This is a genomic window from Synechococcus sp. H55.8 (genome assembly GCF_047462375.1).
GTDB lineage: Bacteria > Cyanobacteriota > Cyanobacteriia > Thermostichales > Thermostichaceae > Thermostichus.
Window position 1 is genome coordinate 1 of sequence record NZ_JANSJC010000013.1, and the last position, 80,779, is coordinate 80,779.

The 80,779-nt window shown below is 59.8% G+C and carries 68 protein-coding genes and 4 pseudogenes; 41 read left to right on the forward strand and 31 right to left on the reverse strand.

Annotation, left to right across the window (positions count from 1 at the left end; all coding sequences use genetic code 11):
• Positions 1-98 precede the first annotated feature (98 nt).
• Complete coding sequence (locus NW862_RS07020) at positions 99-2,045, forward strand: alpha-1,4-glucan--maltose-1-phosphate maltosyltransferase (RefSeq protein ID WP_414427051.1); 1,947 nt, start codon at positions 99-101, stop codon at positions 2,043-2,045.
• A gap of 19 nt (positions 2,046-2,064) precedes the next feature.
• Here the strand turns inward: NW862_RS07020 and NW862_RS07025 are convergent, their stop codons facing one another.
• From NW862_RS07025 to trmFO, 9 genes are all read right to left on the reverse strand, one after another.
• Positions 2,065-2,907 carry a universal stress protein gene (locus NW862_RS07025; RefSeq protein ID WP_414335360.1) on the reverse strand — a complete coding sequence of 281 codons (843 nt, stop codon included), beginning with the start codon at positions 2,905-2,907 and terminating at the stop codon, positions 2,065-2,067.
• Between the two features lie 101 nt (positions 2,908-3,008).
• A complete protein-coding gene (locus NW862_RS07030; RefSeq protein ID WP_414427052.1) occupies positions 3,009-3,863 on the reverse strand; it encodes a hypothetical protein in 855 nt (284 codons plus the stop codon).
• A gap of 79 nt (positions 3,864-3,942) precedes the next feature.
• Positions 3,943-4,860 (reverse strand): 4-(cytidine 5'-diphospho)-2-C-methyl-D-erythritol kinase, encoded by a 918-nt coding sequence (ispE, locus tag NW862_RS07035; RefSeq protein WP_414349272.1) that lies wholly within the window; start codon positions 4,858-4,860, stop codon positions 3,943-3,945.
• 124 nt (positions 4,861-4,984) lie between these two features.
• Positions 4,985-5,437, reverse strand: coding sequence for a hypothetical protein (locus NW862_RS07040; protein WP_414335364.1), 453 nt, complete (start codon positions 5,435-5,437; stop codon positions 4,985-4,987).
• Between the two features lie 57 nt (positions 5,438-5,494).
• Entirely contained in the window at positions 5,495-7,510 is a 2,016-nt protein-coding gene (locus NW862_RS07045) for an FHA domain-containing protein (protein ID WP_414349268.1), read from the reverse strand.
• A gap of 145 nt (positions 7,511-7,655) precedes the next feature.
• Entirely contained in the window at positions 7,656-8,213 is a 558-nt protein-coding gene (locus NW862_RS07050; RefSeq protein ID WP_414427053.1) for an FHA domain-containing protein, read from the reverse strand.
• 348 nt (positions 8,214-8,561) lie between these two features.
• Positions 8,562-9,035 (reverse strand): hypothetical protein, encoded by a 474-nt coding sequence (locus tag NW862_RS07055; protein WP_414335370.1) that lies wholly within the window; start codon positions 9,033-9,035, stop codon positions 8,562-8,564.
• A 240-nt stretch (positions 9,036-9,275) separates the two neighbouring features.
• Positions 9,276-10,487 carry an acetate kinase gene (locus tag NW862_RS07060; RefSeq protein ID WP_414335372.1) on the reverse strand — a complete coding sequence of 404 codons (1,212 nt, stop codon included), beginning with the start codon at positions 10,485-10,487 and terminating at the stop codon, positions 9,276-9,278.
• A gap of 131 nt (positions 10,488-10,618) precedes the next feature.
• Positions 10,619-11,986, reverse strand: a complete 1,368-nt coding sequence (gene trmFO / locus NW862_RS07065) for an FADH(2)-oxidizing methylenetetrahydrofolate--tRNA-(uracil(54)-C(5))-methyltransferase TrmFO (protein WP_414335374.1) — start codon at positions 11,984-11,986, stop codon at positions 10,619-10,621.
• Positions 11,987-12,177: 191 nt separating this feature from the next.
• On the opposite strand from trmFO, the gene trpD reads away from it, so the two are divergent.
• Positions 12,178-13,209 carry an anthranilate phosphoribosyltransferase gene (gene trpD, locus NW862_RS07070; RefSeq protein WP_414335480.1) on the forward strand — a complete coding sequence of 344 codons (1,032 nt, stop codon included), beginning with the start codon at positions 12,178-12,180 and terminating at the stop codon, positions 13,207-13,209.
• On the opposite strand, the gene NW862_RS07075 is transcribed toward trpD, so the two are convergent.
• Positions 13,206-13,832: a nitroreductase family protein gene (locus tag NW862_RS07075; RefSeq protein ID WP_414335478.1), complete on the reverse strand. Its 627-nt coding sequence runs from the start codon at positions 13,830-13,832 to the stop codon at positions 13,206-13,208. The genes trpD and NW862_RS07075 overlap by 4 nt on opposite strands.
• Before the next feature lie 274 nt (positions 13,833-14,106).
• Here NW862_RS07075 and dapA point away from each other — a divergent pair, with 274 nt between their 5' ends.
• On the forward strand, positions 14,107-15,027 hold the full coding sequence (dapA, locus tag NW862_RS07080) for a 4-hydroxy-tetrahydrodipicolinate synthase (protein WP_414335476.1): 921 nt from the start codon (positions 14,107-14,109) through the stop codon (positions 15,025-15,027).
• Between the two features lie 221 nt (positions 15,028-15,248).
• The gene (locus tag NW862_RS07085) at positions 15,249-17,093 is read left to right on the forward strand and encodes a ribonuclease J (RefSeq protein WP_414368976.1); all 1,845 of its coding nucleotides are present in this window, start codon (positions 15,249-15,251) and stop codon (positions 17,091-17,093) included.
• Between the two features lie 91 nt (positions 17,094-17,184).
• Here the strand turns inward: NW862_RS07085 and NW862_RS07090 are convergent, their stop codons facing one another.
• The gene (locus tag NW862_RS07090; RefSeq protein WP_414427054.1) at positions 17,185-18,117 is read right to left on the reverse strand and encodes an SGNH/GDSL hydrolase family protein; all 933 of its coding nucleotides are present in this window, start codon (positions 18,115-18,117) and stop codon (positions 17,185-17,187) included.
• Between the two features lie 144 nt (positions 18,118-18,261).
• Between NW862_RS07090 and NW862_RS07095 the strand changes: the two genes are divergently transcribed.
• The 3 genes from NW862_RS07095 (at position 18,262) to purD (ending at position 22,235) form a co-directional block, all read left to right on the forward strand.
• Positions 18,262-19,551: an HD domain-containing protein gene (locus NW862_RS07095; protein WP_414427055.1), complete on the forward strand. Its 1,290-nt coding sequence runs from the start codon at positions 18,262-18,264 to the stop codon at positions 19,549-19,551.
• A gap of 68 nt (positions 19,552-19,619) precedes the next feature.
• Positions 19,620-20,810, forward strand: a complete 1,191-nt coding sequence (locus tag NW862_RS07100) for a glycosyltransferase (protein ID WP_414427056.1) — start codon at positions 19,620-19,622, stop codon at positions 20,808-20,810.
• Positions 20,811-20,921: 111 nt separating this feature from the next.
• The gene (gene purD / locus NW862_RS07105) at positions 20,922-22,235 is read left to right on the forward strand and encodes a phosphoribosylamine--glycine ligase (RefSeq protein WP_414335468.1); all 1,314 of its coding nucleotides are present in this window, start codon (positions 20,922-20,924) and stop codon (positions 22,233-22,235) included.
• Positions 22,236-22,596: 361 nt separating this feature from the next.
• Here the strand turns inward: purD and NW862_RS07110 are convergent, their stop codons facing one another.
• The gene (locus NW862_RS07110) at positions 22,597-22,830 is read right to left on the reverse strand and encodes a nitrate reductase associated protein (RefSeq protein WP_414348548.1); all 234 of its coding nucleotides are present in this window, start codon (positions 22,828-22,830) and stop codon (positions 22,597-22,599) included.
• Between the two features lie 47 nt (positions 22,831-22,877).
• Positions 22,878-23,252, reverse strand: a pseudogene (locus NW862_RS07115) (molybdopterin dinucleotide binding domain-containing protein); the annotation flags it as partial.
• 371 nt (positions 23,253-23,623) lie between these two features.
• Here NW862_RS07115 and NW862_RS07120 point away from each other — a divergent pair.
• The 7 genes from NW862_RS07120 (at position 23,624) to NW862_RS07150 (ending at position 28,620) form a co-directional block, all read left to right on the forward strand.
• Positions 23,624-24,406 carry an ABC transporter permease gene (locus NW862_RS07120; RefSeq protein ID WP_414427057.1) on the forward strand — a complete coding sequence of 261 codons (783 nt, stop codon included), beginning with the start codon at positions 23,624-23,626 and terminating at the stop codon, positions 24,404-24,406.
• Positions 24,407-24,660: 254 nt separating this feature from the next.
• Positions 24,661-25,467 (forward strand): DUF4394 domain-containing protein, encoded by an 807-nt coding sequence (locus NW862_RS07125; protein ID WP_414347056.1) that lies wholly within the window; start codon positions 24,661-24,663, stop codon positions 25,465-25,467.
• A gap of 229 nt (positions 25,468-25,696) precedes the next feature.
• Positions 25,697-26,278, forward strand: coding sequence for a sigma-70 family RNA polymerase sigma factor (locus tag NW862_RS07130; RefSeq protein ID WP_414347057.1), 582 nt, complete (start codon positions 25,697-25,699; stop codon positions 26,276-26,278).
• Entirely contained in the window at positions 26,275-27,030 is a 756-nt protein-coding gene (locus NW862_RS07135; protein WP_414347058.1) for an anti-sigma factor domain-containing protein, read from the forward strand. The genes NW862_RS07130 and NW862_RS07135 overlap by 4 nt, the downstream gene beginning before the upstream one ends.
• Positions 27,031-27,264: 234 nt before the next feature.
• Positions 27,265-27,486, forward strand: a complete 222-nt coding sequence (locus tag NW862_RS07140) for a DUF2839 domain-containing protein (RefSeq protein WP_414337619.1) — start codon at positions 27,265-27,267, stop codon at positions 27,484-27,486.
• Between the two features lie 36 nt (positions 27,487-27,522).
• Complete coding sequence (locus tag NW862_RS07145) at positions 27,523-28,350, forward strand: carbon-nitrogen hydrolase family protein (RefSeq protein ID WP_414335594.1); 828 nt, start codon at positions 27,523-27,525, stop codon at positions 28,348-28,350.
• A 9-nt stretch (positions 28,351-28,359) separates the two neighbouring features.
• On the forward strand, positions 28,360-28,620 hold the full coding sequence (locus NW862_RS07150; RefSeq protein ID WP_414335592.1) for a glutaredoxin family protein: 261 nt from the start codon (positions 28,360-28,362) through the stop codon (positions 28,618-28,620).
• A 4-nt stretch (positions 28,621-28,624) separates the two neighbouring features.
• Here NW862_RS07150 and NW862_RS07155 read toward each other — a convergent pair whose 3' ends face one another.
• A complete protein-coding gene (locus NW862_RS07155; protein WP_414335591.1) occupies positions 28,625-32,119 on the reverse strand; it encodes a DNA polymerase III subunit alpha in 3,495 nt (1,164 codons plus the stop codon).
• Positions 32,120-32,232: 113 nt separating this feature from the next.
• Between NW862_RS07155 and selD the strand changes: the two genes are divergently transcribed.
• The 3 genes from selD (at position 32,233) to NW862_RS07170 (ending at position 35,139) form a co-directional block, all read left to right on the forward strand.
• Positions 32,233-33,297, forward strand: coding sequence for a selenide, water dikinase SelD (gene selD, locus NW862_RS07160; protein WP_414347287.1), 1,065 nt, complete (start codon positions 32,233-32,235; stop codon positions 33,295-33,297).
• 119 nt (positions 33,298-33,416) lie between these two features.
• Positions 33,417-33,917, forward strand: a complete 501-nt coding sequence (locus tag NW862_RS07165) for a hypothetical protein (RefSeq protein WP_414335588.1) — start codon at positions 33,417-33,419, stop codon at positions 33,915-33,917.
• Between the two features lie 115 nt (positions 33,918-34,032).
• On the forward strand, positions 34,033-35,139 hold the full coding sequence (locus NW862_RS07170) for an ABC transporter permease (protein WP_414335586.1): 1,107 nt from the start codon (positions 34,033-34,035) through the stop codon (positions 35,137-35,139).
• Between the two features lie 54 nt (positions 35,140-35,193).
• Here the strand turns inward: NW862_RS07170 and NW862_RS07175 are convergent, their stop codons facing one another.
• A complete protein-coding gene (locus NW862_RS07175) occupies positions 35,194-36,123 on the reverse strand; it encodes a hypothetical protein (protein WP_414337630.1) in 930 nt (309 codons plus the stop codon).
• A 312-nt stretch (positions 36,124-36,435) separates the two neighbouring features.
• On the opposite strand from NW862_RS07175, the gene NW862_RS07180 reads away from it, so the two are divergent.
• Positions 36,436-36,999 (forward strand): hypothetical protein, encoded by a 564-nt coding sequence (locus tag NW862_RS07180; protein WP_414337632.1) that lies wholly within the window; start codon positions 36,436-36,438, stop codon positions 36,997-36,999.
• Between the two features lie 129 nt (positions 37,000-37,128).
• Here NW862_RS07180 and NW862_RS07185 read toward each other — a convergent pair whose 3' ends face one another.
• Complete coding sequence (locus NW862_RS07185; protein WP_414427058.1) at positions 37,129-38,001, reverse strand: hypothetical protein; 873 nt, start codon at positions 37,999-38,001, stop codon at positions 37,129-37,131.
• Between the two features lie 163 nt (positions 38,002-38,164).
• Here NW862_RS07185 and NW862_RS07190 point away from each other — a divergent pair, with 163 nt between their 5' ends.
• The 3 genes from NW862_RS07190 (at position 38,165) to mnmA (ending at position 41,572) form a co-directional block, all read left to right on the forward strand.
• Complete coding sequence (locus NW862_RS07190; protein WP_414348209.1) at positions 38,165-39,364, forward strand: RNA-guided endonuclease InsQ/TnpB family protein; 1,200 nt, start codon at positions 38,165-38,167, stop codon at positions 39,362-39,364.
• A 268-nt stretch (positions 39,365-39,632) separates the two neighbouring features.
• The gene (locus NW862_RS07195; protein WP_414347654.1) at positions 39,633-40,382 is read left to right on the forward strand and encodes a HEAT repeat domain-containing protein; all 750 of its coding nucleotides are present in this window, start codon (positions 39,633-39,635) and stop codon (positions 40,380-40,382) included.
• A gap of 77 nt (positions 40,383-40,459) precedes the next feature.
• Positions 40,460-41,572 carry a tRNA 2-thiouridine(34) synthase MnmA gene (gene mnmA, locus NW862_RS07200; protein ID WP_414336169.1) on the forward strand — a complete coding sequence of 371 codons (1,113 nt, stop codon included), beginning with the start codon at positions 40,460-40,462 and terminating at the stop codon, positions 41,570-41,572.
• A 164-nt stretch (positions 41,573-41,736) separates the two neighbouring features.
• Here mnmA and NW862_RS07205 read toward each other — a convergent pair whose 3' ends face one another.
• The 4 genes from NW862_RS07205 to uvrA form a co-directional block, all read right to left on the reverse strand.
• Positions 41,737-42,408, reverse strand: a complete 672-nt coding sequence (locus NW862_RS07205; protein ID WP_414427059.1) for a glycerophosphoryl diester phosphodiesterase membrane domain-containing protein — start codon at positions 42,406-42,408, stop codon at positions 41,737-41,739.
• Positions 42,409-42,504: 96 nt separating this feature from the next.
• Positions 42,505-43,803, reverse strand: coding sequence for an FAD-dependent oxidoreductase (locus NW862_RS07210; protein WP_414347772.1), 1,299 nt, complete (start codon positions 43,801-43,803; stop codon positions 42,505-42,507).
• 30 nt (positions 43,804-43,833) lie between these two features.
• The gene (locus tag NW862_RS07215; protein WP_414347775.1) at positions 43,834-45,927 is read right to left on the reverse strand and encodes a protein kinase domain-containing protein; all 2,094 of its coding nucleotides are present in this window, start codon (positions 45,925-45,927) and stop codon (positions 43,834-43,836) included.
• 167 nt (positions 45,928-46,094) lie between these two features.
• A complete protein-coding gene (uvrA, locus tag NW862_RS07220; RefSeq protein WP_414427060.1) occupies positions 46,095-48,995 on the reverse strand; it encodes an excinuclease ABC subunit UvrA in 2,901 nt (966 codons plus the stop codon).
• 200 nt (positions 48,996-49,195) lie between these two features.
• Between uvrA and NW862_RS07225 the strand changes: the two genes are divergently transcribed.
• Both NW862_RS07225 and NW862_RS07230 read left to right on the forward strand, forming a co-directional pair.
• Positions 49,196-51,568, forward strand: coding sequence for a DUF3488 and DUF4129 domain-containing transglutaminase family protein (locus NW862_RS07225; protein WP_414427061.1), 2,373 nt, complete (start codon positions 49,196-49,198; stop codon positions 51,566-51,568).
• 236 nt (positions 51,569-51,804) lie between these two features.
• Positions 51,805-53,142: an alkaline phosphatase gene (locus NW862_RS07230; protein WP_414334852.1), complete on the forward strand. Its 1,338-nt coding sequence runs from the start codon at positions 51,805-51,807 to the stop codon at positions 53,140-53,142.
• Between the two features lie 210 nt (positions 53,143-53,352).
• Here NW862_RS07230 and NW862_RS07235 read toward each other — a convergent pair whose 3' ends face one another.
• Together NW862_RS07235 and NW862_RS07240 are read right to left on the reverse strand one after the other, a co-directional pair.
• A complete protein-coding gene (locus NW862_RS07235) occupies positions 53,353-54,816 on the reverse strand; it encodes a cryptochrome/photolyase family protein (protein ID WP_414347241.1) in 1,464 nt (487 codons plus the stop codon).
• A gap of 112 nt (positions 54,817-54,928) precedes the next feature.
• Complete coding sequence (locus tag NW862_RS07240) at positions 54,929-55,144, reverse strand: hypothetical protein (RefSeq protein WP_414347243.1); 216 nt, start codon at positions 55,142-55,144, stop codon at positions 54,929-54,931.
• Between the two features lie 192 nt (positions 55,145-55,336).
• Here NW862_RS07240 and rbfA point away from each other — a divergent pair, with 192 nt between their 5' ends.
• The 5 genes and pseudogenes from rbfA (at position 55,337) to NW862_RS07265 (ending at position 58,511) form a co-directional block, all read left to right on the forward strand.
• Positions 55,337-55,765 (forward strand): 30S ribosome-binding factor RbfA, encoded by a 429-nt coding sequence (gene rbfA / locus NW862_RS07245; RefSeq protein WP_414334855.1) that lies wholly within the window; start codon positions 55,337-55,339, stop codon positions 55,763-55,765.
• A gap of 371 nt (positions 55,766-56,136) precedes the next feature.
• Positions 56,137-56,646: a hypothetical protein gene (locus NW862_RS07250; RefSeq protein WP_414334856.1), complete on the forward strand. Its 510-nt coding sequence runs from the start codon at positions 56,137-56,139 to the stop codon at positions 56,644-56,646.
• Between the two features lie 40 nt (positions 56,647-56,686).
• The gene (locus NW862_RS07255) at positions 56,687-57,505 is read left to right on the forward strand and encodes a pseudouridine synthase (protein WP_414427062.1); all 819 of its coding nucleotides are present in this window, start codon (positions 56,687-56,689) and stop codon (positions 57,503-57,505) included.
• 112 nt (positions 57,506-57,617) lie between these two features.
• Positions 57,618-57,851 (forward strand): annotated as a pseudogene (locus NW862_RS07260) (helix-turn-helix domain-containing protein); the annotation flags it as partial.
• Positions 57,849-58,511 (forward strand): DUF4115 domain-containing protein, encoded by a 663-nt coding sequence (locus tag NW862_RS07265; RefSeq protein WP_414334859.1) that lies wholly within the window; start codon positions 57,849-57,851, stop codon positions 58,509-58,511. The pseudogene NW862_RS07260 and the gene NW862_RS07265, both read left to right, overlap by 3 nt.
• Here NW862_RS07265 and NW862_RS07270 read toward each other — a convergent pair.
• The 3 genes from NW862_RS07270 to trxA all read right to left on the reverse strand — a co-directional run bounded on the left by NW862_RS07270 (position 58,508) and on the right by trxA (position 61,123).
• Positions 58,508-59,197 carry a phosphoribosylanthranilate isomerase gene (locus NW862_RS07270; RefSeq protein ID WP_414347247.1) on the reverse strand — a complete coding sequence of 230 codons (690 nt, stop codon included), beginning with the start codon at positions 59,195-59,197 and terminating at the stop codon, positions 58,508-58,510. The two genes, NW862_RS07265 and NW862_RS07270, sit on opposite strands and share 4 nt — an antisense overlap.
• A 190-nt stretch (positions 59,198-59,387) precedes the next feature.
• Positions 59,388-60,458, reverse strand: a complete 1,071-nt coding sequence (locus NW862_RS07275) for an LOG family protein (RefSeq protein WP_414334998.1) — start codon at positions 60,456-60,458, stop codon at positions 59,388-59,390.
• 308 nt (positions 60,459-60,766) lie between these two features.
• Positions 60,767-61,123 (reverse strand): thioredoxin, encoded by a 357-nt coding sequence (gene trxA / locus NW862_RS07280; RefSeq protein ID WP_414334999.1) that lies wholly within the window; start codon positions 61,121-61,123, stop codon positions 60,767-60,769.
• 303 nt (positions 61,124-61,426) lie between these two features.
• Between trxA and NW862_RS07285 the strand changes: the two genes are divergently transcribed.
• Positions 61,427-62,167, forward strand: a complete 741-nt coding sequence (locus NW862_RS07285; protein ID WP_414335000.1) for an MT-A70 family methyltransferase — start codon at positions 61,427-61,429, stop codon at positions 62,165-62,167.
• 159 nt (positions 62,168-62,326) lie between these two features.
• Here NW862_RS07285 and NW862_RS07290 read toward each other — a convergent pair whose 3' ends face one another.
• Both NW862_RS07290 and NW862_RS07295 read right to left on the reverse strand, forming a co-directional pair.
• Positions 62,327-63,070, reverse strand: coding sequence for an NUDIX hydrolase (locus NW862_RS07290; protein WP_414335009.1), 744 nt, complete (start codon positions 63,068-63,070; stop codon positions 62,327-62,329).
• A gap of 106 nt (positions 63,071-63,176) precedes the next feature.
• Entirely contained in the window at positions 63,177-64,364 is a 1,188-nt protein-coding gene (locus tag NW862_RS07295) for an ABC transporter ATP-binding protein (protein ID WP_414337661.1), read from the reverse strand.
• 226 nt (positions 64,365-64,590) lie between these two features.
• On the opposite strand from NW862_RS07295, the gene NW862_RS07300 reads away from it, so the two are divergent.
• The 4 genes from NW862_RS07300 (at position 64,591) to apcD (ending at position 68,395) form a co-directional block, all read left to right on the forward strand.
• On the forward strand, positions 64,591-65,322 hold the full coding sequence (locus tag NW862_RS07300; protein ID WP_414337664.1) for an SDR family oxidoreductase: 732 nt from the start codon (positions 64,591-64,593) through the stop codon (positions 65,320-65,322).
• 109 nt (positions 65,323-65,431) lie between these two features.
• Positions 65,432-66,121 (forward strand): GTP cyclohydrolase I FolE, encoded by a 690-nt coding sequence (gene folE, locus NW862_RS07305; protein WP_414335003.1) that lies wholly within the window; start codon positions 65,432-65,434, stop codon positions 66,119-66,121.
• A gap of 370 nt (positions 66,122-66,491) precedes the next feature.
• Positions 66,492-67,727: a type IV pilus twitching motility protein PilT gene (locus NW862_RS07310; protein ID WP_414335010.1), complete on the forward strand. Its 1,236-nt coding sequence runs from the start codon at positions 66,492-66,494 to the stop codon at positions 67,725-67,727.
• 182 nt (positions 67,728-67,909) lie between these two features.
• On the forward strand, positions 67,910-68,395 hold the full coding sequence (gene apcD, locus NW862_RS07315) for an allophycocyanin subunit alpha-B (protein ID WP_414335004.1): 486 nt from the start codon (positions 67,910-67,912) through the stop codon (positions 68,393-68,395).
• A gap of 18 nt (positions 68,396-68,413) precedes the next feature.
• Here apcD and NW862_RS07320 read toward each other — a convergent pair whose 3' ends face one another.
• A complete protein-coding gene (locus NW862_RS07320; RefSeq protein ID WP_414335005.1) occupies positions 68,414-69,097 on the reverse strand; it encodes a HEAT repeat domain-containing protein in 684 nt (227 codons plus the stop codon).
• 93 nt (positions 69,098-69,190) lie between these two features.
• Between NW862_RS07320 and rpsO the strand changes: the two genes are divergently transcribed.
• The 5 genes and pseudogenes from rpsO to NW862_RS07345 all read left to right on the forward strand — a co-directional run bounded on the left by rpsO (position 69,191) and on the right by NW862_RS07345 (position 75,413).
• Entirely contained in the window at positions 69,191-69,466 is a 276-nt protein-coding gene (gene rpsO, locus NW862_RS07325; RefSeq protein ID WP_414335006.1) for a 30S ribosomal protein S15, read from the forward strand.
• A gap of 17 nt (positions 69,467-69,483) precedes the next feature.
• Positions 69,484-69,939 (forward strand): annotated as a pseudogene (locus tag NW862_RS07330) (photosystem II biosynthesis protein); the annotation flags it as partial.
• 66 nt (positions 69,940-70,005) lie between these two features.
• On the forward strand, positions 70,006-71,199 hold the full coding sequence (gene larC / locus NW862_RS07335) for a nickel pincer cofactor biosynthesis protein LarC (RefSeq protein WP_414335007.1): 1,194 nt from the start codon (positions 70,006-70,008) through the stop codon (positions 71,197-71,199).
• A 191-nt stretch (positions 71,200-71,390) separates the two neighbouring features.
• On the forward strand, positions 71,391-73,385 hold the full coding sequence (locus NW862_RS07340) for an ABC transporter ATP-binding protein/permease (protein WP_414427067.1): 1,995 nt from the start codon (positions 71,391-71,393) through the stop codon (positions 73,383-73,385).
• A 261-nt stretch (positions 73,386-73,646) separates the two neighbouring features.
• Complete coding sequence (locus NW862_RS07345) at positions 73,647-75,413, forward strand: NADPH-dependent assimilatory sulfite reductase hemoprotein subunit (RefSeq protein WP_414427063.1); 1,767 nt, start codon at positions 73,647-73,649, stop codon at positions 75,411-75,413.
• A 29-nt stretch (positions 75,414-75,442) separates the two neighbouring features.
• Here NW862_RS07345 and NW862_RS07350 read toward each other — a convergent pair whose 3' ends face one another.
• On the reverse strand, positions 75,443-76,477 hold the full coding sequence (locus NW862_RS07350) for a 2Fe-2S iron-sulfur cluster-binding protein (protein WP_414348421.1): 1,035 nt from the start codon (positions 76,475-76,477) through the stop codon (positions 75,443-75,445).
• 200 nt (positions 76,478-76,677) lie between these two features.
• Between NW862_RS07350 and NW862_RS07355 the strand changes: the two are divergent.
• Both NW862_RS07355 and NW862_RS07360 read left to right on the forward strand, forming a co-directional pair.
• Positions 76,678-77,097: pseudogene (locus NW862_RS07355) on the forward strand (RNA-guided endonuclease TnpB family protein); the annotation flags it as partial.
• Positions 77,098-77,251: 154 nt separating this feature from the next.
• A complete protein-coding gene (locus NW862_RS07360; protein WP_414337680.1) occupies positions 77,252-78,073 on the forward strand; it encodes a tetratricopeptide repeat protein in 822 nt (273 codons plus the stop codon).
• A gap of 48 nt (positions 78,074-78,121) precedes the next feature.
• On the opposite strand, the gene NW862_RS07365 is transcribed toward NW862_RS07360, so the two are convergent.
• Entirely contained in the window at positions 78,122-78,466 is a 345-nt protein-coding gene (locus NW862_RS07365) for an STAS domain-containing protein (RefSeq protein ID WP_414427064.1), read from the reverse strand.
• Positions 78,467-78,572: 106 nt separating this feature from the next.
• Between NW862_RS07365 and NW862_RS07370 the strand changes: the two genes are divergently transcribed.
• On the forward strand, positions 78,573-79,754 hold the full coding sequence (locus NW862_RS07370; RefSeq protein WP_414427065.1) for a glycosyltransferase family 2 protein: 1,182 nt from the start codon (positions 78,573-78,575) through the stop codon (positions 79,752-79,754).
• Here the strand turns inward: NW862_RS07370 and NW862_RS07375 are convergent.
• The coding region (locus NW862_RS07375; protein ID WP_414427066.1) for a Uma2 family endonuclease at positions 79,751-80,779 on the reverse strand (1,029 nt) is incomplete at its 5' end. The genes NW862_RS07370 and NW862_RS07375 overlap by 4 nt on opposite strands.

An 80,779-nucleotide genomic window follows, 5' to 3' on the forward strand; every position in this document is an offset into this window, starting at 1 on the left:
AGTGTACTGGGGAAAGGCTAAGCTTTGGCATGATTCTAAGTGCATTGTCTCATGCGGCGGTGCACCTCTAGAAATTGAAAAGGGGCGAGGTTAACCCTATGTGGCCAGCGGAAGGTCGACAACGGGCCATCATCGAGGCGGTGACGCCGGAAATCGACGGTGGGCGCTACGCCATCAAGCGAACGGTGGGGGAGTACGTGGTGGTGGAGGCGGACATCTTCGCCGATGGCCACGACCAACTCTCGGCGGTGCTCAGTTTTCGCCAGGCCGGGGCAACAGACTGGGAGGAGCTCTTCATGGAGCCCATCGGCAACGACCGCTGGCGGGCCCAATTTCAGGTCACACAAATTGGCCAAGCCTTTTACCGCATCTTGGCCTGGGTGGATCCTTTCCAAACCTGGCAGCAGGATCTGCACAAGCGGGTGGCTGCCGAGCAGGATGTGGCGGTGGAGCTGTTGATCGGGGCGGAGCTAGTGGAGCGGGCCGCCCAGGCTCAAAGCGGGGATCTGGCGGCAAAGCTGCGCAACTACGCCCAAATGCTCCGCCAAGGCGGGGATCCGGCTATCGAGATCGCCCTTTCCCCAACCCTGGGATCCCTGATGCAGCTCTACGGCGAGCGCCGCTTCGTCACCGCCTACCCGGAGCGACGGGTTTGGGTGGATCCGGAGAAGGCCCGCTTCAGCACCTGGTACGAGCTGTTTCCCCGCTCCTGCGGCCCTGACGAGCACACCCACGGCACCTTCCAGGATGTGATCGCCCGCCTGCCGCTGCTTGCCGAGATGGGCTTCGATGTGCTCTACCTGCCCCCCATCCACCCCATCGGGCGCACCTTCCGCAAGGGCAAAAACAACTCTATGACGGCAGAGCCGGAGGATGTGGGCTCTCCCTGGGCCATTGGCGGGCCAGAAGGCGGGCACAAGGCCATCCATCCCCAACTGGGATCTCTAGAGGATTTTCATCGCTTGGTGGCGGAGGCCAAAAAACTCAACATCGACATCGCCCTGGACATCGCCTTCCAGTGCTCGCCGGATCACCCCTATGTGAAAGAGCACCCGGAATGGTTTAGAAAGCGGCCCGACGGCACCATTCAATATGCGGAGAACCCGCCCAAGAAATATCAAGACATCTACCCCCTCGACTTTGAGACGGAAAACTGGCAGGCCCTCTGGGAGGAGTTAAAAAGCGTTATCGAATACTGGATCGACCAGGGAGTCACCATCTTTCGGGTTGATAATCCCCACACCAAGGCTTTTGGCTTTTGGGAGTGGTGCATCGGCCAGATCAAGGCCAAGCACCCGCAGACAATCTTTTTGTCTGAAGCCTTCACCCGCCCCAAACTGATGAAATCCTTGGCCAAGCTGGGCTTCACCCAGTCTTACACCTATTTCACCTGGCGCAACGACAAGTGGGGCCTGACGGAGTACTTCACCGAGCTCACCCAAACCCCGATGCGGGAGTACTATCGCCCCAACCTCTGGCCCAACACGCCGGACATTCTGAACGAGTTCTTGCAAAAGGGGGGACGCCCGGCTTTTATGCTGCGCCTCATCCTGGCGGCCACGCTGGGGGCCAGCTACGGCATCTACGGCCCCGCTTTTGAACTCTGCGAAAACCGTCCCCTCCGCCCCGGCAGCGAAGAGTATCTGGACTCGGAAAAATACCAAATCCGTCACTGGGATCTGGACGCACCGGATAACTTGCGGCCTCTGATCGCGCAGGTGAACCGGATCCGACGGCAAAACCCGGCTTTGCAAAGCGACTGGAGCCTTGTGTTTCACCCCACCGACAACGAGGCCCTGATCTGCTATTCCAAGCGCACCTTTGATGGCAGCAACCGCATCTTGGTGGCGGTCAACTTGGATCCGTTTCACATTCAATCCGGCTGGGTCACCCTCAACCTGGGGGCTTTGGGTTTGGAACACTGGCAAACTTTCAAGGTGATCGACCTTTTGGATGGCCAGCAGTATTCCTGGCAGGGATCCACGAACTACATCAAGCTGGATCCCTGGACGATGCCAGCCCATATTTTTCTCGTCGAAAGCTGAACAAAGATCTAGCAGTCGGTCAATCTTTCTCTTGGGCCGAGCGCACCATCAGCACGGGGCAGCCGATGTGGACCCGCACATAGTCGGAGATGGAGCGCCCCAGCAGCCGATCCAAGTCGGGGATGCTGCGGGCAATGCTGGGCCGGCGATCTGGGGATCCCATCACCAGCAGGTCGGCCTTGCTCTCTTCCGCCAAGCGGACGATCTCGGTGCCGGGATCCCCGACCGCCGTAAACACCTGGTGGCCGATTTGGCGGCTTTTGAGGGTGGCAATGGCTTTGTCTATAACCTCGTCCCGGCCTTGGGCATCGGCATCCAGTTGTACCGAGGCCAGAAAAATCTGGGCCCCTGAGATGCCGGCAACCAGATCCAGGGCCGTGGCAAAGGCGACCTGGGCGGCAGGAGAGTTGTTGAGGGCCACCATGACATGGCTGGGGTACTTGACGTAGGCGTCGTCTTTGACCAGCAGCATGGGGCAGGAGGCGAGCTGGAAGACGTATTGGCTGACCGAGTTCTGCAAAATGGCCATGATGCGGTTGCGCCCGCGGGATCCCATCACGATCAGGGGATTGGGCAGGGACTCGGCCACCTGCAACACCACCACCTTGGGATCCCCTTCCACCAGTTGAGTGCTGATCTTCAACCCAGGCCGCGGGGGAAAAGTCTGCAGCGTCTGGGCCAACAGCTCCTGTCCCTTTTGCCAGGCAGCGCGCATGTCCTCAGCAGAGGTCTGGGAAGGCACCGCATGCAGCAGGGTTACATGGCACTGGGCAAAGGCCGGCAAAGATAGCAGCGTGTGCACCATTTGCTCGGTGGGGCCGCTGCCGTCGATGGCGGCAACGATGTTTTCAAAGCGAGGCATGGGATCCGTTCTCCAGGCCAAGGTTTGCCAAGTCTCATCCTAGATCTGCCTCTGCCGATCCCTGTTGCCGAGGTGGATATCCCGCAACATTTTGTTGAGTTTTAGTAACTTAGCCACACATAGCCGGTGAAGCCACCGCCGGCATTGGTGTTGCGGCCTGTCAAAAACTGAAACCCCCCTAGCCCCAGGGTCAGCCCCTCCTCTAGGCGCCAGTTGAGCTGGCCGGAAAGCTTGAGGTTGTTGTAGTCGGGATCCTGCACCGCCACATCCCCAAAGAGGAGCGGGGCGCCGTTGCCAAGGGTGAAGTCGCCATCCAAAGCCACAATGGCCTGCACCTCAGGGCTGAGATCCGTCCCAAAGGTCAAGTTGGCCTTGAGACGGTCGCCGGGGTAGCCCAGGTAGTCCCGAAAGGTCAGACAGGAGTCGAAAAAGGCGGGCAGGGATCCCAGCTTGCCTGAGGCGGCCAGGCCGGCGCTGAGGTCGTAGCCGAAAACCCCATAGCCCAAGGGCAGGGGGGTGTTCTGGGTGGCATATCCCGGCGGGATCAGGGCCGTCAACTGGGCCGAGAAAAAGGGATCCCCCTCTCCCCAGGTGTGGCGCAGGCCCAGCTCCAGATCCCGCAGGCCCTGGTTGCGCTGGGTAACGGTGTCAGCCCCGCTGGCAAAGCGATTTTCCAGGAAAACGTAGCTGGTGTTGAGGTTGAGGGTGAGGCGATCGCTGAGGCCGGTTTCGCCAAACAGGTTGAGGCGGGTCTCGCCGTACTCGGAAAGGGCCTGCTGTAGGCGTCCCCCCTGGTCAAAGCGGGTGCGGGGTTGGTACACCTCGGGCTGGAGCGAGAGAAACGTCTTCCCTGCCCCGCGAGGGAAGCCGCAGCCGGCCCAGGCCGGCAGCTCCCACCCCACCAAGACAAGGCCCAGGCCCAGCAGCCAGCTTCTTGCCATTGCCAAAGGCTTCATCTAGGGATCCCTCTCGACGGCGCCGCCGAGGAGGATTGTACCTGCAGAGCTCCGTTTTGGGCCTTCGTCTCCATCCACCCTAGCTGGGGCTGAGGCTGCAGGGATCCGGCTCCAGCACAATTCCGGTGGGGGCAAACTGCGTAACCCAAAACTCCACATCCTGAAACTGGCGACGCAGGCTGTCGCGGGCTTGGGCGGCCAGCTCTAGGCTGGGCATGATCCCGAAGACCGTTGGCCCCGACCCCGACATCAGAGCTCCCAGTGCCCCTGCCGCCAGCAGCGATTGGCGCAATTCGCCCACAATCGCATACTCCGGCAAAACCACCTGTTCCAGGTCATTGCGCAAACTCCTGGCCAACGCCGGCAGATCCTGACGGCTGAGAGCCGCCAACACCTGCGGCAAGGTGGGCAGTGCAGGCCCCAAGCTCTCCTGACGAGAACGAAAGGCCTGATAAGCCCAGGCGGTAGAAACCCCCAGGTGCTTGGGTTTGGCCAAGAGCACCGGGATCCCTTCCCAATCGGCCAGCGGCTCCAAAACTTCCCCGCGTCCGGTGGCCAGTTGCGTTCCCCCTTGTACACAGAAGGGAATGTCGGATCCCAGGCGGGCTGCCAAGCTCTGCAACTCTCCCACCGTCAGGCCCAAGCCCCACAGTTGGTTCAACCCCACCAAAACTGCCGCCGCATCAGCCGAGCCGCCTGCCAAGCCTGCTGCCACCGGAATCTGCTTTTCGAGGCGAATCTCCACTCCCATAGTGGCCTGACACTCTTTTTGCAGCAGCTCAGCCGCTTGGTAGGCCAGGTTGCGGGCATCTGCCGGCACTTCTGGGCGATCGCAGGTGAGGTGGATCCCGTGGGGGCAGCACTGCAACTGGACACGATCTGCCAACTGAATGCTCTGCAGCACCATCGCCACCTCCGAATACCCATCCGGACGGGATCCGAGGATTTCCAGGTAGAGGTTGATCTTGGCGCGAGCCATCAGGGTACAGGCTTGCATGGGGCAAAACTCTGGGTTAGCAACAACTCTCAACTCCCCTCAGCCTGTACAGACCTGTTCAAAACCCAGGCTTATCCGGGGAGCTCTTCCAGCCCGATTCTAACGGCAATGGATCCCTCCAGCTCTAGTTGCCGGAGCGAGGCCATGGCCCCAGCCACTCTCCACCGCGAAAGCGCCAGCGGGGAAACAAAATCCGCATCACCACCCAAGCGCTGAGGTAAAGGCAAACCCAGACCACGCTGTAGTGGAGAATAAAATCCCCCAGGTCAAACCGTTGGCTTGGGATACGGGGAAGGCCCACCAGCCTCAGGACTGTGCCCAAGAAAAGCCCTTCCCAAATGCCGGCCAAAAGCTGCAGGATCCCAGGCCAATCGTGATCCCACATCCACCCCATCAAATAGTTGTACACGACATCCCAAACACAGCCAAACAGACCTACGTAGAACAGCACCCAAAAATAGATGAGGCTGCCGCCATGTCCGGTGAGACCAAAATAAAAGGGTAAAGTCGCTAAAACACCTACCGTAGCTAACAAAAAAATGCGGGTTTGCCAACGGCCAATGAGAGTTGGTGTCATTGTTTCCTCCAGTTTTGTTGGCCAAAATCGCTAGTTCGTTTGGCTTCAGTTCAAAGGCTAAGGGCTGAGGTTCAAGGCCCACTTGCACCACTGCCACAGGGATCGGATCCCTTCCAGACCTTTAACGCCTGGCGCCCGCAGCCGAGCCAGGTGCTCCACCGAGCGATGGGCGCAGTACTGCAAGCCCAAAAACGTATCCACCGGCGCATAGGGCCCACCCAAGGTGATGATCCCGGCAGCATACATCCGCCCATCCCGGTTGCGCATCTCCACCAGCTCAAAATCGTTGGAAACATGTAGGCGTCCGTGGGGATTGAGGGGCAGATTGTAGCGGGTAATCAGGTCGTTGAGGAGAGGATGGGTCATGGGATCCGAAACCAAGCCCGTGCAATCGATAACGAAATCGGCTTCCACCTTCAATTGGGTGTTGTTGTGGGTACCTCGAATGTAGGTCACCGGCTTGCCCTTGTCGCCGAGAACCACCGATTCCACCTTGCCAAAGACAATCGAGTACCAGCCCTCCTGTAGCCCTTGCCGCACGATCCGCCGCCACTTGCGCCGGCTTGCCGTTGTGGTGCCGCCCCAGGCTTCCAGCAGTTCGCGCCGTTCCAGGGGGGTTGCTGCTTCCAATTTGGCGCGCAGAACCCCGCCCCAAGTGCCTTTGGGCCAGTTGAAAGGCTGAAACTCCCAATGGTTTTCCACCGCCCGTTTGGCCCGTCCGAAGCGATTGCCGCCTTTGGGCGCACGGCTCAGATGCACCACCGAGATGCGGGGGTTGACTTTGCGGGCTTGGTAGAGGCGCTCCATCACCTGGGAAGCGACGATCCCAAATCCGCGGATCAAGACCGTGCCGCCCTGTTTTTCCAATTGCTCATAAACGTGATCATGGGGCTCGTATCCATGTACTACAGATTTCAAATCTCCTGTTTGTTCCCGAAACTCTTGCAGGTCGTTGAGCAATTTGATAGCCGGATACCCAGTCGCCAAATGCAGGTACTTGGCCACCATAAAGCGGTGATCTGGGTGGCCGGGGCGCGTTGCCGAATAGGCCACCACATATCGCCCATCCTCCGTTTTGCGAATGGCGCGAATATGGCCGTAACAAAGCATTTGATCCCAGCCAATGCGAGCCGCTTCCCGATCCATCGAGGCGAATACATCCCCCGCCCGCGGCGTGTAAGTATCTGCCAGCAAAGGTTCACTAAACACCTGCCACAAAAAGCCAAATGCTTCCAACAATCGGCCGGAGAAAAAAGAGCGCCAAGCATCTCGCAAGGCATAGCCGGGCCAGCCCCAAATGTTGTCCGGGCAAGAATCGGAGCCGGAGCGAATTCGCTTCCAACGGGGGATCTGGCAGTTGGTCAACAGCCGTTCATACCGTTCGTAGGGTTTGCGGGCAATGCTGATGACGCGGATGTGTTCGGATCTGACCCCATAGATGCGCAGGGTATCCACCCAGACAAAGCTGCCCATACCGCCGCCCAACGCCAAATAGAGGGTCTCCTCCACGGGTAGGCCGGTGGCTTTGAGAGCGCTCAGGGCAATTTGCTCGGCTCGAAACAAGTCCGGTGGCGGAAAGTCTGAGCTGGCCCGCACCTCGGGGAGTTGCTCCGGGGCGAAAACCACCGTGGAAGCCGGGGGAACCTCAAATGCGGTGTCGGGTTGGGTGGCCGGGCGAATGAGGTCGGTGCGGGGCTCCAGCAAAAGGGTAGGGGTGCCGATCAACAGGGTGGCGTTGGGATCCCTCAGCAAACTGACGGTGATGCTGTAGGGGCCGAGCTCCACCACTTCCCCGCCCTGCAGCACCCGGCGTGCTTGTCGGATTTTTTCCCCATTGATGCGGCTGCCGTTGGCACTGCGATCCTCGTAGATGACCTGGCCACCCTCACCGAGATAGATAAGGGCGTGGTAACGGGAGATCTCCTGGCTGGCAAATACCGCTCTGGCCACTTCTTGCCCCTGCCATTCCTGTGGCAATTGGGCCAGCTCTCTGCCCAAGGCGAGAGGCAATGGAAAAATTGGCTCCTGCTGTTCTTCGGTGATGGGATCTTCCCAGCTCAGTTGAATTTGCATAGCTTTTGTTCACCTCTGTAAAGGTAAAAATGACTCAATCGAGAACAACACAGAACAACGTAACCTCACGAGTCACCTTGGACTTGGCTTGGGATCCCTTTTGCAACTGCTGGGATCCAGGAGAAAAATGGAACGGTTTGGTTCTCTAGGCAGGAGATTGCGAAGCCTTTTCAGCCTCTGGAGGAGGGATCACCAGCGAAGCACTCAAAACCAAATGTCCGCAATAGGGGCAATTTTGGCCCTGATATTCCGGGGGCAGGTAGTGAGGGTTTTCCAGGCGGCTGCACTTAACCTTAAGGGTGTCCAAAGTGCCACGGCTCAGGGACACCCCTTGATCTTTCCTGGCAGCCTCTATAGACTTCACGCCCAGCACAATACGCCCCAATTGGATTTGGCTATTGGCCTCAAGCGCAAGCTCTTCCTGAATGATTTTTCGGCCATTCACCCAAATGGGGTTGGGCTGCTTAGGCGGCAAACGATCCCGCGTCAAGTTGCGAATGTAAAACTTTAGAGTTTTGGGATCGAGATAAAGCCCGGCATGCATTCCTGAGACCGAGCGAGTTGGGTCGTTGAGCACCACATCGCAGCCGGGATCCCGCCCGATGGTGACCAGCTTGGCGAGGACGGGCGAAACCGTTTGAGATCGGCGCCGGTCGGCTTCGGCCCATTCCAAAGTTAGTTGATACACAATTTCATGCTCCATAACCCAAGGCCTCCGTTCCTCGTGATCGACTTCAGCTTATCGAAAGGTCAGCTCCGGAAAAACAGAAGATGTCTTTTTTGTCAAAATTGTTATTCTTTGAGTCAACTGAAACCTATCCCCCTGAACAGAGGTTCGTGCTGATTGAGATCACCGGAGTTGAGCTCTCCGAATCACATTCCTGCTGAAGACAGCGTCCAGACGCTCCGCGCTGCCGCAGGTGAGCGTGTCCAGCCCTTCTCCCATCAGGGGAGATTGGGATCTACAAGCTGTTGGTTGACTGCGTTTGGCAGTAGGCCCAAGTCTGCAAGCACAGAGGTCTGATCTTATCGACTCCACACCGTACCTTTTTCAAAGCACTCCACTAAATGTGAAACTGCCGCTGCCCAGCCGCTCCTGCCGATCGAACACACTGATGGTGAGCTGATGGGATCCCGTTTGAGTGAGGGTAAAGCGATTTTGGGTTAGGGTCAGCCCTGTCACGGTGCAGGTGGTGGCCCCCACGAAGCAGCCGGGCAATTGAGCAGCGTCGAAAGCCCCTAAAGTAACGAAATTGCCTAGGGGAGTGGTGACGGAAGCCAAAAAGGCGTTGGAACCCCGGATCCCAGCCGGAGCTTCCACCCGGAAGGACACCACAAAAGTTGGAGTTTGCCCCACCGAGACGGTGCGCGGGGAGAGATCGGTGATGGTGAGGGAGGGGGCCGGTATCGGCGGCGGCAAGGGTAGGGGATTGCTGCTGTCGGTTGTCCCCCCGCATCCTGCCAAAACGGCGCTCAGGAGCACCAGCAAGGGGATCCGTCTGTGTGTGTGTTGCGCAGGCTGCATCGTTTCCCATGACCTCAAATGAGTTTGGTTTTGAGTTTAGGGCATCCCTCACCCCCGGCCCCTCTCCCAGGGGGATGACCCTCACCCCCGGCCCCTCTCCCTGGGGGAGAGGGGAGCTGTAAAGATGGGGGCAGTGGAATTGGCCGGAAAAGGTTCGACTCCTAGCCCAGGGGTTATCTCGACCGAGCCGGTCATCGAAAAGGAGAAAATCGGGCCGAAAGAGACCTTAGAATCCTTTGCCTATTCTCCTTGCAAGAGTCTCTGGCAGGCTGTGGCCATGGCCCAGTCCTCTTGGGCTGAGATCACCAGAACCCGCACCGGAGCATCGGAAGTGCTGATATCGCAGTTGCGGGGCGATCCGGCATTTAAAACCGGGTCGATTTGGATCCCCAAAAAATTCAGATCTGCACAGGCTGCCGCCCGCACCGGCGCTGAGTTTTCCCCAATTCCTCCAGAGAACACCAGCGCGTCCAAGCGATCCAGGCTCATGAGCATGGCCCCAATTTGGCTGCGCAGCCGGTGAACAAACAGATCAAAAGCCAGCTCGGCGCGGGCATGGCCGGCTTCCATTGCCTCCAAGATGACCCGCATATCGCTGCTCAGGCCGGAAACGCCCTTCAGCCCTGATTCTCGGTTCAAGATCCGATCCAGTTCATCCACGCTCATGCCCTGGCGCAACTGATGGATGAGAATGCCCGGATCCACCGACCCCGACCGGGATCCCATCATCAAACCCTCCAGAGGGGTATAGCCCATGGTGGTATCCACGCTTCTGCCTCCGCGAATGGCGGCCAACGAACAGCCGTTGCCCAGGTGACAGGTGATCAGCCGCAACTCTGCCAGAGGTCGGCCCAAGATCTCGGCAGCGCGGCGGGCGCAATGCTCGTGGTTAATGCCATGAAACCCGTAGCGGCGGATCCCTTGTTCAGCCCAGGCATAGGGGAGGGGGTAGAGAGCCGCTGCCGGAGGCATTTGTTGGTGAAAGGCCGTGTCGAAGACGGCCACCTGTGGGATCCCCGGCAGCAGTTGACCCAGCAGACGAATGCCGGCCAGCGCGGCAGGGTTGTGGGCCGGCGCCAAGGGGATCAATTGCTCGATCGTCCGTTCCACCTCCGGCGTAATCAAAGTGGGCTGCCGGTACAGGGATCCCCCATGCACCACCCGATGGCCAACGCCGTCGATCTCACCTGCCTCTGCCAGCAGGGATCCCTCCCCTTGCCAGAGGCTTTGAAACAGCGGGGCCAATTGGCCGATCCCCCCTTCGGGTGAAGCGGAGGGAAAAGGCTCCCACCCACCGCCTCGCCGGCGAGTTTGGATGAGGGCCTCCCCCGGCTTGTAGGTGAAATCCACCTGGGCTTGCCAGATGGGGGCGGCCTCCACCTTGCCCTCAACCGTCAGGAACAGAGAGGATTTGAGGCTGCTGGAACCGGCATTGATAACCAGAATATTCACAGCGTGTTTTCCACAAAGGACTCCGTCCCGCCAACGCAATCGGCCTCTGCAGGGCTTATCTGTGCAATTTCAACTTAACCCTCAATCTCGGCTTTGACTTCATGCAACCGTTGGAACTGCCCGCAGCTCCCTCAAGCACTTTGCGCTTGGCGCACCAGCCCGGTTGCCGTCAGAGCAGCCAAAGCCCGATCCCGGTAGCGGCCATAGCGCTCCTGCTTGTTGCGGAGCTTCCGCCCCTCCAGCTCTGGCAGCAGGCCAAAATTGGCCGGCATCGGCTGAAAATGCCTGGGATCGGCGCTGCTGATGAATTGAAACAGGGATCCCATCATCGTCTCAGGGGGCAGCGTGATCAAGGGCAGCCCCAAGGCCAGGCGGGCAGCGTTCTGTCCGGCCAGCCACCCTCCCGCCACAGCACAGGCATAGCCTTCGGTGCCCACCAACTGGCCGGCGGCAAACAGCGTCGGTCGGCGACGAAATTGCAAGGTTGGCCACAAAAGCTGGGGCGAATTCAAAAACGTATTGCGGTGCATCACCCCAAAGCGGACGAACTCCGCTTGTTCCAGGCCGGGGATGAGCCGAAAAACCCGCTGCTGTTCTCCCCATTTCAAGTTGGTTTGAAAACCCACCAGGTTCCACAATTGCCCTGCTTTGTCCTCTTGTCGCAACTGCACCACCGCGTGAGGACGGGATCCCGTGCGCGGATCCACCAAGCCCACCGGCTTCAAAGGGCCAAAACAGAGAGTCTCTTTGCCCCGGCGCGCCATTTCTTCAATCGGCAGGCAGCCCTCGAAAAACTTGCGCTCCTCCCGCTCAAAATCCTTGAGGGGCGCCTGCTCCGCCGTCACCAGCGCCTGCCAAAACCGTTCGTACTCCGCCTCCGTCATAGGGCAGTTGAGATAGGCTGCCTCCCCTTTGTCGTAGCGGGAAGCCTGAAACACCACCGCCCGGTTCAAGGAATCCCCGGCGACAATGGGGCTAGAAGCATCGAAAAAGCTCAGGTATTCCAGGCCCGTAAAGGCTTGCAGCGCCTTAGCCAGGGGATCGCTGGTCAGAGGGCCGGTACAGAGGACGGCAATGCCCTCCGGGATCTCCGTCACCTCCTCCCGGCGCAGAGTGATGCGGGGATGGTTTTGAATGGCTGCCGTGAGAGCCTGGCTGAAGCGGGCCCGATCCACCGCCAATGCCCCTCCTGCCGGCACGGCATGGCGATCCGCCGTCGCCATCACCAGGGATCCCAGTTGTCGCAGCTCTTCCTTGAGCAGCCCTGCCGCCCGATCGCTGGCCGCAGCCCCAAAGGAGTTGCTGCACACCAGCTCCCCCAACTGATCGGTGTGGTGGGCCGGGCTCTGGCGCACGGGGCGCATCTCCGAAAGGAGGACAGGCAACCCCAACTGGGCGATTTGCCAGGCGGCCTCTGTCCCCGCCAACCCCCCGCCCACCACATGAATGGGGGCAGAGGTTTCTGCCGGTGCAAGCGCTGGGCTGGCTGGATGGCTCATCGCAACCTCCGAGAAGACCCTCAACCTTAAACTTTAACGAAGCAGAGCCCCCCATTCTGCTGGGAGCGGTAGCCGGCCTAGGTCAGGCCCACTATACTAAACTAACCATTGGCCTGGCCCGACCCATGTAAAGCAAGTAACGGAGAGGGCCGATACGTTTGCATGCCCACTGACATCCAGGATCCCCACCCATGACGGAAACAGCTGACCTTTGGCCACAGCTTTTGGGACAGTTGCTGGATCGGCAATCTCTGAGCGAAGCCCAAGCCGAACAGTTGATGAACGGCTGGCTGCAGAACCAAGTGCCGGATGTGGTGTCGGGGGCGATCCTGGCGGCTCTGCAAGCCAAGGGGGTCAGCGCCGGTGAACTGGCCGGAATGGCGCGGGTGCTGCAGCGGGCTTCGCTGGGATCCCCGCTGGACTTGCCCCTGTTGGTGGATACCTGCGGCACCGGCGGCGATGGAGCCGGCACGTTTAACATTTCTACAGCCGTGGCCTTTGTGGTCAGTGCAGCCGGGATCCCGGTGGTGAAGCACGGCAACCGTTCGGCCTCTGGCAAAGTCGGCTCGGCAGATGTGCTGGAGGCCCTGGGGGTGAACCTCAACGCCGAGCCAGAGCGGGTGCGGGCGGCGGTGGCGGAAGTGGGCATCACCTTTTTGTTTGCGCCTCACTGGCACCCGGCCATGCGGGCGGTGATCCCCTACCGGCGGGCCCTCAAAGTTCGCACCATTTTCAACCTGTTGGGGCCCTTGGTCAATCCTTTCTACCCCAACCGCCAGGTGATCGGGGTGTACGCGCCGGAGCTGGTGCCGGTGATGGCCGAGGCCCTGTGCCTGTTGGGACGGGAAGGAGCCGTGGTGTTGCACAGCCGGGAAGGTCTCGACGAGGCTGGGCTGGAGCGGGCCACGGATCTGGGCCTGCTCTCCCAGGGATCCCTGCGCACAGAAGTCTTGAACCCACGAGATTACGATCTCACACCTGCGCCCACCTCGGCTCTCCAGGGGGGAGACTTGGCGGAAAATGCCGCCATCCTCACCCGCGTCCTCCAGGGATCCGGAGCACCTGCCCAGCAGGATGTGGTGGCCCTCAATGCCGCTTTGGCTCTGCAGGTGGCGGGAGCTGTTCCCGATTGGGGATCCGGAATTGCCCGAGCGCGGGAGATCCTTGCCAGCGGCGCCGCCTGGGATCGCCTGCAAAAATTGGTCGATTTTCTGGCTTCCTAAAACTCCCGCCCTCGCCCAAAAGCCAACACCTCCTCCACCCCCAGGCGAGGCTTGCGGGGCAAGTTGCCCGGAGCTGGGTAGCCCACCGCCAGGAGCATCACCGGCACGTAGCGGTCGGCAATGCCGAACTCCCGCTTCACCCCTTCCGGGTCAAAGCCGATCATCGGCCCGCTCACTAACCCCTTCGCCTGCGCCGCGATCATCAAGGCCATGGCCGCCAGCGCCCCGGAGCGAATCGCCTCATCTCGCGCCAAAGCGGGATTGTTGGCGTAGGTGGCTTGGGCCATATTCACCCAGCCTTCCGCCCGATCAGGAGAGAGGATCCCGGCAGCAACGGCTCTCTGGACAAGTTCAGGCAGCTTCTCATGCCCCCGCAGATCCCCCAAGATGATAAACACCACCGCCGCATCCGCCACTTTCTGCTGGTTGTAGGCCAGGGACTTGAGGCGTTCTTTGTCCTCGGGATCGGCAACGGCAACGAACCGCCAGTGCTGGATGTTGAAGGAAGAGGGGGCTTCCGTAGCATAGGCAACCAGCTCTCGGATCTCCGCTTCCGATAGACGACGGCTGGGATCAAACCTGTCGGCGGAAATCCGCTCTTTCAGGGCGGCTAGGGCGTCCATAGGGATCCTCTGAGGTGTCGGTCAAAGGCTGCTGCCCCCAAAGGCGGAGGCAAGATTGGTAAATGCTATACATTCCGTGCTCAAACGGTCTGCCTTCTTTGTTATCTCCTTTTTTTGGGCCTGTGGCAACCGGGTGAGGCATGAGTTGGGCTTTGGCAGAGCAGGCGAGCGGGATCCCTGACGCAAAGGCAGGTATGATGGAGAAGTAACCCGGTCTGGTCTGGATCCTGGGGTTAAATGTTGGATTGGTGAGGTTGATGAGGAGAAGCAATCGGTGAACTTCGGTCGAGTGCTGACGGCCATGGTTACCCCCTTCACCGATGAGGGGGAGCTCAACTACGATGAGGCCGCTCGTTTGGCCGATTACTTAGTAACCCACGGCAGCGACGGCTTGGTGGTCTGTGGCACTACGGGCGAGTCTCCCACCCTGACTTGGCAAGAAGAGTACGAACTGTTCCGCGTGGTGCGAGATGCTGTGGCCGGTCGGGCCAAGGTGATCGCCGGGACTGGCTCCAACTCCACCCGCGAGGCCATCGAAGCCACCCGCAAGGCTGCCCAATTGGGCTTGGACGGCTCTCTGCAGGTGGTGCCCTACTACAACAAGCCTACCCAGCTCGGCCTTTACGAGCACTTCAAGGCCGTTGCCCAGGCCAGTGACCTGCCCATCATGCTCTACAACATTCCCGGACGGACGGGGGTGAGCCTGCAGCCGGAAACAGTGGCAAAATTGGCAGAATTGACAACGATTGTCGCCATCAAGGAAGCCAGTGGTACAATGGAAGTGGCTTCAGAAATTCGGCGGCTTACTCCCTCCCGTTTCGCTATTTATTCGGGAGACGACTCCCTGACCCTGCCGATTTTGTCTTTGGGAGGCAGTGGCGTGGTCAGTGTAGCCAGTCACCTGGTTGGGCCACAACTGCAGGAGTTGATTCAGAGCTACGCCAAAGGCCAGCACGACCAAGCTTTGGCCCACCACCTGCGTCTGTTTCCGTTGTTCAAGGTTTTATTTGTCGAGACCAACCCCGTTCCGGTCAAGGCAGCGCTGGAGATGCAAGGTTGGCGAGTGGGTCGGGCGCGTCTTCCCCTAGCGCCGCTGCAGCCCAGTTCTCGGCAAGTTTTGCGACAGGTGCTTGAAGAGATGGGCCTACTGGCTGAAGCGAAGGGATCCAAGCAAATGGCGACGAAAGTTTCATGATGGCACCTTGAGGTTTTGCTTCCGCTATGACCGGGGTTTGCAGGGAGTTCTTTTGTGGTGTTTGACCTGTGGGTAAGTAGCTTTTTCCCTGAAAAGCTCTTTCCCCCTTTGGGAAATGGATGAGTTGTGGCGGCTGAGTTCAGCTTTCACCCACAGCTGGGTCGGGAATGGCTTGCGCCAATTTCTGTTTTTGCTTTTTACTGTTGAGGATCTAAGCTCATATGCCAACATCACGTTCTTCGGTTGCTTCTCGTTCTGTGACTCCACAAACCACCTCTTCCGTGCAGATGATTCCACTGGGTGGCGAACGGGAGATCGGCAAAAACACCTGGGCCTTCCGCTACGAGGATGACATTATCCTCTTGGATGCCGGTTTGGCTTTTCCAGAGGAGGGTATGCACGGCGTGAATATCGTGCTGCCGGACATGACCTACATCAAGCAAAACCGTGACAAAGTGCGGGGGATGGTGGTTACCCACGGCCACGAAGATCACATCGGCGGGATCCCGTATCACCTACGAGAATTTGATATTCCGGTCATCTACGGCCCCCGATTGGCGCTGGCCTTGCTGGAGGAGAAACTGCGCGATGTGGGGCTATTGAACCGCACAGAATTGCGCCCCGTCGCCCCCCGCGAAATCGTTCCTTTGAGCAAGCACTTTTTTGCCGAATTCATCCGCAACACCCACTCTTTTGCCGATAGCTTTACGGTGGCTCTGCACACGCCGGTGGGTGTCATTATCCAGACCGGTGACTTCAAGATCGACCATACCCCGGTGGATGGGGAGCGCTTCGACCTGCAGCGGCTGGCCGAGCATGGGGAAAAGGGGGTGCTGTGTCTGATTAGCGACTCCACCAACGCCGAAGTGCCGGGGTTTACCCCTTCCGAGGCTTCTGTACTGCCCGGTCTCACCAAGGCGATTGCGGGAGCCAAGGGGCGGGTGATCATCACCACCTTTGCTTCTTCGGTACATCGCCTCAATTTGGTGTTGCAGATTGCCGAGCAGCAGGGCCGGGTGGTGTCTTTGCTGGGCCGCTCCATGTTGAACGTGGTGGCTCACGCGCGGCGCCTGGGCTACATCCGCTGCAAGGACGAAACGCTGCAGCCGATGCACGTGATCAACAGCCTGCCGGACGACAAAGTGATCATCCTTACCACCGGATCCCAGGGCGAACCGCTGGCTGCTCTGACCCGCATTGCCAATGGCGAGCACCCGCAGTTGCAGATCAAGCCGGGAGACACGGTGGTGTGGTCGGCCAACCCGATCCCGGGCAACACGCTGGCAGTAACGCGGGTGATCGACAAGCTGATGGAGCTGGGGGCCAATGTCATCTACGGCAAGGACAAGGGGCTACACGTTTCTGGCCACGGCTGCCAGGAAGATCAAAAGCTGATGATCGCCCTCACCCGTCCCAAGTTCTTTGTCCCCACCCACGGGGAGTACCGCATGCTGGTCAAACATGCCGAAACGGCGATGAGCATGGGGATCCCGCGGGAAAACATCGTGATTATCGGCAACGGCGATGTGGTGGAGGTCAACCGTGAACGCATTGCTGTCACGGGCCGCGTCCCCTCTGGCCTGCAGATGATCGCCGCTTCCCACGATGGGGTGGTCATGGACGAGATGCTGCAGGAGCGCCAGCAGATGGCCAAAGATGGCATGGTGACGGTAGTGATCAGCTTGGATGGCAGCGGCCAGTTGCTCTGCACGCCGCAGGTGCAAAGTTTGGGCCTGGCGGGTGAGGGCAATTCTTTTAAAGGATCCGACCTAAAACCCCTGCTGGAGGACACCCTCAAGCAAGCTTGGCCGCGCTTTGCCTGCTCGCTGGAGCGGGGCAGGCTGGAGATCGACTGGGCCGGCCTCAAGGCAGAGGTGGAGCGGGTGGTGCGCCGCTTTGTCCGCGAACAACTGCCCGGCAAGCCGACGGTACTGGTTTTTGTCCAGTCGCCTGAAGAGGAGTCTGTGCCGGTCACCTCTCTGCCAGTTGGGGAAGCCCAGCCGGAACAGGAACGGCTGGCCCTGGGACGACGGCGGCGCTCCTCGGCGGCGGTGGCGGCTTCTTAAGACCGGCTTGCTGGGGTTTCCCAAGACTCCAGCGCCTCTTTCCTGCTACGGGAGAGGAGCGGGGATGTAGAGGCATCATCGGCGCGGCACCCTAGAGGGAGTGCGGATCTAGTGGCCAGGAGATTTCTGCTGCTGAGGGGAGGGATCCCACCTCGCTAAAGGGCGGGCAGCGGCGCTGGGGCGGGACGGGCTGCTGCAGGATCCTCAAGAAAGCCTCGGCCAGGTCGGCATATCCCCGGTCGTTGGGGTGAAAGCCATCGGCCAGCGGGCCGGGGAAGAAAGACTCGCGGCGGTAGGAGCGGGGATCGCAGAGGAGATCCACCACGGGGATCCCTTCTTGGCTCAAGGGGTTGATGGCCCGTTGGCTGAGGCCGACGGAGACCCAAGCCAGCAGTTGCCGCAGGCCCCTGGGCTGCTGCTGCCCCAGGGGGATCAGGGCGAAGTTGGGCAGGTTGGCCACCGCCAGGCGAGCTTGGGGAGCACGGGCCCGCACCGCCTGCAGCAGGGTTTGGTAGTCGGCGGCAAATTGTTGGATCTGGCGCTCAACAAAGGGCAAGGGATCCTCGCCGCGCAGAGCCCGTTGGGCTGCCGCGAAGACAATAGCGTTGGTGTCGTTGCCGCCCACCCAGAGGGTGATCAGGGTGGCGTCGGGAGGGATGCGCGGCACTTGATCCTGGAGCAGGTTGGCCGGGATCCCTTCCCGCAGGGCTTGCATGGCTGGGCTGAGTACCGCTCCTGAGCGGCCCAAGTTAATTAGCTCCACCGGGCCGGGCAGCAGGCGGGCCAGGCGGGGGACATACCCCGTCCCATTGGGGCAGTCCAGCGGCTCTGAGCGCTGCGGGCGGGTGCCGGCAGCGTTGGCTGGACCATCGCAGGAGATGGAGGCGTTGAAGCCAACGGCATCACTGGCTCCCAGAGCAACGTAGCGGGTGAGGGCGGGCGGGCTGGGTATGAGAACAGCGGGGGGAGATCCAGAGGCTTCGGAACAAGCAGTTAGCCCCCACCCCAGCATCCCGATTGCCATAGAGAGCAGCAGCAACCGAACGGGTCTGGGGGCTTGCCTCTTTTGCCAAGTAGGGGAGCCCATGGGGTAGCTTTGCTGCAGAGGTGGGGGAAGCCCCCAGCCAAGCTAGCCGAAGATTGGCCAATTGGCGAGTATGGTGGGAGTATGGCGCTGCGTTTTTGCAAGTCCCGCACCTACCACGATCCCCTGCACGGTGCCATCAGCCTGGATGGCGGGGATCCGGTCGAGGCGCTGCTGATTCGCCTCATCGACACCCCGGCCTTCCAGCGCCTGCGCCGCGTCCGCCAGTTGGACACCGCTTTTTTTACCTTCCATGGCGCTGAGGGATCCCGCTTCACCCACTCGGTGGGAGTGCTGCAGGTTACGCGGCGCCTGTTTGACAAATTGGCCCGCCGCTACCCGGAGCTGCGCCCCTACCGCGCCGTTACCCTGGTTGCCGCTCTGCTGCACGACATTGGCCATGCCCCCTTTAGCCATGCCGGCGAGGAGATCTTCGGCTGCCGACACGAGGTCTGGACGGCCCGCATCGCGCGGGAGGATCCCCAGATAGCCACGCTGGTGGCGGAGTTTGACCCGCAACTGCCGGCCCAACTGGAGCAGGTGTGGCAGAAACAATTTCCCCTGCCGCTGGTGGGGCAGCTTATTGCCAGCCAACTGGACTGCGACCGCTTTGACTACCTGATGCGCGACAGCCTGCTCACCGGCGCCCAATACGGCCACCTGGATCTGGATCGCATCCTCACGGTGTTGGACTACGACCCGGAGACGGGATCCCTCTCCATTCCCGCCCGCAAAGGCCTGGGAGCCATCGAGCACTATCTGGTGGTGCGCTATTTCATGTACACCCAGGTGTACCAGCACCCCAAGAGCCTGTGTGCCCGCTTTATTTTGGAGCGGCTCTTCAAGCGGGCCCAGGTGCTCCTGCACCAGGGAAAGATCGAGCTGGATCCCATCTTGAGTGCCTGGTGTTGGGCGGCGCTGGCGGTGCAAAAGGGGGATCCCTTCGAGCTGCCTTTGCCCCTCTATCTGGCCGCTGACGATGTGATGTTCAGCTACCCTTTTCGCTTTTGGGCCATGGCGGGGAAGGATCCCATCTTGGCCGATTTGGCGCGGCGCTATTTGGATCGGGATCTATTCAAGGCCCGCAACCTCAGCCGCCTGCCAGAAGAGCGACGCCAAGAGCTGGTGGCAACTCTAAGCCAGAAGATGCAGCAAGATGGCTTGGATCCAGAAAGCTACTTGGGAATTCGCTCGGCCCACGTCCAGGGCTACAGCTTCTACGACCAAGGGATCCAACTCAAAACCGAGGACGGCTACGTGGAAATTGCCCAGCTCTCGCCGCTGGTGCGATCCCTGGTGGAAACGCAAAGCCAGGTTTGGCTGATCTTCCCCCGCCCCTACAGCGATATCGTAGAGAGGGCTTTGTCTGCCTAGAGGATTGGCAGATCCCAGGGCTAGGGCATGGGCAAAATCCGTTCCTTATCTGAAAGAGGGAAGCAAGAGTGGGAATCCCGGAGATCCTGGCGATGGTGTTGGCGCTAACGGCCCTGGCGATTGCCTTGGTGGCGCTGCGGCTGGGGCGGGCGCTGCGGGCTTCCCCCTGGCTGCGGGATCCCTTGCCGGAGCAAGCGGCAGAGGTCGCAGCGGCCCTGGAGCGGCTGGCGGTGATCGTGCCTGCCTACAACGAGGCGGAAAACGTGGTGGGCTGCCTAAGCAGCATCCTGGACAGCACCGCCGCCCCGCTGCAGGTCTGGCTGGTGGACGACGGCTCCACCGATGCCACCTGGGAGCTGGCCCAGGCCCTGGCCGCCGAACGGCAAGATCCGCGGCTGCACCTGCTCCAAGGGGATCCCCGCCCCCAAGGCCAAACGTGGGTGGGCAAAAACTGGGCCTGTGCCCAAGCCGTTGCCGCCCTGGCCGCCCAGCCTGATCCCCCCGACTACCTGCTCTTTCTCGACTGCGACGTGCGGCTGGGATCCGCTGCCATCGAAGCAGCCCTAGGACAGTTGCTGGCAAGCGGCAGCGGCTTGGTAAGCGTAGGGCCTCAGTTGGTGTGCGGCTGTCTGGCCGAGTGGCTGGTGCAGCCCATCATGATGGTCATCTTGGCGGCAGGCTACGACTTTGCCGCCGTCAACGATCCCAAGCGTCCCAAGGCCTTTGCCTTCGGGCCGTTCATGCTGTTTCGCCGCTCCGCCTACGAGCAAGTGGGCGGACACGCCGGCGTGGCCAATGTGGTTATCGAGGATGTGGCCTTGGCCCAGCGCATCAAAGCGGCTGGCCTGGGCTTGCAGATTTGCCTAGGGGGGTCGCGGGTGCGATGCCGCATGTACGCCAATGGAGCCGCCCTCTGGGAAGGGTGGACGAAAAACTGGTTCCTGGGCCTGGAGCGCAACTGGGCCCTCGCCGTGTTGGCGATGGTCACTGTCTTGGGCATCTGCAGCCTGCCCTGGCTGGGGTTGATCCTGGCTGTGGCTACGGGATCCCCGCAGGTCTTGGCGGCCAGCCTGGCCGGGATCCTAGGCCAAGGGGTCATCCGCCTGCTTCTATGGCGTTGGGCCCACCTGCCGCTGCGTTACTGGTGGCTGACGGCGGTGGGAGGCTGGGTGACGGCAGCCATCATCTTGGCTTCTGCCATCCGCACCACCAGCGGGCGCAACTGGACTTGGCGGGGCCGTCCCCTGGGGTCAAACTAGCCTGGATCCTCTGAAATCTGTTGGGAACATGGTCTAATGGGGGATGTTCGGGGAGCATCCCAAAATAAACAAGCGGCGTTGACAAGGTGTTTACAAAGGTGGGATAGCACCATGCAGGCTTTGGTCATCGGCTCCGGGGGACGGGAACACGCTCTGGCCTGGAAGCTGCTGCAGTCTCCCCAGGTTACACGAGTCTACTGTGCCCCCGGCAACGGCGGCACGCAGCAGATGCCCCGCTGTCAGTCTGTGGCTTTGGCGGCCACCGACATCGAGGGACTGGTGCGATTTGCTACCGTGCAAGGGATCCGCCTGACGGTGGTGGGGCCGGAACTGCCCTTGGTGGCGGGAATTGTGGACGCCTTTCAGGCAGCGGGGCTGCCCATTTTCGGCCCCAGTCGCGCCGCCGCCCAACTGGAGGGAAGCAAGCTCTGGGCCAAGCAACTGATGCAGGAAGCGGGGATCCCTACGGCTCCGGCTGTGGGCTTTGCCGACTTGTCCGAGGCGCTGGCCTACCTGGATGCAAGGACTGCGTCAGGCAAAGGCAGCTATCCGGTGGTGATCAAAAAAGATGGGCTGGCCGCCGGCAAGGGGGTGACCGTTGCCCATAGCCGGGAAGAAGCCGTGCAGGCTCTGGAGGCGGCCCTGGCCAAGCCGGGCGAGCAGGTGCTGATCGAGGAGTTTCTCGCCGGCCAAGAGGTGTCGGTGCTGGCCCTGACGGATGGCCAGATCTGCCTGCCGCTGCTGCCCGCCCAAGACTACAAGCGCCTTGGCGATGGCGATACCGGCCCCAACACCGGCGGCATGGGGGCCCACGCTCCGGCAGACTACTTGGTAACCCCAGAACTGTTGGCCCGCATCCAAGCCCAAGTGCTGGATCCCACCCTGCAGGCTCTGCAGCGGCGGGGCATCCGCTACCAGGGGGTGATCTACGCCGGCCTGATGATCACGCCCAATGGGGATCCCTATGTGTTGGAGTACAACTGCCGCTTCGGGGATCCCGAAGCCCAGGTGATCCTGCCCCTGTTGGAAAACCCTCTGGACGAGGTGCTGCTGGCCTGCATCGAGGGACGGCTGGCCGAGGTGCAACTGAAGTGGAAACCCGGCTACGCCGCCTGCGTGGTCATGGCCGCCTCCGGCTACCCTGACAGCTACGAGCGAGGGATCCCCATTGCCGGCCTGGAGGCCGCCGCCGCCACCGGGGCCCTGGTGTTCCATGCCGGCACTCGCCAGGTGGGCAAGCAGCTTCTCAGCGACGGCGGGCGTGTCCTCTGTCTTACCGGCCAAGGGGCAACTCTAGCAGAAGCGCTGCGCCAAGCCTATGCCGCTGTGGAGCAGGTGCAGTTCCCCAAAGCCCACTACCGCTCCGACATCGGCAGCCGCGCCCTCGGGCCTGCCGTCCGGCGAGGTGCGCTGCCCGCCCAGTAACCCCCTCAGCTTCCTAGGCAGAAGTAGGGCCCCAGAGAGGTCGCTTCTCCGGGGCCCCTAAAGCAGTTTTTAAAAAAGCTTTGATGCTTAAACCCTAGCTCCTCTGGTAACGAGACTGCAATGATAGTATCAAAACCTCAACTTTACTTTAAGCTCCTCAACAATAACCCTCTGCTTTGCCCGAGCACGGAGATCGCCCTGTCGGCGCTCTCTCCTGCAACGATCTGGCCCTCTCTTATCCAAGAGGGATCCCGCATCAAGTGGCTGGGGTCATTCCAGTGGCAGAAGGGGTAGTCGCCTGCAGCGGCCCAAAGCACTGGAGAATCGTCTCGCCTAAGTGCATTCAAACAACTGAGCTTAACTATCTGCTCACTGGCAGCTCCAGGCCAAACTCTTGCAGAGCAGGCAAGAAGTTTTTGTTTTCGTGATGGGATCGGCTTAATTTTACTAAGGCAAATCTCTGGATATCTTGTAAGCTTCTCCAGAAATCGGGAGTGAGCTGGATCCCTATGTCTTGAGCTTTCTGTTGAACGGACATCGAGATCTGATCTGGGTTTTGCCGTTCCGGCTGCGGGTCAATGGAAATCTCTTGCACTTCTTCAGCTCATGGGAATGCATCGCAAAGAATCGGCAAAATCTTGCTCAAATTGAAACAGAACCATGGGCATCTCCGCGAGGATACAAACTCTGGAGTTGAGAGCACTTCCTGGCCGGTGGGTTGGCCTTTTGGAGAGCAACAGCGCAGGCTTTCAGTTCCGGCTGGCCTGAGTCTGGACAACTGATGTCGTGGGTAAGGACGTTGCACTCGGCTTGTTCTGCCCAAAGGGATCCCCACTGCATGAGCACAAATACAGTTCCGGCGGCAATGTTGGCAGTTACTTAAGCTGGGAAATAGGCCTGTCCCCGGGCAGAACGCACTTGAACCCAATCGCCAGCTTGGATGCCCAGCTTTTCAGCATCGTGAGGATGGATCTCGATAAAAGACTGGGGGTGCATTTGCCTAATTTTTTCAATTCTGCCGGTGCGGGTTTAGGTGTGCCAATGGCCGTATAGCCTGCCCGTGGTTAACACGTAGGGAAACCGGGGATCCGGCGGCTCCGCCAAGCTACGGGAATGATGGGGGATAAAGCGAGCGCGACCGTCGGAGATAGGAAAACGCTAGTCTGTATAGAGGCGGGCGGAATTGGGAGGAGTTCTTCCTTTGGGATAGGGCCATTGCTGAGGGCTTTGTTCTGCCAAAAGGGCATGGCTAAGGCCAGAGTGATCGCAGAGGCAGTTGGCGGTGAGGGCGGCAAATTCGGCATAAAGGCAGCCAGTTCTACCGCGTTTTGGAATCCCCAGGCTTTATCGGGTTAGAGATTCTTTAACTGAGATTGGAGAGAGAACGAATGCTGTGCTACTTGCGGGTGCTGTGGCTGTTTTGGAGCACTTCTGTAGCGGCAGAAATGGAGTACCGCGCCAATTTCTTCTTTGCCAGCCTCAGCAGCGTGGGTGGCCTGGGGTCAGCTCTGTTTGGGCTTTCACTGTTCTATCAGCAGGGGCACCGCCTGGGGGGTTGGAGCTGGCCGGAGGCGCTCATCGTCTTGGGCATGTTCACCATCTTGCAGGGGGTGTCGGCCAGCCTCTTTAACGTCAACTTAAACCGCATCGTGCAGCAGGTGCAGGAGGGCACTCTGGATTTTGTTTTGCTCAAGCCCATTAGTAGCCAGTTTTGGCTGTCAACCCGGGTGTTCTCTCCCTGGGGCCTGGTGGATATCGGCTTTGGCCTGGTGCTGATTCTCTACGCCGGGATCCAGTTGCGGCTGCCGGCCTGGGCCTATGTTTTGGGTCTGGTGCCCCTGCTCCTGGGATTGGTCATCCTCTACAGCCTCTGGTTTATGCTGGGGGCCACCAGCATCTGGTTTGTCAAGATCTACAACGTCACCGAGGTGCTGCGGGGCTTGGTAGAGGCGGGGCGCTTCCCCCTGGTGGCCTATCCGGTGGCCTATCGGCTGTTTTTTACCTTCGTTGTGCCGGTGGCTTTCTTGACCACGGTGCCGGCAGAAACCCTGTTGGGACGAGCCCAGTGGCCGTGGCTTGTGGGATCCGCCCTGCTGGCGGCGGGGCTGTTGGTCGGATCCCATTTGTTCTGGCGCTTTGCCTTGCGCTTTTACACCAGCGCCTCTAGCTAAAATCTCCGTCCAAACATCTCCATCCTAAGCATCCAAGCAGCGAGGATGGGAGTAATTGCTACAGAAGCGCCCCATGCGCCGCCCCAGAGTTGGATCTTCTCCTCAAGGGAAGGGCAAAAATAGGTTCCCACCCTGGGAATAGGATCCCTCAGGCTCATTTTTTTAGGGGCAAAAGCAATTCTCGCTGCAGCGATCTGTAGCTACCTATTTGGTGGCGCAGAGGGATAGTTTTCTTGTTTTAGGGAGCATTTTCCATGCGCAAGCGCCTGCAATGTGTGGCCGTATCTGTGGCAGCCGGTAGCCTAGCTCTGCTGGGCTGCAGCAACAGCAATCCTTCTCCGATGGCGATGATCCCCTCCCAAGCGGATTTGGTGGCCCTGGGCAGCGGCAATCGCCTCACCTTCATCCGCTCTGCCGATGCCTCTGTGCAGGGATCCCTGACGGTGACGGGGGTGAGCGGCAGTTTGATCGGTATCGATGTCCGTCCTGCCAATCGCCTGCTCTACGGCCTCACCGACGCCAACATCCTCTACACCATCAACTTGCAAACTGGCGCCGCCAGCGTGGCCAGTACCCTGTCGGTTCCCTTTACGGCGGGCACGCTGTCCGGTATGGACTTCAACCCCGTCCCGGATCGCCTGCGCCTGGTGGGAGCCAACGGCCAGAACTTCCGCATCAATGTCGACACGGGCGAAGTGATCCAAGATAGACCTTTGGCCTTTGGCCCGATGGAGCTGCAGGGATCCCGCCCGGCTGTTACCGCTGCCGCCTACACCAACAACGTGGCCGGCGCCCAATCCACACGGCTGCTGAACATCGACGGCGAGCGCAACCTGCTGCTATTTCAGAACCCGCCCAACGACGGGGTGCAAATGCCGATTGGCCCCCTGGGCGTGAACTTCGGCCCGGTGGGCGGGTTTGACATCCGTACGGTCGGCGGGGTGGATACCGGCTTTGCCATCGGCGGCTCCACCCTGTATCGAATTGACCTGAATACAGGTCGCGCCACCTCTGTGGGCACGCTGCCGGGTGGGCCGTTCTTCGGCTTGGCTGCCCTCTAGATCGGCCAGGTTGTTACAGTTCCAATCATCTTTCTTGCCAATTGTTGCTCTTTTGTTTCGGCCCGATTCCAGCTCGGGATTGGGCCTTCTGCACTTCTTCAAGTAGGGTTGATCTCCATCTATGCAGGCGATAGACTATGGGAGCCGCTGTCCTTTCTGGCTTGCCTTAGGCAAAGCCTGCTTTTCCCCGAGTGCTTTCTCGTCGCCGTTTTATTTTTTCCTTCCCCCCATGAAGATCGAGGATGACAAAGCCAAGGGATCCCTGCAGGAGAGAAGCGATGCGGAGGTATTTTCAGCCCTCAAGGCAGGCCAATCCCAAGCTTTGGCCATCCTCTACGACCGGCACGCCGGTTTGGTGTACGGAATTGCCTGCAAGATGCTGGGCAACTCTGCCGAGGCCGAAGATCTGACGCAGGACATTTTTCTGAGTTTGGCCCGTTCTTCCTTCGATCCCAAGCGGGGATCCCTGCGCACTTACCTAGGCATTTTGGCCCGCTCCCGCTGCTTGGATCGGCTGCGCTCCTGGCGCAATCGACAGCGATCCCTGGAACGGGGCAGAGTGGAATTACTGGGCGATGCTGCCGAGGATCCGGCTCTGGAGCAGTTGGCCCGCGCCGAACAGGCAGTGGAGGTGCAAACGGCCTTGGCCGAGCTCTCTGAACATCAACGCCAAATCCTCAAAATGGCCTATTACGAAGGCATGAGCCAGACAGAAATTGCCAAGCAATTGGATCTGCCTTTGGGAACGGTTAAAGCCAGAGCCCGCCGAGGCTTGCTGCGGCTGCGCGAGTTGCTGGGAGGCGCCCCATGAAAGCCGAGTCTGTGTCTCCCGAAGAACTGCAACTGTGGCTGGCCGGCTACGTGCTGGGGGATCTCTCCCCGGAAGAGGCCGACCGCCTGGAAGTGGTGCTCAAGCTGCGCCCGGAGCTACAGCAGGAGCTGCAAGCTCTGCAACAGACCCTGGAGAAGGCCTACGGCGTCGAAGAAAAGCAACCTCCCCCCAGCTTGCGGGCTTCTCTGCTGCAAGCCTACACAGAGCCGGCGCCCAAACCCCTCCCCACTTCCGGCTCGGCCATTCAGGGATCCCCCCGCTGGCAGCGGGGCCTGGCGGCACTGGCAGTGGGGTTAATGGTCGCCCTAGGACTGGGGAACCTGTACCTGTGGCGCAGGCTGCAACTGGCCCAGACTCAAGGGATCCCGGTCGAGGTGTTGACTTATGAATTGCAGCCGACGGCGGAAAACGTGACTGGCTCGGTTACGGTGGAGGTGGATCCGCGAGGCCTGCAAGGGAAGCTAGTGGCCCGTGGTTTGCCACCATTGCCAGAAGGCCGCGTCTATGCGCTCTGGGTGGTGCTGGAACCGGAAGCCCCCTTCACCAAAGATGAGGCGGGGGCGATCCTCACTGCCGCTTTCCGGGTGGATGCGGCGGGAAATCAAGAACAGGAGCTGCGCCTACCGCCAGTGTTTGCATCCACAGAATGGGTGCGGGCGGTGGCCATTACTGAGGAAGACGGCAGCCGGCCCCAAGAGCACCAGGGATCCCCTCTGTGGATTTCCGGCTAGTCGGAGCAGGGGCCAACCAACATAGGTCTGTCCCAGGGCATGGCCGTGCTCACCTGTCCAGGATCCCTCTGAGGGCACTTTCGTCGATGTGGATCGGCAAAAGACAGTGCCGGGCGGCGCACCCCCCCCAGCCACCCTGCCGTTGGGAAAAGTTGTGGGCGCACCGGAAGTGTATCAGCATTAAGATGAGGGTCACTACCCCGGCACAGCAAAAGCCAACTTGGAGGTCACCCTATGGGCGAAGCAAAGCGCCGCAAAACCCGCAACAGCCCCGACCCTGACCAAGAGCTGCTGTTTCCCCAGCTCAAAGATATTCCTCTCACCAAAGCCCAAGCCCGCACGATCTACAATTGGACAACTCGGGGCGCTTGGGCCGGCATTATTCTCCTGGCCATTGTCTGGGTGGTGGTGCGATTTGTGGGGCCTGCGTTGGGCTGGTGGCACCTGGTGGGCTAGACGGCTGGATCCTTTGAGTTTTCCTGGAGTTTCCCCATGCGATCCTATTTGGCAGCCGCCCTTCAGATGACCAGCACCCCCGATCTGGCCGGCAACCTACAACAGGCAGAGGAGTGGATTGACTTTGCGGCGCGGCGGGGATGTGAGCTGGTAGCTTTGCCGGAAAACTTTGCCTTCATGGGGCCGGAGGAAGAAAAAGCTCGCCTTGCCTCGGAGATCGCGCAGCGGGCCGAGGAGTTTTTGGCCAAGATGGCCCAGCGCTACCAGGTATTCGTGCTGGGCGGGGGATACCCGGTGCCGGATGGACAAGGCAAGGTGTACAACACCGCCGCCCTCTACAGCCCCGAGGGCAAGGAGCTGGCTCGCTACTGCAAGATCCACCTCTTCGACGTCAACCTGCCCGACGGCAACACCTACCGCGAGTCGAACACGGTGGTGAGCGGCAACGAGGTGGTGGTCTGCCAGGAAGAGCGGCTGGGCATGCTAGGTCTATCGGTTTGTTACGACGTGCGCTTTCCGGAGCTGTATCGTTCCTTGGTGGATCGAGGAGCGCAGGTGCTGTTGATCCCCGCCGCCTTTACCGCCTACACGGGCCGGGACCACTGGCAGGTTTTGCTGCAGTGTCGCGCTATTGAAAACACCTGCTACGTGATTGCTCCCGCCCAGGTGGGCACCCACTACGAGCGGCGGCAATGTCATGGCCACGCCATGATCGTGGATCCTTGGGGGACGATCCTGGCGGATGCCGGCGGCGAAAAACCAGGGGTGGCCATTGCCGAGATCGACCCGGAGCGCCTGCAGCTTATCCGGCGGCAGATGCCCTCGCTGCAGCACCGTCGTCTGGCCTGTACTGTCAGCCTTTAGGGATCCCCTATGCCTTGGCCGCCCTTGATCCTCTACAGCAAGCCCGGCTGCCACCTCTGCGAGGGCCTAGCGGAGAAGTTGCAGCAGATCCCTGAGATCGCCACGTTGGAAATCCGCGACATCACCACTAACCCCACCTGGTGGGAGCGCTACCAACTGGAGGTTCCCGTGCTGAGCTTGGCGGGGGATCCCGAACGATCTCTGCCCCGCCCCTCGCCGCGGCTAACCGTGACCCAGTTACGCACTTGGCTGGAACAACAGTTGGGTTGACGGCTTAAGAGGCTAGCGCTTCGCTGCGGGCGGTATAGCCAGCTTGGCGGAGGGCCTCAACTGCAGCCTGGGCATTTTTAACCCAAAATTGGGATCCCAGCCTCACCCAGAGCGTGTGGGGAGGGGCGACGATGGCCGCCACAACGGGGATGCGATTTTCTTCCTTGGCTTCCGAGCGTTGGCGGGCAAGCAATGTTTGCAGGCGGTATCGATCCTCCAATGTGCCGGCAGCCTCCAGAGGGAGTTGCACCGTAACCCAACTCACCGATTCAATTGGCTGTAAGTCCTCGACAATCAATTGCACCTGTTCATCCCGCTGATCCACCTTGGCCCAGATCAATAGCCGTTGATCCACCTCCAGGCGATGGCGCAAACGTTCGTAAGTCTTGGGGAAGATCACCGCTTCGCAACTGCCGGTGAGATCTTCCAGTTGCACAATGGCCATGCGATCCCCTTTCTTGGTGGTTACGGTTTTGATGGCAGTCACTAGGGCCAGAATGCCTACAGAAGTCTCGGCTGCGTAGCCGCTCAAATCCGAGAGGTTAACGGGAGCCAACAGGCGCGCCTGCTCTTGAATCCGCCGCAGCGGGTGATCCGAAACATAAAAACCCAACAGCTCCCGTTCCAGCCTTAACTTTTCTGGCGCTGGAAAATCTTCGGTAGCAGGCCCCCGCGGCGCCTCCATAAATCCCTGGCCATCACTGCTGTCGCTGCCCAACAAATCAAATAGGCTGGCTTGACCAATGGCTTTGGACTTGGCCCGCTCCGTCGCCCAGGTGAGAATGGGATCCAGATCCACCATTAATTGCTTGCGGTTGGGGGAAATACAATCAAAAGCGCCTGCACAGATCAGCGACTCGATGGCGCGACGGTTAACCAGGCGCAGATCCACCCGCTGGCAAAAGTCGGCCAAAGAGGTGAAGGGGCCCCCCGCCTGGCGGGCAGCCAGGATGTTTTGAATCGCCCCCTCACCCACATTCTTCACCGCCCCTAGACCAAACAAAATGCTGGATCCTTGGGGGGTAAAATCCAGCCCAGAGCGGTTGATATCGGGCGGTTGAATCTGGATCCCTATCGACAGACAATAGGTGATATAGCGCTGCACCTTATCTTGATCCCCTCCCACAGAAGAAAGCAGCGCCGCCATGTATTCTGTTGGATAATTGGCCTTGAGATAGGCTGTCTGGAAAGTAATCAGTCCATAGGCCGTAGAGTGGGATTTGTTGAAGCAATACTCGGCGAAAGCAACCATCTGGTCAAATAGTTCCGTGGCCACTTCCTTGGCCACACCTCGCTCCAAAGCTCCCCGGACGAATTGCTCCCGCTGTTGCTCCATCTCGGAAACTTTCTTTTTCCCCATCGCCCGCCGCAGCAGGTCGGCCTGGCCCAGGGTATAGCCGGCCATGTCCTGGGCAATGCGCATGATCTGTTCTTGGTAGAGAATGGCGCCGTAGGTATCTTGAAGGATTGGCTTGAGGAGATCGTGGGCATAGGTTACCGGCTTGCGGCCATGTTTGCGATCGATAAAGTCTGGGATCATGCCCGTATCCAATGGCCCCGGTCGGTAAAGAGCCAAGACCGAGGAAATGTCTTCTAAGTTGGAAGGCTTGAGCTCTCGCACCACCTGCTTCATCCCGGAAGATTCCAGTTGGAAGATCCCTTCCAGCTCTCCCTTTTCCAAAAGTTGGTAGGTTTTCTCGTCATCCAATGGTAGGTTATCCAGGTCGATGGTGACCCCTCTGTGCTCTCGAATCAGCTCCACAGCCCGCTGGATCATCGTCAGGTTGCGCAGCCCCAAAAAGTCCATCTTCAGCAGGCCCAGAGACTCAATATCTTCCATCGAGTACTGGGTAATAATTTGGCCTTCGTTGTTGTATTGCAAGGGCACGATCTCATCCAAGGGATCCTTGGCGATGACCACGCCGGCAGCGTGAACCCCAAAGGTTTTGTTGGTGCCTTCCAACAGGCGGGCCAGCTCGATCCAGCGGTGAGTGGTTGGGTCTTTCTCGTATTTTTCTTTGAACTCGGGGGCCGGCGTGTTCTCGCCGATCATCTCTTCCAATTTTGCCGGTTTGCCCCGCGATACCGGGATCAGCTTTGCCATTTTGTCGGCTTCGGCATAGGGAATATCGAGCACCCGGGCAACATCTTTGAGAATAGCTTTGGAAGTCATGCGGTTAAAGGTGATGATTTGGGCCACTCGCTCTTGACCATACTTGCGGGTTACATAGTCGATCAGCTCTCCCCGCCGCTCGATGCAGAAATCGGTATCGATATCCGGCATCGATTGCCGTTCTGGGTTGAGAAAACGCTCGAAGAGCAACCCATATTTGACGGGGTCAATATTGGTAATTTGCAGGGCATAGGCCACCAGGGATCCGGCTGCCGAACCGCGGCCTGGGCCTACTGGGATCCCGTGCTCGCGGGCATAGCGAATGTAGTCCCAAACCACCAGGAAATAGCTGGAGAAGCCTTTTTGTTGGATGATGCTTAGTTCAAAGCGCAGGCGCTCCTGATAGTTTTCCGGAATCTGATCTGGATAGGCAACGCCGCAGCGTTTTGCCAAGCCCTGCCAGGCCAATTCGGTGAGATAGCTATCGGCAGAATGGCCCGGTGGAACCGGGTAGTCGGGCATGCGCATTTCCCCAAATAGGTCATAGCCCTCGATCTTTTCCAGCACCTTGAGGGTGTTGGCAATGGCTTCGTCGATCACCTCTTGCTCCAGGTGATCGCGGCAGAGGCGGCGCATTTCTTCTGGGCTTTTCAGGTATTCCGTCCCACTGTAGCGAAGGCGATCTTTCTCGGTGAGAGATTTGCCTGTTTGGATGCAGAGCAGGGCATCGTGGGCCTCCACATCCCAGCAGGAGATGAAGTGGCTATCATTGGTGAGGATGATCGGGATCCCCAATTCGCGAGCAATGCGCACCAATTGCACATTGACAAAGCGGTCTTCTCGATAGCCGTGATCCTGGATCTCAATGTAGTAATCGTCTCCAAACTGTTCTTGATACCAGGCGGCAACCTGGCGGGCAATTTCTGGCCGCCCCTGCAAAATGGCCTGGGGCACTTCCCCAGCTCGACAGCCGCTGGTCACGATCAACCCCTCTTTGTATTGGGCCAAATACTCTTTGTTGATGCAGGGGCGCGCAAAGATCCCCTTGCCTTGAACGCCGTGGAGATGGGAAATAGTGGTTAGCTTCACTAAGTTTTTATAGCCCTGGGTGTTTTTGGCTAGAACCACTTGGTGATACTTGGGATACTTGCGGCTTTTGTCTCGAATATCGCCGTTGATAACATACATCTCGTTGCCAATAATCGGCTTGATCCCTTTGCTTTTACACAGTTTCACCAGCTCAATGGCCCCATACATGACGCCGTGATCGGTCAGGGCCAGTCCTGGCAAACCCATCGCCACCACCTGCTCAATCAAACGCGGCAATTGGCTAGCCCCGTCCAGAAGGCTGTACTCGCTGTGCAAGTGCAAGGGGACAAAAGACATGGCAACGCTATGGGTAGAGGGATCCCTTCAACCTTAACCCAGCGCCCCTTTTTCCAGTTGCTGCTAGCTGCCGCTACAGTAAAGTCAGGCCGACGTTTTCTCCCTTTGCTTGCATGGAGACTCCCCTTCGCCTCACCCAGTACTCCCACGGCGGCGGCTGCGGCTGCAAAATTGCCCCGGCGCTGCTGCAGCAGATTCTTAAGGAGCTGCCTCTTCTTTGGTCAGATCCGGCCCTGTTGGTGGGGGCTGAAACGAGCGACGATGCCGCCGTCTACCAACTCAACGACGAGCAGGCCCTGATCCTGACCACCGACTTTTTCATGCCCATCGTGGACGATCCGGTGGATTTTGGCCGCATTGCCGCAGCCAACGCCCTTTCTGACGTTTACGCGATGGGGGGTAGGCCCATTCTCGCCCTCGCCATTCTGGGTATGCCGGTCAACACCCTGCCCCTGTCGGCTATTCGGGAGATCATGGCCGGGGGAATCCAGATCTGTCAGGAAGCCGGGATCCCTTTGGCCGGGGGGCACTCCATCGATTCGCCCGAGCCTATCTTCGGCTTGGTGGCGGCAGGCCTGGCCCACCCGCAGCACATCCGCCGCAACGCCACGGCTCAGCCCGACGACGACCTCATCCTAACCAAGCCGCTGGGGATCGGGGTGATGACCACCGCCCTAAAAAAGGGTCAGCTTAGCGCAGCGGGCTACGCCGAGGTTTTGCAGGTGATGACTCAGCTTAACCGCATCGGCCCGCAACTGGCGCGGCGACCCCAGGTTCACGCCCTAACCGATGTAACGGGGTTTGGCCTCTTGGGACACTTGCTAGAGGTCTGCCGTGGCTCAGGGGTAAGCGCCGAGTTGGATCTGGCTGCTATTCCCTTTTTGCCCGAGGCCCTCTCCTTGGCGGAGGCGGGGATCTTCCCAGGTGCAGCCCGCCGCAACTGGCAAGGCTATGAAGGCGTAGAGGCCGACTCTCTACCGGAGTGGCAGCAGTTGCTCTTGTCGGATCCGCAAACCAGCGGCGGCTTACTGCTGGCGGTGGATCCCGCCTTCACCGCAGAGCTTTTGCAAGAGCTCCACAGCGCCGGCTACTCCTATGCTCGCCGCATTGGCCGCTGCCAGGCCGGCGAAGGGATCGCCATTCGGGTTGTCGGCGAGATCCAAACCCCCCGCCAGTAGCTTGGGGGAAGGCCACGTTTGGCCCTCTCCCCCCAATCTATGAAGATTTGGTCAAGCAGAGCTGCGAAAGTTGAAGATCTCATGTAAGGGGAAGGGGAGCTGAGATATCTTAAAGAGGTATGAACGAGCCCTCTCCCAACAGCCATAGCCTGGTTCAGTGGGTTGAGCCAGGTCAACTGATTCGCAGCCTCAGCAGCGGCCAATTGCTGATGGTGGATCCGCAGCGGCACAACGCCTTGATCATCTGCAAGACGTTTCATGCCGAGTTTGCCGGGCCGGGCGCTGCGGTGGGGGGGCCCTTGGATGTGGAGTCGAGCAGCGTGATCCCGATTGGGGATGTGGCTCTGTTGCATCCCCAGGGCTATCAAGAGCGGCAAAACGCCTATACCAAGCGGCTGCACTGGATGCGCTGGTTGCAGCAGATCACCGATAATCCTTTGCCGGCCCAGCGGGCGCGGATTTTGCTCTTTAGCTTGGAGGAGTTTTTCTCTGCGGAGTTGGTCAAGCAGTTGCCGGATGACATTTTGGCGCGGCTGGTGGGGGTGCTGCCGCAGACCATCGCCGCAGCTCGGATGGAAATGATGGCCCCCTGCAGCCCCAGCTATTCCCTGGCCGGCTAGGGGGATCCGTTCAAGATTGGACGGCGTGGGCAGTGTCTTCGAAATAACCCCAAAGCTTAGCTACACTAAAAGCCAACTTCGTTCTGGCAACTCGCCCAACCGGGACCCTGGCCTCATGCAGTGGTGGAAACGGCTGCGCCAAAATCGCTGGGCTCAAGTGGGAGCCTACATTCTCGTTTTTTTCTACGTCTGCGCCATTTTTGCCGAGTTTGTTGCCCCCTACAGCCCGCTGGAATCGCAGCCAGGGGGATCCCTTTTGCCCCCCACCGCCATTCACTTGTGGGATGAGTCGGGCGCTTGGCTGGGGCCCCACGTTTACCCCACCCGCCAGGGGCCGGTGGATCTGGAAACGGGCGAACGTCCGCTTTTGGTGGATAGCAGCCGTCCCGCCGGGATCCGCCTGTTTGTGGCCGGCACCCCTTACCGTTGGCTGGGGCTGATCCCCTGGGATCGACATTTGTTCGGCACCGTCCCCCTGCGGCCAGAGGAAGGGCTGCCGGTAGCGCGGCTGCACCTGCTGGGCACGGATGATCAGGGCCGCGACTACTTCAGCCGTCTGGTCTATGGCGGGCGCGTCAGCCTGTTTGTTGGCCTGGTGGGCATCGGCATCTCTTTTCCCATCGGCCTGCTGGTGGGGGCCATATCCGGCTACTTCGGCGGCTGGGTGGATACGCTGCTGATGCGGCTGACTGAGGTGTTGATGTCGATCCCAACCCTGTATTTGCTGGTGTCGCTGGCGGCGGTGTTGCAGGTGAACCCGCTGACCGGCGTGCCCTTCAGCAATGCCGAGCGCTTTTTGGTGATTGTGGCCATCCTCTCTTTTGTGGGTTGGGCGGGCTTGGCCAGGGTCATTCGGGGCCAGGTGCTGTCCTTGCGGGAGCGAGACTTTGTGCAGGCGGCGCGGGTGGCCGGGGCCGGATCCCTGTATCTGCTGGTGCGGCATATTCTGCCTCAGACCACCACCTACGTGGTGATCTCGGCAACCTTGGCGGTGCCCGGCTACATCGTGGCGGAGTCGGTGCTGAGCTTGATCGGCCTGGGGATCCAACAGCCGGATGCGTCTTGGGGAAATATGCTGTCGCTGGCCACCAATGCTTCGGTAATCATTCTGCAGCCTTGGCTGGTGCTAGCCCCCACCCTGATGGTGGTGCTCACCTCTTTGTCTTTTAACTTGCTGGGGGATGGTCTGCGAGATGCCCTCGACCCGCGGGATCCATTTTGAGGAGAAGCTGCTTCCGAATTGTGACGGTTCAGGGGAAATGCGAGGGTCTGCCGTTCACCGCTTTCCGTCCGGATAGAGCCGATTTAGCCCCTTGCGAGCCTTAGCATAAACATCCAAGGTGGCATTCATTTTTAGGATCTGGCGGTAAACTTGCTCGGCCCGGGCGATTTCCCCCTCCTGCTCCAACTTCTCGGCCAGCTTGAGCAAACTTTGGGCCGAGGGATCCGCCAAAGAACCCTGCTCCTGCAGTTGCTGCAGCTCTTCCAGGCGCTCCTGCACCATTGGTCGCAACAGCCAGGAATCATCCAGATCCAACACCTCTCGGTAGTAGCGCTGGGCCTCTTTGAAGTTCTTCTGCTCGTCGTAGGCTTCCGCCAGTTGCAGAGCCAGCTCCGCCGTGGGCCGATCCTTAAACTGGCGATGCAGTTGGTTCAGCCGCCGCAGGAAGGGGGATCCCTGCTGCGGGTTTTGTAAATCCGGGGCGTGTTGAACCGGCAGATAGTTGCTCCTCTCCGCCGATTGTTGAGGGGAAGGGGCAGGCTCCGCGGCTTGAGATCGAAGGGGCGTTTGACGGCTGATGCTTTTGGGGTCAATGGGGGCGGGCTTGTAGACCCAAATCGGCTGATCCGGAGAGGATGCCGGTGGGGTTGGGTGTGGGATCGGCTGGGGCAAGGGAATGGTCTTGCGCTCCGGCGGTTCAGAAGGGGGTTGCTTCAGTTCTGCAAGGGCGCCGGGAGGTTTGGGGGCTTGGAATTGAATTGCTTTGGGAGTCTCCCTGCGCTCTTGGGCCAATTCTCGATAGAGGGCGGCCAATTGGGCATACCCCGCTTCTTCGTAGGCGGTGGCCAGCCAACGGGCATTCTCCGGGCTGGGATCCGCACGATAAGCCCGCCGCAGCAACTGCAAAGCAGTGCCATAATTGCGCTCTCGAATGGCTGCCTGCCCCAAACTGGCTGAGCTGACCCCGGTTGTATCGCTAGCCATGGTTCTCCGTTATGCCTTGCTGTGCAGCGATAATAAATCAGTTTTCCTTTTCCAAGCCAGCCACTCAGGGCAACCTTGGCAACTGGATCCCTTGGCCATAGCATACCCTTGTCGAGCCGAACGCTGACTGTTGGGAAAGACTTCTCTTCTTGTTGGGATCTGCTCGATAGACATCTTTAGCCGATGTTGATTTGAGATTGAGGCGTTGAGATCTGGATGTGAGGCGTACTTTCAAGCTAGCTTGTAGTCAAGACCCGAGCAGCGACAGGTTTCGGCGCAAACATGATTCAACAGTTTCGAGAGCGGTACCCTATGGGCAGTTTGCTCACCGATCTGTTGCGCGTAGAAGAAGGGATCTACATTGTCAAAGCCCAGGTGGTGGTGAACAACACGGTTCTGGGTAGTGGTATTGCCGGCTCCAACACAGTAGAAGAAGCGGAAGATGCTGCGCTGAAGCGCGCTTTAAACCACGCAGGATTCGGTCATTCCGCAACTTCCTTGAGCTTGGGTATGGATTCTGCTGCCGCCAGGCTGCCCTATTTGCCAACTCCCGACTTGGCCTTGGCCAATGGGCGCACCCACTCTTCTCCTGCCCCTCAAGCCCCTGAGCCAACAGGGATCCCTGCGAAGCCGACTCCCTCAGAATTGCCCAGCTTGAGCGAGCCGGGAGCCTATGGAGATGATCTATCAGACATCATTGCTCAAACAGATGTCGAGATGCAGCGTATTGGCTGGGGCCGCAAGGAAGGACAAGAGTTCCTGGAGCGTCGCTTCCAAAAAAAATCTCGCCACCAACTGAATGAGGCCGAACTGCGGGAGTTCTTGCGCTATTTAAAACAGCAGCCGTCACGCCTCAACAGCGAGCCTCGTTTTTGATTTTCCCAGACTCCCTCACCCCCAACCCCTCTCCCAGAGGGAGAGGGGAGTTTAGACTTGACTTTGGAAAAATCCCTTGCCCAGAGGCGGGAGAATAGATCAAACCGCTGGGCTCTGGAATAGCCACGGCTAGGGCGCACCCACAATCACAGTGGTGTCTTGCATTGTCTTCACGACGGTCTCGCCTCCTTCCGAGAGCACAACCCGTCGCTCTGGCACCGATACTCCGGCCACTTTGGCAGTTTGGTAGTTCTGCCCGGCCTGCACCACAGAAGGGATGACGCCTGGGCCAGAAACCAAAGCAAAGGATTCGCCACCAATCTGGATCATCCCAGAAACCTGCACGCTGCGGGCAAAGGCCGCCGGGTCAGGAGTGGGCGTCGGGAGCGGCGTGGCCACTGCTACGGGCACTTCGCCACCGGGCGGAGGCAGTTCCGGAGGCGGAGGCAGAGGTGGCAGGTCAAGGGTTGGCTCAGGGGCACGCACGTTTTGGGGCACAAAGGGATCCGCCCGTCCGGCCCCACTTAAGGCCCGCTGGGTTTCCTGCTCCCGATCCACCGGTGGGATCAGGCTAGAGGCAGCTTGGGTAGCCTGCAGAAGAGAAGGCACCGGCGGAGGTTGGTCGGGAGCAGTTTGGCCAAAGCCTTCGGGCAGGCTCGCCGTTTGTTGCCGGGCAAGAGCCTGCATCTGGCTGGCTCCCCGCGCCAGAGTAGCGTTCATATCCTGTTCCCAACGGCCTGAGGCGTTGAGCCGCATAACTACAGGGCTGCTGCCGCCGCGCGACTCCACCCAGATCTCGGCTTCTGTGTCGCTCAGCCGACGGGAGCGGAGGATGCGCGATCCCGGCGGCAAAAGCGGCTGCAGCGCCAGCTCCGCTTCGGGAACCGCTTGTTCGTTGGCCAAAGCAGAAGATAAACGAGGGGACAAGCACAACATGCCCCCTGCCGACAGCAGGAGGATCCCAAGTGAGAGCAGTTGGCGACCAGGCGAAGATTTCAGCATAGAGACCACCGGGAGAGAGCCTCGCATCACCAAAATAGCCAAAATCTTGGGGATGGGGCTCGCCTCTAGTCATGGTTTGTCTGAAAAACGCTGGGCTAAGGGTTAACATCGTTCACTTTTCAGAAAGAGGTGCTATCCTGTAGCAGCGAATGGAAGGTGGCCTGTGTTGCTAGCCTTTAAGACAGCGTTAGACCTGAATAGCAAGCAAAGGACCCTGGCTGCCCAGCACGCAGGCGTGGCCAGGCACGCCTACAACTGGGGCCTGGCAATCTGCAAGCAAGCCTTGGAGAACAAGCACAAGCTCCCTACAGCCATCGACTTACATAAGCGGCTGGTGGCAGAGGTCAAGAAGGAAAACCCTTGGTACTACCAGGTATCGAAATGTGCGCCTCAACAAGCCCTGAGAAACTTGGAGCAAGGAATCAAGAGGTGGCGCCAGGGGCTGGGGCGCTTCCCCGTGTTCAAGAAGAAGGGTAGGCATGACAGCTTCTACCTGGAAGGATCCATCAAAATCTCAGGGAACCGAATCAAGGTTCCCGTCTTAGGTTGGCTGAAGTGCCACGAGCAGTTACCTGCAACGTCTCCCAAGAACGTCACGATTAGCCGCCAAGCCGACCGGTGGTATATTTCGTTCAAGTTCGAGGCCCCTGCCCCCCCAGAGCCAGAGAAGGACGGAGAGGTGGTTGGGGTGGACTTTGGGATCCACAACCTGGCCACCTGCTCCAACGGCAAGACCTTTCCCAACCCAAAGGCCTATCGAAGGTCAAAAAAGAGGCTGGCGCGGTTGCAGCGAAGGGTGAGCCGCAGGCAAAAGGGCTCCAGAAATCGAAAGCGAGCAGCGATGGCGGTGGCCAGGCTGCACAAGAGAATTGCCGACCTGCGCAAAGACAACCTGCACAAGTTGACCACGTACCTAGCCAAGAGGTATCGGGTCGTGGTTATAGAAGACTTGAACGTTTCGGGGATGGTGAAGAACCCCAAGTTGGCGGGCAGCATTGCCGATTGTGGGTTCTATGAGTTTAAGCGACAGCTAGAGTACAAAGCAAAGCTCTACGGCTGTCAATTGGCTGTAGCGGATAGGTTTTATCCCTCTAGCCAATTGTGTTCTCGCTGTGGTCATCAGCAAAAGATACCACTGCACCAGAGAGTGTTTCGCTGCGAAAAATGCGGTTTTGTGATAGACCGCGACTTAAATGCCTCCCACAACCTGGTGAAATGGTATCAAACTACCCTGAGCTCCAGGGGAAGTTACGCCTGTGGAGATTCCTCTGCCGGGGTTGGGCAACCAACTAGGTATGAATCGTTGAAGCAGGAAGGAAGCAACAAGTTGAACGAAAGTCCGCTTTTGTTCAGCGTTGTGTAAGTCTTTCGGAGCGGTTGGTTCGCCGACTAGGTATGAGTCGTGGAAGCAGGAAGAAAGCAGCAACCTAGACAAAAGTGGACTTTTGTTCAGTGTTGTATAGGTCTTTCGGAGCGGCTCAATCGAGCTGCTTTTTTCAGCAACAATGCTAGGATTTCCCAATCAAAGCCTCAGCCCCTGTCGATAGGGATCCCGACCTCAAAGCCGGCCCCTATCCGAGCGCAGCAAAGTTTGTCATACTGGAGGAAGATTGTAAATATTTGTTAAGGCCATGACTGTCTCTGCTTTGGATCCTGTCAACCCCGCTCGTCTGGAGGAAATCGCCCAACGCTTGCGCAGCCAACGCCCTGCGGATCGCATGGTGGCCTTGGCCCAGTTGCGGGATGTGCCAGCGGAGCAGGCGGTGCCGCTGATTTTGCAGGTCATCGACGACGAAAACCTGCAGGTGCGCTCTTTTGCCGTCTTTGCCCTGGGGATCAAGCAGACGGACGCCTGTCTGCCCAAGCTGCTGGAGATCCTCACCCAAGACCCGGACTACGGCATTCGCGCCGATGCGGCAGGCGCCCTGGGCTACTTGGAAGATCCGCGGGCTTTTGAGGCCCTGGTGCGGGCTTTTTATGAAGATGTGGAGTGGCTGGTGCGCTTCAGCGCCGCCGTGGCCCTGGGCAACCTGAAGGATCCACGGGCCTATGAGGTGCTGCTGCGGGCGTTGGAGGGGCCGGAAGTGTTGCTGCAGCAGGCGGCCATTGCAGCTCTGGGAGAACTGGGGGATCTGCGGGCTTTGGATCACATCCTGCGGTTTGCCCAGTCGGAAGATTGGCTGGTGCGGCAGCGGCTGGCCCAGGCCTTGGGAAATCTGCCCTCGCCCAAGAGTGTTTCTGCCCTCAACTATCTGGCCAGGGATCCCCACGATAGCGTTGCCGCGGCGGCTTTGGATTCGCTGCGGCGGCTGCGCCAAAGGGGCTTCCCAGAGCCCACGCCTGAGGCGGGATCCCGGCCAGCCGATTCGGAAGCAAGCTAAGCTGGAAATCCGGGTTTGGCCTGGTGTAGGGAGGCGAGGATTTGCCGACCCTTGTTGTTTCCTGATCCCCTGCTGCGATGGTTACCAGCCCCCATCCTCTAGTTGCTCCGGAGATAGCCGGATCCCCCTCTCGGCCCCGCATTGTGGCGGCCCTTTCTGGGGGGGTAGACAGCTCCACGGTGGCGGCCCTTCTCCACGAACAGGGCTATGCCGTGGAGGGAGTGACTCTCTGGCTGATGCGGGGGAAAGGCCAGTGCTGCACCGACGGCCTGGTGGATGCTGCTGCCATCTGTGAGCAATTGGGGATCCCCCACCATGTGGTGGATAGCCGTGAGCTGTTTCAGGCCGCCATTGTCGATTACTTGGTGGCCGGCTATGGGGAGGGGATCACACCGCTGCCCTGCTCCCAATGCAACAAGCTGGTGAAGTTCGGCCCCCTGCTGGCCTATGCCCGCGAGACGCTGGGCATCTCTCAGATCGCCACCGGCCACTACGCGCGGGTGCGTTTTGAGGCCGAGCTGGGGCGCTATCAACTGCTGCGGGCGGTGGATCGGCAGAAGGATCAGTCCTATTTTCTCTACGACCTCAGCCAGGAGCACCTGGCCCACAGTCTCTTCCCCTTGGGCGAGTACACCAAGGCCCAGACCCGTCAGATTGCCGCGCGCTACGGCTTGGTTACGGCAAACAAGCCCGAAAGCCAGGATCTGTGCTTGATCGAGACCTACGGCTCGATGCGCAACTTTTTGGATCAGCACCTGGGTCAAAGGCCGGGGGAAATTGTCGATACCCAGGGGCGAGTCCTGGGATATCACGAAGGTATCCACCACTACACCGTCGGCCAGCGCAAGGGGCTGGGGATTGCCTCTTCCCGTCCGCTCTATGTGGTGCGCATCGATGCGGCCATGAACCGCGTGGTAGTGGGAGAGCGGGAAGAAGCCACCCAAGCTGAGGCGTGGGTGCGGCGGGTGAACTGGGTCTCGATCCCTGCGCCGGCAGAACCCTTGGCCGTGGAAGTGCAGGTGCGCTACCGTACCCCACCGGTGCCGGCTATGGTGATCCCAAAATCGCCGGAGCGGGTGAAGCTACAGTTTGCCGAGCCGCAATTTGGCGTCACCCCTGGCCAAGCCGCCGTCTGGTACCACGGGGATCTCCTGCTGGGAGGCGGCATCCTGGAGCGCCCTTCTCCCTAACTAGAGATTCGGCAGAGCTCTCTGGCATTACTCCCCTCTCCCCCTGGGAGAGGGGCTGGGGGTGAGGGCAGTGATGGCAAAAATAGGAAAGGGATCCCTTCTCGTCTCAAGACGGAGCACAGGGATCCCCTTTTTGCCATCCAAACAGGGGTAAAAACTCTTAGCTATTGGTAGGCCGCTTGCTCTTTCAACTGCTGCAGGGATCGGAACAGGAGCACCGTATAGATATCGAGGATGGGCGCAACTGCTGTGACGGCAGCATTTCCAACCACAACCGCACCCAAGGCAGCTCCCAGGATCCCCCCAACAAGAAACAAAATCAGGAGTGGGATGCCGAAGATCAAACTCACAGCCAGCAAAGCCCAAAACACGCCCCACCAGCGATCTTTGACGAGGTTCCAACTGTAGCCCAGACCTTCCGTGGCACCTTTGCCTTCCAGGGCAATCGCACAGAGAGTGAAAACCAGCCTTACCCCCCAGTAGATACCAGGGAGCACAAACAGCAGCATCCCAAGCATGACAATTAGCGCCAGCAGAATGCTGCCGAAAACCAGGGGCACTGCCTTCGAGAGGGCCCAGTCGAGGCTGTTGCCCAGTAGGGGAGCTTGCCGCTTCAGGTGCTGATCCACCAGCCAAAAGGCTGCGCCAGCCAGGATGGGAGCAACAATTAGGCTGTAGGCCAAATTGAGGATCCCCCCAAAAAGTGGGATCAGCTCTGCGACGATGGGAATGACAAAGCCGGGAGAGGCCAGGATCAACAGCGGCCCATAGACGGGGCCTACAACTTCAAACGAGCGCTGCAGAAGGAAAAACGGGTTAAGAGTAGCGCTTTGCATGGTAGAGGGATCCCTGTGGCAACCACCCCCTTCATACCACGCCATCCCCCTTTTTGGGCTGAGAAGGGGATTAAGAAAGTCAAAGTCTGTGTCTTGCTATACAGAAGATTTTTGTAAAATCCAGGCCGCCGCTTGTTCGCCGCTGCGCAGGGATCCCTCGAGGCTGCTCTGGTGGGTGTATTCTCCAGCCCAGAGAAGGCCCGGCAGGCCGCTGCAGGTGGGAACCAGATGCTGCTGAAAGCCGGGCGGCTGGACAAACTGGGCAAAAGGGATCCGATACACCCGCAGCAGGCGCAATCGTTCCAAGGGGGCTTTGGGAAAATAGGTTTGCAGCTCGGCCCGGCAGGTTTGGGCCAGTTCCTCATCGCCCAGAGGGGGATCCCCCAACACCGTCACCGAATAGAGGTGTTGGCCGGCAGGAGCCAGCGCCGGGCTGAGGCGGGTGAGCTGCACCCAGTGGTTGATCCAGCCTTGGCCACTGGCGTTGAGGTACAAGTAGGCACCGCGGGCCAGGGAAAAGGGGGCGCAGAAATAAAGGCAGGTCACCGCCCGTCCCTGGGTGGGGATGGGCGCAGCAGCTTGAGGGCAGAGCTCGGCCTGCCAGGCCCGCGCTTGAGGGGCATCGGTGGCGCAGACCACCCACTCGGCAGGGATCTCCTCGCCCTTGGCGGTGCGGATCCCGCGCACTTTTCCCTCTTCCACCAGGATGCGCTCCACCGAGGTTTGGTAGCGGATCTGCTCTGGGGCAAGGTGGCCGGCCAGTTGGCGGACAATCTCTCCCATGCCCAGCGCCGGGGTGACGATGGCTCCTTCGGCCATCATCTTGAAATAAAAGGCAAAGAGGCGGGCGCTGCTGGCCAGATCCGGATCCAAAAGAATGCCGCGGAAAAAGGGGTAGAAGAAGTGCTGGCAGATCTTTTGGGAAAATCCGTACTCCTCTAGGAACTCTCGCACCGAGCGGTCAGATCCCCCCAGTCCTTCCTGGAAAACCTGTTCTGGGGTGCGCCGCGCCAGCTCCGCCCGCAACTGCAGCACCTTGAGCTTGTCGCCAAAGCTGGCCAAGGGGTTGAAGAGGGAAGGGACAATGCTGGTCGGATCCCGCAGGGGATCCCCCAACAGCCAGCAGCGACCGGGTTGGGCCAGCATCGCTCCCGGACGGTAGGGGCAGGGATTGAGCTGGCCTAGATCCAGATGCCGCCGCACTTGGGGATAGGCGGTAAACAGCACCTGAAAGCCACGATCCAAACGGAAGCCCTCCACCGCGTCGGTGCGCACCCGCCCGCCGGGGCCGTCGCTTTTTTCCAGGACTAGGACATCGCTCCAACCCGCCTGGCTCAGCACCTTGGCGCAGGTTAAGCCGGCCAGCCCTGCCCCGATAATGACCACTCTGCCCATGCTGCTGGGATCCCTTCTCCGTGGAGTATTTTACCTGGCTCGATTCCTCAAGGCTGAGTCCCCTTCTGAGGCAGGATGTTCTGGCCCCCAGATGCGAATGGCGCCATCGGCACCGCCGCTGAGAAGGGTTTGCCCGTTGGGGCCAAACAGCAGAGCACTCACCATCCAAGTCTGGCCGCCCAGGGTGCGCAACTCTTTGCCGCTGCCCAAATCCCAGAGTTTGATCTGCTGGGCGCGGTGATCGGTGCCGCTGGCCAGCAGGCGGCCATCGGGGCTGAGGGCAAGGGTGGCCAAGCCAGACAAGGGCTGGGCCAGAGTGCGCTCGAGGGATCCCGTGCCCACGTTCCAGATCCAGACGCCGGAAGCGCTGGCGGCGAGCAAGTGGCGGCCATCGGGACTGAGGAGCACCTGCTCGATGGGGTAGTCGGCCTCCAGGGTTTTCAACAAAGCCCCGCTGCCGGGATCCCAAAGATGAACGGTGGGATCCCCGTTGGCGGCCACCAGGATCCAGGGCGGGCTCCTTTTTTCCGCCACCCCAGAGGGAGCGAAGGCCACCGCCGTAATGCCTGACCCCTGGGTAACCGGGTGGGCGGCGCTGTCGATGGTGCGCACCAACTGGCCATCCTCAGCTTGCCAAAGGCGAATGGTACGGTCGGCGCTGCCGCTGGCAATCCAACGGCCATCGGGGCTGATGGCGACGCTGTTGATCAGCTCGGTGTGGCCCTGCAACTGCAGCCGTGGCACCCCATCCCCCAGGGTGACCAAATCCCAAACCCGCACCGTCTTGTCGGCCCCCCCACTCACCAAAAAGGTACCATCGGGGCTGATGGCCAGCGTCTCAATCGAGCCTTCGTGGCCTGCCCAGCTCTGCAGCAGTTGGCCGGCCTGGGGATCCCAAAAGCGGATGACACCGTCGTCTCCCCCGGCAACCAGGAGATCTCCATCCGGGCTGATGGCCAGAGCGGTGATAGCGGCGGGGCCTTCCAGTGTGGCCTTGAGCTGCAAGGACTTGGCCCAGTCAGCTAGGTTGAGGGCAGGGCTGGAAGAGGATAGGGATCCAGTCCTGGAGGGATTGGGCGGCTGCTCTGGGGAGCTGAAGCTTTTGAGCCCAGCGGATCCCAAATTTGCCCTCGTTCCCGCGGGCGGGACAGAGTCCCTGGGCACAATTGCCTTCTCTCCCCACAGGCTGAGGTTGGCCGCCAGTTGCCAGGCAGCAGCTCCGAGTAGCACCAGCAAAGCCGCCAGACTACTCCCCGCCCAAAGTGGTGGGATCCAGAAACGCGCCCGCAGTGATACCGAGGAACGCGGCGGCGTAGTCGGCTCCTGTAAGGGAGCGGCGGCAACAGGGTCGGGCAGGATCTCAGCGCCGGGAGAGACGCCCTCTGCCAGAGGCAAAGCCTGGAGAGCGGCCAAAGCTGCCGCTGCCGAAGCAAAGCGCTGCCGCGGGTCACAACCCCCCAGGCAATCCAAAAAAGCGGCAAAAGGAGCGCTGGTAGGAGCCAGATCGTGCCAGCGCAGCTCTCCCGTCAACGGGTCGCGAAACAGCTTGTGGGTCGGGATCCCTGAGAGGGCCTGTATGGCGATGAGACCAAGTGCCTCCAGATCGCTGTCGGCAGCCTCGGGCCCAGAGTTGCAGCAGCCCAAGCCCAACACCACCCAGCGGCCATCCGCCCGGCGACAGATTAGGCGAGAGGGCTCTAGGTTGCAGCAGTTTACCCCCTCACTGTGTAGCAAGGCCAAGGTTTGCAGCACATCTTGCAAAAAGGCCCGCACCTCAGCTTCTGTCCAAGGCTGACCTTGCTCAGTGGCCTGGCGCAGGGCCTGTTCCAGAGTCTGCCCCTCGATCCACTCTTCTACCCAGTAAAAATCTCCCTCTTGCTCAAAATAAGTCAGCAGGCGTGAGATACACTCATGGGATCCCAGGCGTTCCCACAGCGCCATTGCCTGTTCAAATCGCTGCCGGGCGGCAGAGGGCTCTTCCCCCTTGGGAGAGCGAGGTTGCCAACGCCTGATCACCACCCAGCTCTGTTCAGGGCGATGGCCATCTTGGGCCAGGTAGGTTTGCCCGCTGGATCCCAGTTCTTCCAAGATCTGATAGCGGCCACCCAGGGTCTGCCCTACCATAAGGACTCCGGCTACTCCAGGCATATATGGTCTACCGTTCGCGTCAGCACTGCGGAGCACTTTAGCGGGACGGAGTTCTTTGGCTCTACCCTTGGGGAGGATGCGAACCTTTTCCTTCTGGATCATCATGCCACACGGGCAAAAGGCTCAGAGTAACCCTGAGTTACTCAGTGGCCGGGGGGATGTCGTTGCAAAACCTGCTTTAGGTAGCGCCCCGTATGGGATCCGGGATGCTCGGCCACTTCTTCAGGGGTGCCGACGGCAACAATCTGGCCGCCCTGGTCGCCCCCTTCCGGCCCCAGGTCAATAATCCAGTCGGCACAGCGGAGGATGTCCAGGTTGTGCTCGATCACCAGCACGGTGTTGCCCGCATCCACCAACCGCTGCAGAACATTCAAGAGCTTGTGAACGTCGTAGAAGGACAGGCCGGTGGAGGGTTCATCGAGCAGGTAGAGGGTTTTGCCGGTGGAGCGGCGGGCCAGTTCTGCCGCCAGCTTCACCCGCTGCGCTTCCCCCCCGGAAAGCGTCGGAGCGGGCTGGCCCAGCTTGATGTAATCAAGGCCCACATCGGCCAAGGTCTGTAGAATCTTGGCGGCAGGGGGTAGGGCGGCAAAAAACTCCAGCGCCTCCCCCACCGTCATGTCTAGGACTTCGGCGATGTTTTTGCCCTTGTACCTGACCTGGAGGGTCTCGCGGCTGTAGCGGCTGCCCCCACACACCTCGCAGGTGACGTACACATCCGGCAGGAAGTTCATTTCAATCACGTTCACCCCCTGCCCTTTGCAGGCTTCACAGCGCCCCCCCTTGACGTTGAAGGAAAAGTGGCCAGAGTGATAGCCCCTGGCCTTGGCCTCTAGAGTCTGGGCAAAGGCCTGGCGGATGGGATCAAAGAGGCCCGTGTAGGTGGCGGGGTTGGAGCGGGGGGTGCGGCCAATGGGGGATTGGTCGATGACAATGACCTTGTCGATGTGTTCAATGCCGTGTAGCTCCCCCATTTCCGTTGGCTTAGGCACCTTCTGGCCGAGGGAGTGTTGCAGGGCAGGGTAGAGCAACTCGTTGACCAGGGTGGACTTGCCGGAGCCGGAGACGCCGGTGACGCAGACCAGCTTGCCCAGGGGGATCTCCACATCGATGTGCTTGAGGTTGTTTTTGTGGGCATCGGTGAGCTTGAGGGAGACGGCTTTGCCAGGTCGCCGCTGAGCTGGGGTTGGGATCCGCCGCCGCCCCGACAGATAGGCGCCGGTGAGGGAGCGCTCGCAGGCTAGGATGTCGGCTAGAGATCCTTGGGCCACCACTTCTCCGCCGTGGATGCCAGCGCCAGGGCCAATGTCCACGATGTGGTCGGCGGCGCGAATGGTCTCTTCATCGTGTTCCACCACAATTAAGGTGTTGCCCAGATCCCGTAGGCGGAATAGGGTTTGCAAGAGGCGTTGGTTATCCCGCTGGTGCAGGCCAATGGAGGGTTCGTCCAGCACGTAGAGCACCCCCGTCAGGCCGGAGCCAATCTGGCTGGCCAGTCGGATCCGCTGCGCCTCGCCCCCCGAAAGGGTCATGGCCGGTCGGGCTAGGGTGAGGTAGTCAAGGCCCACGTCAATTAAAAACTGCAGGCGGGTTTTGATCTCCCGCAGCACCAGCTCGGCAATCTGTGCTTGGCGGGGGGTAAGCTGGAGCTGCTCCAGGCGCTGCAGGCAGTCGCGGATGGAGATCTCGGTGAGATCCGTGATGCGGTAGCCACCGACGCGCACGGCCAGGGCCTCTGGCCGCAGCCGGGATCCGCCACAGGCAGCGCAGGGGCGGTAGGTGAGGTAGGTCTCCAGCTTTTGCCGGTAGGTTTCGGCGGTGGTTTCTTGGTAGTGCCGCTGCAACTGCGGGATCACCCCTTCGTAGCGACGGTAGTAGCCGCGGCCCCGGTAGGGGGATTCCGCCTCAACGTAGATCTCCTGGTCGCTGCCGTAGAGGAGGAGCTGCTGCTGCTCGGGGGTGAGGTCGCACCAGCGGCTGCTGAGCTCAAAGCCAAAGGCCTTAGCAGCCCCCGCCAGTAGGGCCAGATAGTAGGGGTTCTCCCGCTCCGCCCAGGGAGCAATGGCCGCATAGAGGGGGAGCTTGGGATCCGGCACGATCCGGTCGGGGTCGAAGATGGGTTCAAAGCCCAGGCCGTGACAGACGGGACAGGCGCCGATGGGGGAGTTAAAGGAAAATAGCCGCGGCGACAGCTCGCCCAGCACGGAGCCGTGTTCGGGGCAGGCAAATTGTTCCGAAAAGATCAGCTCCGTTGGCTTGCCGTTGAGGTACTGCCCCGCCACCTCGGCTACTTTTTGCAGCAGGTGTTCCCGTTCGTCTTCACGGGGCAAGAGCTCCACCACCGCCAGTCCCCCCGACTGGCGCAGACAGGTGGTCAGGGAATCGGCCAGCCGCTCTGCGATGTTGGGGCCCTTAACCAGCCGATCCACCACCACCTCAATGGTGTGGGCCTTGGTTTTGGCCAACTCAATTTCCTCGCTGAGATCCCGCACCTGGCCGTCGATGCGCACCCGCACAAACCCCTGCTGGCGCAGGCTTTGCAAGAGCGCTGCGTGGGTGCCCTTTTTTCCCCTCACCACGGGCGCAAGCAACTGAAAGCGCGTCCGCTCCGGCAGGGCCAGGATCTGGTCCACCATTTGATCCACCGTCTGGGGGGCAATCACCCGGTCACAATGGGGGCAGTGGGGGATCCCGGCCCGCCCATACAGCAGCCGCAGGTAGTCGTAGATTTCGGTCACGGTGCCAACCGTGGAGCGGGGGTTGTGGCTGGTGGACTTTTGGTCGATGGCAATGGCTGGGCTCAAGCCCTCGATGCGGTCTACATCCGGTTTGTCCAGTTGCCCCAGAAATTGCCGCGCATAGGCGCTGAGGGACTCCACGTAGCGCCGCTGCCCCTCGGCAAAGATGGTGTCGAAGGCCAGAGAAGATTTTCCAGACCCGGAGACGCCGGTAAACACCACCAGGCGATTGCGCGGGATCCGCAGCTCGAGGTTTTTGAGGTTGTGCTGCCGCGCCCCCACCACATGGATTTCGTTTTGGCCGGACATCTCATCCCCTCTGTGTGCAGCGTGGGTGGAGACTCTGCCCAAAATTGGCGAGTCGAAAAACAACAAAAGTTAAGGAACATTAACGATTCTAGTGCTGCAGCAGAAGTCTGTCTTCTCCCCATCGCAAGGGGTGCCGGAGAAGAGGAAAGACTTGGCTATCTTGGAAGGGCCACTTGAGGGATCCCGAAGCAACCTAGCCCATGACCTGGCCACTGCTTGCCGTCCAAAAGCTCTTCATCTACCTGCTGGTGGGGATCGCCTTTGCCGCCCTTTGTCTGGGAGATCAGGCCCTGTCGCCGGCGGTTATCGCCCTCTGCTTGGCAGCGGGGGCTGCCAGTTGGTTTTGGGAGCCGCCCCGCATTAGCTTTGCCCGCTATGCGCCCCTGTGGATGCCCCTGACGGTGAGCGTGCTGGTCAGCCTGGCGGCCCTGGTGCTTGCGGGCGTGCTGCCGCTTTCGGATGGGGCCATAGGCCTGGTGCTCTACCTTACGGGGGCCAAGTTGTTTCAGCGGGAGCGGGCAGCCGACCACATTCAGTTGGCGGTGTTGTCTTTGCTTCTGATGGCCATTGCCACCCTCTTTAACGAGGACATCAGCTTTGGGTTTTTATTCCTGCTGTATGTGGGGGTGGGGCTGGTTAACCTCACCCTCTATCACCTGCGCCTGCAGGCGGAGCAGCACCCCCAGGCGGCTAGCCAAGTCCGCGGGATCGACCTCAACTTTCTGGGGTTGCTTGGATCCCTGGCTTTGCTGGCAACCCTTCTCGCGGTGGTTTTGTTTTTCCTCTTTCCGCGCCTTAGCTTGGGGCTCCTAGGCCGGCAGGCCCGCTCGCCGGTGATGACCACTGGCTTTGCCGAGGAAGTCAGCCTGGGGGAGTTCGGCACCCTCAAGACCGACAGCACTGTTGTTATGCGGGTGGAGTTCCCGGCGGGGGTGCCGCCTCAGGTGGAGTCCCTCTACTGGCGGGGGATCAGCTTTGATCGCTACGACGGGCGGGCTTGGTCGCGGACGCTGAACCGCGCGATCCCGATTTTCCCCACTGCAGCAGGGGTCTTTGCCCTCTCGGCTTCCCCCTTGATCCCCACCGCTAGCGACCTCCAGTTCCTCCCCCTGGAGCAGCTTATCTACCTAGAGCCGCTGGCCACCAACACCGTCTTTGGGGTGGCGCCGCTGCTGGAGGTGGAGTGGTTGGATCGGGGGGGGGCGATGACCCCTCAGCAGGCATGGCAACGGCAAACTCGCCGCCTGCTCCTGCACGAGAGCGGGGATGTGAGCCATTCCCTGCCCCCCCGGCTGCCCTATCTCTACCGCGCCGTGAGCTGGATCCCCCGCGATCTGGGGCCCCGCCTGCGCCAGCTCGGCCAGGCGGAGTTGCTAAGTGCTCTTGACTCAGCCCAGCAGGCAGCCTACCTGCAGCTGCCGGCAGATCTGGATCCGCGCATTCCCGCCTTGGCAGAGGAGATCACCGCCGGGATCCCCGATGTCTTTGGCAAGGCGACAGCTCTGCAGAACTACCTGCTGGAGAACTACGCCTACACCACGGATCTGCCGGATCCCGGGGCCGAACCGCCTTTGGAGGCCTTTTTGTTTACCCACCGCCGCGGCCACTGCGAATACTTTGCCACCGCCCTGACGGTGCTGGCCCGCAGCATTGGCATCCCGGCCCGCGTGGTCAATGGCTTTTTGGGCGGGCGCTGGGTGGCGCAGGAAAAGTACCTGGCGGTGCGCAACGCCGATGCCCATTCTTGGACGGAGATCCCCTTTGGCCCCTATGGATGGATCCTCTTCGACGCCACGCCGCCAGAGGCCAATGTTAGCCAGCGGCAAAGCTGGTGGGATCCCCTGCAAGATTTTTACGACAGCCTGCGCTTCCGTTGGTTTAAGTACGTCATCCAGTACGACCTATCCACCCAGCGGCAGATCTGGCGGCAGATTCAGGAGATCGCCAGTGCAGTAGCGGTCTCTTCCGATCGAGAGGATGTTGCCGCCGCCTTCCGTCGCGGTCTGGTGGGCTGGGGGCAAAGGCTGCAACAGAACAGCCTGCCGCTGCTGGGGGTGATTTTGATCACCGGCTTCACGGCCTACTGGGGCCGCCGCCGCCGCTACCAGGCTTTGCACTGGCGGGATGGGGGATGGATCCTCTTGGCCACACTTGGCAATGGAGTGGTGATGGGATCCCTGTGGCAGCCGCCCCCAGAATGGCCCACCTGGATGATCGGGATCCTGCTGCCAAGTCTGGCCTTTGCCGGCATGCGCTGGATCCCGACGGCCCTGCCCAAATCGCAGCGGCGCCGCCAGGCAATCTCCAGACTTTACCTCCAACTGCGGGAGCTGGCGACGGCAGTGGGGATCCCAGCCCACCTGGGTCCTGAAGCCTGCCTAGAACACTTGCGCCAGTCCAACTTGCCCCAAGCCGAGCTCGCCATCCAGTTCCTGCAGCGCTACCTGGAGGTGCGCTTTGGCGGGATCGCGCTGGAAGCCGGGGAACTGCGGCGTTGGCAACAATGCCTCAGACAGCTTAGGCAGGCCTGGCAGACCCAAAATTCCTCCCTTGCCCCCAAAAGAGCCGCTTGACCGGAAGACGGCTATGTCCTGGCGCAAGTCTCCCAAGAGCTCTACGAGAAGCCTTGACATTATGAAGGGGTTAAGAGATAGTTAACTCTAGGTATAGACCCTGCCATAGACTGGGGCGGCAGGCCATCGCTACAAGTGAGCTCTGCCCTCAGGTTTAGCCTAGCCCTTGCTAAGTGCTCCAAGGCTGTGTTACTTTTCTTGACGTTCAGCCTTGAACAAGCAAGGGCAGGTTTACTATGCGTAACTATTCTCTGAGGGCAGCTTTGGCCGCAACGCTGTGCTTGCTGTCCTCTTCCCTTTTTTCTAGCCTGGCCCAGGCGGCGCCAAAGCCGACCGGCAACGGGGCGATCTTTTTCCACCCCGATGGCACTTCGGCCTCCCACTGGGACATCACCCGCATTCTCCACTACGGCCCGGATGGCTTCTTGAACTGGGATCGCCTGCCTGTCATCACCACCTATCGTGGCCATCACCTTGACCTGTTGGGTGGAACCTCCAACGGCGGGGCGGTGACGCATGCCACAGGCACTCGCGTGCATGGCGCGACTTTTGGCTTGGATCCCGACGGCAAAGAGTATCCCTCGGCCAACGGCACCCTGAACACAATTATGGAAGATGCCATTGAGGCAGGCCTGGGCACGGCTCTGGTGCAGTCGGGATCCATCATCGAGCCGGGGACGGCTGCTTTTGTGGCTGAAGCTCCCAAGCGCAGCGACTACGAGGAGATTGCCCTGGAAGTGGTGGAGTCGGGGGTAGACATCATCCTGGGGGCCGGTGAGGAATGGCTGTTGCCGGAAGGCGTCCAGGGGCGCTTTGGCCAAGGGAAGCGCAAGGATGGCCGCAACCTCATCGAGGAAGCCAAGAAAAAAGGGTATGCCGTCGTCTATACCCGCGACGAGCTGCTGAAGCTGCCGGCGGATGCCGCCAAGGTTTTGGGGGTGTTCAACGTAGAGGACACCTTCTACGACAAACCTGAAGAAGAGCTGCGCAAAGAAAACTTGCCCAACTACATCGCCAGCGCACCCACCATTGCCGAGATGACGCAGTTTGCCCTAGAGCGGATCTCCCGCAATCCCAAGGGCTTCTTCGCCGTCATTGAGGAAGAGGGCACCGACAACATGTGCAACAACCTCAATGCTTCCGGCTGCCTGGAGGCCATGAAGCGGGCTGACGATGCCATTGGGGTAATTCTTAACTTCATCGAGAAGAATCCCAAAACCTTCATGATCACCACCAGCGACAGCAACGCCGGCGGGATGCAGTTGGTGGATGTGGAGTCTGCCGATGAGCCGCTGCCCCCCACTGACCCCGAAGAAAGCGGCGCCCCTATCGATGGCGTCGAGGGCACGGGTACGAAGCCATTTGTTTCAGCACCCGACAAGAACGGCAACCGCCGCCCCTTTGCGGTGGCGTGGGCCACTGGAGACGACGCCGGCAGTGGAGTTATCGCCCGCGCGGCGGGCCTGAACGCCCAAGAGCTGGTGCCCACCACCGGGATCCTGAACACCGACATCTACCGCATTCTCTACACAGTTCTCTTCGGGGAGCGCATCCCCAGCGAGCTGAAGCCGTAGTCTCAGGCAACCCGGCATTGGCTCCGAACTTCTGAAGACCGAGGGGATCCAGGCGATCCCCTTTTCATTTCCATAAGTCATTAACGCAACGCTGTCGCGAACGCGCTGCTCTAACTCCCCTCTCCCTGAGGGAGAGGGGTTGGGGGTGAGGGAGTCCCTGAGGGAGAGAGGTTGGGGGTGAGGGAAGTCCTTGCCACGTCTTGTCCAGAGCTAGGAAAGAGTGGATAGTCTGCCCTGGGCCGGCTGAGAACGCCTCTGCTGCACCGCCTGGTAGCGCCGCTTGAACTCCTGCTGCTGCACCTTGTGATCCACGATGGGATCCGGGTAGCCGCAGCGCCGCCGCTCCTGTAGGGCCCAGGATCCCTTGGGATCCTCCCCCACCCACAGCAAAGCCGGGGTATCTAGCCCCGCCAGCTCCGGCAGGTAGCGACGGATGTACTCCCCTTCCGGGTCGTAGCGGGCTGCCTGGGTGGCCGGGTTGAAGATGCGCAGCGGCCTGGGATCCGTGCCCACACCGGCGCTCCACTGCCAGCCGCCGTTGTTGGCGGCCAGATCCCCGTCCACCAGCTTCTGCATAAAGTAGCGCTCTCCCCAGCGCCAGTCGATGAGCAGATCTTTGGTCAGAAAGCTGGCCACGATCATGCGGCAGCGGTTGTGCATCCAGCCGGTCTCGTTGAGCTGGCGCATGGCCGCATCCACGATGGGGTAACCCGTCTGCCCGGCGCACCAGGCCTGAAACCAGTCCTGCCGGTTGCCCCACTCCAGCGCATCAAAAGCTCGTCGGTAGGCGCCGCTCTCCACGTGGGGCCAGTGGGCCAGGACATGCTTGTAAAACTCGCGCCAGCACAGCTCCTGCCGCCAAGTTTGCAGGCTGCTTTCGGCCTCTTCACTGCGCACCTCTGCTTCCACCTCCCGCGTGGCCTGCCACACCTGACGAATGCCGATGGTTCCCCAGCACAGGTGGGGACTGAGGAGAGAGGTACCCTGTTCAGCCGGAAAATTGCGGGCCTGCTCGTAGTCCAAAATGCGCAGGCCCTGACAAAAATCCTCCAGCAGCGCTTGAGCTGCCCTCTCGCCTGCCGCCGGGATCCGCTGCTCGCAGACAAAGCCCAGATCCGCCAAGCTGGGCAGAGGTTGAGCTTTCAGGCTTGGCAGCGGCTGGAGCTCCTTGGGAGTGGGGAAGGGATCCGGCTTAGGCAAGCTGGACCAGCGGCGCCAGAAAGGGGTAAAAACCGAGTAGGGATCCCCCGCCTGGGTCACCACTTCCCCCGGACCGTGCAGCAGCATATCTTGGTAAGAAAAAGACAGGATCCCGGCTTCCGTCAAGCTGGCCCGCACCTGACTCTCCTGCTGCCGGGCCAAGGGATCCAGATCCTCGTTCCAAAACACGGCCTGCGCCCCCAGCTCGGTGGCCAACTGCCGCAGCTCCACCGCCGGATCCCCCCGCCGCCAGAGGAGCGGGATCCCCATCTGGGCGTAGCGCTCCTGCAGCTCCTGCAATGCCTGGAGGAGAAACGCCACCCTGGCCGGGGCCATATCCGCCCGCTGCAAAACCTGCGGGTCGAAAACGAAAACCGGCACCACCTGCGGGCTGCGCTGCGCCGCCGCGTGTAGGGCTGTGTTGTCTGCTAGCCGCAGATCGCGACGGTGCCAAATCAAAACCGGGGAAGTCATAGGCTACTGAGGGACGGGATCCCATCTTGGCCGGTTCCCACCACCCCTTTCAACTCATTCCCCCCTCCCGGACAGCCAGGAGCTAGACTATGAAGAACCTTAAAGGGCTCTGTCAAAGCTCTGGACGGTCGAGCAGCCGGCTGGGACAATAGCGGCAGCGTTCATCTGGCTTTTGTTGGCCATCGCTGTACCCCATTGCATAAGCTGTATCCCCCAACATCACCACCAATTGAGTTAGCTTCAGGGAGAGCAAGGGGTCAAGCGGCTCTGTGACATTCAGCATAAACTGCTCAATGGAGCGCCGCAGGGCCTCTGGCGTCTTGATCATCACGTCTCCATCCATCCATCGATGGCTTTAGGTATTCATACTCAAGGCAAGGTGGACATGGATTCAAGATAAAGGTAGAAGAGAGAGATGCTCGTAGCATCGGCTACTGTTCTGGGGATCGAGCCGACGAGGACTCTGCTCCACACCGGCCAGAGCCGGTTTGCGGATGAGCGGTAACCTAGGTATCCAAAAATGGCGACAGCGCGACGGGTGGCACGGGTAGCCGAGCTGATCAAACGGGAGGTCAGCCAAATCCTGCTCTCGGAGATCAAAGATGACCGCGTGGGGGCGGGCATGGTCAGCATTGTGGATGTCGAGGTTTCCAATGACTTGCAAAATGCCCGCATCTTCGTCAGCATCTATGGCGATGAAGCGGCCCAGCAGCAGACCATGGAGGGGCTGGCCTCTGCCACTCCCTTCGTGCGGCGGGAAATTGGCCAGCGCCTCGGCCTGCGACGGGTGCCGACGGTGGTGTTTTTGCAGGATCGCTCTTTGGAGCGGGGATCCCGGGTTCTGACCCTGCTCAACCAACTGAGACCGCCTGCCGAGGCTCAACAACAGGAGGAGCCCGGGGTTGAGGAAACGATGGAGGACACCGCCGGGGGTGAAGAAGACAATTGAGCAAACAACAATGGCTGCCCACTTTCGTGCCACCTTGGGGGATCTGCGCTAAAGCTCAGCCTGCTGTGCACAAGAGAGCAAAGAATCTACCCTGATGGCCAACGGCTTCGCGGCGACGCGGACAATGTCAAAGCCAGGTTTTCTCACCGAGAAGTTTTTGGATTTGTTAGGCTGAAGAAACTACACAGCCCTTCCCGTGGTTACCTGAACAGGATCAATGCCTGCGGCACGCCTAAACGACCACCAGAGCGCTCTATCCCAACTGGGAGTCGCAATAGTGCCGCCCACTGATAACGCGAAGGCATCAGCGTCGCTGTAGCGAACCTGCGAAAGGGCTGTAAAGTTTCTGTCCATGCCTTTTCTGCCTTTTCATGGATGTTCAAAGCCCACTGCAACCGGATCCCGCCCTGGCAGGTGCCACCCCTCTCCAAGCTCTGCAGGCTCTGAACCAGAGTGTTGCCGAAGCTTTGGTTTCCTGCTTGAAAGGGCAACCCCAACAAGCCACTCAGCACCTTTTACTGGCTCTGCCGCAGTTAATGGCTGCTCTGGGGGCTTTGAGGCAAAAATCTTCCGTTGGCGTCAGCGGGCCGGAGGCCTTGGCTGAGTCTACAGGCCGCGTTTCAGAAATCAACCCCAAGCGCATCATTCACATCGAGGGCAACCGTGTGGAAGTGTGGGTAGATAACCAGATTCGCAGCAGTTGGAGCATCTGGTCGGTGGGAGATCTCAAGGAAGTCTGCCGGCTGGCAGAAGAATTTGATTGTGGCCTCAGCTATTCTTTAGGAGATAGCTCAGGGTCGAAGTCGGCAATGCTGCTGTTGCCCCCCAATGCCGTCGATTTGCCCGACCGGCTCTCCAATCCCGAAGACTCCGCTGCCTAGCACCCTCAGCTTCGGTTGCTGCTTTTGCCGTTCAATCCCCATGGCAAAACCCCAACGGCTCCAGAAGCTTTTGGCTCAGCAGGGCTTGGCCTCTCGTCGCCAGGTGGAAGCCTGGATCCTGGCGGGTCGCATTCGGGTGAATGGGAAAGTGGTCACCGAGCTGGGCTTTAAGGCTGATCCGGAACAGGATTGCGTCGAGGTGGATGGGCGGCCAATCTCTTGCAGGGATCCGGCCCGCCACGTTTTGCTTCTGCACAAGCCGCTGGGGGTCTTGTCCACCTGTAAGGATCCCTGGGGACGCAAGACAGTGCTGGATCTGCTTCCCCCACCCTGGAACCGACAGATCCGCCTCTATCCCGTGGGCCGACTGGATGTCGATAGCAGTGGCGCTTTGCTGCTCACCAACGATGGTGACCTGACACTGAAGCTAACCCATCCGCGCTACCATCTGCCCAAAACCTATCGAGTCCAGGTACAGGGACATCCGAGCCAGGCCACCCTGCAACAGTGGCGAGACGGAGTAGACTTAGGGGGGTACACCACTCTGCCGGCGGAAGTGGAGTTTTGTTCTGCCCCCGATTCCGGGCAGAGAAAGCATCCCGATTCCTCCTGGCTGAGGATAGTTTTGTTTGAGGGACGCAACCGACAAATTCGGCGGGTGGCAGAGCAGCTTGGGCATCCGGTGCTGGCCTTGCATCGGGAAGCCATCGGCCCAGTACGTCTGGGCAATCTGAGGGCAGGCCAGTTCCGCCAGTTGGATCCCCAAGAGGTTCAGGCCTTGCTGGCCCCGTTTGCCGCCGCCGACAGCTCAGCTCTGCCCAAGATCGCCTCTTTTTTCTCTTCCCGTCCTTCTTCATAATGTTGGGTACGGGGAGAAAAGGACAGAACGGCTTGCGGCTGTATCTTCTTGTCTGCTGACAATTTGGGGCTGCTTGTAAACCAGCTTCCTCTCTTCCACAGGTGACCAAACGATGCAAGAGTCAGCACACTCTAAGGACTCCGTCCCGCTAACGCGATTGGAAGCCCTGGGATCCCTGCTGCGGCAAACACGGGAGGCACGGGGCCTGACGTTAAGCGAAGTAGCCAACGATACCTTTATTCGCTCCCAGTATCTACAGGCGCTGGAGGAAGCCGATTTGAGCCGGTTGCCGGAGCCGGTCTATGTGCAAGGGTTTCTCAAGCACTATGCCAACTATTTGGGGTTGGATGGCGAAGCCCTGTCTCGGCAGGCTCTTCCACTTCTATCGGCCAAAACGCCCCCTGGATCTGCTCCCCTTCTGGCTGCTGGTGGGCAGCCCGCCTTTGCCCTGCGCCCTCTCCACCTTTGGGTCGCCTATGTGGTGCTGGTCGTGCTGGCAGTGGGGGGATTATCGGCTCTTTTGGAAGGCACAGGCAATCCCTTTGGGCGTTGGCTGGTGAGCCTGCCGAGGATTGGCCGAGAGGGATCCGGCCAGCAACCCCCTGCTGCCAACTCTCCGGATCGCACCCTGCCGGCAGCTCAGCCTACGGCCCGCCAACTGTTTCCCACCCTTGACCAATGGACGCGCATTCAAGGCGTTTTTCCCGAGATATTGGAAGCCTACTCAGGGGGAGTGGGGCGCAAGCCGGTGCGTCTGGACATCCGCGTTGTCGAGCGCCCCTCCTGGTTGCGGGTCATTGCCGATGGGCAAACGGTTTTCGAGGCTACCTTACAGCCAGGGGCCGAGTTGAATTGGGAAGCGGAGCAATCGATTGTTTTGCGTACCGGCAATGCGGGCGGTGTGTTGGTGACCTTTAACGACCGGGAGCTTGGGGTGATGGGCCGGTTTGGAGAAGTGAAAGAACTGATGTTTGAGCCGGGGTTGGATATTCAGTCCCTGCGCTAGGGATCCGGCCTATCATGTGTCAGTGGCCACCCGGAAGCGATCTCCCACCCCTGGGAGCGGAGCTGCTGCAACAGGTGCCGGACTTTGTCGATGTCTTTATCGCCTGGCCGGCGTTCCACACCGCTGGAGAGATCGATGCCGTTGGGCTGAAGGTGGCTGAGGGCCTGCCGCACATTGTCCGGTTTCAACCCACCGGCCAGCAGCCAAGGCAAGGGCAGGGATCGGTGGGCCAGTTCCGGCCAATTGAGGGTTTGCCCCGTTCCACCCGCCTGTTGGGGGTGATAGGCATCCAAGAGCAGCCCCTCTACACAGTCTCGGTAGAGATTGGCCCCTTCCAGATCCGCCGGGTGGCGAATGCGCAAGGCCTTGATGCGGCGGATCCCGGGCAGCCATTCCCCCAACTGCCGACAATCCTGGGGGGATTCCTGGCCGTGCAACTGGATGGCCGTGAGGCCCACCGCTTCCACCCAGGCGGCGATGACGCGGGGATCCTGATCCAGAAAGACCCCCACTTTTTCCACAGGGCCGGGCAGAGATCCCACCCAGCGGGCCATTTCCTGTAGGGGCAAATAGCGAGGCGTATTGGGCACAGCAATAAACCCAAGAGCGCTCACCCCCAACGCGGCAATGGCCTCCGCCTGATCCTGACGGGTGATCCCGCAGATTTTGACAAACAACCGGCCCATTGGGATCCCTTCCGACAATCAACCTACCCCAGTCACTTCAAATCCAATAGCAACGAAACGGTTCGTTATGCCGTTATTGCTACGCAACGCTGTCGCAAACGCGCCCCTCCAACTCCCCTCTCCCTCAGGGAGAGGGGCTGGGGGTGAGGTATCCTCCCTCAGGGAGAGGGGGCGGGGGTGAGGGCAGCACCTACTTTTGGTCGGGGCGCATTTGCAGAGGATCCGGCTGTCCTGGATGAAGCGTGTTGATCCGGCGCACCATTTGCCACAGCCGTCCAAAGTTACGCTGGTTAAAGTGCATCACCAGCCGCGGCAGATGGGCAATATCTTCCTCAGCTTCTTCCGGCAGGGCCTCGGTTTGCTCGATCCGGCCCCCATCGAGAATGTCGGCAAACTCTTCATTCAAGGTATCCAGAGCTTGGGGCGAGAGTTTGGTATTCAGGCGCAAGACCAAAAGCTCCCGCACGTAGCGATTGCTGTGAAAGACGCGATAAAAATCGACAATCTGCTGGCAGGCATCTCCCACATCATCAGTTAAGGTGTAGAGGAAAAGATCTTCTGGGCTGATTAGGCCGCGGCCAAGCAAGTGCTCCCGCACGTACTCATCCCATTCCTTCCAGTAGCAGCCACCTGTTCTGTCCACCAGCACCAAGGGCATGAGCTTGGTTTTGCCGGTTTGCATTAGGGTTAAGCATTCAAAGGCCTCATCCTGGGTGCCAAAGCCGCCAGGGAAAAGCACCAGCGCGTCGGTTTCTTTGACAAAGAAGAGCTTGCGAGAAAAGAAATACTTGAAGTTGATGACCCGATCACTGGCAGCAATGACGGGATTGGCCATCTGCTCGAAGGGAAGCTGGATGTTGAGCCCAAATGAGTTTTCCAGCCCTGCCCCTCGATTGCCGGCTTCCATGATACCGCCCCCGCCCCCCGTCAGCACCATGAACCCCCGCTGGCTGATGCAGTGGGCAAACAACTGGGCCTGACGATATTCGGGACTTTCCGGCCCCAGCCGTGCCGAGCCGAAAACGGTGATCTTGCGCTGATGGACATAGTTTTGAAAGGCAGCAAACCCCTGTTCCAAGTCCTCAAGAGTGGCCGCCAAGATTTTGGCATCCAAGCGGCTTAGCTCCAGGGATCCCATGCGCTGCAAAGACTGCAAAATCCGCAGCCACGCTGTCCGGTTGGGGTGATGTTCCAACTGCTTTAGGCGGGTCTCAGCGCTGGAAAAAACCTCTCGCAGAAGAGAAGAAACTGAATCGGTCAAGCTGGGATCCAAAGCTCTCTAAGATTCACTCTAATGAGTTCTCGGCACAAAATATCAACCAAGTTCCCATCCAGACCTCAAAAGTTACATTCCGAAACATCTGGGCTCCTGTCCCGGCTACTTCGCCCAGGCATCGGCCCACCTCTGCGTAGCGGTAGTCAGGAGATTTCTTACACCGCCCAGAGGTGAACCCATAAACGCCAAGACAAAGCCTTGAAGTCCTGCCTACTGGCGCCTGTGCTCATCGGCCTTGCGAGTTTTTCACCACAGCAGACGAGCAGAGCGTAGCACAGCAACTTGGTCGCGCACTAAAGTACGGAGCTACCCAGCTTATCTTCTGTGTCGAAGTGCTTTTCCAAAATTGTGGTCAGAGTTGCCTTGGGCACAGCACCGACCACCACATCCACCTTTTGGCCGCCTTTGAACAACATCAGAGTGGGAATGCTGCGAATACCGTACTGACTGGCAGTTTGAGGATTCTCATCAGTATTGATCTTTACAACCTTAACTTTGCCGGCATACTGCTCAGCTATCTCCTGAACCACAGGAGCCACCATGCGGCAGGGGCCACACCAAGGTGCCCAAAAATCGACCAAGACCGGAATATCGCTGCGAAGCACCTCTTCTTCAAAGGTGGCATCAGCGATATCTATTGCTGCAGACATGCTTGGAGAACTCCTGAAACAATACCTATCATGGTTCCTAATCTTAGCACAGCTCTCTGGCTGCTGCCGCCTGCTTCCACCACGGCCTACCCCCTTGCAGAGGGTGCCTCTGGGAACATGGCCCACACCAACGGCATCGCAAAGTATCTGGCTGGGGCTGAAACGGGCTTCTACAGGCTCTATCATCGCTTTAGCGGTGAGGCTGTGATGGGGCCCGAGCGAGGATAATTGCCGTGTCCACACGCTTATCCCCAAAGCCGAGGGCGTGTGCCTCATCTGCACCAGTCCCACGGAAGCCATAGCATGACAAAAAACCCACCGCGCTCTTTGGATAAAACGCCAGACCAGATGCCTGCCCGCGCGCCAGGCGAGAAAACTGGGATCCCGCACACCATGGACGATCCCTCAGTCATCGCAACGAACCTGGATAAGCGCTACCGAGTTCTTGTCGTTGATCCACCTTGGAACCAAGGCAAAACCGGCAAACGCAAGGCTCGTCCCAATCAAACCACAACTCTGGACTATCCCACAATGAGCAAGGAAGAATTGATGAAGTTACCCATCAACCTGTGGGCGGAAGAGCAGAGCTTCTTGTGGTTGTGGGCAACCAATAGCAAGGATCGCAGCACCGGAGAGCCCATCCTGAAGATAGCGTTCGACTTAATGGAAGCGTGGGGATTCACCTTCTATACGATGATCACATGGAATAAGCGTACTGGCCCATGTCCATTTGGACCTTACCAAGTTACCACTGAGCACGTTCTATTCGGATATAAGGGCAAGGCTGTGTTTGATCGAAAACATTTTGGTAAGATGCAGACCTGCTTTACAGAAACTCCGACAACTCATAGCGCCAAACCGGATTCCTTCTACAAGCGTATTGCGGAATATTTTGAAGGGCCGCGCCTTGATGTGTTCGCGCGCCAGGTACGCGATGGCTACGACGGATGGGGCAACCAATACGGTCTGCTGACTCCAGATGCAAAACGACCAAGAGTGCTGCGTCATGCCAAAAGCTGTCAAGATACTCCTGCCGCATGCTAGTTATCGATACCCTGAACCACAGCTTTTTCCGACTTTATGGGAGCGAAGTTGCACATTATCTCGGCATAAGCCTTTGTCCGGGTAGTCATGTACAGAACCCCCTTTAATATAGAAGCGAATCTGTACCCACCAAATCTGGCTGGATCCCTCCAGCAGACCTCAAACGAATACCATCGGCTTGTGCCGGATTTTCTCGAAAGCGGCTGCATCAAAACGGTAAAGAGTTGCCGGTCTGCCTGTTCCCTGGGTGCTTTTCTGGCCGGTATCCCGCAAAATGCCCAGTTTTAGCAAGCGGGCGCGAAAATTGGAGTAATCGGAGAACCCCTCGCCCAAAACGGTGCCGTAAAGCTGATAGACCTCCCCCAGCGTGAAGGTGGCGGGCAAAATATCGAAAGCAATCGGGCTGTACTCTAACTTGGCGCAGAGGCGACGGCGAGCGTAGCGGCAAATTGCTTCGTGGTCAAAGGCCAAAGGGGGAATCTGGTCAGCGGGATACCAGGCAATGCCCTCCACTCCGTCTGCCAGCAGTTGAGCATCCTGGAATCGCACCAGAGCAAAGTAGCTGACCGACAGGTAGCGTAGCCCACAGGCATCCTCGGCCTCGCGGGGATCCCGTTCTGGCCCAGCGAAGGTGTAGAGCTGCTCCAGGTAGAGATTTTTAACACGAATTTTCTCTGCCAAGATGCGGTAGGCCGCTGCCTCTAGGGATTCTGAGCGTCGCACCAGCGTTCCTGGCAGAGCCCAGCAACCGCGGAAGGGATCCTCCCGCCGCCGCACCAGCAGCACCAGAAGGCGATTCTGCTCGGTATCGATGGAAAAAATGACCGCATCCACACCGACGCGGAACTCCGCCAACGCGGTTCGCTCCTCCACTGTGCCGGCAATGATGCGGGATCCCTGCATAGATTGCCACTGCCCCTCCATCAACAGCCTACCCAGTTTGCTGCCAGATAGGGAGCGCCTGGGTCATGCCTCCGGGAGAACGTCGGGCAAAAGGGCGGCTTTTGGGTCAGGTTTGTTTTTGTAGCGGGGATCCCTCAGGCCCAGCAATGGGAAACAGACGACCTTGCCCGATGGCAATTCGAACTCGCGTGCCCACAGGCAGCGCTTCCCGCGCCAAGGCGTGCAATTCTTTGCCAGACTCTGCGATCAAGCAATAGCGATACTCTCGTCCCAAAAACTGTCGATCCCGGATGACAAGGCCGCCCTGAGGGTCAGGATGCAAATGCAACTCCTCCTGCCGAATCATCAGCTCTGCGCAGCGCAAGCTGGGGTCGCGCTGATCTCCCAAAGCCTGAAAGGGGATGTGCGACAGCTCTTCAGCCTGCCAACCGAACTCCCGCCGCTCACAGCGAAGAAAGTTGGCTTGGGTAATAAACTCGGCCACAAAGCGGGTGGCCGGCTCTCGATAGACTTCCTCCGGGGATCCCCATTGCTCAATACGCCCTTCCCGCATCACCGCCACCCAATCGGAAAGGCAGAGGGCCTCTTCCTGGTCGTGGGTGACGAAAATGGCCGAGGTCTGGGTTTGCTTGAGGATTTTGCGGATTTCCTCCCGCAGATAGTAGCGCACCTGCACATCCAGATTGCTGAGCGGCTCATCCAAAAGGATCAGGCTGGGCCTGGGGGCCAAAGCCCGAGCCAGGGCCACCCGCTGCTGTTGCCCGCCGGAAAGCTCGTGCGGATAACGATGGGCGTAGTCCTCTAGACCCACCAACCGCAAGACCTCGTAAGCCCGTTCCCGCGCCTGTTGGGCAGCGCCTCGCAACTCAGGTGAGGAGGAGCGATTGCCGCCCCCCCCTGCCGACGCAAATAGGGTGGCGGGCCGGAGTCCAAACATCACATTGGCCAGCACGTCCAAGTGGGGAAACAGGGCAAAATCCTGAAACACCAGCCCCACCCCCCGCTGCTCCGGTGGGATCCATTGCCCCTCCCCGGCCACCACTCGCCCCCCCAGCAGGATCCGCCCGCCATCCGGCTGCTCAAAGCCGGCAATGGTGCGCAATAAGGTGGTTTTCCCGCAGCCCGACGGGCCCACAATCCCCAAGATGTCTCCCTGGGGCAGACGAAACGCCACTTCCTGCAAAACCAACTGCCGCTGGCCAGGAAACCTCTTGCTAATGCCCTCAACCTGAAGAATGTAGGGAGAATCCGCCCGGGCAGCAGTGGACGTTGAGGAAACCAAGAACTCAGTCATGACAGTTGTTGCAAAAGATTTTCACTATTTTTCACCAGACTACCATACCTTAAGTCCTGCCCGGCCCGACTCAGGGCAGATGGATGGCGGCAGGGATAGGATCAATCCCAGCCTTTCCCGTTTGATTCGAGTGGTAGGCGGGAATCAGTGTTAAACTCAGTTAACGAAGTTTACCGGTCTCTGGTGGCGCTTGTTCTTGACAGCGCATCCTAGAGTCTTATTGTGGATGAGTTTTGAGCCCCAGTTTCCCGAACGTGCCTTGATCACAGGGGCCAGTCGAGGGATCGGCAAAGCGGTAGCTCTGAGACTGGCCGAGGAAGGGATAGCGGTTGCTTTGGTGGCCCGTTCCCATCCCGATTTGCTGGCCGTGCAGGCGGAGATCCAGGCAAAAGGAGGAAAGGCGGAGGTTTTTCCCATCGACTTGGCCGACTTGCCCGCTCTACCGCAGCAGTTGCAAGCTCTTTTGGATCGATTTGGCGGTTGCGATGTCTTGGTGAATAATGCGGGCGTGGCCTACGTTGGTCCCTTGGCCAACGTAGCTTTATCGGATTGGCAGCGGGTGATTGACTTGAACCTGACGGCAGCTTTTCTCTGCGCCCAAGCCGTCCTGCCGGCGATGCGCCGGCAGCGCTTCGGCGTGATTGTCAACGTCGTCTCGATTGCGGGCAAGCGAGCCTTTCCCAATTGGGGAGCCTACTGCGCCAGCAAGTTCGGCCTGCTGGGCTTTTCTCAGGCCTTGGCCGAAGAAGAACGACAGCACGGCATCCGGGTAACCAGCCTCTGTCCCGGAGCGGTGGATACGCCTCTCTGGGATACGGATACGGTTCAGGTGGATTTCGACCGTTCCAAAATGCTCTCGCCGGAGTGGGTGGCGGACTTGATTGCCTATCTCGTTCGCCTGCCCAGGGGTGCTGTGGTGGAAGATCTCACCCTCATGCCGGCGGCGGGGGCCTTTTAGGCTGGCTCTTCCTGGAGTGGCCTTGCTAGCCCAGTTTTGAGGGTTTCCCGGCCCTGTCTCCCTCGACAAGTTCCTTCAACCCTTCGTTCAACCAAAGGAATATCCTGCTATGACTCTTGCCAAGCCTGGATCCGGTGCCGAATTGCGACTCAACGACAAAGCCAACCTCAAGTCTCGGGTTATTCGCGATCTGTCCCACTCGGCAGAGCAAGAGCCCAGGGGCTCAGAAAGCCTGGATCCGGCGATGGTGGCCGCAGTGGAGACGTTGCTGCGGGGCATTGGGGAAGATCCCCAGCGGGAGGGTCTCAAGAAAACCCCGGAGCGAGTGGTGGCCGCGCTGAAGTTTTTGACCAGCGGCTATCAGCAGTCCCTGGAAGATCTCATCAACGGCGCCATCTTCGACGAGGGCCACGACGAGATGGTGCTGCTGCGGGACGTAACCCTATTTAGCCTCTGTGAGCACCATCTGTTGCCCTTTATCGGCAAGGCCCATGTGGCTTACATCCCCCGTCAAAAGGTGGTGGGCCTGAGCAAAATTGCCCGCATTGTCGAGATGTACTCCCGCCGCCTGCAGGTTCAGGAGCGTCTTACCCGCCAGATCGCGGAAGCCTTGATGACCATGCTGGATCCCTATGGGGTGGGAGTGGTTATCGAGGCTACCCACATGTGCATGGTGATGCGGGGGGTGCAAAAGCCCGGCTCTTGGACGGTTACCAGCTCGATGGTGGGGGTGTTCCAGGAGGATCCCCGCACGCGGGAGGAGTTCTTGAGCCTCATTCGCCACCCGTCCAACTTTTAAGGATCCCGCGGAGCTTTGCCGGCAAGAAAGCTAATCCTCTGCTCAGGCTGGGAATACTAGCTTAAAATCGACGCAGATCCTGCCAGAAGCGAGGCCTGTTATGAGCGAGGTCAGCCCCGAAAATCAATTTCCCACCGACTTAGACTCCGGTTGGAAGCCGCCGACCCCGCCTGTTGCCCAGCGCCCTCCGCGTGCGGCTGCTCAGACGCCGAAGGTGGAGCCCCCAACGCAGTTGGATCCGATACTGGGTGCGGCTGCTCCCCTCCCGCAAGGAACTGGATCGCGCCCTGCCCCCAGTGCGCCCAAGCCTATCCTGGGCCGGCCCATCCCGCCGGGCGTGGCTGCCGCTCCCCCGCAGACACCGGTGCCCATGCCCGGCCCTGCCACTCCCCCGCAGATGCCTCTGCCCACTCCTCCTGCCGCTGCGGGTCGGCCTCCGGTGTCGCCCCCCAGTCCGGCTGCTCCGCCTTTTGTGCCCCCAGCTCGCCCCACGGCTGCCGGGCGGATCCCGGTGGCCGCTGCTGCTCCTAAGTCTGCCCCCGCTGGCCCGACGCTGCGCCAACTGGTACAGGAAGCCTACGACAAGGGCTACTCCGATATTCACCTGGGGGTGGGGGAAGTGCCTCGTTTCCGGGATCGGGGGCAGATGGTCTTGAGCAACTACCCGGTCACCACCACCGAGATGTTCTATGGCTGGCTGCGGGAAAGCTTGCCGGAGAATCAAATTCGTCAGTTTGAAGAATGTTTGGAGCTGGATACCGCCATCCAGTACGAGGGTTTGGTGCGTTGTCGGGTCAACTGTTTTGTTTCTCTGCTCGGCCCGGCCATGGTGATGCGTCTGATCCCGCTCAAGATCTTGACGCTGGAACAGTTGCGGGCGCCTGAGGTGTTGAAGCGCATTGCCGAAGAGCACAAAGGCTTGGTTTTGGTGACCGGCCCCACCGGCTCCGGTAAGTCCACGACTCTGGCGGCGATGGTGGACTACGTCAACTCCAATTTTCCCAAGCACATCATTTCTATTGAAGATCCCATCGAGTTCGTCCACCAGAGCAAGAAATCAATGGTGCGGCAGCGGGAGGTCGGCATCCACACCCTGGAGTTTGCCAATGCCTTGAAAGCCTCGCTGCGGGAAGATCCGGACATCATCCTGATTGGGGAGATGCGGGATCGGGAAACGGTGGATACGGCTCTGAAGGCTGGTCAGACTGGCCACTTGGTCTTCGGAACCCTGCACACCAACAGCGCCGTCCGCACCATCGAGCGTCTCTTGGGGATCTACAGGCCGGAGGAGCAGGAGCCAATGCGCCTGCAACTGGCGGAGACTCTAGTAGCAATTATTGCCCAAACGCTGGTGCGCACCACCGATGGCAAGCGGGCAGCGGCTCATGAGATCATGCGCAACACCGATGCCATCCGCGACTACATCAAGCGGGGAGCGGTGGACGAAATTGAGGAGCTGATCGCCGATGGCTCCTACGAGGGCATGTGTACCATGAATCAGTCTCTGTTTAAGCTTTACCAAGAGGGGCGGATTACCGCAGAGGTGTGTCTGGAGGCCGCCCCACGTCCCAACGAGATGGCCCAATGGCTGCGAGGCCGGATTTAGAGCCGGTCTGCCGGCTGGGCCAGGTGCTTGAGGGAAGGTCTGTCCTATCCTAAACTGGGAGCAGTTAGCTTGCTAAGTTGTCTTCTCATCTTCTGGGCCAACCTTTGGCTAGGGGGATGGGTTGCTGGGCTGGCTTGATTAAGTGAATTGAAAGAGCGTTACAAAACAGGAGAATCCCTACCGTGAGCGTGATCAACCAGATCATCGAGACCGCGGATGACCAACTGCGTTACCTCTCAGTCAGCGAACTGGAAGCCATCAGAAACTACATGACTACGGGCGAGAGGCGTCTGCAAATCGCTCAGGTGCTAACAGAAAATAAAAAGCGCATCATCGACGAGGCCCAAAAGCGGCTATTTGCCAAGCGGCCGGAATATGTGCAACCCGGCGGCAATGCTTACGGTGACAAGCGCTACAACCAATGTTTGCGAGATTACGACTGGTACCTGCGTCTGGTGACCTATGGCATTATTGCCGGCAGCAAAGAGCCGATTGAGTCCATCGGCCTGATAGGGGTGCGGGAAATGTACAACGCCCTCAACGTGCCCATCGCCGGCATGATCGACGCGATGGTCTTTTTGAAGGAAGCAGCCCTCAGCCTGTTGGATCCGGACTCCGCCGCCGAGGCCGCTCCCTACTTTGATTACATCATCAACGCCATGAGCTAGGGCAGGTTGGCCGGAGATCTACAGGGATTCCAGGGCGGCGCGGGCGTGGGCGGCCACCTGCTCTTGGGGATCCTGGGCCAGCCGGGTTAGGCCGGGGCGGGCGGCTTCGGTGCCCAGCTTGGACAGGGCAATGCAGACGCGGTAGCGCAACTGCCAATCGTCTGAATCGATGAGGGGCTCTAGATGGGGGATGGCTCGCGGATCCCCCAGATCCCCCAGGGCGGCGGCAGCGGCTGTTGTCAGCAGATCATCTCCTGCTTGCAAAGCTTCCACCAGGGTGTCGAAGGCGGCAGGGTTGCCCAGCTCCCCCAGGGCGGCGACGACGCTGAATCGCACCAGCCACTCTGTTTCCCGCCGATAAGCCCCCAGAAGATCGTCCAGGGCCTGCGGCTGCTTCAGATCCCCCAGGGCAGCGGCAGCAGCAGCCCGCACATCGAACTCCGGATCTTCTCGCAAAGAGCGCTGCAAAATGGGCAAAAGGGGGGCAGGATCGACACCAGATAGGGTGCCCATCTGGCTGATGGCGGCATAGCGGACGCGGGCATTCTCGTCGGCTATGGCTTGCTGCAACAGCGTCAAGGCTTCTGGCCCAGGCAGTTCTCTGGCCTTGTTGACGGCGCGCAGCCGATCTCCCAGGTCTTGTGAATTCAGCAGTTCCAGCAAAGCCGGCAGTGCCGGAGGATTTCCAGAGGTTGGTGTCATGATCCCCTTGTCTCCACGATCATCCCCGGCAATAGCAAGGGACAAAAGGTCGATGTTATTATTTTGAAGCAGTGCATCCAGTCCTTTGATCTTATGGCCTTATTGCAACAAGAGAAGCAGCAGATCATCGAGAGCTATCGACTTCACGACACCGACACCGGTTCTGCCGATGTTCAGGTGGCTCTGCTCACCAGCCGCATCAACCAACTCTCGCAGCACCTCCAGAAAAACCCGAAAGATTTCAACTCCCGCCGCGGCTTGCTGATGATGATCGGTCGGCGCAAGCGGCTGCTCAACTACATCGCTAAGCATTCTCCTGACCGCTTCCGGGAGCTGGCCGAACGGCTGAACATCCGGGTGAAAAAGTAGGTACCCATCCAAAACGCTATCGGAGAGCTGTCTTTGTGGCCAAATCCAGCCGCCATTCCAAAGCCGTCCGCCGTCGCCCCAGTTCTACCTCTGCTGAGGTCGAGAAGAAGCCGCCTAAGCAGGAATCTGTTGCTGCGATCCCCCCTGAGGTCAGCCGGCGGATGGTGCGGCGGATCCTGGTGTTTTCCGGGATCCCCTCTGGGCTGGGCCTGAGCAGCTTTTTCATCAATTACTACCTCTTAACCAACCATGTGGTGGCTTTGCCCCCTTACTTCACCTTGGTGGAGTCGCTAACCTTGTTTGGCCTTGGCTTTTTGGGCATCAGCTACGGCGTGTTCTCGGCTTCCTGGGATCCCAACCCCGGATCCCTCTTGGGAATTGGAGAGTTTCGGCGCAATTTGGGCAACGTCATCCAACACTGGCGGGAATCTGCTGCCCAATCTTCTCAATCTTCAGACTCTGGGGAAGCCTAATTCCTCTCCCATCACCGGACCAGGCCAGTTGCTGCCTACAATAGCTGTCACCCCCAGTTCTCTGGCATGAGAATAGCTTACTTCGACTGTGCGGCGGGCATTGCTGGCGACATGTGTCTGGGGGCGCTGCTGGATTGTGGGGTGCCCTTGGAGTATCTCAAGCAGCAGCTCCAGGCGCTGGGCATCGAGGGGGAATACAGCCTGCAGGCGAAGCGGGTGCAGCGGTGTGGCCAGCCTGCCCTACAGGCGGTGGTAGAAGTGTTGGACGGATCCCCGCCCGCCCGCCCTTGGAAGGAAATCCAGGCTTTGATTGCCGGATCCCGGTTGGCTCCCGCGGTCAAGGCCCGCAGCCTCAAAGTTTTTGAGAAGCTGGCGCAAGCAGAGGCAAAAGTCCATCAGGTGCCCCTGGAAACAGTGCATTTCCACGAGGTAGGGGCCGTCGATGCCCTGGTGGATATCGTCGGCACCTGTATCGGCCTGGATTGGCTGCAGGTGGAGCGGGTGATCTCCTCTCCTCACCCCATTGGCGGCGGCTGGGTGAGCACCGAACACGGCCAACTAGCGGTGCCCGTGCCGGCGGTGATCGAGCTGTGGGAGATGGGGCGGGTGCCGGTGTTTAGCAACGGCGTGGAAGCCGAGCTGGTTACCCCCACCGGCGCAGCCTTGGCGGTGGCGCTGGCAGAAGCGTTTGGGCCCTGTCCACCGCTGCGGCTGGAAAAAGTGGGGCGCGGGGCCGGCAGCCGCGAGCTGCCCATTCCCAACGTGTTTCGTCTTTGGATTGGCCAGTCCCAGGGGGAAGAGCCAACCGAGATCGTCTCGGTGCTGCAAACTCAGATTGACGACCTCAACCCCCAAGTGATTGCCTATACCTGCGAGCAGTTGCTGATCCTTGGCGCCTGGGACGTGTTTACCCAGCCCATCACCATGAAGCAGGGGCGACCAGGGGTGTTGTTGACGGTAATCTGCCCGCCGGATCGGGTGCCGGAGTGCCAGGAGCTCATCTTCCGGGAAACCACTACCCTGGGCATCCGCCACTCCCAGCAGCAGCGCACCGTCCTGGAGCGGCGGATCGAGCGGGTGGAAACCCCCTACGGCCTGGTGGACATCAAGGTGGCCCATCACCATGGCCGCATTGTCAACGCCCAGCCGGAGTTCCGCGACTGTGTGGCCTGCGCCCAAGAGTTCCGCGTGCCGGTCCAGACGGTGTGGCTGGCGGCCCAAGCGGCGTGGCAAAAGCGGCTGCAAGGGGATCCCGACTGAAAACAGAAGCTTTGGGCAAAAGTAGGCTGCCGCGCAGGAGCTGGACATAAGCCCTACCAGCACTGGCTCAGCATGAGCAGCGGGGCTCTTCCTCAGAGGCGAAGGGATTTGCTCCTGGTGGACCGAGAAGGGATCCCTGGCCTGCTAGCCTGGAAGATGTCGATCCCACGCTCTTGACCACGACCACAACCATGGAATCCCAAGCCGCTCAATTTAATTTCGACCGCAAACTTTGGGACCGCTTTATCACGGTAGCTCAGCCCTACTTTTATCCGCGGGTGCGCTACGGGGGCTGGATTTTCTTTGGCTTGCTGGCAGCGGCCATGGTGTTTGTGGTTGCCTTGATGTTCTTTGTGGAGATTGGGGTGACCTTGGTTGGTCAGGCCCTGTTCCCAGAGTTTTTTACCAATGTAGCAGCCGGGCTGGTGGCGCAAACGGAGAGAAACTTGGCCTCGCCGCTGCTGTGGGTGGCCGCAGCCAGCTTGGCTCTGAGCAGCCTGGCCTTTGGGCTGGTGTGGCGCCAGATTCAGCGGCGCTGGCTGCAATGGCTGTTGTTGACCTTTTTGCTGTTTCTATCTTTAACGGTAAACCGATTAAACGTGATGATCAGCTTTATCTTTCGGTTTATCGACACCGCCCTACAGCAAAAAGAAGAGAACACCTTCTGGCAGTTTTTAATCATCTACGGGGTGTTGATCATCTCGGCCATTCCCATTTTGGTGATCTATCGGTATACACGGCTGAAGCTGGGCCTGTTTTGGCGGGAATGGCTGACCGACCACTTTCTGGATCGCTACTTCGAGCAGCGGGCCTACTACGAGCTGGATTCTAACGCCGCTAACACAGAGATTGATAACCCCGACCAGCGCATCTCCGAAGACGTTCGCTCCTTTACCGGCACCACCCTTTCTTTTTTGCTGGATATTCTCGACTCGATCCTCACCCTCTACGCCTTTACCGGCATTCTCTACAGCATCTCCCGCCCCTTGGCGGTGGGACTGGTTATCTATGCTACCATCGGCACCGCCATTGCCATTTTGGCCGGTCGCAAGCTAATTAAAATTAACTTCGATCAACTGCGCTACGAGGCCGATTTTCGCTACAGCCTAGTCCACGTGCGGGACAACGCTGAGTCCATCGCCTTTTACCAGGGAGAAGACCTAGAGCTGAGGCAGATCTTGAATCGCTTTGCCGCTGCCCTGCGCAACTTTGACTTGTTAATCATTTGGCAGGCCATTATTGACATTTTTCAGTATGCCTATAACTACTTCACGCGCATTGTGCCCTATGTAATTGTGGCCCCCCTTTACTTTAGCGGCGTACGGGATTTTGGCACCATTACCCAGGCCACCATTGCCTTTAGCCAGGTGCTGAGTGCCCTTTCAATTGTGGCCAACCAGATCCAAAGCATCTCCAGCTTTGCCGCCGGGATCAACCGTCTAGGGTCCTTTTACGAAACGTTGGAGAATCCGGCCCTGCGCCACACCCGCGACCGGGAGAGCACCATCCAAACTCGCATTGCTCCCCAACTGGCGCTGCAGCAGGTTACTTTGCTAACACCAAACTCGGAACGAACCCTGGTGCGGGATCTGTCCCTGAGTTTAGAGGCAGGCCAACGGCTGCTCATTGTGGGGGCCAGCGGCAGCGGCAAGAGCTCCCTACTGCGGGCCATTGCCGGCCTGTGGAACAACGGCCAGGGATCCATCGCCCGCCCCGACACCACCGAGATGCTCTTCCTGCCGCAAAAGCCCTACATGCTGCTGGGATCCCTGCGGGATCAACTCCTCTATCCAGGTCGTCGCCGGGATCTCAGCGATGCAGATCTCATCCGGGTTTTGGCCCAGGTGAACCTAGCCGATTTGCCGGAGCGGGTGGGCGGCTTTGACGTGGAGAAAGATTGGGCCAGCACCCTCTCTTTGGGGGAACAGCAGCGCCTGGCCTTTGCCCGCATTTTGATTACTCAGCCCCGCTACGCCATTTTGGACGAGGCCACCAGCGCTCTAGATGTAGCCAACGAAAAGCTGCTCTACCTGCAACTGCAACACCTCAACACCACCTACGTCAGCGTCGGCCACCGCCCCACTCTCCTGGCCTACCACGACCTGGTCTTGGAGCTACAGGGCAACTCTGCCTGGAAACTCTGGTCGGCGGCAGAATACGGCGCCCGCTTGGCCCTGGCCGGCTAGAGCGCTGCCTTAGCTCTCAATCTGCCCTGGTACCCCTCACCCCCGGCCCCTCTCCCTGAGTGACGACCCAAGCGCTCCGCGCCGCTAGCGCGAACACCCCCGGCCCCTCTCTCAGACAGAGTGACGACCCTCACCCCCGTCCCCTCTCCCTCTGGGAGAGGGGGGTAGGCTGTTCCACCTCAAACCCATAGAACTGGACGCAGTCCAGGGGAGATGCTACCCTGTTTCACAGGTATTCCGACCGGATTACTGGAGAATCAGATGAGCTCCCTTGTCGGCTCTGAGGCCAAGCGCTCCAAGGTGGAGCAGATCAAGGCAGATAGCCATTTCCTGCGGGATCCCTTGCAGCAGGAGCTGGCCCAAGACACTACCCACTTTAGCGAAGCGGCGGTGCAGGTGCTCAAGTTTCATGGCGCCTACCAGCAGGACGACCGGGATCTGCGGCAGCAGCGAAAGCAGGAGGGGTTGGAGCGGGCCTACGAGATGATGTTGCGCACCCGTATTCCGGGGGGGCATGTGCCGCCGCAGCTCTACTTGACCCTGGATCGGCTGGCCGAGGAGTACGGCAACGGCACCCTGCGGGCTACCACCCGGCAGACCTTTCAACTCCACGGGATCCTGAAGAAAAATCTCAAGGCCACGGTGGCCAGCATCGTCCGGCAGATGGGATCCACCCTGGCCGCCTGTGGCGATGTCAACCGCAACGTCATGGCACCGGTCGCCCCCTACAAAAACCGGCCTGCCTACCGCTATGCCCAGGAATACGCCCGCAAGCTGGCGGATCTCCTGGCTCCAAAGACTTCTGCCTACTACGAGCTGTGGGTGGATGGGGAGGCGGTTCCCATCCCGCCGGTGGATCCGGAAGTCCGGGAAGCCGAGCAGTTTGTAGGCAACGGCGTGAGGCTGGAGGGGCCGGAACCTCTCTATGGCCCGGTCTATCTGCCCCGCAAGTTTAAGACGGCCATCGCCGTAGCCGGGGAGAACACCGTCGATGTGTACTCCCAAGACCTGGGTTTGATCGTCCTCACCGACCGCAAGGGCAACCTCAAGGGCTTCAACATCGTGGTGGGCGGCGGCATGGGGCGCACCCACGGCAAGGAGGAGACCCAACCCCTTTTGGCCCAGAAGCTCTGCTTTGCCCCGCCGGAAGCGGTGTACCGGGTTTGCCAGGCGATTTTGGCGGTGCAGCGGGATCACGGCAACCGCTACGACCGCAAGCAGGCACGGCTGAAGTATCTGGTGCGCGACTGGGGGATCCGCAAGTTTCGCCGCGCTGTTGAGGAGTATGTTGGGGAAAAATTGCCCCGTTTTCGTCCCTTGCCCAAGTGTATCCCCAACAGCGACGACTACCTGGGCTGGCACGAGCAAGGGGATGGCCGTTGGTTTTTGGGCCTCTCCATTGAAAATGGCCGCATCCAAGATACGCCGGAGCGGCAGTTGAAAACGGCCCTGCGCAAGATTGTAGAGGAATTTTCTCTACACCTGCGGCTGACTCCTACGCAGGACGTGATCTTCATTGACATCGAGGATCACCAGCGAGAGGCCATCAACCAGATCCTCAAGTCCCACGGGGTGCTTTCCAAAGAGGAGATCCCGGAGCTGGTGCGGCTCTCCATGGCCTGTCCGGCGCTTCCCACCTGCGGCTTGGCCATCACCGAGTCGGAGCGAGCCCTGCCCACCCTGATTCGCCAGTTGGATCAGGTGTTGCAGGAGCTGGGGCTGCAGGATTCGCCCTTTTTGGTGCGCATGACCGGCTGCCCCAATGGCTGTGCCCGGCCTTACTTGGCAGAGCTCGGCTTGGTGGGATCCGCCCCCGATGGCTACTACCAAATCTGGCTGGGGGCCAGCCCGCAAGGGGATCGCCTGGCCCAGCCGTTTCAGGATCGGGTGCACATTAGCCAGATCGTGCCGCTGATGAGAGTTCTTCTGCAGCTCTACAAGCAGGAGCGCCACCCCCAAGAGCGCTTCGGCGACTATTGCCACCGGGTGGGGATCCCCTACCTACAGGCCCAGGTGCAGCAGCTCTAGCAGGTCGGTGCTGGATTCTAGGGGATCCCTCAGAAGCGCGACCAGGCCCGCAGCCATTCCTGCAGCGCCTCTAGCCAGCCGGTGGGTTGGGGCGTCACGGCCTGCGGAGTTGGCTCTTCATCAACAGGCAACTTGACCTGACCAGGCAGCACCCTAAAGACCTGAATCGGCTTGGCCTCAGGGGAAGGCTTCAGAGCAAGGGGCTCCACCTGCAAGAACAAGTCCTGCGCTGCTCGATACACAGGTGCCGAGATCAACAGCTGCGAGTTCGGCCTCTCCTGGGGCTTTTTGGGGGGATCGAGGGGTTCAGCAAGGGATCCCAGCCAGGTGGCAAAACTCACTGCCTTGCCAAAGGCTGAAACTCGCCGCGGCTCTTGTGGGTCGATGTGGAGTAGGATCACTGGGCCATGGTGGATCCCGAGGGTAAGCCGGACCTCTGGGTAAGTGAGCTGTCGCAGAAACCTGTTCAGCTCCGCCACCGATTGCAAAAGCGCCAACCCCGCCTGCAGAGCCTGCCGTACTGCCCGTTCGGGTTGTCCCAAGCCAAACAGGGCCAGACTTCTCAGCCCGCTTTGGTTGGCCAACACTCCTTGGTATCGCTGTACCACCGACTCCATTTGGACGAAGTGGCGACCCAAAGTGTAAACAACATCGTAGGGAAAGTTCTCCTCGTCGAAATTGGCCGTCCCCCACAGCGAAGCGCAGAGAATGGCGGCGGTGGTCTGCTCGCCGATGGACTGAGCCTGCAGTTGATGCTGGGCCACCTCCACATCTGCCCTATCGAGCACCAGCCGCTGCAGCGTCACATCCCCGGTGATGCGGGTTTGACAGGCAAGGCGGATATGCACGGGGAGATCCAGCCGTTCGGCCAACTTCTTCTCAGCAGGGGTCATGCTACGGCAATTTTGGCTGCCCTCCAAAATCATGATCCGGCAGGTGGAGCAGGCGGCATTGCCGCCACAGGCATGGACATGGCGCACCCCGGCCTGCAGTAGGTTTTCCAAGATCGTGAGCAGAGGATTGGCCTCAAAGGTGAGGTTATCGGGGTAGCAAGTGATCCGCATAGTTGGGTGCCGGCAAACCGTTCTTGGACGCCTAAAGCCTATACGTTCCTGACCTGGATTTGGATACCCCTTTTCAGCTAGAAACCGCAGGAGCCCCGCGCTCTGGCGTAGCCGTTCGCGAAGCGGGACGGAGTCCTTGCGTCCGGAGGAATGCAAGAAGCCGGACAACAATATAGCATCTGATGAGATAAAATAGGAGCATAAACCAAGCCTTGACCATCTCCTGCAAGCTCAAGGTGTCTGTGTCGCAAGCCGCCAAGCTGGATGCGACGCTAGACGCTTTTGCACAAGCCTTGAACTGGGTGAATGAGAACACACCGGAGAAGATAGTCAACGCCGTTAAGCTCCAATCTCTCTGCTACCGCGAGATCCGTACCCGCTTCGGGCTATCCAGCAACCTGGCACAACAGGTGTGCAGGCGGGTTGCAGGCTCGCGCAAGGTTGCCCGGCAAAAGAATCGTCCGGTCAAAGCCTTCAAGGGCGGCTTTGTGACCTTTCGCGCTAGCGGGACGGAGTCCTTTGACGCCCGCACCTTTTCTTTTCGGCAAAAAGACTGGACGGTGTCGCTGACCACCGTCGAGGGGCGGGAACGCTTTGAGTTGGCAATTGGCAACTACCAACTGCAGGGCTACCAGAAGCCCGCTCCGTACCGCTTAGCGGTCGGAGCCGGGTAGTTTACGGGTGAATGTTGGCGCTGTTCTCGACAACAGGCCGCTGCTGTGCTTCCAAGGGAGCGAATGATAGAGTACAGAGAGATTTTGTGCGAGCCCCTTCATGCCTCAGTCCAAACCTGACAAATCGCCCCTCCGCAAATTCCTGGAAGCCCTGATGCTGGTGTTTGGCGCAGTCATGTTCCTGGGCTTCTCCTTTGGCCCGATACTGCAGGCACTGGGGCCTTCTGACTCGGCAGACACCGCCAATTTGGTTACCGAGCAACTGCGGGCCCAGGCGGACGGCTACCGGGCCGTGCTGGAACGGGAGCCGGATAACCCCATTGCCCTGCGGGGGTTAATTGACACGCAACTGCAGCTCAACGAGCCGCAAGGGGCCATTGAGCCGCTGAAGAAGCTGGTGGAACTGGAGCCGGAAAATCGGCAACTGCGAGCTTTTTTGGCTCAAATTCAGCGGGAGACAGGAGATCTGGAAGGAGCGCTGGAGCAGCTTCAAGCTCTCTACAAAAAGGATCCCAAAGATGGCCAAGTTCTGCAGGAGCTGGCCGATGTTCAACTAGTTCTGGGCCGCACTTCTGAAGCCATTGACCTGCTGGAGAACTATCTGAAGGAAGTACCGGAAGATAACGATGTCCGCCTGCGCTTAGCTTTTATCTACGCCCGCAACAACCAGACGGGAAAAGCGGTGGCCCTTTATGATGAGATGATTGCAGCGGATCCCAGCGATTTTGCCCCGGTATTGGGCAAGGCAATAGCCCTCAGCTCTGCTGCCGATGCCGACCTACGGGCACAGGCCCCTGATCTGTTTGAGCAAGCGGCCCGCCTGGCCCCGCCCAAGGTGCGGGAGGAAATCCGGCAACAGGCGCAGCTCTACGCCCAAAGAAACCAGCCCCAGGCTGTTGAGAACCAGGAGACTAGCCCCTAGGGGGTTTTGATTTGAGGATGCGGTAAAACTTGTAACAAGCTCTCCCCTTCAGGACTCGGAGACATCCTTGAGGGCGGCTTCCACTGACGGATGGATCTCAAAAAGAGAATCCAGATGGGTAACCTTGAGAACCAGCTTGGCTTGTTCTCCTAAGCCGCAGAGCTTGAGATGACAGCCGGCGGGAGTACAGGTGCGTCTTGCCCACACCAAAGCCGACACCCCCATGCTGTCGAGCAGCGTAACCTGGCTTAGATCCAGTAAGAGGTGTTTGGGTTTCTCGGCAAGAATTTGGCCCAGCTCTTTCCGCACCAAAGCGGGATCCAGCTTTCCTGCCGGAAGCTTGACCAGGGTGACAAGGGATCCCTTGGGGCTGAGCTGGGTGGAAACATCCACAAAGGGCTGAGAAAGTCAAGGGCGGGAGCCACATTGATTCTGAACCAAAGCCGCCGGGTTGGGTTCTGCCAGGCAACTTTTTGTTTGATGTAGGAAGGTAGCTCCAATGGATACGCACGGGATCCCGATGGGGGATGCGGCTGCCCTGATTTTGCTGGCCCTGCAGCTGCCAATGGTGGCGGTGTTGCTGGCGCGGCTGCTGCCGTCTTTGCGGCGCCCTTCCCCTCTGCCCCCTGGCCAAGCGGGGATCCCCTTCCCGCCGGGCCTGGTCAGCGTCCTACTGCCCACCCTCAACGAAGCCAAGCGCCTGGATCCCTGCCTGGAAGGGCTGCACCGCCAGGGAGCGGTTGTGCGCGAGGTGCTGGTGGTGGATAGCCGCTCCCAGGATGGCACCCGCGAGAAAGTGCTGCAGATGGCCGAGCGGGATCCCCGCTTTCGCCTCTTGACCGACGATCCCCTGCCCAGTGGCTGGGTAGGTCGTCCCTGGGCGTTGCACTATGGATTTCTCCAATCGGATCCCGCCTCTGAGTGGATCCTGGGTATTGATGCCGATACCCGCCCCCAGCCGGTCCTGGTAGAGCGCTTGCTGGAAACTGCCCAGGCCAACCAGCTGGATCTCATCACCCTGGCGCCGCAGTTTATCTTGGAGCACTGGGGAGAAGCTTGGCTGCAGCCGGCTCTTTTGACAACCCTGATCTACCGCTATGGGGCGGCAGGGGACACGGCTGCTCTGCCGGAGCGGACGATGGCCAATGGGCAGTGCATGTTGGTGCGCCGCTCGGTGCTGGAAGCCATGAACGGCTACACGCTGGCGCGGGCTTCCTTTTGCGACGACGTCACCCTGGTGCGGCAGATCGCGGCAGCCGGCTTTAGGGTAGCTTTCTGCGATGGTCGGCACCTGCTCAAGGTGCGCATGTACACTTCTTTTGGCGAAACTTGGCGGGAGTGGGGCCGCTCCCTGGATTTGAAAGACGCCACTCCCAGAGCTCAGCTGTGGGGGGACATCGCCCTGCTGGCGCTCACCCAAGGGATCCCGGTCTTGGCGGTTGGGGGGCTGGGGATCAAGGCCGGGATGGGGTTGCCCTTTTCCCTAACAGAGCAGGTTCTGTTGGGGCTAAACCTAGGCCTACTCGCCCTGCGCTTGGGCGTGCTGGCGGGCATTCGCGGCTCCTACCAGGATCCCCCCTGGACATTCTGGGCTTCGCCGCTGGCCGATCCCTTGGCTGTCCTACGGGTGATCTTGTCAGCCCTCAGTCGCCCCCGCTCTTGGCGCGGGCGCACCTACTAGTCGATTGCCTCAGGATCGACGCCCAACTCCCGCAATTTTGCGGCTAGGCGCTGCTGCTCCTGACGGGCTTGGGCGAGGGCTGCCTCTGCCGCTTCGGCCCGCTGTCGCTCCTGCTCTACTTGTTCAATTCCCCACAGAAGCAAATTCCCGTCGGCAGTCCACCACCGCAACCAGTTGGCTTTGGTTTCCGCTTTTTGTCCGCGCCACACCCCCAAGAACAAGCCGATCTCCGGGATCCAATAGCGACCGTTTTCCTCAGCCGAGGCAGGGGCATAGCGACCGTCTTCCAGGCGATAGACATCCAGCTCGCCGGTTTTGGGATGAAAAATGACGTAAACAGGCACCTGCAAAATGCGCTCGTAGAAATACCATTTCCCGTAGGGGTAGTGGGGGTTAATCGAGTATTCGCCACCCTCGGTTTCGGAGATAAATTCCATCACAATGGCCGGGGGATCCCCCTCCAAGTGGGGGGTATAGCTGCGGCGAATCTCTCCTTCGGGCAGCGGCTGCACCCTGGGCACGTACAGCCAGTCGGGGGCTTTCACCACCACTTTGTCCCCGACAGTGCTGCACAGGCCAAAGTTGGAAGCGATCAAAGCCTCGGCGGGGATAAGCTGAGCCAGTTCCAAAGCCTCGCGCAGCGCAGCAGCCAAAAGGGGCTGTAAGGTGCTTTCCACAGGCTCATCCGGCAGCGGAAAGTCTTGCGGCAGTTTTTCCCATCGGATGGGGGGGAGAGAAGGGGTAAGGCGAACAGGAGAGAGGGCCATAGCCTGGAGTACCCCTAGAGGCAGGATGTGCAGATACCTCTTGGGATAACCCAAAGGGATCCCTGCTATCAACCTTCCCCTCTTCTGGGGTGCCGGGAAACGCTTCCGGATCCCTGGGGTGGACACAGCTCCCAGGATGACGTAGGGATCGTAGGTCAAGATACCCCGGCTGCCAGTTTCCACGGCTAGGGTATGCTGGTGGGCAGTGAGCAAGTTTCCCACCTCTTCTTTTGAGGAGAGAATATGCCGGAACCGGAA

Bases quoted from the DNA above. Each gene is read 5' to 3' on its own strand.
- NW862_RS07175 (WP_414337630.1), bottom strand. From the start codon at position 36,123: ATGGCTAGCGATACAACCGGGGTCAGCTCAGCCAGTTTGGGGCAGGCA.
- NW862_RS07090 (WP_414427054.1), bottom strand. From the start codon at position 18,117: ATGGCAATCGGGATGCTGGGGTGGGGGCTAACTGCTTGTTCCGAAGCC.
- NW862_RS07135 (WP_414347058.1), top strand. From the start codon at position 26,275: ATGAAAGCCGAGTCTGTGTCTCCCGAAGAACTGCAACTGTGGCTGGCC.
- NW862_RS07075 (WP_414335478.1), bottom strand. From the start codon at position 13,832: ATGGACGCCCTAGCCGCCCTGAAAGAGCGGATTTCCGCCGACAGGTTT.
- NW862_RS07290 (WP_414335009.1), bottom strand. From the start codon at position 63,070: ATGCAGGGATCCCGCATCATTGCCGGCACAGTGGAGGAGCGAACCGCG.
- NW862_RS07230 (WP_414334852.1), top strand. From the start codon at position 51,805: ATGCGTAACTATTCTCTGAGGGCAGCTTTGGCCGCAACGCTGTGCTTG.
- NW862_RS07300 (WP_414337664.1), top strand. From the start codon at position 64,591: ATGAGTTTTGAGCCCCAGTTTCCCGAACGTGCCTTGATCACAGGGGCC.
- folE (WP_414335003.1), top strand. From the start codon at position 65,432: ATGACTCTTGCCAAGCCTGGATCCGGTGCCGAATTGCGACTCAACGAC.
- selD (WP_414347287.1), top strand. From the start codon at position 32,233: ATGGAGACTCCCCTTCGCCTCACCCAGTACTCCCACGGCGGCGGCTGC.
- NW862_RS07050 (WP_414427053.1), bottom strand. From the start codon at position 8,213: ATGGAGCATGAAATTGTGTATCAACTAACTTTGGAATGGGCCGAAGCC.
- NW862_RS07285 (WP_414335000.1), top strand. From the start codon at position 61,427: ATGACAAAAAACCCACCGCGCTCTTTGGATAAAACGCCAGACCAGATG.
- NW862_RS07340 (WP_414427067.1), top strand. From the start codon at position 71,391: ATGGAATCCCAAGCCGCTCAATTTAATTTCGACCGCAAACTTTGGGAC.
- NW862_RS07125 (WP_414347056.1), top strand. From the start codon at position 24,661: ATGCGCAAGCGCCTGCAATGTGTGGCCGTATCTGTGGCAGCCGGTAGC.
- rpsO (WP_414335006.1), top strand. From the start codon at position 69,191: ATGGCCTTATTGCAACAAGAGAAGCAGCAGATCATCGAGAGCTATCGA.
- NW862_RS07295 (WP_414337661.1), bottom strand. From the start codon at position 64,364: ATGACTGAGTTCTTGGTTTCCTCAACGTCCACTGCTGCCCGGGCGGAT.
- NW862_RS07055 (WP_414335370.1), bottom strand. From the start codon at position 9,035: ATGCAGCCTGCGCAACACACACACAGACGGATCCCCTTGCTGGTGCTC.
- trxA (WP_414334999.1), bottom strand. From the start codon at position 61,123: ATGTCTGCAGCAATAGATATCGCTGATGCCACCTTTGAAGAAGAGGTG.
- NW862_RS07095 (WP_414427055.1), top strand. From the start codon at position 18,262: ATGGCGCTGCGTTTTTGCAAGTCCCGCACCTACCACGATCCCCTGCAC.
- rbfA (WP_414334855.1), top strand. From the start codon at position 55,337: ATGGCGACAGCGCGACGGGTGGCACGGGTAGCCGAGCTGATCAAACGG.
- NW862_RS07140 (WP_414337619.1), top strand. From the start codon at position 27,265: ATGGGCGAAGCAAAGCGCCGCAAAACCCGCAACAGCCCCGACCCTGAC.
- NW862_RS07155 (WP_414335591.1), bottom strand. From the start codon at position 32,119: ATGTCTTTTGTCCCCTTGCACTTGCACAGCGAGTACAGCCTTCTGGAC.
- NW862_RS07350 (WP_414348421.1), bottom strand. From the start codon at position 76,477: ATGCGGATCACTTGCTACCCCGATAACCTCACCTTTGAGGCCAATCCT.
- purD (WP_414335468.1), top strand. From the start codon at position 20,922: ATGCAGGCTTTGGTCATCGGCTCCGGGGGACGGGAACACGCTCTGGCC.
- uvrA (WP_414427060.1), bottom strand. From the start codon at position 48,995: ATGTCCGGCCAAAACGAAATCCATGTGGTGGGGGCGCGGCAGCACAAC.
- NW862_RS07040 (WP_414335364.1), bottom strand. From the start codon at position 5,437: ATGACACCAACTCTCATTGGCCGTTGGCAAACCCGCATTTTTTTGTTA.
- NW862_RS07345 (WP_414427063.1), top strand. From the start codon at position 73,647: ATGAGCTCCCTTGTCGGCTCTGAGGCCAAGCGCTCCAAGGTGGAGCAG.
- NW862_RS07310 (WP_414335010.1), top strand. From the start codon at position 66,492: ATGCCCGGCCCTGCCACTCCCCCGCAGATGCCTCTGCCCACTCCTCCT.
- NW862_RS07120 (WP_414427057.1), top strand. From the start codon at position 23,624: ATGCTGTGCTACTTGCGGGTGCTGTGGCTGTTTTGGAGCACTTCTGTA.
- NW862_RS07145 (WP_414335594.1), top strand. From the start codon at position 27,523: ATGCGATCCTATTTGGCAGCCGCCCTTCAGATGACCAGCACCCCCGAT.
- NW862_RS07215 (WP_414347775.1), bottom strand. From the start codon at position 45,927: ATGGTAGGGCAGACCCTGGGTGGCCGCTATCAGATCTTGGAAGAACTG.
- NW862_RS07195 (WP_414347654.1), top strand. From the start codon at position 39,633: ATGACTGTCTCTGCTTTGGATCCTGTCAACCCCGCTCGTCTGGAGGAA.
- larC (WP_414335007.1), top strand. From the start codon at position 70,006: ATGAGAATAGCTTACTTCGACTGTGCGGCGGGCATTGCTGGCGACATG.
- NW862_RS07250 (WP_414334856.1), top strand. From the start codon at position 56,137: ATGGATGTTCAAAGCCCACTGCAACCGGATCCCGCCCTGGCAGGTGCC.
- NW862_RS07020 (WP_414427051.1), top strand. From the start codon at position 99: ATGTGGCCAGCGGAAGGTCGACAACGGGCCATCATCGAGGCGGTGACG.
- NW862_RS07150 (WP_414335592.1), top strand. From the start codon at position 28,360: ATGCCTTGGCCGCCCTTGATCCTCTACAGCAAGCCCGGCTGCCACCTC.
- mnmA (WP_414336169.1), top strand. From the start codon at position 40,460: ATGGTTACCAGCCCCCATCCTCTAGTTGCTCCGGAGATAGCCGGATCC.
- NW862_RS07205 (WP_414427059.1), bottom strand. From the start codon at position 42,408: ATGCAAAGCGCTACTCTTAACCCGTTTTTCCTTCTGCAGCGCTCGTTT.
- NW862_RS07180 (WP_414337632.1), top strand. From the start codon at position 36,436: ATGGGCAGTTTGCTCACCGATCTGTTGCGCGTAGAAGAAGGGATCTAC.
- ispE (WP_414349272.1), bottom strand. From the start codon at position 4,860: ATGCAAGCCTGTACCCTGATGGCTCGCGCCAAGATCAACCTCTACCTG.
- NW862_RS07240 (WP_414347243.1), bottom strand. From the start codon at position 55,144: ATGATCAAGACGCCAGAGGCCCTGCGGCGCTCCATTGAGCAGTTTATG.
- NW862_RS07025 (WP_414335360.1), bottom strand. From the start codon at position 2,907: ATGCCTCGCTTTGAAAACATCGTTGCCGCCATCGACGGCAGCGGCCCC.
- trmFO (WP_414335374.1), bottom strand. From the start codon at position 11,986: ATGAGCCATCCAGCCAGCCCAGCGCTTGCACCGGCAGAAACCTCTGCC.
- NW862_RS07370 (WP_414427065.1), top strand. From the start codon at position 78,573: ATGGATACGCACGGGATCCCGATGGGGGATGCGGCTGCCCTGATTTTG.
- NW862_RS07130 (WP_414347057.1), top strand. From the start codon at position 25,697: ATGAAGATCGAGGATGACAAAGCCAAGGGATCCCTGCAGGAGAGAAGC.
- NW862_RS07235 (WP_414347241.1), bottom strand. From the start codon at position 54,816: ATGACTTCCCCGGTTTTGATTTGGCACCGTCGCGATCTGCGGCTAGCA.
- NW862_RS07165 (WP_414335588.1), top strand. From the start codon at position 33,417: ATGAACGAGCCCTCTCCCAACAGCCATAGCCTGGTTCAGTGGGTTGAG.
- NW862_RS07030 (WP_414427052.1), bottom strand. From the start codon at position 3,863: ATGAAGCCTTTGGCAATGGCAAGAAGCTGGCTGCTGGGCCTGGGCCTT.
- NW862_RS07320 (WP_414335005.1), bottom strand. From the start codon at position 69,097: ATGACACCAACCTCTGGAAATCCTCCGGCACTGCCGGCTTTGCTGGAA.
- NW862_RS07210 (WP_414347772.1), bottom strand. From the start codon at position 43,803: ATGGGCAGAGTGGTCATTATCGGGGCAGGGCTGGCCGGCTTAACCTGC.
- NW862_RS07270 (WP_414347247.1), bottom strand. From the start codon at position 59,197: ATGGGCCGGTTGTTTGTCAAAATCTGCGGGATCACCCGTCAGGATCAG.
- NW862_RS07185 (WP_414427058.1), bottom strand. From the start codon at position 38,001: ATGCTGAAATCTTCGCCTGGTCGCCAACTGCTCTCACTTGGGATCCTC.
- NW862_RS07255 (WP_414427062.1), top strand. From the start codon at position 56,687: ATGGCAAAACCCCAACGGCTCCAGAAGCTTTTGGCTCAGCAGGGCTTG.
- NW862_RS07045 (WP_414349268.1), bottom strand. From the start codon at position 7,510: ATGCAAATTCAACTGAGCTGGGAAGATCCCATCACCGAAGAACAGCAG.
- NW862_RS07225 (WP_414427061.1), top strand. From the start codon at position 49,196: ATGACCTGGCCACTGCTTGCCGTCCAAAAGCTCTTCATCTACCTGCTG.
- NW862_RS07085 (WP_414368976.1), top strand. From the start codon at position 15,249: ATGCCAACATCACGTTCTTCGGTTGCTTCTCGTTCTGTGACTCCACAA.
- NW862_RS07360 (WP_414337680.1), top strand. From the start codon at position 77,252: ATGCCTCAGTCCAAACCTGACAAATCGCCCCTCCGCAAATTCCTGGAA.
- trpD (WP_414335480.1), top strand. From the start codon at position 12,178: ATGACGGAAACAGCTGACCTTTGGCCACAGCTTTTGGGACAGTTGCTG.
- NW862_RS07170 (WP_414335586.1), top strand. From the start codon at position 34,033: ATGCAGTGGTGGAAACGGCTGCGCCAAAATCGCTGGGCTCAAGTGGGA.